The organism is Pacificoceanicola algae (assembly GCF_049341065.1).
In the GTDB taxonomy this organism is placed as follows: domain Bacteria; phylum Pseudomonadota; class Alphaproteobacteria; order Rhodobacterales; family Rhodobacteraceae; genus Pacificoceanicola.
On the sequence record NZ_JBMPIX010000014.1, the window covers coordinates 1 to 97453 of the forward strand.

Consider the following 97453-nt stretch of genomic DNA (forward strand, 5'->3'; position numbering starts at 1 on the left):
ATGTGAACCCGACCCATCTGGCACATCAAGATGCTTGCCAACACGCAAGGCCCCAGTTTCCACACAGCCTCGGCCCAGAGCATCACATCGGCGGCGAGAGGCGAATAAGTCTGCGCGTCGCAGCTGCGGCCAAAGGGAGATCACTTTTGCGGCGCGCGCAGCAGGTTCATCCTGCTGCTACCGCGGTCGACTTTCTCCCCGCCGCTGTCATTTGGGGCTTTCTCGCGCGGCAAGCGCAAACCTTTCCACAATACGCGTGATGTCCTGTGTAATCGCCTGATCGAGGCCGACGGCGGCAATGCCGAGTTTACGACCAGGATCAACGGCAGCGTGCAACCCCCAATAGCCGCCATGGCGGTAGATCTGGCTGCCATCCGTTTCGCAACCGTACAGACCCATGCGGTAAGGGCTTCCGGTGGGATGCCCCGGAGCGGCTAGCATCAGATCAAGCGTCTCTGGCCGGTCGAACGTCGCGCCTGAGACGAGTGCGGCGTAGAGCTGGGCGGCGTCCTCGATGCTCGCGACGATCCCGCCGCCGCCAAAGGCATCGACGCTGCCGTGGATTAGGTTCGTATCGAAACCGTCCAGCCACTGATGTGCGCGGTCCGGCCCCTTTGCTGGCGGTTCGCCCTCCCAACGGACATTCGAAAGGCCGAGCGGGCCCCATCGCAGAAGGCTGCGCACGGCCTCGCCAAGCGGCTGACCGATGGCACGTTCGATGATCCCGCCAAGAAGGACGTAGCCGGTATCCGAGTAGGCGAAGACTGCCCCGGGAACGGACAGCGGCGGACCGAGATCAAGCATGACCGCGATCTGCCCGGTCCGGGTCCAGATCCGGGCCGGATCGTCCAGGACTGTGTTCAGGTAGGCCGGGCTTTCGGCATGGTCGGCAAGCCCGCCGGTATGCATCAGCAGTTGCCGTACGGTGATCGATCCGGTGTCGTAGCCGCCGGTCCGCAACATCGCGGCGTGCTCGGGCTCGACAAGATTCGCAATGGGGGCATCGAGGTCCAGACGCCCCGTCTCCCACAGGCGCAGGACCGCGGCCGCGGTGAAGGTCTTCGTCAATGAGGCGAGGCGGACAGGGGTCCTGGCGGTCATCGCGCTCCCGTCTGGCGCAGCGGCCCCGATCGCGGCCGTAACGGTCTGGCTTCCTGCGGCAACGGCGATGGCGGCGCCGGGTGCGGACGGGTCGAGGTTCAGAGCGGCAAGAGCGGCGTGAAGGGCCGCTTTGGTTGGCAGATCTGCAGGCTCGGCAAAGGCTGGAGACGCCTGGCGGTCAAGGGGCGGAATGCGAGGTGGTGTCATGCGGTGATTTCCTTTGAGAAAGGGGCCTCGTCGCCGCGCAGGAGTACGAGCCCGACAGCGACGAACCAAGCGATGGCGGCGAGGCCGAAGACTGCACCGGCACTCTCTCCGAGCGGTGGCAGGATGGTCGCGAGCCCGGCGAGGCCGCCGAGCGCACCGATCCCACATGTGACGCGTCCGAAGAAGCCGCTCGCGCGCGCCGCGAAGCTGACGACGAGGACCCATGCGCCGCCGGCGATTTCGTTGCCGCCGCCAAGGCCCAGTTCGACGGCATGAAGCGTCTGCCAGAGAGAGGCCGCAGCCGCCGGATCGGCGGCAAGCGCATGGGTCCTTTCGACGGCGACATTGGCGATCATTCCGGCGCCGAGGACAAGCGCGGCCCAGATCAGACCGATCGCGCCGGAGACGGCAGCGGCGTCGGGCAGCAATCGGGCGATCTGCTGACGAAGCGTGACGACCAGAACAACGAGCGCCAGTGCGTTGACGACGTAGATCGTGGTGTTCCACGCGATCAACACGCCAGGCCGTTCGGCGATGAAGGCCGCGACCGCAGCGGCATTGATCTCGTCCGTCCCGTAGCCCAGCGGGGCGAGCGCGGTGACAAGAAGGGCGAACCCCACGAGGTATGTTGCGGCGCAGGTCAGGGCGGCAAGTCCGCCGGCTTTGCGGAGGGTCATGTGCGGGTTCCCTAAGGTTAGCGTTCCACTTCAGCGGCGAGGGTTGCGAAGTGTTCGGTAAGGTGCCGCGTCCCAAACCGTGGCGCGACCATATCCAGTCCGAGCGCGGTCAGGAAGAAACGCGCCGGGCCGCTGATCCGCCGCGGCAGGACCGGCAGGACGGCGAGGGTCGCGCGGCGCAGGGTGTCCGGCAGGTGGGTGATGCGCGGCGATGTGCCGAGGGCGGTGAAGGCGGCGCGCGCAATCTCGTCCTGGGTCATCACGTCGGGGCCGCCGATCCCGACCCAGCCCCGCCCCGCGTCGGTCGCGTCGGCGATGGCCACGGCGAGATCGGCGCCATGGATGGGGTTGAGGCGCTGCGTCCCGTCGCCAAACAGCCAGACGCGGCCCTTGCGCGCCATCGCCAGGATCTCGCCCATATCCGAGAAGTAGCCGGTGGGCGCGATCACTGTCGCCAGCATGTCGGAGGCGTGAAGCGCTTCCACGAAGGCGGTCTTGGCATCGACGAGCGGCACGCCCGCCATAGCATCGGCGTTCAGGACGTGCACATAAGCGAAGCGCCCGACGCCCGCGGCCTCGGCCTCGCGCAGCAGGTTCAGGTTGGCTTGAAAGTCGACCTCCCGGTAGCCCAGTCGATCTGCCTGCCGCGTGATCCCCAGCGAAGAAACCACAAGGTCCACGCCGTCCATGATCCCATTCAGGGTCTCGGGCCGCGTGGCCTCGCCTTCGATCAACAGATCGGCCAGGCCCTCGGCCCGGGCGGTGTCGCGCACCAGCGCGGTGACATGGTGCCCCCGCCGCGCATATTCGACGCAAAGGTAGCGGCCGAGGTAGCCGGTCGCGCCGGCAATGAGAACTTTCATGGATCGTCTCCGGAGTTCATACGAAGCCGACGCCAAGCGCGGCGGCGGCCATGAGGGCGATGACAGGCGTCCAGAGCAGGCGCTCCGGGCGCGACGGGCTTGCGGCGTTCGCGGCAAGGGACAGCAGCGTCAGTGCGACGGCTGGCCAGAACAGGGCCGCCAGGGGCGATGCGCCGATCCCGGCCCGGGCCAGAACGGCCCCGGCCATGGTGCCGAGCAGCGCAGCCTGGACCAGCGCCAGCGCCCGCCAGACAGGCGGCAGACGGCCGGGAAAGCGGCCGCCGACCGTCAGATGGCCAAGCGGGACACCGGCGGAGACGGCAAGGTGCATCAGAACCGGCAGAGCGGCCAGCCCGGCATAGGCGAGGGCGAGAGCTTGGGTCACGGTCCAGCCCCCTCACCACCACAGAAGCCGGGCCGGGAGAACGCGTGGCCTGCCGTGCGGCCTGTTCTGAGGCAAGCCAAGATCGTCCCATAGATACCGGGGCGGATATGAGTTGCGCTCCGTGAGGGCTTTGGGCGCGCTGGTCAAAATGCGGTGCAGGCGCTTCATGCGGTTGCGGATTTCTTGCATGGCTCTGACCCTCAGTTCACGACCGCGTGGCCGCGGCCGCGCAAGCAATTGAGGACGATGTCCTTGCGCGTGTCGCTCGCCTCGGATGCGCCCGCCGCGGCGCCCGTCGCCGCGCCGACAACGGCCCCGCCGAGCGCGTCGCCGTTTTCGTCGGCTTTGCCCAGCAGACCGCCGATCCCGGCGCCGATGGCAGCGGCCGCCATTGTTTCCTGGTCCAGTTGCGACTGGCTGCGGGCAAGGCTTCGGCAGGCGCTGAGGTCGCTCTGGAACTGCGCGGTCGGGGCACCGTCCAGGACCGGGTCCACATCCGCGCCCATGTTGGCGCAGGCCCCCAGCAGGGTGGTCAGGAACAGTGGGGCGATCTGCATCGGTTTCATGTTGTGTCTCCTTCGACTTTGACTGTTTCGAAGGAGGATCTACCCGTCCGCGCCGTGCGGCGGCATGACCGCAGGACCCAGCTGCTTGACCCTGGGCATCAATTGCTGAGCCACGCGGTGGGACTCGCCCCGGTCCAGCGCCGGAAGGCCCGTACGAAGGCCGAGGCCTCGGAAAAGCCCAAAAGGTAGGCCGTCTCGCTGACCGAGACCTTGCGCGCGCTCAGGTAGTCCATCGCCATCCGTCGGCGTAACTCGTCGTGGACCTGCGCAAAGGTGACGCCTTCGTCCTTCAAACGGCGGTAAAGCGTCTGCCTGCTCATGCCGAGATCGCGCGCGATACGGTCCATCGACAGAGTGCCTTCGTGCAAATCCGCGAGCATCCGGGTCTCGACGGCCGAACGCACGGTGTCGTCGGTCGCAAGCGCGTCCAGCAGCCCGTCCGCGTGGCGCGTGAAAACGCTGAACACGTACTCCTTGCCGCCATCGAAGGCCGCGTCCAGCCAGACCGGGTTGATGCGCAGCGCATTGCGCGCCGCGCGGAACTTTACCGGTACCCGAAAAAGCTCCGGGTAGCGGTTGGCATGCGGTGGCGGCGCGTAGGTCACCTCCAGCCCGCGCTCGAACGGGTGCTCCGGGGCCGAGCGGCGGAATTCGGAGATGAAGCGCGCAAAGCTCGCCTCGGTCGCCATCCAGCTGCCGTCGCCGGGCCGGTGATCCACGAGCCAGACCGCCTCTCCGTCGCGCTCCAGCGAAAACCGATCCCGCCCGCCGGGGATCGATACGTCGGCCATCAGGCGTGCGTAGCGATTCAGCTGAACTAGGCTGTGCGGGAAGGACTTGGACGCATGCACGATCTGGCCGACAATCGACATCGTCTCCAGCCGGGTCTCCAGGACGTGGCGCAAGAGCAGCGAGGTGTCGCCGGTCGCCTCGACCCCGGCGGCGATGAGCGTCTGATAGGACCCGACCGGGATGCGCGTGTCCTGGTCTGCCAAATCCTCTGCCGTCAGCCCCGATGCCGCCAGCAATTTGCCGCGCGGCGCGCCTTCGGCCACCGCGTAATCGAGGAAAGCGGTGGCGAAACCGGCTGCCATGGTCTGATCGGACATACCGCCGTCTCCACAGGTCAATTTCGATGGGCCCGGTCATGCCATTGCCGGACGAGCGCGGACAGGATGCGTCAAGACATTATGCCCGGACAACCCCTATGCTGCAGCAAATCCTCGCACTGATCGCCACTGTCCTCACTCTCGTCGCGCGCGCCGTTGCGGCGCTGCTCTGTGTCCCGAAGGTGCACCACAGGGGGCCGGCGACCGCAATCGATGATACCTCCTTGCCGAGGCGCGAAGGAGATCACGGTCGTTCATCATCCAGACCCGGCTTGCCATCGGCTAGAGCGGTGTCTCTGGGCCGTGAGCTACTGTCGCCTTTGTCGGTCAAGAGTCTTTTGCTCAGCAACGTTCCAACTTCATTGAGAATTCAACCCTGCTGACCGGACTCGATCGGATGCCTTTTCAGTGTCGCAATACCTGAATCTTGCGAAGCGCCGCAAAAGTCATGTTGCCCTTCAGGGGAATTCCGCGTATTCGGCGGGCAAGGTGCCGGGCACCTGCCGCCTGCGGACGCGAGTCACGGTGAAGCCCGGAACAAGACGACATCTCACCCTCGAAGCATTTCGCAGGTGGGCAATGCAGGCTCCCTCCCGATCCGAAATGCCTCTCTGGAGGAGTGAGCGATGTCTGCAGGACCCGCGCCGAATACCATTGAAAACCGATTTCTGACCCGTCCAGTTGGAGGATTGTTCCTGTTGAATGCCCTGCCGATGGCGGTGGTCATGTCGATGGGTGGCCTGCTCAACGTCATCGACGGGATCTTTGTAGGCCGCTTCGTCGGCGCCTCTGCCCTCGCTGCGGTGAGCCTGGCCTTTCCGGTCGTCATGCTGCTGACCGCGCTGACCACTTTGACGGGGGGCGGCATGTCGAGTCTTTTCGCCCGCTATCTGGGCGCCGGGGCCCGCACAAGAGCCGCAGAGGTCTTTGCCGGGGCTCATGGGCTGGCTCTCGCCATCAGCGTGGTGCTGATTGCAGCGGGGCTGACGGTCGGACCTGCGCTGATCTCTGCACTCGCCGCCGGAAACGCGGAGGTGGCCGGGCTGGCCCAAAGCTATCTGTTAATCCTGATCCTTGGTGCCCCGATCCAGTTTGGCTTGGGTCTGCACGCCGATGCCCTGCGGAACGAGGGGCGCGCTGGGCTCATCGCGCTGCTCTCGGGGCTGGTGAACCTGCTGAATATAGGGGCGAACTATGTTGCGATCGTGCTTCTTGGGCTCGGTGTCGAAGGCTCGGCTATCGGTACGGTGGGCGCGCAAGCTCTTGGCCTCGTGCTGCTGCTGGTGGTGCGGGCACGCGATGGCGAGCTCTTGCCCATTGGCGCACTCCGACAGACCAGTTGGCTTTCGGGATGGCCGCATATCTTCTCGCTCGGCCTGCCGCTTTGCCTGACCTTTGTCGGGATGGGCTTGGTGGCAAGCACTGTTCTTCTGGTCATCGGCACCACCACCGCCGCCGCAGATCATGCCGCCTTGATTGCTGCCTACGGTGTCGCGACTCGCCTTCTCGGGCTGGCATTCCTGCCGCAGATGGCGATTGCGTTGGCCACCCAGAGCATCACAGGCAACAACGCAGGCGCAGGTCGCATGGATCGGGCCCGCGACGCCCTGCGGCTGGCCATCGGAAGCGCGGTGGTCTGGTGTCTTGGCGTGACGGTCTGCGCGGCCTTCGCGGGTAAGCCGCTGGGCGCGCTGTTCTCGGACGATCCGGACATCATCGCGACGGTTGCTGCAATCCTGCGTCCGATGACCGCTTTGTATGTCGTCACCGGGCCGATCCTCGTCCTTGCCATGCATTTCCAGGCGATGGGCCATCCCTTGCGGACCGCGGCGCTGACCCTGATCAAACCATGGGTGTTGACGCCAATCCTGCTGATCATCCTGAATGCATTGGCAGGGATCGAGGGTCTTTGGTTCGCCTTTCCGATCGCCGATGCCGTGATATTTGTGGTGGCCATGGCGCTGATCCGCCGTGTTCGCCTGATCGCCCCTGTTGCAATACCTCAATCTGCTAAGGAGGCCGCATGACACAGCCGACCCTTGAGACCGTGAAAGCCCAGGCCAAGGCGCTCCGGCGCGCTCTGCAAGCCGAAGGCACAGCGGTCAGCCATGCCCGGTCCCTCGAACTCGTTGCCCGGCAATACGGGGCACGGGACTGGAATACGCTTCATGCCCGTCTCAGGCAGGATAGCGCCGCAACTGAACTTGCCTTGGGCGCGCAGGTGTCGGGCCATTACCTGGGGCAGGCCTATAGCGGAAGGGTCGTTGCCCTTTCCGGCCCAGTTGACCATCGCCAGGTCGAGATCGCGCTGGACCAGCCGATCGACACGGTTCGGTTCGACAGCTTCTCGAACTGGCGTCACCGCATTCGTGGTGTCTTGGGGCAAGATGGCCGCAGCCGTCGCAAAACATCCGATGGCACACCGCATCTGACCGTGGATACATCGTAAATCTGACCTCGCGCAGGCAGACCGATAAGATCGTGCCGGGCGTTTTCAGAGCCCTTGGCCTTCGCCACAAATGGCTGCTTCGGCGGGCCGCACCGCAGCATTTTACGGGATCAACCTGCGGCGGCTATGGGGCGATGGCGGTCTTACGATGCGCCCCGTCCCCACAGGAAAATCCCTTGGATCAAGGTCCCAAGAACGCCGCGCGTCGTTCCAGGAGCGCGTCGCACAGGTAGTCGACGAAGAGCCGGACCCGGCGTACCCGGCGCAGCTCGCCGTGCAGGAGAACCCAGGTCGCGCGGCGCTGGTCAAGCCCGGTGCCCGGGACCCGTTGCAGCTCGGGGAAGACCGAGGTGACCCATGACGCAAGGAACGTCATCCCCGCGCCCGCACGGACAAGATGGAGATGCATTTCCGGGTCGGGCACAGAATGGCGGATCCGCGCCTCGGGGAAGGCCGAATCCGCAATCATGGTCGCAAGCTCGGGCACATCGCCATATCCGATCCAGCTCAACCCTTGCCCCTTGCGGCCCGCGCCCGGCAGGGTGCGGTCGATGTAATCGCGCGAGGCCACCACGCCGATAGACAAGGGAAAGAGTTTCCGGCCGACCGCATCGTCCTCGATCGCGGCGGCGTGGCGGATCGAGACATCGGTCTCGTTCCGCGCGATCGAGTCGAGCGTGTAGGCAAGGCGCAATTCGATCTCGATCTCGGGATAGAGCGCGGCGAAGTCGGCCAGAACCGGGGCGAGCAAGTAATGCGCCGTCATCGGGTCGGCTGAAAGGCGGATGCGGCCGGATGCCTCGCGGTCGAGCCCCCGCACCGCGTTGAACCCCTTGAGCAGCGCGGCCTCGGCGTCGAGCGCCTGCGGCAGCAGGCGTTGCCCGGCGGCGGTCAGGGACAGACCTTCCGCACCCCGCCGAAAAAGTTGGGTGCCGAGTTGCGCCTCCAGCGCTTCGACTTGGCGGCGCAGGGTCGCGTGGGTGCCGCCCATTTGTTCGGCCGCCGCCCGAAGCGAGCCGTTCCGCGCTACTGCCAGAAAGGCAGGAAGGGATTTCCAATCCATAACCACCCGGATCGTTTATGAACCAATGTGGCGCACATTAGCCACTCTTCGGAGCGAAAGGAAACCTCTATTCCCATGAGAACACCCTGAGACCAAGGAGGTTCCCAATGACTGCGACACGCACTGCCTGGCACATCCCGCGCTATGGCCGCCCCGAAACCCTGACACCCGTCACGCTCTCCATGGCGCAGCCCGGCCCAAGAGAGGTGCTGATCCGCATCCATGCCTCAGCCGTGACGCGGGCCGACGGCATGATGCGCAAAGGCGAGCCGCTGTTTGCGCGCCCTTTCCTTGGTCTGCGGCGACCGCGCAACGGGCTGTCCGGTACGGGTCTCTCGGGCGAGGTGATTGCGGTCGGGGACAAGGTCAGGCGCTTTGCGCCGGGCGACATGGTCTTTGGCGAGGCCGGGATGCACTTTGGCGCCAATGCGAGCCACATCTGCCTCGACGAGGACGGGGTTCTGATGCCCAAGCCAGAGGCGCTGTCGCATCAGGACGCGGCGGTCCTCTGTGATGGTGTGCTGACGTCCTGGCATTACCTGCGCAGCCTCGGACAGGTCAAAGGCGGTGACCGCATCCTGATCCTCGGCGGGGCCGGCAGCCTTGGCAGTGCCGCGGTGCAGATCGCCGCCGACCTGGGCGCAGAGGTAACGGCCACCTGCAGCGCGCGCAACACCCGCTTCGTCAGGTCGCTCGGGGCCGCCCGGGTGATCGACTACACCAGTGAAGAGGTCTTGCAGTCCGGCGGTGACTATGACGTGATCTTCGACACACTGGGCGTCGCATCTTTCTCGGCCGCCAAGCCTGCGCTTGCCGAGACGGGGCGCTACCTCTGCCCGGTCCTGACGCTGGGGCGCTTGCCTGCGATCATGCTGTCTGGCCTTGTGGGCCAAAAACGCGCGCTGTTCGCTGCCGTGGGCCTGGAAAAGCCGCAACGCCTGCGGGCCATGCTGTCCGAGATCCTGACCCGGATCGACCAGGATCGCCTCGCCCCGGTCATGGACCGGATCTACCCGCTGTCCGACCTCGTCGAGGCGCATGCCTATGTCGAGGCCGGGCACAAGCGCGGCAATGTCGTCGTGGTGTGAGAGGCGGGCAGTAGGGGTGGCGTCGGAACGAACGACATGCGCGCCTCCCCGGGCTTTACGGAGAGCAGGCAATTCGTTCTTGAGATTTCTGGCGGCAATCTTGGCAGAACTCGCATGGACACCTTTCGAAAGATGTTCGGTGCCGACAAAGGCTTGATCAAGATGCGAGCGAGATCGGTCAATACGACAGAGATCGCCTTCAGTGCGATTGATATGATGTGTCCGGCGCTCCAGATCGTCGAAGGTTCGGCGCTTCACACGGACGATCAGTTTCGGATTCCAAGATGACATGACATCTCCGTTTATATTGAGACGGAGCGGAGATGGCGCACGATGAATATTTTCGCGGGTCTCGTTTATATCTTCGAGGGCACTGCCCATCAAATCATCAACGCAACATAAGTTCTCGTCGTTGTTTTCAACACTTTTGGAAAGGGGATGGCAACATGCCAGCCCCTTTCCAATGCATCCCACGAGTTCGCGGGGATTACTGCAAATCACCCGGCAGCAGGGCGTCGGGCATATTCTGGTAGCAAACCGGGCGCAGGAAGCGTCGGATCGAAAGGGTGCCAACCGAAGTTGCACCAAAGTTGGTCGAGGCCGGGTAGGGGCCGCCATGAACCATGGTATCGCAAACCTCGACCCCGGTGGGGAAACCGTTGGCCAAGACGCGGCCAGCCTTGCGTTCAAGCACGGGCATCAGCTTTTGACCAAGCGCCGTGTCGCCATCGTCCATATGCAAAGTGCAGGTCAGCTGACCTTGCAGGCTGCGGGCCATGGCCAGCATCTCGGCTTCGTCCTCGACGCGGACGATCAGGCCAAGCGGGCCGAACACTTCTTCGCCAAGCGCGTGGTTTGCCAGCCATTCCTTGCCGGTGGTGGCGTACAGATAGGGCGTGGCGTTGCGCAGATCGCATGTGCTGGTCAGCAGTTCCTGAACACCGGCCGAGCCGGCCACACGGTCGCGGCCCGCACGGTAGGCAGCGGCGATGCCATCGGTCAGCATGGTCTGGGCGCCCATCGGCTCCAGCGCCTTGGTCGCGGCCTCGATGAAGGCGTCGGCGTCAGGGCCGTTGATGACGACCGAGATGCCGGGATTGGTGCAGAACTGGCCTGCGCCCATGGTCAGCGACCCGGCCCAGCCAGCGGCCAGATCGGCGCCGCGTGCTGCGAGGGCCGAGGGCAGCAGGAACATCGGGTTGACGCTGCCCAATTCGCCGAAGAAGGGGATTGGGTTGTCGCGCTGTGCGCAGAGGTCAAACAGCGCCCGTCCACCGCCGAGTGAGCCGGTAAAGCCCACCGCGTTGATCAGTGGGTGCTGGACGAGGGCGGTGCCGACGTCGCGTTTGCCGCCCTGGATCAGGCTGAACACACCGGGATGCATGCCGCATTTCTGAACCGCGGCGTGGATGGCTTCGGCGACGATCTCGCCGGTGCCTGGGTGGGCCGAGTGGCCCTTGACCACGACGGGGCAACCAGCGGCCAGAGCGCTGGCGGTGTCGCCACCCGCAGTCGAGAAGGCCAGCGGAAAGTTGGATGCGCCGAAGACAGCGACGGGGCCGATCGGGCGTTGAACCATTTTCAGGTCAGGCCGGGGCAGGGGCGCGCGGTCAGGCAGGGCCTCATCATGGCGGCGATCAAGGTAGTCGCCTGCCATTATATGCGAGGCGAACAGGCGCAGCTGGCCAGTGGTGCGGCCACGCTCGCCCTGAAGGCGGGCTTCGGGCAGGCCGGTTTCTTCGGTACCGATCTGGGTGATGGCGTCGCCACGGGCTTCGATTTCATCCGCGATGGCGTTGAGGAAATCGGCGCGTTCCTGACGGGTGGAATAGCCGTAGGTCCAGAACGCCTCTTCGGCGGCGGCGCAGGCCTGATCGACCAAAGCCGGAGTGCCGACGCTGAAATCATGCGCGTCGCCATGGGCGGGCTCAGAGGTGAACTTGGTAGCCCCCTCGATCCATTCGCCAGCGATCAGGTGTTTTCCGTGCGGAGTAAAAGTCATAATTCGCGTCTCCCTTATTTGCCCCATTTCAAGGCAATCAAATCCAATTCTTTTGCCAGCGACACAAGGCGGTCCTTGGTGCGCTGGCTCATCGGTTTCAGGGGATGGCGTACATGGTCCGAGCCGATCACGCCACCCTCCATCATCACGGTTTTGGTCGCCCGCAGCCCGCACTGGCGGTTCTCGTGGTTGATCAAGGGCAGGCACAGCTTCCATTGGGCCAGAGCCGCGTCATGGTTGCCCGCCAGATAGCTGGTCACGATGGGGCGGATCTTTTCGGGCTGCAATCCGCTGGTCATGGTGCCGGTTGCGCCTGCGTCGAGATCGGCCAGCAGGGTCACGGCCTCTTCGCCGTCAAAGGGCCCTACGATGTCTTTGCCACCCGCTTCGATCAATGCCGCCAGTTTGTCGGCTGCAAAGGGCGTTTCGATCTTGAAATAGCTGACATTCTCGATCTTTTGCGCCATCTGAACAAGCAGCGGCACAGGCAGGGAGACACCGGACAAGGGCGCGTCCTGCACCATGATCGGGATGTCGATGGCGTCCGAAACGGCTTGAAAATGCTCAAGGATGCCGTCGGGGCCGGGGACAAGGCCGACCCCGTGATAGGGCGGCATCATCATGACCATGCTGGCGCCCATGGCCTGCGCGGCCTTGGCGCGTTCGATCACGATGCCGGTGTAGAAATGGCTGACGGTGACGATCACCGGAACGCGGCCCGCGACCTGCTCAAGGCTGATGCGCATGACAGTATGGCGTTCCTCATCCGACAGCAGGAACTGCTCCGAGTAATTGGCGAGGATGCAAATCGCGTCGACCCCTTGGTCGATCATGCAATCCATCACACGGCGGCAACCTTCTTCGTCAAGGGTGCCATCGGCGTGAAAGGCGGTGGGGGCGACGGGCAAAATCCCTGTAAGCGGTTGTTTCAAAGCTCTCTCCTCAGAAGTCAAAGGGGGCGACGACCTCGCGTCGTCCCAATAGATGGGCATCGGCCACGTGGATCAGCGGCGACAAGTCCATGTCGATGGCTCCAGCCTGAACCAGCTCGGCCATCTGCGCGTAAAGGCGGGGGTATTCGCCGGACAAGGGCGCGTCTTCCTCGGTACTGGCGGTGACGCCATTGACCACCATGCGCGCGCCGCCCTCATGAAGCGACAGCTTGCCTGCCTCGGTTTCGATCTCGATATCCCAGATGTCGCGCTCTTCCTCGCGCCAGTCGAATTCCGCGCTGGTGTTGCCGGTAAAGACAAGCTGCGCGGCAATGGGCGTCTGGCGGTTCGCGGGGTATTCAAGCGTTGCGCTGGTCAGGTGAACCGGGGCAGGCAGGATTTCCGTCAGGATCGACAGGGCGTTGATGCCGGGATCAAAGACCCCCATGCCGCCGGGTTCAAAGACCCAGTCCTGTCCGGGGTGCCATTTGCGCACGCTTTCGCGCCATGTGATATGGGCGCGCGTCACGGTCTTATCCGCCAGCCAGGCCTTGGCGGCACCGACCTTGTCGGCGCAGCGCGAATGCCACGTGGCGAACAAGCTGACACCCTGCGCGCGTGCCAGCCTTTCAAGCGCGTGACATTCCGCAATCGAGGCGCCGGGGGGCTTTTCCAGCATCACGTGCCGTCCGGCGGCAACTGCCGTGCGAGCATAGTCAAAGCGCGGCACCGGCGGCATACAAAGCGAGACAACGCGAATGTCAGGCCGCGCCTCCAGCATGGCGTCGAAGTCTGTGAAAGCCTCGACGCCATCTACTGTGCCATGGCGCGAACAGGTCGCCGCCAGTTCCCAATCCGCGCTGCCTGAAATGGCAGGCACGTGTTGGTCCAGCGCGATCTTGCCCACGCCGATAATTGCGATCTTCATCAATGCGAGTCCTTTCCGACCGGTGCCCCGCGGCAGCCTTTGAGAAAGTCCAGATCGGCGCCGGTATCGGCGCCCTCGACATGGGCCTGATGCAGCCAGGCATAGCCCGAGTCAGCACGGTCGTGGCTGGGGGTCCACTCGGCCAGACGTGCCTCAAGCTCGGCATCCGAAATGTCCAGATGCAACCGGCGCGCGGGCACATCGACCTCGATCATGTCGCCATTGCGGACCACGGCCAAAGGCCCACCGGCAGCTGCCTCGGGCGAGGTGTGCAGGATCACCGTGCCATAGGCGGTGCCGGACATGCGCGCATCCGAGATGCGGATCATGTCCTTGATGCCCTTTTTCAGCACTTTCGGCGGCAGGCCCATGTTGCCGACCTCGGACATGCCGGGATAGCCCTTGGGTCCGCAATTCTTCAGCACCATGATGCAGGTCTCGTCGATGTCCAGATCGTCATCATTGATCTTGGCCTTGTAGTCGTCGATATCCTCGAAGACGACGGCGCGGCCCTTGTGTTGCATCAATTCCGGCGTCGCGGCAGAGGGTTTGAGCACGGCGCCCTTGGGGGCAAGGTTGCCCTTGAGCACGGCAATTCCGCCCTGCTTGGTCAGCGGTTTGTCCACCGGGAGGATCACATCCTCGTTCCAGTTTTTCGCGTCTTTGACCTCGTTCCAGACGGTATCGCCCGAAACAGTCAGGGCGTCCTTGTGCAGTTTTCCGGCCTCGCCAAGGCGTTTGAGAACAACCGGCAAGCCGCCCGCGTAAAAGAACTCCTCCATCAGGTATTCGCCCGACGGCTGGAGGTTCAGGATCGTCGCCACATCGCGGCCGCAACGGTCCCAGTCGTCCAGCGTGATATCGACGCCGGTCCGTCCGGCGATGGCCAGCAGGTGCACCACGGTGTTGGTCGAACCGCCCACCGCGCCATTGCAGCGAATGGCGTTTTCAAAGGCTTCACGGGTCAGAATGTCCGAGGGTTTCAGGTCATCCTTGACCATCTGCACAATGCGCCGCCCGGATAGCTGCGCCATGACGCGGCGGCGGCTGTCCACCGCCGGGATCGCGGCATTGCCGGACAGGGCCATGCCAAGCGCTTCGGCCATCGACGCCATGCTCGAGGCCGTTCCCATGGTGTTGCAGGTGCCGCTGGAGCGCGTGACCGCCGCCTCGGCATCAAGGAATTCGTCCTGCGTCATTTCCCCGGCTTTCACAGCCTCGGAAAAACGCCACAAGTGCGTGCCTGCGCCAACCCGTTCACCCTGAAACCACCCGTTCAGCATCGGACCACCGGTCACGACAATCGAGGGCAAATCGCAAGAGGCGGCAGCCATCAAAAGGCTGGGCGTGGTCTTGTCGCAGCCGACCATCAGCACGCAGCCGTCCATTGGCTGGCCTCTGATCTGCTCTTCTATGGACAGGGCGGCCAGATTGCGGAACATCATCGCCGTAGGCCGGAAGGTGTTTTCCGAAGCCGAGAACACCGGCACTTCGACCGGAAAGCCACCTGCCTCCCAGATGCCGGCCTTCACCTTTTCAGCCAGTTCGCGCAGGTGGCCATTGCAGGGGGTTAGGTCAGACCATGTGTTCAACACGCCAATGATCGGGCGACCGTCGAACAGATCTTCCGGGTAACCTTGGTTCTTCAACCAGCCGCGGTGATAGATCACGTCGCGGCTCGTGCCGCCGTACCATTCCTGGCTACGCAGCTTGCGCGGCCACTGTGCCGGTTTGAATGTCATGATACCCCCCTTGGTTCCTGCAATTGGACATAGCAGGGGCCGGGCATATCATTCAAATTTCAATACGGCTGATTTGGATATCGAAAATGGTATGTTCCACAGCGCGGCGGGCAGGTCAGGCCCCCAAACGCGTCAAACCCCCAGAAGGTTGTGCGCGATGTCCGGTGTGATCTGATCCATCTGTCCTTCCCAGACCGAACGCCCGCGTTCAAGGATCACCGCACGGTCGCAAACCTGCCCCAGCTCTTTCAGCGATTTGTCGATGATCAGCAAGGCCATGCCTGTCTCGTGTTTCAACTTGCCCACGGCGGTCCAGATTTCCTGCCGCACGATGGGGGCCAGCCCCTCGGTCGCCTCATCGAGGATCAGCAGGCGCGGATTGGTCATCAGCGCCCGGCCAATCGCCAGCATTTGTTGCTCGCCCCCTGACAGGCTGCGCGCCACCTGATCCGCGCGCTCGCCCAGACGCGGGAACAACGCCCCGACGCTTTGTTCGGTCCAAGGACCGGGGCGGGCGGTGGCCATCAGGTTTTCGGTCACGGTCAGATCGGCAAAACAGCGCCGCCCCTCGGGCACCAGTCCGATGCCAAGCCGCGCGGCGCGGTGCGAGGGCAGCCTTTGCAGATCGTGCCCGGCGAACGATAACCCACCGTTCGAGGCGATCATCCGGCAGATGCATTTCACCGTGGTTGTCTTGCCCATCCCGTTGCGGCCCATCAGCGCCAGGACTTCGCCTTCGGCCAGGTCCAGACTGACGCCAAACAGGGCCTGACTTGCGCCATAGGTGGCAATAAGGTTGCGCAGGGTCAAAAGGCTCATGCTTCTTCCCCCAGATAGGCATCGCGCACCTGGGCGTTGGCGCGGATTTCCGCGACTGTGCCACTCGCGATGACGCGCCCGTAGACCAGAACGCTGATCCGGTCGGCCAGCGCAAATACCGCGTCCATGTCGTGTTCAACGAGCAGGATCGGCGCCTGATGTCTAAGCCCGTCCAGCAATTCCGTCAGCTTGGCCGAACCTTCGGTGCCAAGCCCCGCCATGGGTTCATCCATCACGAAAACCCGAGGCTCCAGTGTCAGCGCTACGGCGACCTCAAGCTGCCGCCGTTGGCCATGCGACAGCTCGGCAGTCCGCATCGCCATGTGACCTTGCAAACCCACGCGCTCCAGCGCCGCCTCGGCCCGGTCGCGCAATGCGCGATCATTCAGGACGGGGCGGAAAAAACGCCACGGTTTGCCGCTGGCGCCAAGCGCCCCCAGCAAGGCGTTTTGCAGCACCGTGTCTTCCATCGCCAGCTGGCTGATCTGGAAGGTTCGTGCAAGCCCGGCACGGGCGCGCGCCGGAGGCGCAGTCTGGGTGACCTCGGCGCCGTTCAGGAAGACCTGACCGCTATCGGGCGTGATGGCGCCGCTGATCTGTCCGATCAGGGTGCTTTTGCCCGCGCCGTTCGGGCCGATGATGGCGTGGATTTCGCCGGAGCGCAGGGTGATCGAGACATCGTCGCTGGCTTGCAAGGCACCAAAGCTTTTGCGCAAGGATCGGGTTTCGAGAAGGGCGTCAGTCATGGGCCTTGCTCCGCCCCGCCAAAAGCCCGATCAGCCCGCCCTTTGCGAACAACACGATGACCAGCAAAAGCAGCCCGAGGAAGACGTGCCAATAGTCGGATAGCCCGCCCAGCCAATGCTCAAGCGCGACAAACAAGGCAGCCCCCGCCACCGGGCCGAACAGCCGCGCAGTGCCGCCAATGATGATGAAAACCATGATCTCGCCGGACAGTTGCCAGCTGAACATCGTCGGGCTGACAAAACGGTTGAGGTCGGCAAACAGCGCCCCGGCCAGCCCGGTGATTGCCCCGGAAATGGTGAATGCCACAAGGCGCAGCCGAAGCGGATCAAGGCCGACGGCGCGCACCCGCTCGGGCACTTGCCGCGCGGCGTTCAAAGCAAGCCCAAAGGCCGACCGGGCCAGCGCAGCGTTGAACAACAGCACAAGGCAAAGCAAGGCCAGACACAGGCCGTAAAACTGAATGGGCACCAAGGTGTTCAACCCGGGAAATTCGTTGCGCACGTAGATAGACAGCCCGTCTTCGCCGCCATACTCGGCCCATGAGATCGAGAAGAAAAAGAACATCTGCCCAAAGGCCAACGTAATCATGATGAAATAGACGCCCGAGGTGCGCAGCGACAACAGCCCGATGATCAGAGCAGCCAAGGCCGAGGCAACCACGGCCACCAACCAGATCACCGGCATGGATTTGCTGCCCTCGATCAGAAACGGCCATTCCATCAGCGGGCTATAGCTTTGCGCGTGGTGTGCCAGAATCCCCATGGCATACCCGCCGATCCCGAAAAACACGGCGTGCCCCAGCGACACCAACCCGCCAATCCCCAGCGCGATGTTCAAACCAACCGCAGCCAGCGCAAGGATCACGGCGCGGGTGGCTAGGGTGATGGTAAAGGGCTCATCCGCAATGATGGCCCAAGCAGGGACCGCAATCAAACCTAGCAGCACTGCGGCATTGACCATGGCTTCGCGGTTCATGTCCGCGCTCCATACAGGCCGGTGGGTTTCCAGATCAGCACCATGGCCATTAGAATATAGATCGACATCGAGGCCAGCGACGCACCGGTCTGGGTGGCCGCAGCTGGAGCCATGAACAGTTTGAAGAAAGCAGGCAGAAAGATCCCGCCAAGGGTGTCTGTCAGCCCAACCAGAAGCGCTCCGATCAGGGCGCCTTTGATAGAGCCGATGCCGCCGATGACGATAACGACAAAGGCGAGGATCAACACAGGCTCGCCCATGCCCACCTGCACCGATTGAATCGCACCCACCAAGGCACCCGCCAACCCGGCCAGCGCCGCGCCAAGGGCAAAGACCACGGTGTAAAGGCGGTCGATATCGACACCAAGCGCGGCGACCATCTCACGATCGTTTTCGCCTGCGCGGATGCGGATGCCCAGCCGGGTGCGGGCGATCAGCCAGAACAAGCCAGCCGCGACGATCAGGCCGATGACGATCAGCGCAAGGCGATAGGCCGGGTACTGGATGCCGAAGGGCAGGGTGACGGGGCCGGAGAGGGCGCCGGGCACGTCCAGATACAAGGGAAATGAGCCGAACAGCCAGCGCGTACCTTCGGAAAAGATCAGGATCAGCGCAAAGGTGGCCAGCACCTGATCAAGGTGGTCGCGATTATACAGCCGCCGGATCACCACCAGTTCGATCACCGTACCGGCAGCCGCAGCCCCGGCAAGTGCCGCAGCCAGCCCCAGCACGAATGACCCGGTGGCCGCAGCAACGGCCGCAGCGCAAAACGCACCGACCATATACAGCGATCCATGGGCCAGATTGATCAGCCCCATGACGCCAAAGATCAGCGTCAGACCTGCCGCCATCAAGAACAGCATGATGCCGAATTGCAGCCCGTTCAGGACTTGTTCGATCAGAAGTATCGCGGACAAGGGCACTCCTCGTCCCGGATCAAATCCGGGACTTCATGGCCAAGGGTGGGGCCCCGGATCAGATCCGGGGCGCGCCGTCCTTACATTTTGCACTCGGCGCCATAGGCATCCATATGGTCCGTTGCGGCGGTGCCGATGATCTTATTGGTCACCACATCGCCCTCTTTGACCACCTCACGCATATAGATGTTCTGGATCGGGTGATGGTTGGGCGCAAACTTGAACGCCCCGCGCACCGATTGGAAATCCGCTGCTTCCAATGCGGCCCGGAAGGCGTCCGCGTCTTTCACATCTGCCTTGCCAGCGGCTGAGGCGAGCAGAAGCCCGGTGTCAAACCCCTGCGCCGCATAAAGCGAGGGCAGGCGGCCGTACTTCTCCTGGAACGAGGCCACAAACTCGGCGTTGCCCGGCGCGTCCAGATCCTTGGACCAATGCGAGGTGTTCTTGACCCCAAGGGCCGCTTCGCCGATGGCGCCCAGAATGCCCTGATCAAAGCTGAAGGCAGGGCCCATCACCGGCTTGTCCGCACCAGAGCCCGCGTATTGCTTCATGAAGGAAATACCCATGCCGCCGGGCAGGAAGTAATAGATCATATCCGCGTCCGAGGCTTTGGCCTGTGCGATCTCGGCGGCATAGTCGGTCTGGCCCAACTGGGTATAAACCTCTTCGGAGACCTCGCCTTTGAAGAAGCGCTTGAAGCCGGCGATCATGTCCTTGCCCGCTGGGTAGTTCGGGGCCAGAAGGAACACTTTGCCGATGCCATTCTCAGAGGCCCATGCGCCTGCTGCCTCGTTAAAGGCGTCGTTCTGCCATGCCACATTGAAGTAGTTGGGGCTGCAACCGCGCCCGGCCAATTGCGAAGGCCCGGCATTCGGCGACAGGTAGAATTTCCCCTGTGCCGTCACCGAGGGCACCACCGCCATGGCAAGGTTCGACCAGATGATGCCAGTCAGCACATCGACCTTTTCCGATTGCACCAGCTTGTCGGCCAATTGCACCGCCACGTCAGGTTTGCGCTGATCGTCTTCGACGATCACTTCGATACCGTCCCGGCCCGATTGTTCGATCGCCAGCATAAAGCCGTCGCGCACGTCGATGCCAAGGCCCGCGCCGCCGCCCGAAAGCGTGGTGATCATGCCGACCTTGACCTCGGCCGTGGCCACAGTTGCCAAGGCCGCCAGCGCCGTTCCCAACGCAAGTGTCTTCAATTTCATGGTTTTCCCTCCCAAGGACTATTCTTTCGCTTTCAGAACGCGCGGAACGTGAGCGTCGTCAAAGTGCGCTCGATTCCCTCGATGTCCAGAAGCTTGTCGTTGATGTATTTGCCCACATCCTCCCCCTCGGGGATGTAGAGCTTGACCAGCAGATCGTATTCGCCACTGGTCGAGTAAAGCTCGGAATGGATCTCCCGCAGCACGATATCGCCGGCCACCCTGTAGGCTGTGCCGGGTTTGCACCGGATCTGGATGAATACACAGGTCATCTGGCTGCTGCCCTCCCTTGCTTGGTCGCGAAGCCGAGTTGAGCGTAAATCGCACCGGGTTTCCAGCCCTTTATCAAGGCAACCTGCGAGCGGGGCTTGTTCCTCAGCCGCTGATGTGGACAGTTAGGGCCAATGCTGCGGGAGGATGTGCATGAGCACCAAGGTTTTGTCGGACACCATTTGCGAGCTGGGTGAGGGGCCTTTGTGGCATCCCGAGCGCGAGACATTTTTCTGGTTCGATATCATGGGTCGAAAGCTGTACGAGCATGACGGCAAAGTTCAGCGCCATTGGCAGTTCGACCGTGAAGTCTCGGCTGCCGGTTGGGTTGATCGAACCCATCTGCTGATAGCCACGGCGCGTGACCTGATCCTGTTCGATCTTGAGACCGGGCAGGAAAGCCATCTGGTCGATCTTGAGGCCGACAACCCCGGCACCCGCTCCAACGACGGGCGCGCTGATCCGCAGGGCGGCTTTTGGATCGGCACTATGGGCTATGGGCTGGAACCGGGTATCGGCGCGATCTATCGCTTTTACAAAGGCGAGCTGCGCCAGCTTTATCCCGGCATCTCGATCCCCAACGCGATCTGTTTTACCCCGGATCGGCGACACGCCTATTTTGCCGACACTGGCGACAAGATCATCCGCAAGGTGGCGCTGGGCGCCGATGGCTGGCCCGACGGCGCGCCTCAGGTCTGGCTGGATCTGGGAGCCGAAGGGTTGAACCCCGATGGTGCGGTGGTCGATGCCGAGGGCAATTTCTGGAACGCGCAATGGGGCGCTGGACGTGTCGCCTGTTATCGCCCGGACGGAAGCTTTGAGGCGGCGTTCAAGCTGCCCGCGACACAGACGACCTGCCCGGCGTTTGGTGGCCCGGGGTTGATGCGGATGCTTGTGACCTCGGCGGCTGGTGGCGCGCCTGAGGGTGAGACTGGCGCGGGCAAGACCTATGTCATCGACCTGCTGGCGCGTGGGCAGCAAGAACATCGGGTGATCTTGGAATAAGGTAGTTCACTATGGCACATCACGGCGACGCGGTGCGGGCTGGAGAGGTCACACTGGACGGGCAACTGGCTGAAAACGCAGGGGTTTCATTTATTGGCGTCATTCACACTCCCTTTTTGACACGCGACGATTGCCCCCGTCAGGGCAGTTTTGATGGACCCGAGTGCCGTATTGAAGTGGACCCGCGCCTGACCCCGGCCCTTGAAGGGATCGAACGGTTCGAGACTTTGGAGATCCTGTACTGGTTGCACAAGGCGCGGCGCGATCTGCTGACCCAAAGCCCCAAGTCGGATGGTGCCTTGCGCGGAACCTTTTCCCTGCGCTCGCCATTGCGGCCAAACCCGATTGGAACCTCCCGCGTGCGTCTGATCGCGCGCGAGGGAAATGTGCTGATCGTGCGGGGGCTGGATTGTCTGGACGGCACGCCCTTGCTGGACATCAAACCGGATCGCTGCAGCTATACGGTGCAGGCGCCGCCCAAGCCTGAGGCCTGAGTTTTCAAGGCGCACAGTATTCGGGCGTTTGGCGTAATATTTGTGCATTTACTCTGTGTTCACCTTTCGAATCCAGCCGGAACCCGTGCTGGGTGGGCTAGATGTCTTGAGGCTGCGCTCAGGTGGGCGAAACTTCGGCGCAACTGCCGGAGGACGCTGCCATCCCCTATGACCAGACATCGCGCGCAGCTTCGGCTGCGATTGCGCCCCAGCGGGCGCGCGGGCAGGCGCATCTGACGGTGCGGCGGCGCGACAGCAAATCTGTTCTTGGCGATCTCCACATGTCTGGAAGCAGCAAGCTGCTGTTTCCGCGTGGAAGCGGCGCGGCGCTTGACGCGGTCTATCTGAATTCAGCGGGCGGTGTGACGGGCGGTGATGCCTTTGCGCTTTCGGCGCGGGTGGATGCGGGCGCAGCCTTGCGGATGACGACTCAGGCGGCCGAACGGATTTACCGCGCGGCGCCGGGCCTTCCTGGACGGGTGGAGACCAAGCTGACCGCTGAGGCAGGCGCAGCATTGACATGGTTGCCGCAAGAGACAATCCTTTATGATGGCGCAGCGCTGGATCGGAGCCTTTGCATTGATCTGGCCAAAGACGCGTGGCTGCTGGCCTGCGAAGTGCTGATTTTCGGCCGTCAGGCGATGGGCGAGAGCGTTCAAGACCTTTACCTGCGCGACCGGATCGACTTTCGGGTAGATGGCTCACTGATCTTTGCCGACCGCCTTCGGCTGGATGGCGATGCGGCGCAAACCCTTGCCCGCCCTGCGGTTGCAGGGGGCGCACTTGCCGTGGGCTCGGTGATTTGCGCAGCGCCGGACATCGCTGCCCGGCTTGACACCCTGCGTGAAGGCCTGCCGCCGTTGGCGGGCGCGTCAGCCCTGACCGACGATCTGATCTTCCTGCGCGTGCTGGCCTATGACAGCTATGAGTTGCGCAGATCCCTCGTGCCGCTTTTGCAAGACCTCGCGCAGAGCGACCTTCCCCGACCCTGGATGCTGTAAGAGACGAAAAAGATGAACCTGACTCCCCGAGAAAAAGACAAACTGCTGATTGCCATGGCGGCCGAAGTGGCCCGCAAACGGCTGGCGCGCGGCGTCAAACTGAACCACCCCGAGGCGATTGCGCTGATTACGGACGCAGTGGTCGAAGGCGCGCGCGATGGCCGTACGGTGGCCGATATGATGCAGGCCGGGGCACAGGTCATCACACGCGATCAATGCATGGAAGGGGTGCCCGAGATGATACACGAAGTGCAGGTCGAAGCCACTTTTCCTGACGGCACCAAACTGGTGACCGTGCATCAGCCGATCCGCTGAGAATTGAGTTTCTGGAAGTAAAACTACGAAGGAGATCACGATGTTGAAATCTGTTCTGACCGCAGGGGCGGTGACGGCCGCCGGGCCCGCTCTGGCGCATTCCGGTGCGCATCTGCACCCGCATGATGGCGCCAGTTGGCTGACGATGGTGGCGGCTCTGGCGGTTTTGGCTGTGGCGGGCGGTTTGGCCGTGGCGCGCAAGAGGACTTCGAAGTGATCCCCGGTGAAATGATCCCGGCAGAAGGCACGCTGACGCTGAACGCCGGACGCGAGGCGATTACCTTGATGGTGGCCAATACGGGAGATCGCCCCGTGCAGGTGGGCAGCCATTATCACTTTGCCGAGGCCAACTCGGCGCTGGACTTTGACCGCGCGGCGGCGCGGGGCAGACGGCTGGACATTGCGGCAGGGACGGCGGTGCGCTTTGAACCCGGCCAAAAGCGCGAGGTTCAGCTGATCGAAATGTCGGGCGCGCGGCGGATTTACGGATTCAATCAGCAAGTCATGGGAGATCTGTGATGTGGCCGCTTTCGATGGTGCAGGCCTGGATGCGTACGGCAAGCGCAGGGGTCGCCATGGCGATTGACGTGCAAAGCGTCATCAATCTGCGGATTTTGGGGCTGGCCGGGTTGCGCGCCTCGCCCGAGGGCGAAGGCTGGCGCATGATCCATGAAAAACAACCGGCGTTTATGGCAGCCGGCATCGCTTGGCAAAATGCCATTCTGGCGGGCGACGACTGGAGCGCGCAGGCCGAAGCGGCAACGCGCCCTCTGGCCCGCAAGGCGCGGTCCAACCACCGCCGTTTGATGCGCCGCTGACATCCGAACCCACAGATAGGAAGACCTGACATGTTTGCCTTTACCCCTTTTTCGTTCACTGCCGGACTGATCCGCACCTCGGGCGCTGTATGGGCACGAAACCTGCGCTGTTTGCAGGTCTTTATGGATGCCGCAGTCGCGCAGCAATTGACGGTGGTGGGGCGGGCCCATCCTGTCGCGGCCCTCGGGGTCTTTGGTGGGACGGGCAGAGTGGCGGCCAAGAAAGCCGCCTTGGGCCGCACGCCGCGCAAGCCTTCGACACCGCACATCGCACCCGCCACTGCCGCTGATCTGGACGATTCCGACGTCCCCGTCTGACCTTTCCGAATAGGAGCCCCAAGATGCCCGCAACGATTTCGCGCGCCGATTACGCCGCCATGTTTGGCCCCACCACCGGCGACAAACTGCGCCTCGCCGACACCGATCTGTTTATCGAGGTCGAAGCAGACCTGACCGCTCAGGCGGTTGGCGCGGCCCAAAACGGGGGCAGCGGAGCCAATGCCGCGATCTACGGCGAAGAGGTCAAATTCGGCGGCGGCAAGGTGATCCGTGACGGCATGGGGCAGTCACAGGCGACACGGGCCGAGGGCGCTGTCGACACCGTCATCACCAATGCGCTGATTGTCGATTGGACGGGCATCTACAAGGCTGATGTCGGTCTGAAAGACGGGCGCATCCACAAGATCGGCAAGGCGGGCAACCCCGACACCCAACCCGGCGTGAACATCATTGTTGGCCCGGGCACCGAGGCCATCGCAGGCGAGGGGCGCATCCTGACCGCCGGCGGTTTTGATAGCCATATCCATTTCATCTGCCCTCAGCAGATCGAGGATGCCCTGCATTCCGGTCTGACCACGATGCTCGGCGGTGGCACCGGCCCCGCGCATGGCACCTTGGCCACGACCTGCACGCCAGGGCCTTGGCACCTTGGGCGGATGTTGCAGGCGGCGGATGCCTTTCCGATGAACCTTGCTTTTGCTGGCAAGGGAAATGCCTCGCTTCCGGCGGCCTTGGAGGAACAGATCCGGGGCGGCGCCTGCGCGCTCAAGCTGCACGAGGATTGGGGCACGACCCCCGGCACCATCGATTGCTGTCTGTCGGTGGCCGATGCCTGGGACGTGCAGGTGATGATCCACACCGACACGCTGAACGAAAGCGGCTTTGTCGAGAACACGGTCAAGGCCATGAAGGGCCGCACCATCCACGCCTTTCACACCGAAGGGGCGGGGGGCGGCCATGCGCCGGATATCATCAAGATCTGCGGCGAGCAGCACGTTCTGCCCTCGTCCACGAACCCGACGCGGCCCTATACGGTCAACACGCTCGAAGAACATCTCGACATGCTCATGGTCTGTCACCACCTTGATAAGTCCATCCCCGAGGACGTGGCCTTTGCCGAAAGCCGCATCCGGCGCGAGACAATCGCCGCCGAGGATATCCTGCACGACATGGGCGCTTTTTCGATCATCGCGTCGGACAGTCAGGCCATGGGCCGCGTCGGCGAGGTGATTATCCGCACATGGCAAACCGCTGACAAAATGAAGAAACAGCGCGGCAGCCTGCCGGAGGAAACCGGCGACAACGACAATATGCGCGTGCGTCGCTACATCGCGAAATACACCATCAATCCGGCGATTGCCCATGGCATCAGCCACGAGATCGGCTCCATCGAAGAGGGTAAGCGCGCCGATCTTGTGCTTTGGTCCCCCGCGATGTTCGGGGTGAAACCCGAGATGGTGCTGATGTCTGGAACCATCGTCTGCGCCCAAATGGGTGATCCCAACGCCTCGATCCCGACGCCGCAGCCGGTCTATTCGCGGCCCATGTTCGGTGCCTACGGGCGGTCGGTTGAACATTCGGCAGTGACATTCGTTTCCGAAGCGGCGCAGTCCGAAGGGATTGGCGCTCGGCTTGGTCTGGCCAAGCAGACAGTGGCGGTGCGCAACACGCGCGGAATCGGCAAACGCGATCTCAAGCTGAACGATGCGACGCCGCATGTGGAAGTGAACCCTGAAACCTACGAGGTGCGCGCGGATGGCGAATTGCTGACCTGCGAACCCGCCGAGGTTCTGCCCATGGCGCAGCGCTACTTTCTGTTCTGAGGGCGTCACGCCGCAGACCGGGGCCCGCGCGGTGGGGGTTGACTGGCCAAGGCATTGTGCCTGCACTGTCGCTGCACGCAGACTTTAAGGACCATATATGTTTCGTTTTGCCCTTCTCGTCGCTTGTCTTGCCCCAGCCGCCGCAATGGCGGCCTGCCCGACGGGTGACGATCTGAAAACCGGAATTCGCTTTGCAACCTCCGGCGGCGACACTGAAGAATTCTCGCGCTTCACCGAGGATACTGTGGCATCGCATTACTACGTTGGCGGCGTTCTGGACTCGCGCGTGTTATTGGCACGCGGCCTGTATTTGTCAGAATATCTGGTGATGAAAGACGGACAGCCCGATCTTGAGACCAGGTCGACCTATGCCTTTCCCATGGCGCCGGGAGATATGCCTTTGCCCGCGCCGGGGGGCGTGTTCTCGGTCAATATTACGGTGAAAGACGCGGGCGCGCTTTACGGTGAAACTGATATCTACACCTCAGGGCAAGAGACACAGGTGCGGTTTGGAAGCTGTGCCTACCGGATGATCCCGGTTGAATTCCGATTTGAGCCTGATGAGACAAACAGCGTGGAGCTGCTGCATTGGTTGCCGGATCTTGGTCTGTCTTATCTGGCAAAATCCACGTCGCCCGATGGGAACGACACCTACAGCTACATTTCTATCGAGGCGATGGAATAGGGGCATGAACCCCAAGGAAGGAAACAGAATGTCGGCATTGCCAAAGTCCCACAGTATTGCGCGCGCAGGGTCTTGGACGGGGGCGCAGGACCGCTGCCAACTCAGTTACGAAGAGCGGTTCTTGCGCCGCAAGGTGCTGACGACCGAGGCGGGCAGGGGCTTTCTCGTGGATTTGGCCCATACCGAAAGCCTTGATCATGGCGACGCCTTCACGCTGAGCGATGGCGCGCTGATCGAGGTGGTCGCGGCACAGGAACCCTTGCTTGAGGTGCGCGGGGCCAATCTTCCGCGCATCGCATGGCACATAGGCAACCGTCATACGCCCTGCCAGATCGAAACCGAGCGTCTTTTGATTCAGCGCGATCATGTGATCCGCGATATGCTGGTGCTGATCGGGGCGCAGGTGTCCGAAGTCGAAGAACCCTTCACCCCGGAAGGCGGCGCCTATGGCCACGGGCGCACCCATGGTCACGACCACTCTCACAACCACGGGCCACAGGCGCAGTCCCATAGCCACGACCACGATCACGACCACAACAACCATCACCATGAGCACTGATCCGCACCTGCTGCTGCATCAACTGTTCTCGCCCGCCTTTCCGGTGGGGGCCTTTGCATGGTCGCACGGTCTTGAGACGGCGATACAGGATGGGCAGGTCGCAGACGCGGCCTCGGCTTTGGATTGGGTAGCGACGGTTCTGGAGTTTGGGGCGGGTTGGTCGGACGCGGTGCTATGCGCGCAGGCCGGGCAGGGCGGTGATCCAAGCGCCTTGTCCGAACTGGCCGCCGCGCTCAGCCCCAGTTCAGAACGGCGTGCCGAGACCATCGAGCAGGGACGCGCCTTTGCCGCGACGGTGTCCGAGGTCTGGGGCCTGCAGGTTCCAGCGGCGCCTTACCCGGTGGCCATTGGCGCGGCGGTGCGCGCGCTGGGCCTGCCTTTGGATTCGGCGCTGCGGCTGTATTTACAGGCCTTTGCCGCCAATCTGACCTCGGCGGCGGTGCGGCTTGTGCCCTTGGGGCAGACGGATGGTCAAAGGATCACCCGCGATCTGGCGCCGTTGTGCGAGACACTGGCAAGCCGTGCGCTTTCGGCCGATCTGGACGAGATCGGCGGCTTTGCCCCGGTTCTGGACATCCAAAGCCAGCGGCATGAAACACTTTATTCGCGGATCTTCCGCTCATGATCAGGAGGGAGAGGATGACATCTCCGAACGGACCTTTGCGCGTTGGCATAGGCGGCCCTGTGGGCGCCGGGAAAACCACGCTGACAGCGCAGCTTTGCGCGGCCTTGCGGGACAAGGTCTCGATGGCTGTGGTCACCAATGACATCTACACCCGCGAAGACGCCGAGGAACTCATGCGCCGTCAGGTGCTTCCGCTGGATCGGATCAAGGGGGTCGAAACGGGCGGCTGTCCGCACACGGCGATCCGCGAGGATGCCTCGATCAACCTTGCGGCCATTGCCGAACTGAACGCGGCCTTTCCCGATCTGGACCTGATCCTGATCGAAAGCGGCGGCGACAATCTGTCGGCCACCTTCAGCCCCGAGTTGGCGGATGTGACCATCTATGTGATCGACACGGCTGCGGGTGAAGAGATCCCGCGCAAGGGCGGTCCTGCGATCACGCGCTCGGATGTGCTGGTCATCAACAAGACGGACCTTGCGCCCTATGTCGGTGCGTCCCTTGAGGTGATGCAGCGCGATGCAGAGCGGATGCGCGCCGGGCGGCCCTATGTCTTTGCATCGCTCAGGCACGGCAAAGGCGTTGATGAAGTTGTCGATCTGCTGGTGAATATTGGCGGGCTGGCACTTGCCCAACCGGCCGAGTAAGGGGCGCTGCCCCTCTGGCGCCATAGGCGCCATTCACCCCGGGATATTTTTGGGCGATATTATACTTGACGTACCCACTCCGAACGCCTATTTTATAAGGGTAAGGAGAAAAACCATGTCGATCATGTCCCGCAAAGAGTTCCACGACGAACAAGCCGCCTACGATTATGTAGAGGCGCGGGTCTGGCCGCATGGAGCAACCTGCCCGAAGTGCGGAGAGCATGAGCGCGTATCCAAGATGGGTGGAAAATCTACCCGTATCGGCGCGTACAAATGCTACAAGTGCCGCAAGCCATTTACCGTTAAGGTCGGAACCATCTTTGAAAGCAGTCATGTTCCAATGCATATCTGGCTGCAAGCGATCTACCTGATGTGTGCCAGCAAGAAGGGCATAAGCAGCAACCAGTTGCACCGCACCCTTGGTGTTACTCTTAAAACCGCGTGGTTCATGTCGCATCGAATACGTGAGGCTATGCGTAACGAGAACGGCCCGTTTGGTGTTGGCGGTGGGTCTGTTGAGATTGACGAGACCTTCATTGGCAAGGAACCTGGCGTCACTAAGTCCAAGACCGCTAGGGGCGGTGCTCACAAGATGAAAATTATGACCCTTGTGGACCGCGATACCAAAAACGCGAAATCTGTCGTGGTTGACGACCTTACCGTATCCACTATGTCCAAGGTAATAACCGATAACATGGCGCGCGAAGCCCGCATGATTACTGACGAGTATCGCCAGTACAAGCTGATGGCGAAGGACGTATCCGCAGAGCATGACTTTGTGCGCCATGGCGCAGGCGAATACGGGCGCGGCGACATTCACACCAACACCGTCGAAGGCTTCTACAGCATTTTCAAGCGGGGCATGCGGGGTATCTACCAGCACTGCGGAAAGCAACACCTGCACCGCTACGCGGCTGAGTTTGACTTCCGCTACAACAACCGTTCCGCCAAGGAAATCAGCGATACCGTTCGGGCTGACATCGCCCTCACTGGAATTATTGGCAAGCGGCTCACCTACGAAACAATTGGTGCATGATGGCAAAGAAGCCCGAGAGCGATCAAAAGCAATACAAGCGGTTCCTCGAAAAGGTAAAGGAACTGGAGGACGCTGGCGAACTAAACCCCACAGAGGCTGATGAATCATTTGAGCGAGCAATGCAGCGCATGATCTGCCCGAACGGCAAGCGACGAGATTGATCATTGAATACTCCGAATTTCGGCCCAGCTGACAAAGCTCTTCGATGGGGCAATGAAGCTATCAACGAATTTGATATTAACTGCAGGTCTTTCTTCGATAATGGCCCACTGAGAGAAGTCAGACAAAAAGATCTTGAGAGCGGGCAAATTGTTGTCAAGGTTATCAGCACAGCCGACATCCCCGACTCTGCTGAAAAGCAAGCTTTTTATGCTATTCAGTGCATCAAGAACTCCTTCGACAGAGCTACTTACGCCGCCTGCATTGCCTTCGGCGCGATTCTCACAGGAAATACGTCCGTCAATTGCCCTTGGGCCGACTCCGCAGCCGGAACAGAAGGAATCCTTAATGGCAGATCTTCTAAGTTCCCTCCAAAACTCCGGCCTATAATCCATGCGCTCCAACCATACGGCACTGGTCAAGGTTACACCGGAGGCGATGACATTTCTCGACAACTCGCCAAAATAGCCAATCGGAAGCACACAGTTGACCTCACATTCCTTCCAAATGTCTCTGGCTTTATGCTCTTGAAAGCTGATTTTTCTACTGACGGAAAGTCTGGCGCTCTCCAATTGCGACGGCCTCGCTGGGATTCTATGAAAAATGAGTGCGAAATCATGAGGTTGCCCGGAGACGTTTATGATGTACCCGAGTACAGACTTGGACTTGACGTAGTCTTTGACGAATCCGGACCCATTTTCGAGATACCTGCCGTTAAAGCCCTTCGCCACTTCGCGGGAAAGGCTAAGGCGTTTATTCAAGCACTCGAACTTGAAGCCAAGGTCATGTAGATCATTCATAACCTACACCCATTTCCACATGGGTACGGCAAGTATAATAACGCCTATTTTTGGACCAATGAAGAAAGGGGCGGCGCATTTCTGCGTCGCCCCATTTGGTCAGGTCTGATCTTGCAGATCAGGCGGCTTGTTTCAGCGGTTTTTCAGCCTTGCCCATGAAAGTGTCGTGCAGAGATTTGACGGCACAGTCAAAGTCGTCTCGCAGAATGACAAACTGCGCGTCAACAGTGCGCGTGGTTTGGTGCGCGCTGACCACATCGACGCCCGCCTTGCGCAGGCAGCCAAGCCCGCGTTCCAGCACGTGCAGCCCGCGCAGGTCACGCCCGATGACCGAGACGATGGCCGCCGCGCGCACGTTGATTTGCGACTGCGGGTAGCGTGACAAAAGCTCTTTCTCCAACATCCGGACGCGGCTGAGCGGCGCGTCGATGTAATGCGTGATGGTGTTGGCGTTCGAGGTTTTGGAGACGATGCGCAGATCGAACCGTTTGAGCAGCTCGAGCGTTGTGGCATCATAGCCTTTTACGCCCACCATATCCTGCTCGAACAGTTCCAGCGCATAGACTTCGAGGCCGGTGACCATTTCGGCCACGCCCTTTTCAGCTTCGGCTTCGTCGATCAGGGTGCCCGGATCGTCGGGTTCAAAGGCGTTGGTCACACGCAGCGGAACCTCGGCCTGACGCAGCGCCTTAGCGGCGGTGGGGTGAATCGCCTCCATCCCCATGTTGGCCAGTTGGTCGGCCACGTCATAGTTGGTGTGACCCAGCTTGCGCACGTTTTCAGCGCCGACCAGTTTCGGATCGGCGGAGGAGAGGTGGAATTCCTTGTGGATGATCGCCTCGCGCGCTTTGGTCAAGGCAGCGATCTGGCTGAATGTCACCTCGGAATAGCCGCGGTCGAATTCGGCCATCAGGCCTTCACGGCACTGGGCATAGCCGGTGACAATAGGCATCTCGGTTTCCAGATCCACGTCGGACAGCCCGTCAAGAATACGCTCGTCCAGCGACATTTCGCGATCATCGCGCCAGCCAGAAAGATCGACAAAGCGCGCATTCACGCCCGCGCGGCGCAATCGCAGGGTGGTGACAAAGGCGGAATGCGCCTCGCCAAGACCGGACAGCAGTTCGCGGGTTTTGCCCATGTGCTCGGACAGGCGGAAGTGCCCGTAAGAACACAGGCGCTGCAGATCGATCAGGCAGGACCGCGCCCCCTCCATACGTTCGCGCAGGAAGTCGCGGGCGTCGGCGCGATCCGCGGAGTTGCCAAGAACCTCGTCCTGTGCAGCGCGCATGGCCGCTTCGACGCTGGACAGCGCACTGTGCCACCCGTGATCTTCGGTTTCGTCAGCAAAATGCGCGTAAACGCCCGGCTCACCTGACTTCTTGTGTTCCAGCAGCAGGTCGGTGATCCCCCCAAAGGCAGAGACCACGAAAATCCGGTTGTAATCCGGCTTGGAGGCGCGAAACAGCGGTTCCAGCAGTTCGTTCACGCGGCTCATCGACGTGCCGCCGATCTTTTCGACAGTGTGGTTCTTGAAGGTCATCCAGGGCCTCTTTTCAGTCCGCTTACGCGTTTTCGGTGACCTCGTCGGGCGCGGCATAAGAGCCGTCCTCGCGGTGCACCTCGTTGCCCGTCACAGGCGGGTTGAAGCAGCAGGCCATGACCAGCTCTTCTTCGGCGCGCAGGATGTGACGGTCGTGTTCATTCAGGGCGTACATGACGCCGGGCGTGATCTGATGGGTCTCGCCGGTCTTGAGGTCGGTGATCGACCCCTTGCCCTGCATGCAATAGACGCTTTCGAAGTGGTTCTTGTATTCGAAGGTGTGTTCAGAGCCCGCTTCGAGAAAGGTGATGTGGAAGGAAAAGCCCATCCCGTCATCGGCCAGCAGCATCCGCACGCTTGTCCATTTCGAGTCCGAGACCACGCGGTCTCGTTCGTCTTTCACGATCTTGTTGAAGTCACGTACAATCATTGTGTTACTCCGCGGCCATCTGTTTATGTTGTGTTGCTTCCTCGGTGGCTGCCAGAAGGATGACCAGACCTTCGCGCAAGAGCGCCGAGGAGGTGGTCAACGGAGCCAACACCTTGACGACTTCGTCATGCGCGCCCGAGGTTTCGATCACCAGACCCTTGTCAAAGCAGCGCGCGCAGATCTCTGCTGCAAGCGATCCGCTGCCGACATCGACGCCTTGCATCAGCCCGCGGCCTTTGAGGGCCGCGCCGGGAACCATGTCCGCTACGGCCTGAAGACCGCTCGTCAACTGCACCGATTTCTCGGTGAGTTTTTGCTGGAAGTCATCGGTTTTCCAGAACTTTTCCAGCGCCACGCGGGCGGTGACAAAGGCATGGGTGTTGCCGCGGAATGTGCCGTTGTGCTCGGCGGGCTTCCAGATATCCAGCTCGGGTTTGACAAGCAGGGCGGCAAAGGGCAGGCCCATCCCGCTAAAGGATTTGGCCAGCGGGATCAGGTCGGGCTTGATGCCCGACGCTTCGAAACTGAAGAAGGTTCCCGTGCGACCGCACCCTGCCTGAATATCGTCGGCAATCAGCAGCGCGCCGTGTTTCTTGGCCAGCTTGGCAATGCCCTGCATCCAGGCATCAGAGGCGGCGTTCAGGCCACCTTCGCCTTGCACCGGTTCAAAGATGAACGCGGCGGGGGCGTCGATCCCGGACGATGGGTTGCCCAACATGGTTTCGATCACTTCAAGAGTGTCGATATCGCCGAGCGAGCCTTCGAATGGCATGTGGGTCACACCATCCAGATCGGTGCCGGCGCCAGCGCGTTTGCCAGCGTTACCCGTCAGTGACAAAGCGCCCATCGTCATGCCGTGGAAGGCATTGGTAAAGGCGATCACGTTGCGGCGGCCAGTGACCTTGCGGGCCAGTTTGATCGCGGCTTCGACGGCATTGGTACCGGTCGGGCCAGTCATCATCACCTTGTGATCCATATCGCGCGGTTTGAGAATGATCTCTTCAAACGCGGTCAGAAAGGCGGTCTTCGCTTCGGTGTGCATGTCCAGCGCATGGGTGATGCCATCGCCCTGGATGTGCTTGATCAGCGCGGCCTGCATGTCGGGGTCATTGTGGCCGTAGTTCAGCGAGGAACAGCCAGCCAAAAAGTCGATGTAGCGGTTGCCATCCGAGTCCCACAGCTCCGAGCCCTTGGCCCGGTCAAAGCTGGTGGGAAAGCTGCGGCAATAGCTGCGTGCTTCGGATTCGCGGCGGTCGTAAATTGTCAGATCGGTCGTCATGAGAAAACTCCTGTCGAAAAAGGGAATCCCGGGCTGTCGCAATGGCGTGCCCGGGACGAAAATGGCGGACGTGGATCAGGCCGCGCGGCGCAGCGCAGCGGGCAGAGTGATCGTCACCATATGTTCGGTGTCATGCTGACCCACGAAATGCGTGTCGCGGGTAAAATGCGCTTGATCGTCCAGCAGGGCGTCCTGCTTGTCGGCCAGCTTGGTGAACAGCGCCCACGAGGCATCGTTGTCGCGCGTGATGGTGGTTTGCATACGGCGGACACCGCGACATTCCTTGCGGTCCAGCAGGGCATTCAGCATGCGGCCGCCAACGCCTTTGCCGCGCGCGGCCTCGGATACGGCCACCTGCCAGACGAACAGAGTGTCTTCGTCATGGGGCAGTAGATAACCAGACACCCAGCCCACGATCTCGCCGTCCATTTCGGCAACCACACAGGTGTCACGGAAGTGATCGGCCTGCAGCAGGTTGCAATACATCGAGTTCTCATCCAGCGGCTTGCAGTCGCTGATCAATTGCCAGATGGCCGCGCCGTCTTCGCGGACGGGCTTGCGGAAGGTAACGGTGCCTTTCGGCTTGATGTCGTGAAGTGTGTGCACTGGTCGCCTCGTAAATTGCTTCGCTGTACTAAGTATAAGCATCGCGTCTGTTAGTTCAACAAGCTAAGCAATAAATAGTTCCATCTTTCTGAATTTTTCCAAAACGGCAGTTAAATAGTTAAAAAATGTCAGTGAATCGTGGTGCGTCTTGAAGTTTTTGGTAGGTTTAGCTAAGTAAATTGCATCATGAATATACAAAGTAAGAAAAGTTTCACCCAAGGTTGTCGCCGTAGCCAATCCCGGAGTAAATTGGGATTCCCCAGTCCGGAGTGGCCCATGGACCGTACAGATGAAAGCCTTGTCGCAATCCGCCGCATCATGCGCGCAACCGAACTTTATGGTCGCCGTCTGGCGCATGAAGCGGGGCTGACGGCCGTGCAGCTGCGGGTGTTGCAGATCGTTGCCGAAAAGGGGCATGCCACCCCGACCGAGATCGCGACACGCATGGGCGTGACGCAGGCCACCATCTCGGCGCTGATCAAGAAACTGGAAAAGCTTGGGGTGCTTGAACGCAAGCGCTCAGAAGTGGATCGTCGGCAAACCAACCTTCAGATCACCGATCTGGGCCGGGAAAAGGTGAAGGGCGCGCCGGATGCCTTGCAGCAGCGCTATGTCAAACAGTTCGAGGCGATGGAGGACTGGGAGCAGTCCATGATGGTGGCTATCCTCGAAAAGGTTGCCGCTATGCTCGACGCCGAGGAAATCGACGCGTCCCCAGTGCTGTCGGTGGGCGAGATCATTCCGCTCACCCCGGAAGGCACCGCAAGTCAGCCGGTGAACAAATCCTGAAAGCTGTCGCGTAAGATGTTCTTCTGCACCTTGCCCATGGTATTGCGGGGCAGGGCGTCCACCATGATAATCCGCTTGGGATGCTTGAAGCGTGCCAGCGATTTTTCGATGGCCGCCGTGATCTTCTCCAGATCAGGCGCGGCCTCTTTTTCTGCGACCAGAACAGCCACGGGGCTTTCCCCGAAATCAGGATGCGGGACGCCAAAGACCGCGCTTTCCAGAACCCCCGGCTGATCATCCAGCAGGCTTTCGATTTCCTTTGGATAGATGTTGTAGCCGCCCGAAATAACCAGATCCTTGCCGCGCCCGACAATCGTCACATAGCCGTCGGCGCCCTGTGTCGCCAGATCGCCCGTGATGAAGAAACCATCGGGGCGCAATTCTTCTGCGGTCTTTTCCGGCATCTGCCAGTAGCCCTTGAAGACATTGGGGCCGCGCACTTCGAGTATGCCGATCTCGTCGCGCGGCAGTTCCTGCCCCTGATCGTCACAGACCTTCACCTCGACCCCCGGAAGCGGCAGGCCGACAGTCCCCGCACGGCGCTCGCCGTCGTAGGGGTTGGAGGTGTTCATATTGGTTTCGGTCATGCCATAGCGTTCAAGGATGCGGTGACCGGTGCGGGCCTCGAACTGGCGGTGGGTTTCGGCCAGCAAAGGCGCCGAGCCCGAGATGAACAGCCGCATATTGGCGCTGGCGGTGCGGTCAAAACCGGGCTCGTCCAGAAGCCGGGTGTAGAAGGTCGGAACCCCCATCAATGTGGTCGCGCGCGGCATCCAGTCCAGCAGGGCCTTTGGGTCCAGTTTCGGGAAGAACACCATCGACGCCCCGGCGGCGAGGATCACATTCGTGGCTACAAACAGCCCGTGCGTGTGAAAGATCGGCAGCGCGTGCAGCAGCACGTCCGAGCTGTCAAACCGCCAGTGGTCAACCAATGTCAGCGCGTTGGACAGCAGGTTGTTCTGCGTCAGCATCGCGCCCTTGGAGCGCCCGGTGGTGCCCGAGGTATACAGAAACGCGGCCAGATCGTCCGGCCCGCGCGGCTCGGTCGCGAAGTGGCCGGGCAGGGTGTCGGCAAGGCGTGCAAGCGTGCCATCCCCGTTCGCCCCCAGTGTCTGGAGTGTTGCGCCCGCCTGCAATGCGACAGGGGTCAGCGCATCAGCCTTGGCCGGATCGCAGACCAGTAGGCGCGCGCCACTGTTTTCAACGAAATAGGCAATTTCATCGGCGGTATAGCCGGTGTTCAGTGGCAAGAACACGATGCCCGCTTGAATGCAGCCGAAAATCAGCGCCAGCGCGTCGGCGGATTTTTCGACCTGAAGCGCCAGCCGGTCTCCGGGGTGAAGCCCCGACATGCGGGCTGCTCCGGCGAATTGCGCGACTCTTTGGGTGAACTGCGCATAGCTGATCCGTGTGCCATCCGGCAGGTGCAGGAAGGGCGCCGGATTGTCCGCCTGAGCGCCAAGCAAGTGGTCATAAAGAGTGTTGGTCATCGCACATATCCTAGCCGCATGGTTAGGAAATAGACCACGGCGCGCGGACATGCAAAAGCGCTAATTCGTCGGCATCTCGTCCACCAGAAGGCCTGCATCCTTCAGGGCCATTCGGGTTTCGCGCCAGCAGCCGCGCGCCTCGTCCATCAACTGATCCAGCGTCTGAGGTGTTGCGACCTCGCTTTGCCATTCAATGTCTTGAAGGCGGCGTGTCAGCTGCATCGCGCCGACCACCCCCGCCGAACCTGCCAACCTGTGCGCCTCGAGGCTCAGGGTGTCATGGTCGGGCATCGGGGCGCCGGGCGACAGGAGGGCGTTCATTTCATCGGCAAAGCTGTGCAGCGTGGCTTGGAAGCGATCCTCGGAAAGGCTGTCTTGCAGGGCGCGCAGATGGTCGGCGTCAAGAATCACGTTGCTACACGACGAAGGAGTGACCCGAATGTGGTCGGGCGCGGCTTCATTGATTGCTGCGTGCAGCACGCCCCGCAATGCGTCCCGTGAGATCGGCTTCACGAGGGCCTCGCACATTCCGGCACGGCAAAAAGCTTCAAGCTCATCGGGAAGGGCATGGGCCGTGGTGGCGATCATCGGCGTTTTTGCGTTCGGCCCGCCGCCGTTGCGAATATTGCGTGTGGCGGTCAGCCCATCCATGCCCGGCATGGAGATGTCCATTAGTATGATGTCAAAAGCCTTCGCCTCGGCAGTTTCCACCCCTTCGACGCCGTCAAAGGCCTCGGTCACGTGGTGCCCGTCGCTTTCCAACATCCGCCTCAGGATCAGGCGGTTGACGGCATTGTCTTCGACGATCAGCACATTCAGCGGATCAATGGCGCTTTGCCGGGCTTTCACGTTGGTTTCGGCGCTGTCCTCCAGGCGGGCACGACCTGCTGGCGGAGCAAGGGGCAGGCGCAACCAAAAGACGCTGCCATCGCCGGGCTCACTTTCGGCGCCCAGTTCTCCGCCAAGCGCCTTTGCCAACCGCCTTGAAATACCCAGTCATAGCCCCGTGCCCATGGTGCGCCGTTGATAGGACGTATCGACGGTGACAAAATCGCCAAAAATCCGGTCAAGATCCTCTTCGTCAATGCCAATGCCGCTGTCAATTACCCGAATTTCGACCTCGTCCAGTCCGTTTTCACAGTCGATCTCAATCTTGATGCGGCCGTTCTGGGTGAATTTGATTGCGTTGCTCAGCAGGTTCAGCAGCACCTGCCGCAAACGCTCGGGGTCGGTGTAAACGTCGTGCAGCAGTGGGCTGGGAGGAGCAAGACCAAGCGTGTTGCCTTGCGTGGCCGCGGCGCCCAACTGGCTGTCGATGACCTCGTTGACAAGGCTCACAAGATCAAAGCGGCGTTTGTCGATTTGCATCTTGTTGGCATCAAGCCGTGAGATGTCCAACACGCTGTTGACCTGATCCAGCAACATGTTCGCGGATTTGCGGACAATGCCCAGATAGCGCGCCTGACGCGGGTCAAAGCCTTTCAGGCCCATCAAATCCAGCGTGCCAAGAATGCCGTTGAGCGGGGTGCGCATCTCGTGACTCATGACGGCCAGAAGCTGAGCCTTGGATTTCTCGCCAGCAATTGCGCGGTCGCGAGCGCTGCGCAACTCGGTTTCTGCGGCCAACCGGTCCGAGATGTCGCGGATGAAGGCCACGAACAATTCACCCTGCGGGGTCATGGCGCTGGAACGCGAGATTTCGATTGGGAAAAGGGTGCCGTCTTTGCGAACCGCTTCAAACTGTGACACTTCGCGGTTGACCCTGCGCGTGGCGGAGTTTTTGAGGTGGCGGGCCATCCCCTCAAAATGCGCAGAGCGATACTTCTTGGGTATGATCAATTCTGCCATGTCGGCGCCAATGGCGACTGCGCGCGGATAGCCAAAGATACATTCCGCAGCGCCATTGTAATCGACGATCCGGCCCTCGCGGTTGACGACGATAACGGCGTCGATCGCGGTGGCGATAATGGTTTCCATCCGGCGGCTGATTTCCCGGTTTCGGCGGGATTGCCTTTCACGCAACCGGGCCAGCCTGACGAGGGTAACCAGCAAGACCAGCAGGACCGTCACAAGAACGATTGTCAGCCAGGCGATCCTGAACAATGTGCGCGAGACGCTATTGCGTTGCGCGGCGCTTTTGACGGCATTGTTGGTGATCCCGTCGAGCGACAGGACACGAGTTTGCAAGCGCATCTTGTTTGCGCTCTCGGCCAATTCGGGAAGCTTTGCGCGCAGGGCGTCGTCCGGGCCGTCGATGATCGGAACCCAGCTTTCAAAAAAACTTTCAAGTGCGATCAGGGCCTCTTGGGTCGGCGAAACATATCTCAGCGCCTCGTAGCTGGGACTGGCCTTCAAGACTTCGGTGCGACTGTAGAAGATATCGAACCGGACACGCACTTCATCCAAGGGAAGCGATGGGTCTTTGGCGGCCCTCATTGTCGTCACTTCAAGGCGACTGGCCTCAAGCTCGGCCTGTGTCAATGCCCAGAGCGCGGCTTCGGAGGCCGCCGAGTCAAGACGTTGCAATTGCCGCCTGACGTCCAGAACAAGTGTCAGGATCAGCGCCATGAACAGCACCAGAATCGTTCCGGTCAGCAATGTTTTCAGGCCATAGCCCGTTCGACGGCGGGCAGCAGTGTCCGGGCGATCCTGCGTCATACGGAATCGCAGATCATGGACCTATGGCAAGGCTTCGATGGTATCGAGTTGCCAGATGCTGCGCGCATAATAAACCTCGCTACGGTACTCGGGGTTGTCGTCATAGGGATAGACAATCCACAACGGCCCCTTGTCGCGGACAGACATTTCCTTGCCATTAATTTCATAGGCAATGAGGGCGCCGTCGTCCACTGCATCGTCAAGCGGGATTTCGATCAGGTATTCGTTCAAGGCGCTGGCTTCGAGAGAACCAGAGTTGATCCCAAGGGCTTCCAAAAGCGTGCCCAAGGAAACGCCGCCAAAGTGCTGCACGCCGTCGGTCCAGATCGTAGTGGTTTCGAATTCGGTGCTTGGCAGATCGCGAAGCATTTGCAGATCAAACAACGCTTCCCCGTCGATATTCGTATTGGGGAGGGCACCAAACACCCGCAGTACGACCGGGCCTTCGGGGTGCGGCAGATCAGAGCCGGCGGCGGCGCTGGCGGCCATCCCAAGAACGAGAAGCCCTGCAAGGCAGATCCGATGAAGCTTTTCAATCATACGCATTTCCGGGTCAATTTCGCTGTCAGGGCCGATCACGCGGCATGCCAAAACCTATATCATCCCACATTAACGCGCGAGACACTCTTGTTCTTTATACAATTTGTGCAGAAGCAAAAGGCACCTATTCTTTGGTGTATAGGTTCGACAGGGATGGTCTGCTTGTAAAAATAGGGATAAAAGGGCCTTTCATTTGGACGAGGTTGGTACCCGCGGTATGAGAATTTTGGTAGCAGATGACCACGACCTGGTTCGCGAGACGATAGCCGCCTATCTGGACGCCTCGGATATTGAGGAGGTCGTCACTGTTGCGTCGTTGGAAGATGCGGTTCAGGCCGCTGAAGAAACCGGAAGCTTCGATCTGGTCCTGCTGGATTATTCGATGCCCGGCATGAACGGGTTGGACGGTCTGAGCGAAATGCGTCGCGCCAATTCCGAACGACCGGTTGCTATCCTGTCAGGGACCGCGTCGCGCAGCGTGGCCGAGGCGGCGTTAAAGGCGGGCGCGCAGGGTTTCATCCCCAAGACGCTGGCTGCCAGAAGCCTTTTGACCGCCGCCCGTTTCATGGCCGCCGGTGAGGTTTATGCGCCCTTGGAATTCATGCGTGGCAAAGACCCCGAGACCAGCGTTCTGACGCGGCGCGAAATGGACGTTCTGCGCGGCATTTGCGAAGGCAAGGCCAACAAGGAGATTGCCCGCGATCTCGATCTTCAAGAGGTCACCGTCAAGCTGCACGTCAAGACCCTGAGCCGCAAGCTTGTCGCGCGCAATCGTACCCATGCGGCGATGATCGCCCGGGATCGCGGATTGGTCTGATCGAGGCGGGTTGTATGACCCCCTCCCGTTGAACAATACATTTTCCGCTATGTTGACCGAACTTGAGAAGGCAGCCTTGGCCTCAAGTCCGGTTCGGCAGGTGGCCGAGGGATTCAATTGAATCAAACGAGCGGTCTTGCGACTGTTTGCCAGTGAGCTGATGGGCATCCTTGCGCGCCAGCACAGGATCCCTTGCGCCGCTGGTCATCTACTGGAAGACTGACAGACATGCGCATCGACTCTCATCATCACTTCTGGAACCCGGCCCGCGGCGATTATGGCTGGATGCCGCCGGATGATCCGGTACTGACCCGGCAATATGGACCTGAGGACTTGGCAGCGAGCCTGTCCGCCACCGGCGTTGAAAAGACGGTTCTGGTGCAGGCCGCTCCCTCGGTCGAGGAAACCGAGTACCTTTTGGGAATGGCCGACGCGACGCCCCACGTCGCCGCCGTGGTCGGCTGGATCAACTTCGAGGATCCCGGCCAGCGCGTTGTGTTGGAGCGGTTGGCCAAACATCCCAAATTTGTCGGGGTGCGTCCGATGATCCAGGATTTGCCCGACGACGGCTGGATGCTGCGCGATGATGTGCAGTGGGCCTATGAGGCGCTGATCGATCTGGATCTGACCTTTGACTGTCTCGGCTTTCCGCGGCATCTGTCCAATTTTGCCATGCTCCTGACCCGCTACCCTGATCTTCGCGCTGTGCTCGATCACTGCATGAAACCGCAAATCCGCGACCATTCAGACGACAACCTGCGGTTCTGGGCGGACGGCATGGCCCGTCTGGCGCGGGACACTGGCGCCTATTGCAAGCTTTCTGGGATCGTCACCGAAGCGGATGATGACTGGTCGGACGAGGTTTTGCGCCCCTACACAGATCACGTCTTGCGCAGCTTTGGCGCGGGACGTGTCATGTGGGGCAGTGACTGGCCCGTGGCGCGGCTGCGCTGCGACTATCCTGATTGGCATGCCCAAGCCCAGCGGCTCTGCGCTGATCTCAGCGCTCCGGATCGGGCACGCGTTTTCGGCGATAGCGCGCGCGACTTCTATCGGCTTACCTAACCTCAGGAACAAGGACCGCCCCATGAAACGCGTTAAAATCGGCCAGAGCGGCCTTGAGGTCACCTCGCTTTGTTTCGGCACCTCCGGCCTTGGCGACATGCCCGACACCTATGGGTATTCGGTCAGCGACGCCCGCGCCCATGAAACGGTGCGCGCGATCTTTGACGGGCCGGTGAATTTTCTGGACAGCTCGAACAACTATGGCATGGGCCGGTCCGAGGCCCGCGTGGGCGCGGTCATTCGTGAAAGGGGCGGGCTGCCGGATGGTTTTGTCCTGTCCACCAAACTGGACCGCGACATGGACACCGGCCGCTTTGATGCCGCCCGCGCCCGGCAATCGCTGGAGGAAAGCCTTGAACGCCTCGGCCTCGACAGCATTCCGGTGCTGCATCTGCACGACCCCGAACATGCCCGCGATCTGCAAGAGATTACCGGCGATGGCGGTGCGCTCGATGAGCTGTTCAAGATGAAGGAAGAGGGGCTGACACAGGCGGTGGGTCTTGCCATGGGCAAGCTGGACATGATGTTCCCGATCCTCAAGGCCTATCCCTTTGACACGCTGATCAGCCACAACCGCTATACGCTCTTGAACCGCTCGGCGGATGAGATGTTCGACTATGCGGCGGGGCAGGGCATGGCGATTTTCAACGCCGCGCCTTACGCCGGTGGGGTGCTTGCCAAAGGCAGCGCCGTGATGCCGCGTGTGACCTATCAAAAGGCGGATGATGCGGCGCTGGCCCCGGTTCGCGCGATCGAAGCAATCTGCGCTGAACATGGCATCGCGCCGGGCGCCGTGGCGCTTCAGTTCTCGATGCGCGATCCCCGCATGACTTCGACCGTGGTCGGGGTCTCCAAACCCGAACGCGTACAGCAGACGCTGGACTGGGCCACAGCCGAGATACCCCAAGCGGCGTGGGATGCTTTGGCCGCGCTGGAGTATTCCTCGGAAGATCCCGAAGCCAACCGGGTTTACAAACCGGCCTGAGCGATGGTGGTCATTGCGCCAAGTCTCTGCAATGGTGGGCGCAATCACAGATGGAGGATGGAAGATGATTGAACGGATCGACACCGGCACAAGGATGAGCCAGGTGGTCAAGTACAACGGCGTGGCCTATCTGGCGGGCCAGGTCGGGGAAGGCGCAACCGTGGCCGAGCAGACCCGCGATTGCCTTGCCAATGTCGAGGCAGCGTTGGCCAAGGCGGGATCGTCCAAGGAACAGATGTTGCAGGCGGTGATCTGGCTGGCCGACATGGCGGACTTCGCCGAGATGAACGAAGTCTGGGACGCCTGGGTGCCCGCGGGGCATGCGCCCGCCCGCGCCTGCGGCGAGGCCAAGCTGGCCACGCCGAAATATCTGGTCGAGGTGATTGTCACCGCAGCCTGCTGACCTGCATCGGAGGTGAACAGGGTTCAATCACAAACCCTGTTCACCGACTGCCATCGTCATTCAAAGCGAATATCGACGTTGCCGAAGGGGCCGTAGTCGGCGTGTATGTGGCTCCCGGGCGGGCATTCGATGGGCCGGATGAAGCTGCCCGACAGGATGACCTGTCCCGGCGCGATGGCCTGTCCGTATTGCGCCATCCGCCGCGCCAGCCAAACCACGCTTTCCACCGGATCGTTCAGCACGCCCGCGCCAAGCCCAGTTTCTTCAACCTCGCCGTTGCGGGCGGTGATTGCTCCGACCCATCGCAGATCGAAATCCTCGGGCGCGTGGCGCTGATCGCCCATGACGATTCCGGCGTTGGCGGCATTGTCGCTGATCGTATCAAAGACGTTCCGCACGCGCCCGGTCGCAGGGTCTTTGCGCAGGATGCGCGTATCGAGAATCTCGAGCGCCGGGGCGACATAATCCGTCGCGGCAAGAACCTGTTCGCGGGTGACGGTTTCCCCGGCGATCGGGGACTTCATGACAAAGGCGATCTCGGCCTCGATCCTTGGCTGGATAAAGCGCCCCTTAGGCACTGCGGCGCCATTCGCAAAGATCATGTCATCGAACAGCACGCCCGAATCCGGGATGTCGATCCCCAGCGCGGATTGCATGGCTTTTGAGGTCAGCCCGATCTTCCATCCGATGACGCGTTGCCCGGCCGCCAGTTTGGCCGCCATCAGGGCTGACTGCACGGCATAGGCGTCGTCCATTGTCATGTCCGGATGGCGAAGCGACAAAAGCCCGATCTGCGCGCCCGACTGTTCCGCGCTCAGCAAATCGGCGGCGGCCTGTTGGTGCTGCTCCGGAGTCATAGCACTTCGTCCTGAACGGTGTTGCGCAGAGTGCCGATGCCTTCGACGGTGATCTCTACCACATCGCCGGGCACCAGATAACGCGGCGGATCAAACCGGGCGCCTGCGCCTGTGGGCGTACCGGTGACGATGATATCGCCGGGATTGAGCGTGGTGAAGGTCGAGATATAGGCGATCTCTTCGCGCACGGGAAACATCATCCGGTCCAGCGTATCGTCCTGCCGGACCTCGCCGTTCACGCGGGTGACGATGCGCGCGGCGTCCAGTTGCGCGGGGTTTGTGAAGGGCACCAGCCAAGGCCCCATGGCCCCCGAATTGTCCCAGTTCTTGCCTTGGGTCACGTTGAATTTGGCGTGGCGCACCCAGTCGCGGATCGTGCCTTCGTTGCACAGGGTCAGCGCGGCGATGTGGTCGTAGGCGTATTCGGGTTTGATCCGGCGTCCACCTTTGCCAATCACCACGGCGATCTCGCCCTCGTAATCCAGAGTGTGGTTTTCTGGCGGGCGGATCAGCGGGCGGTCGTGGCCGGTAAAGCTGCTGGCGAACCGCGGGAACAGCGACATATGTTTGGGCTGGGCGCTGCCGTCTTTGTATTCCGCGTTGCGGTCGGGAAAGTTGACGCCAACGCACAGGATCTTGCCGGGATTGGGGATCGGCATCTCGAGCTGGATTTGATCCAGCGCATGGTCATTCGCGCGCCCCGCGCCTTGCAGGAACACCTCTTTCAGCGCACCTGCTTCGATCACGTCACGCAGGCTGGGGTACTGGGGGTTGGCGCGGCTCAGATCAATGACGCCATCGCCGGTGTGCAACCCGTATCCCGGCTGGCCGTTGTGGCTGAAACTGACAAAGTGGGGGGACATCATGGCAGGCGCCTCGCGATTTCTGTGATTGTGTCAAAGGCCGTCAGGGCGTCTTGTTCTTCCATGCCAAAGGCCCCGGCCTGAAAGCGGATGACAGTCTGCCCGTCCACCTTGGTTTGCGTCAGATAGATGCGGCCATCAGCGTTGATCGCCTCGACCAAGGCCAGATTGTGGGCGTCGTCACCGCTGTGGCGAAAGGTGAACAGCGACAGGATCGGTTGCGTTATGATCTCAAAGTCTGGTTCCGCCACAAGGCGCTTCGCCACGCCCCGTGACCAGGCGACATGATTGCGGATCATCGCGCGCAACCCTTCAAGTCCATAGCTGCGGATCAGGAACCAAAGCTTGAGCGCGCGGAAACGGCGGCCCAAGGGGATCGACCATTCCGAATAGTCTGTCACCTCGTCCTGTCCCAGCGTCTTGAGATATTCCGGCCGGATCGCCAGCGTTTGGCGCAGTGCGTCCGGGTCGCGTATGAAATGCGCCGAACAATCGAACTGCGCGCCAAGCCATTTATGCGGGTTGAACACCACGCTATCGGCGCGCTCGATCCCTTGCCACAGGGCGCGGTGTTCGGGGCAGATCATGGCGGCTCCGGCCCATGCGGCATCGACATGGAAATACAGGTTTTCAGCCCGCGCAATCGCAGCCAGTGCGGCGATGTCATCGCATGCCCCCATGCCCGTGGCCCCTGTCACGCCGATCAGACCGGCAGGCAGATGGCCCGCAGCACGGTCCGCTGCAATGGCAGCCTTCAGGGCCTCGGTGTCCATGCGGCGCAGCGGATCGCCCTCGACCACGGGGATCTTGATCAGGTTGTCCTGCCCGATCCCCGATACCCAAGCGGCCCGGTCGATCGAGGTGTGCACCTGATCCGAGCAATAGATGCGCGGAGTGGGTCCTCCCGACAGCCCCTTTTGGTTGCCTTGCCAGTTCAGCGCCTTTTCACGCATGACCAGTACAGCAGCCAGCGTGGCAGACGACGCGCTGTCCTGAATGACGCCGGTAAAGTCGCCCGGCAGGCCGATGCTCTGGCGAAGCCAGTCCATCATGCGCGTTTCCATCTCGGTCGCCGCTGGAGAGGTTTGCCAGAGCATGCATTGCGGCGCCAGTGTGGTGACCAGCATCTCGGCCAGCATCGAGGGCGGCGCGGCATTTGCCGGGAAATAGGCAAAGAAGCGCGGGTGCTGCCAGTGGGTCAGGCCCGGCATCACGATACGCTCAAAGTCCTGCATGATCTGCTCCATCGCCTCGGGCGTTTCCGGCGGCGCAGGGGGCAGTTGGGCGATGATCTCGCCGGGTTTGATAGCAGGGCGCACGGGTCGGCTGCGCAGTGTTTTGTGATAGTCAGCCCCGAAGGCTGCGATTTTGCTGCCCCAGAGGGCGAAGTCATCCCAGTTCATTTGAACCTCATGGCGCTATGATGGGGGTGGCTTTGAGCGCGCTTTCAACGGGCTCTGCCCCGTCAAAAAGCGAGCCTTCTTCGAACCACGAGCGCGGGGCGGGGGCGCCCCAAAGGGTCTGGCGCTGCGGATCCTTGAGATCCCATTTGATGGGTTCAAGATCGGGGTCAACGGTTTGATAGTCCGAGCAGTAGATCTCGATCCTGTGGCCATCCGGGTCGCGGATATATAGGAAAAACGCGTTCGAGATGCCGTGCCGCCCTGGCCCGCGTTCCACCGAAGCCAGCCAGCCTGTGGTGCTCATCAGATCAAGCAGATCGATGATGTTCAGTGGCGTCGGCACCCAGAAGGCGGTGTGATGCAGGCGCGGGCCAAGGCCGTTGGTAAAGGCCACATCATGCACGCCGCCCTTGCGGTGCATCCACGCCGCCCAGACCTTTTGCGTTTCGGCGTCTTCGGTGTATTCTGTCGTGCGAAAGCCGATCTCGTTATAAAACGCGACGCTGGCATCCACATCGGCGCTGAACATGTTGAAGTGGTCGATGCGCAACGGTTTGACGCCATTGTACAGGCGATATTTCTGGTGGATTGGCGGCAGGCGGTCCATCTTGACGTAGAACTCCAGCGGGATGCCCCAAGGATCGCGGGTGCGCAGGGTGCGGCCCATAAAGGGACGCTTGACCCATTCACAAGGCAGGCCTTTGGACTGGAAAAAAGCCTCGGCCTTGTCCAGATCAGGCTCGTCATACAGCTTGAACCCCAAGACCCCGACACTGGCCGCATCCGCCTGCACCAGTGCGATGCAGTGATGGCCGCGTTCCTCCATGGCGCGCAGATAGATGGTGCTTTCATCCTCATCCGTGACCTGAAGGCCAAGAATGTCGACATAGAATTCGCGCGATTTCGCCAGATCGGTCACGCGGTACTCCACATGGCTGAGCCGGACGATGTTGAAGGGCGGATAAAGGACGGGGGCAGGGACGGGCATCTTGTTTTCCTATTGAACGGGGAAAATGACATTGGTCTGGCCGGTGCCAGAGCTGGGGAAATAGTCGGTCACGACCTCGCATTTGGCGGTGTATCTGTCCCAGCCAAGCGCGCCATAGAGCATGGCGGTGTCATGCATCGACCCTTCGCCGCAGCAATGGGCGGCGTATTCGGGCAGCATCTTGAGAAAGGTCGCATGATCGCCGCTTTTCCACATCTCCAGAACATGCAGGTCCATCTGTCGATTGAACTCGGAGCTGATGGTAAAGGTGCCGTTGTTGGCGGCATAGTCCTTGTTCGGCCAGATCTTGTGCGAAAGCGAGCCCGAGGCCACCAGCAGCACCTTGTTGTCCGAAGCGTCGACGGCGGCGCGAATTGCCTCGCCGACAATACGGGATTCGGTATGGTCGTGCACCGTGCACCATGCGGCGATCGAGACCACCTTCATCCCGTGTTCGCGGCTCATGAAGCGCAGCGGCACGAGCGAGCCGTATTCCAGCTCAAGACTGTCGAGATGATGGGCCAGCGTATAGGCGCCGCGATCCGAGGCCTCGGCGGCAATGGCGTCGCCCAGCCCGGGGTTGCCCTGATAATCATAGGGCATGTCCTGAATGAACTGCGGGAATTCGTTCGAGGTGAACAGCCCGTGAAAGCGGTGGTTGGCGTTGATGTGAAAGCCTGCGTTGATCACCCAATGGGTGTCACAGATCACCACCGTATCCGCCCCCAACGTCTTGGCGCGGCGGGCGATTTCCAGATGGCCGTCGATGGCCGCCTGCCGTTTGCCTTTGATCGGGCCGTCCTGTTCAGACATGAGCATGGTCGGCACGTGGGTCATCTTGGCGGCGAGAACGATCTCTCCCATAGTCTTTCCTCCCTTGGGGTTGTGCGCGTTTCCCTTGGGGTCAGGCGCCAAGGCGCGTGATCTTGTGCTGACCGGTGGCAAAGCCGATGTGTTTTTGCTCCATGTAGAACTCGAACGACCAATCCCCGCCGTCGCGGCCAATGCCGCTGGATTTCACCCCGCCGAAAGGCGTGGGCAAGTGGCGGACGTTTTCGCTGTTCACCCAGATCATCCCGGCCTCAAGCTTATCTGTAAAGCGCAGAGCGCGTGTCAGGTCGTTGGTCCAGACATAGCCGGTCAGACCGTACTGCGTGTCATTGGCGATGCTCAGCGCCTCTTCTTCGGTTGTGAAGGGGATCGAGGTGAGGACCGGGCCAAAGATTTCCTCGCGGGCGATGCGCATCGCGTTGTTGGCCCCGGTGAACAGGGTGGGACGGACGTAATAGCCGCTGTCGTCCGGCGTGGTGCCGCCCGCCGCGATGGTTGCGCCATCTTGCTTGGCGATGTCGAAATACGAGGTGACCTTGTCGAAATGGGTCTTGCCGATCAGCGGTCCGATTTCGGTGTTCGGGTCCAGCGGATGGCCCACCTTGATCCTGTTCACACGCTCGACCAGCTTGGCCTCGAATTGCTCGCGGATGGTGTCCTGCACCAGCAGGCGGCTTGAGGATGTGCAGCGCTCGCCGTTGATCGAGTAAATCATGAAGATCACCGCATCCAAGGCGCGCTCCAGATCGGCGTCGTCAAAGACGATGACGGGGTTCTTGCCGCCCAGTTCCAGATGCACGCGTTTGAGCGTATCTGCCCCTTGCTTGGTGATCATACTGCCCGTGCGGCTTTCTCCGACAAAGGCGATGGCGCGGATCAGCGGGTGCTCGGTCAGCGCACGGCCTGCGTCTTCGCCAAAGCCGTTGACAGTGTTGAGCACGCCGGGGGGCAGGCCCGCCTCTTCGGCGATTTCCACCAGAAGGCGCGCCGTAAGAGGGCTGTCCTCGGCCGGTTTATGGACCACGGTGCAGCCTGCGGCCAGTGCCGGGGCGATCTTCCACGTCGATAGCATGAAGGGCGTGTTCCACGGGGTGATCACGCCCACCGGGCCAAGAGGGGTGCGGGTGGTGACGTTCATCAGCGTGGGCGAGGGCAGGCTTTGTCCATCGCGGGCGCTTTCAACCTGGGCGGCGAAATAGCGGAAGTTCTCGGCCCCGCGCAGGGCGGCTTTGGACATGAATTTCCAAGCCTGACCGGTGTCATAACATTCGCACAGGGCGATGTCTTCGGCACGTGCCTCGATGGCCTCGGCGACATTGATCAGGATCTTCTTGCGCTCTTTGGCGGGCATGTCGCGCCATGCCGGAAAGGCGGCGTGGGCGGCCTTCGCGGCGGCATCGATATCCTCGGCGTTGCCGCGTGCCACGTCGCAGATCACCTGTTTGTCGACGGGAGATACGGTCTGGAACCGGCCAGCGCCGCCGTCGGTATCCTGCCCGGCGATGCGATTGGGAATGCCGCGCTTGCGGAAGCGGTCAAGCAGCCTGTCAAGTTTCTTCAGGTTGTCGTCAAGCGTGCTCATGGCTCAGCTCTCCAGATGGTCGCGGATGGTGCCGGTCTTTGGCGAAAGGGCGGGGTCGATATCGCGCATCTCAAGCGAGAGGGCGATGGAATGGGTCTGCATGGCCGTGGCCAGAAAGCTTTTGGCGGCCTCGAAAATCCGCTGCGTCGCGTCTTCCTTGACGTCCTGAGAGCGACCGCCGCGCAGCCGGATCGAAAGGTCGATGAACCCGTGCTTTGGGTTGCCGTCCGCGATGGCATAGTGATCGACGCGGGTGGCACGCACCCGGATGCCCGCCGTGGGAAAGGTCTCGATCCCGGCCGCGCAAGCGCGGATCGCCTCGCAAAAGGCGCCCATGTCCACCACGCCATCAAGATTGCCGGAATACTCTATCTGGAAATGCGGCACGATTCCCCCTCCCAAGGATGAACACTTGCGATGTTAAGTAAATTCAGTGGACAGGGCGAGTCAATGATTTTATTTAACATGGCAAGTTTTTCGCAGGAGCGTTCATTCAGATGACCAAGCCGCCCAAGCTGCCAGAGACCGAAAGGTCGTTGCCCATCGCCTTGATGCGCGCGCGTGAGAATATCATGGGGCCGATCCGCCGCATGCTGTCGGACACCGGCGTGACCGAACAACAGTGGCGGGTGTTGCGGGTTCTGGCGGAAAGCAGCCCGATGGACGCCAGCCATGTGGCCGAACGCGCCTGTCTGCTGCTGTCCAGCCTGACGCGTATCGCGCGGGGAATGGCCGACAAGGGCTTGATCCGCACCGCCCAAGACCCGCGTGACCGACGTCGCCAGATGCTGGAGATCACCGAGTCCGGTCAGAAAATGATCGACGACAACCACGCGCATGCGGCGCAGATCGTCGAAGGGTTCAAGGCACGACTGGGTAACGAGGATTACGAGTACTTGCTTGACCTGCTCGCCACTCTTGCTGCCGACGAGCCGCCTAAGCGCTGATCACGCCCTTGGCCTGCCAGTCATCAAAGACCTTCAGCGCCGCTTCGCTGAAGGCCGCATCGTTGATATGCGCGTCCAGTTCGACCAGCGTGACATTGGCCGGGCAATGGGTGCGCAACTCTTCGACAAAGGCGCTCAAACCTTCGGGATCGGACAGCGGGCCGCCGGGGCGATCCCATTCATTGCCGCCCTGCAAGGGCAGCAAAAAGACCACCGGCCCTTTGGCGGTGGACAGCTTTTCGCACAGGGTGCGCGCCATCTCGCGCCGTTGGTCGGGCGTCATCATGACCGAGGAGAGCAGGCGGTTGTGCGCGTGTACGTCTTGGCCAATCAGCTTGGCGGGGGTGTCCTGCCAGCCGATGAAATCCACAAGGTCATAACAGCCGGGCGCGACGATCTGCGGGATGCCCTTGGCCCCGGCATTGGTCATCCGGTCGGTGCCCGCGTTGATGGAGGAGCCCATCAGGTGATTGCCCACCTCCTGCGGTGCGAAATCCATGACGGCGGCAAAGGCGCCCTCGGACGCAAGGCTTTCAAAGGCGCGTCCGCCCATGCCGGTGGCATGAAAGACCGCCACCTCAAACCCGCGTTGCTCAAGCGCTGGTTTCAGCGTCACCATGTAGCGCAGCACGGTCTTGCCGAAGGAGGTCATGCCAATCAGTGGCCTGTCGCGCCTGGGCGCCTCAACCGCGCGGGCGGCTCCCAGCACCGCACCGGCGGCCTGACTGAGCGAGGCTTTGCAGACCGAGTTCAACCCGTAAAGCCCACCGGCCCAAAGGATCATCTGGATATCGGCGGGCAACCGTTCAGGCGGGATCAAGGGCGAGAAGGAGACCGTCGAGACAATGTATTTTGGCACGCCCAAAGGCAGGGCCGAACACAGGTCCAGCGCCAGATCGGTGCCCATCGTCCCGCCAAGTACAAGCACACCGTCAAAGCGCCCGTCGGCGTGCAGACGCGCCGCCATCCGGGCTGCACCGCGCGCCATGATCTGCATGGCAAGGTTTTCATCCTCGCCGGCGATCGCCGCTTCGATGGAACTGCCGCCCGCTTCGGCCACCTGATGCTTCGAGATGTCGGTGGGCTTTGAGGGATCGCCCAGAACGCTGACATCCATGGTCAGAACCGCGCCGCCCTGCGCCCGCACAACCTCGGCGATATAGGTCAGTTCGGCGTCCTTGGTGTCATAGGTGCCGACGATCAGGATGGTCCGGTCGTTCATAGCTTGATCCACGCGGTTTTCAGGTCGAGATATTTGTCCAGCGCATGCAGCGACTTGTCATGCCCGTTGCCGGATTGCTTCACACCGCCCAAGGGCACCGTGATGTCCGAGCCGCCGTAGGTGTTGACGTGAACGATGCCCGCCTTGATCGCCCGCACCATGCGGTGGGCACGCAACAAGTCCGACGTCCAGACAGCGGCGGCCAGCCCATAGTCAGTGCCGTTGGCGATGCGAATGGCCTCTTCTTCGGTGTCGAAGGGGATCACCGCCAGGACCGGGCCAAAGACCTCGTCCTGCGCAATCCGGTCCGAAGGGGACACGCCCGTGACCAGCGTCGGCTCCATGAAATAGCCGCCGGTGCCCTCCAGAATGCGTGCGCCTCCGGTGATCGCGTGGCCCTGCGCGCGGGCCTCTTCGACAAACTGCAAGTTCTGTTCAAGCTGGCGAAGAGAATTCACCGCGCCCGCCGCAGTTGCCGGGTTCAGCGGATCCCCCACCGGCATGGTTTTCATATAGGCGGTCAGCTCGGCCACGAATTGGTCGTGGATGCTGCGTTCGACCAGCAACCGCGAGCCCGCGACACAGACTTGCCCGGCATTGCGAAAGATGCCCGCCGCCGAGGTCTTGACCGCTTCGGCCAGATCGGGCGCGTCGGCAAAGACGATGTTTGGACTTTTGCCGCCCAGTTCCAGATAAACGCGCTTCAAGTTGGAACGCGCCGAATATTCCAGCAGTCGCCGCCCGGTGGTGCCCGATCCGGTAAAGACCAGAACGTCCACCTCCATCGACAGGGCCAGCACTTCGCCCACAACGGCGCCCAGGCCCGTGACGACATTCAGCACACCGGGCGGCAGACCCGCGTCGAGGCCAAGCTGCGCCATGCGCAGAAGCGTCAGCGAAGCCGTCTCGGCGGGTTTCAGAACCACCGAGTTGCCCGCTGCCAAGGCCGGGGCCAGCTTCCACGCGCCAATCATCAAGGGAAAGTTCCATGGCACAATGGCTCCGACCACGCCCACGGGTTCGCGGTGCACCAACCCAAGGGTGCCGGGGGCGGTTGGGGCGATCTCGCCCGTGATCTTGTCGATCGCTTCGGCGTAATAGCGGATGGTCCCGGCTGCTGACAAAGGCTCGGCCTTAAGGGCCATGCCAATCTCGGTGCCGTTGTCGCGCACGCCAATAACCGCCAGTTCAAGCGCGTTCTCTTCGATCAGCGCGGCCCATTTCAGCAAAACCGCCTTGCGCGCGGCAGGGGCCAGCCCGGACCAGCGGCCATCGTCAAAGGCGCGGCGCGCGGCCTGAGTGGCGGCCTCGACATCGGCGGCGGTGCCCTGCGCGATTGTGGTCAGAACCTTGCCGTTCAGCGGCGAGAGAACCTCCATGATGCCGCCGTCCGAGGCGGGGCAGGACTGGCCGTCAATCAAGTGCTGGGCGGGTGGAATAGGGGCGTCGCGAAGGGCGTCGATACGGTTTTGATCAAACATGGTCTCAGTTCATATGCGTGTCGTGAACGTCATGGTCATGGGCGCTTTCGGGTTGGGCGAGCCGCTTTTCACGGAACAGGCCCCAAAAGTGCAGGACGAGCATGGCGATAATGGCAAAGGCCAGAAAGGCCGCGATGGGGCGGTCGACAAAGTCGAGCGGGGATTTGACCCGCGCCATGGCCGAGCGCAGCTTGGTCTCCATGATGCCGCCCAGAACCATTCCAAGGATGATCGGTACGACCGGAAGGTTCTGCCGTTTCAGGACCAGCCCCAGAACCCCGAAGGCCGAGGCAATGGCGCAATCGCTGACGGAATTGCGCAGCGAATAGACCCCGACAAAGCTGAGCGTCAGGATCACCATGCCCAGGAACCGGGTCGGGATGCGGATCACCCGCAAGATCAGGTTCGACGAGAAGACGACAAAGATCACCACGATCACGTTCAGCAGGATCATCGCGATATACAGTGCATAGACGAAATCCAGCTGGTTCTGGAACAGTTGCGGGCCGGGGATGACGTTGTGCACGTAAAAGACGCTCAGCATCATGGCGGTCAGCGCCTCGCCGGGGATGCCAAGCGCCAACAGGGGGATCATCGCGGCAGCAGGTACGGCGTTGTTGGCGGACTCGGAGGCGACCAGCCCTTCGGGCGAGCCATGGCCGAACAGCTCCGGCGTTTTCGAGGTTTTCTGCGCATAGGTGTAGCTGAGGAACTGCGCGATGAATTCGCCGACACCGGGGATCATCCCCATCAGCACGCCAAAGCCTGACCCGGCGCTGGCCACGCGTTTATGGCGAAAGACCTCGCCCATGGCGCGAAACATGTTGCCCTTGATGGGCTGCGTATCCGGGGCATGTTCGGGGTCGAGCATCAGGATGAAGGCCTGAGAGATGGCAAAAAGGCCAAGCACCACGACGATCAGATCAAAACCTGAGGTCAGGAAATCGTAGCCAAAGGTAAAGCGCATCGTATAGCGCACGGGTTCCAGCCCGACAGTGCCCAGAAAGATGCCAAAAGCGGCCAGCATCCCGGCGGCGAAGGTCTGGCCGCGGTGCGCCAGGATCACCAGCACCACACCCATGAGCGCGGCGAGGAAAATCTCTCGGCTGCCGAACATCGGGGCGATCTTGGCCAGCACGGGGGCCAGCAGGATCAGCGCAATGATCGAGAAGATGCCGCCAAAGAATGAGGCGCCATAGGCCAGCCCCAAGGCGCGCAGGGCCTCGCCCTTTTTGGTCATCGGGTGGCCGTCATAGGTGGTCAGCGCGTTGACTGCGGTGCCGGGCGTGTTGATCAGAATGGCGGGCAGGGCGCCTCCGAACATGGACGAGCCATAGATGCCCAGCAGCATGGTCAGCCCGACAAGCGGATCAAGCGCAAAGGTGGCCGGCAGCAGGATGGCGATGGCGACTGCGGGGCCAACCCCGGGGATCGCGCCGATCAATACGCCGCCAATCGCGCCGATCATCAGGGCAATCAATACGTCAAAGCGCGCCAGCAGTTCGGCGCCAGAAAGCAGAGCGTCCATTCCGACCCCTCAGAAGTAAATCATCATGAAGTTGCGCGCCGCGGCGGGCAGCAATTGATAAACCTCGCCTGCCGGAACCTTGACCTGCAAAAAGGTCTTGAACAACAGCACAACGGCGATCCCGAACAAGGCAGCGGCCCCCAGAACTCTGCGGCTGCGATAGCCCAGCCGAAAGGACAGCAGCGCACAAAACGCAATGGTCGAGGGGAGATAGCCAAGCCATGGAACGGCCTGGACATAGATCATGAACCAGCCAACGTATTCAAAGGCCCGCAGCCAATAGAGCACCTCTGCCAGACGTCCGGGAATGCGTTCGGAGACAGCGGCGCCCAGCAGGTGAAAAGCGCTGAAGACCACCATGGCGGCGATGGCGACGCTGGGCCAGAAGGCGGGGTTCTTGAAGATCCCGTCGCCCTTGGCCCAAGGGGCCTGCGTCGGCAGATGCCACAGCAGGAACAGCGATAACGCCAGAAAGAGCGCCGCAAAGACCATATCGCCCGGGCGGCGATAGCGCTTGAACAGATCCTGAAGGGTCTTTGTCATGGCGTCCTCTGATGTTGTGGTGGCTGGCGCCCCGAGAAAGGCGCCAGGTCCGCAGCTTTTACTCAGCGAGGATCTCGCCGATCAGGCCAAGTGCCTTGGTGTCCGTCTCGATCTGAGCAGTGGAGGCCTCGGCGTCCTGCCAGTAAATCAGCGCACCGGTCTGGGCCGCGAGTTCCTTGGCCTTGTCCGATGTGACGACCTTTTGCGCCACGGCCGCGATCTTTTCACGGGCCTCGGCGGGCACATCCTTGCGCACGAACAAGCCGTTCCAGAGCGAAACATTGAGCTCCGGCACAAGCTCCCCGACGGTGGGGGTGTCCGGGGTCAGCGGGATACGCTCGGCGCCGATCGAGGCCAGGACCTTCACATCGCCCAGGCAGGGCAGGATCAGTTGCAGCGTGGTGTTGATCACATCCGCGTCGCCCGAGGCCAACGTGTTGCAATCCAGCGCGTCAAAGGCGGCGTCCGAGGCGTAGGAAAAGTCCATCTTGGCAGCCAGCGCCTTGGTCACCTGCGTCGGCACCAGCGGTGCACCAAAATGGCCAAGCGCCACGTCGTTTTCCCGCGCATAAGCGGCCAGTTCCTCCATCGAGGAATAGGGCGCATCGCCGGATGTGGCGATCACGAAGGGGTAGGTCAGAAAGATGCCAACCGGATCGAAGGGGTTTGGCGACAGCGCAGGGATGCCCAGTTCGGGCCCGACAATCGGCACGGCGATCACAAAGCTGCCTATGGTGTAGCCATCGGCGGGAGCCATGGCGACTTCGGCCGCGCCGGGGAAGGGGCCGCCACCGCCGCCGGGCTTGTTCACCACGGCCGCCGGCGTGCCATAGGTCGCCTGAAATTCATCTGCGATCATGCGCGTCAGCACATCCTCAAGATCGCCGGGCGGGAAGGGAATGACGAATTCGACCGGCTTTTCCGGGTATTCTGCGAGTGCCGCGAATGGCAGCGAAGCAAGAGCCAGTGCGGCCCCGGCGAGGATATTTTTCATGTTGCATCTCCCGTCGATGGTTCATTATTTGAACCGATTGTATCAAATATTCTTGCGCGGGATTTGCTTTTCTGTCAACAAATGAGTCGAGAGATCGCAACTTTTTTTGGATAGGAGGCGCGGACCCAAGATGGGAACGATCACGAAGGCGCTGGAAATACTTAGTTATTTCTCTTCCTCGACGCCTGCCTTGGGGCTGAGCGAGGTCGTGCGCCGTTCGGGGCGCGACAAGGCGACCGTGCATCGTCATCTGGTGGAGCTGCAGGAAAACGGCTTTCTTGAGCAGCATCCTGAGACTCGTGCCTATCGTCTTGGTCCTGCGATTCTGCGGCTGGCGGCGGTACGCGAGGCGACCATGCCGGTACGCTCGGTTGTCCGGCCCATCGTCGAAGCGCTATCACGCGACGTGGGCGAGTTGGTGCATTTCTCGCTGCTGCAAGGAAAGGTGCTTTCGGCGGTCTGTCATGCCGATCCGGGGCACCATGGAACGCAGGTCCATTTTGACACCTCCGAGGTTTTGCCGCTGCACGCGACTTCCTCGGGTCTGGCTGTTCTGGCCTTTGGTCCGCAAAGCCTCCGGGATGAGGTTCTGAAGGCGCCACTTGCGCCACATGCCAAAGGCACGATCACCGATCCCCAAGACTTGCTCAAGGCCTTGGAAGATGTCCGCGCGCGCGGTTATGGCGTCAGCGATCAGACCTTTGATGATGAGGTGGCCTCGCTGGCCGTGGCGGTTTATGGCCCCGAAGGCCACGTCACAGGCGCCTTGGCTATCGCGGTGCCGATGGCGCGTATGACCCCCGAGAAACGAAAAGCTGCCTTTGCCGCCTTGCGCATCGGCGTGCAGCAGGTCTGCGCTGCCATCGGCGGGACCATTCCACAACAGATCACAAATGCATGGGCGTCCGAGACGCCAACTTCAACGTCCTGATCAAGAAAGGCCTGTCATGAAAGACGCCAATTTCCTCAAGGAACACAATGCCCGCCACGTCTGGCATCCGATGGCGCATCCCGCCGACAGCCTTGCCAACCCGCCGGACATCATCGTCGATGCCGAGGGCGTCGAGATCATTGATGTTGATGGCAACCGTCTTGTTGATGCGGTGGGCGGTCTTTGGAACGTCAATCTTGGCTATTCCTGCGCGCCGGTCAAACAGGCCATCGCCGCGCAACTGGACCGCTTGCCCTACTACTCGATCTTCCGCGGCACGACGAATGATAACGTCATCGAGCTGTCGGAAATGCTGAAAGATTTCTTTGCCCCTGACGGGCTGAGCCGGGCTTTTTATACTTCGGGGGGCTCGGATTCGGTCGAGATCGCATTGCGGTTGGCGCGCCAGTACCACAAGGTGCGCGGCGAAGCCGGGCGGGTCAAATACCTGTCGCTGAAAAAGGGGTATCACGGCACCCACACATTGGGCGCAAGCGTGAATGGCAACGCCAATTTCCGCACCATGTATGAACCGCTCATGCCGGGCTGCTACCATGTCCCGGCGCCCTACACATATCGCAACCCCTTTGGCGAAAGCGATCCGGAGCGGCTGGCGCAGCTTTGCCTTTCGGCCATCGAAGATGAGATCGCCTTTCAGGGGGCGGGCACCATCGCTGCCTTTATCATGGAGCCGATCCTTGGCGCCGGTGGGGTGATCCCGCCGCATGAAAGCTTTATGCCCGGCGTGCGCGACATCTGCGACCGCCACGGTATTTTGCTGATCGCGGATGAGGTTATCACCGCCTTTGGCCGGTCGGGCAGCTGGTCCGGGTCGCGCCATTGGGGGGTGCAGCCCGATCTGATGTGTACCGCAAAGGCGATCACCAACGGCTATTTCCCGTTTGGCGCCGTGATGATCTCGGACAAGGTGGCCGAAGTCTTCGAGCAGGACAAAACCGGGCGGGCGGCAATCGGGTCCGGGTACACGTACTCGGGCCATCCGGTCGGGGCGGCGGCGGCCATCGCGGCGCTGACCGAGACCGTTCGCCTGAACGTCAAGGACAACGCGGTGGCCCGCGGGGCGCAGTTGTTTGCCGGGATCGAGGCGCTGAAAGAGCGTTATGAGGTGGTCGGTGATGTGCGCGGCGGACATGGCCTGATGTGCGCGCTCGAGCTGGTGTCGGATCGCGCCACCAAGGCGCCGGTCGACAAGGGCACCATCGCCAAGGCCCATCGCACCGCCTATGAAGCGGGCGTGATGCTTCGGATTTCGGGGCCGAACATCATCCTCTCGCCGCCATTGGTGATTGAAGCCGCGCAGATCGACAAGATCCTTTCCGCGATCGACGCCGGGTTGGCAGCGGTAAGTTAGGCGTTAAGTTTCGGACCGGATTTCGGTCCGCAGAAAACATGTTTCCGGGCCACTAAGCCCGGATACGTTTCGCACGGCGCGCCACTTTGATCTAACCCCACTTGGCCAAAGCCGCCGCCAGTTCCGGGTGATCCTTGGCCCGGGCCTGCAATGAAATGCCCTCGGCTGCGGCTTCCCATGCCTGACGGATCGCCTTGACCCCGGCTGCCAATCCCATCGGGTGTCCATGTATCCCGCCGCCAGCCAGATACATCAGGTCCAGGGTGCCGCCGGTCCGCTGATAGGTGTCCACCGCCTGACCGCCCCATTGACCGGATCCGACCACCGGCAAGGCGCAATCCTCGGGCGCGAAAATCGGGGTCGAGACATCACCGAAGGACTTTACAAAGCTGTCGTCCGGCTCCCAATATTTTGCGCGAATGCCGTTGACCTGAAACTGATCGACGCCCAGCAGGCGCCAGATCTTTTGATAGGCGCGGAATTCCAGCCCCAGGCCAGGATGGCGCGTCAGGATATCCCAGCCGTTGCGATGCGCATGCAGGCACAGCCCGGATCTTTTGCGCAAGAAGCTCATCCCGCCGTAGCCAATCGAGTTGATGTTGATCACCGCCGCGTTGCCGCCATGCGCGATCACGCAGTCATGGCCGCGCATCATCTCGTCGGGGTCTGCCGAGGATATGCCAAAAGCATACATCACGCGCTTGCCGGTCTTGTCTTCGTGGTCCTTGATAACCGGCATGATCGCCTTGACCCGCGCTTCAAGCGGAGAGTAGCCGGGGCTCATCAGCTTTTCGTCGTCTTTGATGAAATCGACGCCCGCCTCGCAGAGATCCTTTATCACCTTGGCGGTTTCTTCGGGCAGCAGACCCAGCGACGGTTTGATGATCGAGCCGATCATCGGCCGCCCCTCGACCCCCATCAATCGGCGCGAGCCAGGCACACCGAACTGCGGGCCAGGGTGGCAAGCCCATTCGGAAGGCAGGTCGATATCCATCACGCGCACACCCGTCAAGCCGCGCACGGCAAAGACACCGCCGACGCAGATCGTCATGAGCGCGGCAATGTCTGTGCCGACGGCTTCAAGCGGATAGGAAATGGTCACATCGGCGCGCCTGTAGGGGCCAGTCCCGTCCGGGTCCGGGATCGAAGGCACGTCCAAGCGGGCAAGCGGCACGATCTCTTCAACCACGGCAGCGCAGCGGGCACGGACTTCTTCGGTCTCGCCCGGCAGTTCGGTAAAGGTGCCGGTGGACTGGTCCGAAGCGATCTTGGCCGCGAGGGCCCCCATATCGCCAGAGGTTTCAAGCCGGTAGGTGACTTTGATTGTGCTCGCCATGTGGGCACCTTTTCCATTGGGTTTGACCGAGGTGTAATGCTCATCATACCTGTTGACAACGTGCCTGTGCTTCGGGACGTTGGGATCAATCGGAGGACCGACATGAAGATAGCTCTGATCGGCTGTGGATTCTTTGCGCAGAACCAGCTTCACGCCTGGCAGGACATCGATGGCGCCGAGGTGGTCGCGCTGTGTGATCGCGACGAGGCGCGGCTGAGTGCGTCGGCGCAGGCCTTTGAAATCGCCCGCACCTATACCGAGGCCGAGACACTTTTCGCCGACGGGGGCTTTGACGTGGTCGATATCGCAACAACCGTGCCCTCGCATCGCCCTTTAGTGGAACTGGCGGCAAAACATGGCGTGCATGTGATCTGCCAAAAACCCTTTGCGCTGAACATGCAGGACGCCCGGGCTATGGTTGCCGCAGTCAAAAACACCGGCAAGCTTCTGATGGTCCATGAAAACTTCCGCTGGCAATCCGCTATTCGGGCCGCGATCGAAGCCCTGCGCGCAGGCGCCATTGGCGCGCCTTTCTTTGGCCGGGTCAGTTTCCGCTCTGGCTATGATGTCTTTTCGGGTCAGCCTTATCTGGCCGAGGGAGAGCGCTTCATCATCGAAGATCTGGGCATCCACATCCTCGATATTTCGCGCGCGCTGTTCGGTGATGTGACCCGGATCAGCGCGATGACGCGGCGAATCAACCCGGCCATCAAGGGCGAGGACGTGGCAACCATGCTGTTGCATCACGCAAATGATGTGACCAGCGTGGTTGATTGTTCCTATGCCACGCAGCGCCACCCCGAGACATTCCCCGAGAGCCTGCTGGAGATCGACGGGACCGAGGGCACTTTGCGGCTGGACGCCGGGTATCAACTGACGCTCCAGCGCGGCGGCCAAACCGAAACGCGGGATGTCAGCCCGCCGCTTTTTCCCTGGGCGTCAAAGCCTTGGCACAACATTCAGGAAAGCGTTTTGCTGATCCAGCAGCACTTTGTCGATTGTCTGCGCACAGGCGCGCAACCCGAAACCAGCGGGCAGGACAATCTGCAAACCTTTGGACTGGTCGAGGCCGCATATTTGTCCGCGCGGGAGCACCGCACAGTGGAGATGTCCGAGATATGAGCGACGCCCTGCGGCTTTTCGGCACCGAAGTGCCCGACACGCCCTTCGAGCGAATCACGCTGGGCCCGCTCAGTTTTTCGCTGCAAGACGGAGCTTTGCGCCATATCCGGATGGGTGACCAAGAGTTGATCCGCGGCATCGCCTTTCTGGTGCGCGACCGCGATTGGGGTACCTTGTCGCCGCGCCTGACCGAAGTGTCCCGGCAGATCGGAGAAACGGTTGAATTGGTCTATGAGGCGGGGTTTGAACAAAACGGGGCGCGGTTGGATGCGAGGCTTGAAATCAGTGCCAGCACGACCGGCCTTTGCTTCAAGGCGACAGGGCAGGCCAGCGGCGGGTTCGAGACGAACCGCGCGGGTTTTACCGTGCTGCACCCGGCCAGAACGGCGGGCAGTCCGGCCGTGGTGCGCCATTCGGATGGGACCGAGCAAAGCGCGTGCTTCCCGGTGCTGATCGACCCTTGGCAGCCCTTCATGGATATCACGCGGCTGAGCCATCAGGCCGGAGCGTGGTCCGTGACCTGCGCCTTTGAAGGTGACACATTTGAAATGGAGGATCAGCGCCAATGGGGGGATGCCTCCTTCAAAACCTATAATCGCCCGCTTGCGTTGCCCTGGCCATATGTGCTCGAAGATGGTGCGCCCTTTGCCCAAAGTGTCGAGCTGACTTGGCGCAAGGCAGGGGACGTTTTCGTTCCCCCCGCCGAAACGCTGTCCAGAGGGGCGGTTTTTCCGCAGACGGCTTTGGTGCTGACCGCTGAGGATGCCCTGCGCCTTGCGCGCGCGCCGCAGGATCTGGCGCTGGTCCTGCCGCAACGATTGCTGTGCCACGTAGATGCGGCGCTTGGTGGGGTCGACAGACAAGTCGCCGCTTTTGCCGGGTTGCAAAAAGCTGTGCCCGATATCGCTTATGATCTGGAACTGATCTGCCTTCTTGAGCAAGCGCCAGAGGAAGAGTTGTCCGCTCTGGCGGCGATGATGCGGGCGGAAGGTCTTGTTCCAGACAGTGTTCTGATCTGCCCCTCTGTGGATAGGCAATCCACGCCGCCGGGGTCGGAATGGCCGGATTGCCCGCCGCTGGAAGATATCCACCGCGCTGCATCGAAGGCCTTTGCAGGCGCGCTTCACGGTGGCGGCATGGTCAGCTTCTTCCCCGAGTTGAACCGCAAGCGGCCTCCGGTCGAGATGTTGGATTTCGTCTCGCACGGACTTTGCCCGATTGTCCACGCGGCGGATGATCTTTCGGTCATGGAAACGCTCGAGACGATCTCGCATATCACCCGGTCAGCGCAGGCGATCATCGGGGAAAGGGCCTATCGCATTGGTCCTGCGACTATTGCGATGCGCCAGAATCCTTATGGCACGCGCACCATCCCGAACCCGGAGCAGAGGCGGCTTTGCATGGCGGATGACGACCCGCGCCATCGTGGGGCCTTTGGCGCGGCTTATGTGATCGGCCTGGCCACGGCTTTGGCGTCAGCGGGCGCGGTCGTCTGGACGCCGGCTGGGTTTTATGGTCCACGCGGGGTGCATCCGGACTGGCCCGTCACCAAGGCGATTAAAGTGCTCAGCGGCTTGGCCGGTGCCCCGGTGATCGCGGCACAGATTGAAGGCGGACTGGCCAAGCTTCATCTTGGTGACACGCGCCTGACAGCCAACCTCACCCCGGTGCAAAACGGGGATCTCGGCCCCTATGAATGGACCCAAACATGACGTTGCCGCGCAAACCTGACACTGACAAGATCGTGCGCCGGAAGCTTTCGGATCAGGTCTTGGACAAGCTGCGCGACCTGATCACCTCGGGTGAGGTGTCAGCCGGCGACGCGATGCCGTCTGAGCGCGCTCTGATGGAGCGTTTTGGCGTCGGCCGACCAGCGGTGCGCGAGGCGCTGCAATCGCTGCACAACAGCGGGTTGATCACGATCAGCCATGGCGAACGCTCGCGCGTCAATGCCATCGACGCTGGTACCGTGCTTGGCCAAAGCGACGAGATTGCGCGGCTGGTCCTGTCTTCGGCCCCGGCCAACCTGCAGCACCTCAAAGACGCGCGGCAGATGTTTGAATTGGGCATGGTCCGGCTTGCGACGCAGCGGGCATCCGAGGCGGATATCGCTGATCTGCGCACGCTCATCGAACAGCAACGCAGCTTTTTGGGCGATGCCACCGGCTTTGTCGAAGCTGACATGCGGTTTCACACGAAACTTGCCCAGATGTCCGGGAACCCGATCATGGCCGCTGTGTCGAGCGCCATGCTGGGCTGGCTTTTCGAGTATCACAGCAGCCTGCTGCACTGGTCCGGCAAAGAGGATGTAACCTTGGCCGAGCATACGCGCATTGTCGATCTGATTGCGGCAAAGAACCCGGACGGCGCCGTGGCCGAGATGGCGCGCCATCTGGCGCGGTCGCAAGACGCCTTTGAAGCCAAGACTTAACGGGCCCCGCCGCCTTCCCGTATCCAGCCAAAGAAATCAGCGCTGCCCATCTGGCCGCCTTTAAGCGCGATCTCAAGGCCGTCGTGCGGAGTGTCGCCATAGGCCTTGCAAAGCGAGGCGCCGGGTACGGTCGGGGCAAGCGCCTGCATGGCTTCGAGCCCAAGCGCGCGCATGCCATGGCCTGACGTATCTCCACCTGAAATCACCGCGCGCCGGATCTGGGTTTGGCGCAGGATGCCATCCAGAACGCGGCCCAACGCCTGACCAATCATCTCATTCGCGCCTTCGGGTGAATAGCTGCTGCCCGACAGCGCCGCCCGCACCGCCGCGACCTGCGGATCATCGGGACCACTGGCGGAGCAGATCAACGGGCTGGCCCCTGTTTCAGCTACCTTGAGCGCGGCGGTGATGGATTGGGCGATGGTTTCTTCCAGCGCGGCAGGCTGGGCGATCACATGGGCCGCGTCAAAGCGGATGACCCCAAACCCATTGGCGGCGGACCACGCGATCTGCTCGGCGGTGATCGGGGAAACCGACCCGGACACAGCCGCGATCTGCGCCACTTTCCCCGCGCCTTGCGGGGGCAGAGCAGGCGGGATCATCCCGATATCCCGCCAATGCCGCACAAGCGCATATTCAACGCCTTGCGAGCCGACGGCCAAGCCAAGCCGATCGCGGTTTTCCCAAAGCAGCCGCCCGGCGGCGGTTTCGCTGGCCTGTTCCATCGTGTCGATGGACAAGATACGCGCACCGGCCTGCAATGCAGTTTCAAGCGTCTCTGCCGGATCGGCCCAAAGCGCTTCGAGGTCAATGAGCGCGGAGGGCAGGGCCGTTTGTCGGGCAAGATGGCGCAACAAATCTGCCTCATCCATCGGTGTGACGGGGTGGCGGGCCATGACCGGATGGCGATCCAGCCGGAAAACACCGTCGAAGGTGCCTGCAAACAAATGGCCAAAAGCCTGATAACGCCGCATCTGCGGGGCGGCGGTGATCATCGGGGCGGCCTGCGCGCCTGTGACCTTCAGGCCGATCTCGATGGCTGTGCCGATATTGCCCGAATGCGGGGCTGAATCGAAGGTCGAACAGACTTTGTAGTGCAGCAGCGGCGCGCCAAGGCTGGTCAGAAATTCAAATGGCGCAGGCAGGTTGTCCTGCATCCAGCCGGGGCCATGTGTGCGCGCGGTCGAGGCGATGCCTATGGCCTGCGCGCCCTTGAAACGCTCCAGCAAAGCGGGGCTCGGGATATCCGAAAACAGCACGCTTTCCAGTCCGGCAAAGGCCAGAACCTCCATCACAGCGGCAGAGCCCGTGAAATCGTCTCCGAACCATGTCAGCAGCGGCGCCATGGCGCATCCCTTTCGTCTGGGTGCGCCGGTTGGCGCGTTGACTCTTTGGTCCGATTATTATCTGATCATACCAGTTGCACAAGCCCGGACGGGCCCAAGAGGAGAGAATCGAATGACGACAGTTGCGCTTTTGGGCGCGGGCGGAAAGATGGGCGTGCGCCTGTCCCTGAACCTTGCCAAGACCGATTTCACAGTGCGCCACGTTGAGGTCAGCGAAGCGGGTCGTGCCCGTTTGAAAGAAGCCGTTGGCGCCGATTGCATCGAGCTGGACACGGCCATCGACGGCGCGGATGTTGTTGTTTTTGCTGTGCCGGACACCCTGATCGGCATGGTTGCGACAGGCGTCGTACCCAAGCTGAACCCGGGGACGATGGTGGTGATCCTTGACGCTGCCGCGCCGCACGCCGGTCATCTGCCCGAGCGCGATGACATCACCTATTTCGTCACGCATCCTTGCCATCCGATGATCTTCCACAACGAAGAGACCGAGGCCGCGCGTCTGGACCGTTTCGGCGGCGTCGCCCATCCGCAGGGCGTGGTGAACGCACTGATGCAGGGGCCAGAAGAGCACTACGCGCTGGGCGACAGCATCGCCAAGGCGATTTATGCCCCGGTTCGAGACACTTACCGGGTAACCGTGGACCAGATGGCGCTGCTTGAACCGGGCTTGTCTGAAACCGTCTGCGCCTCGCTTTTGGTGGTGATGCGGCAGGCGATGGATGAGGTTGTGGCCAAAGGCGTGCCCTATGATGCGGCGCGTGATTTCCTGCTGGGTCACATGAACATCCTCGGCGCGGTGATCTTTGACGTGCAAGAGGGGCAGTTCTCGGACGCTTGTAACAAGGCGATCGAGTTCGGTATTCCGGCGCTGATGAAAGATGATTGGAAGCGCGTCTTTGACGAAGATGAGATCATGGCGTCGATCAAACGGATCACCTGATAGCGCGCTGATCTGAAACGCAAAGCCCGTCGGAAATTTCCGGCGGGTTTTTTGCTGTTCAGGCCGCAAATCACTTAAATGCGGAGCAAGCGAAAAGATTGTATTCAAGGGAATAAACAGTGGTGGCGTGGGGGAGACTTGAACTCCCGACCTATCGATTATGAGTCGATCGCTCTAACCAACTGAGCTACCGCGCCATGCCACTGTGAGGCCGCTGATTACTGTGCAGGTCGTGGGGCGTCAAGGGCAAATTCGGCGAAAATTTCCGATGCAGCAAGCCCGCGCAAACCGCAGGCAGCCTGCCCTTTATGCATCTGCGGAAAGACATGTTGGCAACTCGGCGGATAGGGCTTTGTTTTCGGCAAGGGCGGCCACGACAGGAGGGGAGGCAATTGGAAAAACAAGTGCGAAGCATCGGTTACAGATGTATCCTCGGAAGCTCCCCAGCGGCTTGGGTCGGTGACGCGACTGCTGGAAGTGCCCATTGTGCCTGGCCAAAAGTGAATAATACGAGAATAAACCATTTTCAGATCGGGCTGAATGGGCGTGCCATCTGAAGTCTGAAAATGCCCGGATATTTCTCGGAGTTTCATATCTGCGGCGGTGGCAGCGAGTTTATCGAACTTGCGATCCCGACAGGTACGGACACGTCGTCGGATTCGGTGATGATCAACGCCTTTGGGGAAGTGCGGACCATATGCCGGGTTCAGAGCCGCGCCATTTCCTTTGTCGAAATGCCCGACGCACCCCGCCCGATCAAGATTTCCGCAGGTGCGCTGGGGCGTTCGAGCAGCTTGACTCGGCGGTTCCCAAACCGGTTCTGACGCCCGTAAAATCGCTGACGATGCTCAGAAGCGTGCGCGAGAAACTGGGGTGTCGAAAGGTGGTCTGGCATCATATCGCGCTGGAAACCCATGATCTGCTTCTGGCCGAAAACTGTGTGGCGGAATCGCTGTTCTTTGGTCCCATGGTTCTGCCCGGCCTGACTTGGCGGGAAAGCGGCGATGTTGAAAGGACTCTGTTGGACAAGTCCGTTTCAAAGGCAGCGCACACCAACAAGATTGCGCTGCCGTAATTTTCTCTGGGCACTGCTCGACGCATGCTCCCCGGCGCCAGTTGGTCACCAAGTCGCCTGCCCAGCGGTTGGCCCTTCAAGACGTGCATACGCAAGTTCAGCGCGGATGCGTCACTTCACGATGATTTCGTCTTTGACGAACATGTTGTCCCAAGCCTTGTCGACCAGTTCGGGTGTCATCTTGTAGGGCAGGCCTTCAAAATCGCACACGGCGATCATCTGATCTACAAGGAAGACTGGCTGATAGTTCGCGTAGATGCTGCTGATCGCCGGATACTTGTTTTTCAGCAGATGCACGAGGCTGGATTCATCCAGCTGCATCCGCTTCTTTCGGGCGACGAGCGCGAAAATCTTGAGGAAATCCTCTTGGCTGGGGCCACCGATCTTGATCTTGAAGAAGATTCGGCGCAGAGCCGCTTGGTCGAAGATCTCGTTCGGGTGAAAGTTGGTCGAGAAGATGACCAGCGTGTCAAAGGGAACCTCAAACTTTTCGCCCGATTGCAGAGCCAGAATGTCCTTGTTTTCTTCCAGCGGAACAATCCAGCGGTTAACCAGTTTCTGCGGCGGTTCGGCCTGACGACCAAGGTCGTCGACGATAAAGATGCCGCCCGAGGATTTGAGCTGAAGCGGCGCCTGATAGGTGCGCGCGGTTGGGTTGTAGACAAGGTCGAGCATGTCGAGCGACAATTCACCCCCGGTGATGACCGTGGGCCGCGCACAAAGCACATAGCGACGATCAAAACGCGCGGTGCGGCGCAATCCGTTGGGGTTGTCGATGTCTTCTTCGGCCATTGAGTGCACGATCGGGTCATAGACGGTGATCACCTGACCAGAATACTCGATGGCGCGCGGGACATAGATCTTGTCGCCCATGGCGTCGCGGATGCCGTTCGAGATCGAGGATTTGCCGTTGCCCGGAGGGCCGTACATCAGGATCGAGCGTCCCGAACTGACGGCCGGTCCAAGGTTGGCAATCAGATCGTCGGGCAGAATCAGGTGACCCATGGCGCTGGTCAGCTGATCGCGGGTGATCTGGATGTTGCGGATCGACTGGCGATTGACCTGCTCGCGATAGGCGTCAAGCGGCACGGGCATCGGGCCGAAGTATTCGGACTGGGCCAGCGCATCCAGGGCGCGCGCCTTGCCGCTGTCAGTCAACTGGTAAGGCATTTCACTGCTGACGGCGCCGCCAGCGCCAAGAGTACCCATCGCTTCGAGCAGTCCCTGAGACCGCGCCATATCGACGACTTCCTGCGTGATCGGCACAGGCAGGCAGACGGCCTTGGCCAGATCCGTCACCACATTGGTGTTCTTGCGAAACAGCGTCTTGAGAACGATGTCGCGGATCATCACATCCGAAAGGCCAACGTCCGGGAAGTTTTTTGGCGACGGGGGCGCCATGACGGCACTGGTCTGGATGTTCATAACGCGTATCTGCCCTGGTTGTTTTCAGGGAAGATGGCAGGTGTTTGTGGCAGATTGTTGACTGACTGGGGAAAGTTCCGGGGCAGGGCGCGCGGTTACTGCGCCAGAAACCGTCTCGACGTCACGCGCCGAAAAAGATCCCCATGATCAGATAGGTGCTGAGCATCAGAGCAAAGCCTGTACCCATGGGGATGGTAAAGCGCTGGCCTTTGCCAACCGATGTTTCGTCATCCACGCTGGAGCCGGCCCATGTGCGCCAGTCTGGCGCCAAGCGGTGCAACGGGGTCCAGCGGGTGATCAGGACCGTGATGGTGGCGGCTGCCATGGCGGCGGCGGCGATCAACAACATCAGGCGGATGTCGCCTGCGTTGATGAACAGCGCCAGAACGGCGGCGAATTTCACATCCCCCGCGCCAATCTGGCGAAAGAACCACAGCACCAGCCCATAGGCAAAAACCACCGCGTAATGGGCAAAGCGCCATGCGAACTCCACGAAAGGCATGGTCAGCAGGCCAATCACCACGAAGGTTAGGAACAACGCCCAGACCGTCAGATTGCTGATCTTCTTCGTGCGCATATCGACATAGAAGGTCAGAATGCAGATCGGCACCACGAAAGGAGCAAATAGCGCCGCCTGAATTGCCGGGATCTGCATCACGTTCTCGACCGCTTAGTTCGTGACCGTGGCCTCAAGCGCCTTGAGCGAGCGCGCGGCGGCTTCGAAGTGCTGAGGGTGGGTGTCAATGGCTTCGCGCAACAGGCCTTTGCCGATCTCGACATCGCCGCGCTTGATCGCGGCCAGTCCCAGAGAATGCAGCAGTTCAGCGCGTTCAATTTGGGTCATCGGGATCACAGGCATGGTGTAATTGCCCTGCGCCCCGCGCGCGAGGATCAGGTTGTTCTTGGCGGTGAACAGGTTGCGATCACGCTGGATGGCGTCAAAGAACAGACGTTCGGCCTCGGAGTAATCGCCGCGGGTCAGCTTGGAATATCCCCAGTTGTTCAGCACGTTGGCGGGCGTGGTGGTCAGGCCCACGGCCACTTCGTAAAAACTGTCGGCCTTTTTCCATTCCTTGTTGCCATCGGCGATCATCGCCTCAAGGCGGTAGCGTTTGAAGGTTTCATGCGTCGGCGGAATGGCGTCCAGCACCTTTTCGGCCTGATCCCATTCATTGGCGCGGATCAGCACGTCAGCCAGTTGCACCCGGTCGTCATTGGTGGCCTCTTCATGCGCCACAACCTTGGCCCAGGCGACCTTGCCTTCGGTGATACGCTTGGCTTTGACCAACGATAGGGCGAGCCCGCGCATCAGGTCAATGCGGTCGTTGTTCTCGGACAGGGCCCGCTGAAAGTAGGCCACGGACTCGTTCGGATCGCCGACGGTCAGCATGACTTCGTTCAGGTTGGTTTCGTCGATGACGTTCACGCCCTGAAATTCACGATCGACCGCGTCTTTGTCGATGCCTTTTTCACAGGCTGACAGCGCGGCAAAGCCTGCCACGGCCAGGGTCACAACTATGGGATGGCGCATGTTCCTGCGTCCTTATGCTGCTCTGCCTCGGTTACTCGCTTGTCGGCAGGATCAGATAGACACTGCTTCCCCGCCGTACGAGTTTGTATTCTTGTTCTAGATCCTCACCATAACTGGATTTTTCCATTTTTGCGAGGGCCAAGCGCAGATTGTCCCGAATTGAGTCACTTTGGCCATTGTCGAGTGCATAGGCCCGGCGAAAAACCTCGACCGCTTCGGCAATTTTGCCACGCTCGATCAGCACGACGCCCAGATTGTTCCAGGCTTCGGGCCAATCGCCTTCGACTTCGATGGCGCGGCGCAGCAGTTTTTCGGACTGGTTCAACCGCCCCAGCGCCAGATTGGCCGAGCCGAGCGCGGTCAGCACTTCGGCGGTCAGCCCACGTGTGCCAGCAGCGCGGGTATAGGCTTCGAGTGCCAACTCGTGCTCGCCCGCATCCATCAAACGGTGACCTACCAGAAGGCCATCCACCGCCTCGCCGCGCGGATCCAGCGCGGGGGCATAGGGGTTTGCGCCAGACTCAGTTTGGCCGCCCGTGGAACAGGCGGCCAAAGCGATCAGCGTCAGGACAGATCCCAGTTGGATCAGTTTCATGAATTATTGCCCGATACTACCCATCTGCGTAATGCCGACGGCCGAGGGACCCACGAGGATGATCAATAGCGGCGGCACTGTCAGCATCATAGTCGTCAGCGTCATCTTTGTCGGCAACTGGTTTGCTTTTTCTTCCGCGCGCATGACCCTTTTGTCACGCATTTCCCCGGCATAGACGCGCAGCGCGTCGGAAATCGAGGTGCCGAAGGTTTGCGCCTGGTTCAGCACGGTGACAAAGCTGGACACATCCTGCACACCGCAGCGTTCGGACATATCGTTCAAAACCTGGGTCTTGTCCTTACCGGCTTTCATTTCATGGGCGATGATTTCGTATTCATCAGCCAAAGCCGGATAGGAGGCCCGCAGTTCTTTCGAGATGCGCACGATGGATTGGTCCATCGACTGACCGGCGTCGACACAGACCAGCATCATGTCCAGCGCGTCCGGGAAACCGGACTGGATTTCGTCCTTGCGCTTTTCCACACGCTTGTTGATCCAGTATTTCGGCGCCATATAGCCCGCACCACCGGGGCCGAGGATATACATCAGCTTTTGTTGCATCGTTGCGCTGGCGCCGTCGACGAAGAACACGAAGTATCCGACCCCGACGGCCAGCAAACCCAAACCCAGCGCGAATTGCGCAAAGTAGTACATCTGAACCGCGTCCTTGCTGCGATAACCCGCCTGAAGCAGTTTCATGCGGATATCCGACAGCTCCTTGGCGTCCTGCGGTTCAAGGAACTGGGCGTATTTGTTCAGCTTGTCGTTCTTGCGCTTGTCCCGCAGAACAGCGCGGGTTTCCGCGTTCATCCGTTCCTGCCCGGTCTGACGGAGCTTGTCCATCGGATCAGGCTTTGACTTGAGCAGCAATGGGATCGTGGCGAGGATCATCAGAACCGCCAGACCGGCGACCACGATCAGCGGTCCGGCAGGGCCCAGCATGTCGGTGATCATTTTGTTGAGATTGTCGAGCATGGCAGCGTCCTCAGACCTTGATGTTCACAAGCGCTTTCATGACGAACATGTTCAGCGTTAGCATGATGCCCACGATAAAGCAGGCGGGAATAAACCACGGGTGGTCCAGCACTTCGTCGTAGTAATTCGGCTTGGCAACCTGAATGAAGACCAGCGCGCCGAGGGGGAAGGCGGACAGGAACTTGCCCGACCATTGTGCTTCCGCGGTGATTGCCTTGACCCGGCGGAACAGACGGAACCGGGCGCGGATCACCTTGGCCAGACCTTCAAGGATTTCAGCGAGGTTACCACCTGCCTGCTGCTGGATCGCAACGGCCACGGCAAGAAAGCGCAAGTCCTGCATATCCAGGCGTTCGGCCATGTGTTTCAACGCTTCGCCGATGTCACGGCCATAGGTGGCCTCGTCGGCGATGATACCGAATTCGGTGGCCAGCGGGTCTTTGATTTCTTTGGAGACGATGGAAATCGCCGAGGTAAATGGATAGCCGGTACGCAAGGATCGGACCATCAGTTCCACCGCATCGGGCAATTGTTCCTCGATCATGGCGAGGCGCTTTTTGGCCTTGTGGTTGACCCACATATAGACCCCGCCGACACCCATGCCGACGCCCATCAAAAGGCGGACAGGCAGGCTGGTTTCGGTGCCGACGCTGAGGCCAAGGAACGCGATGACGCTGACGGCGGCCATGACCAGCATCAGCTGTTGCGGCGTAAAGGCGATGGCCGCCTTTTGCGCCTTGTCCGCAAGGATCGCGTACAGCGGGAAGGACCGCGACTGCATGTGCTGGTCCATCTCCTTGCGAAGTTTGGCCAGAACATCTTCGCGCCCTTCGCCCTTGTCGAGCAATTCAAGGCGGCGGTTCACCTTGTTGTTCAGGCTGATCGATTTGCCGAAGGCGACAAGATAGACACCTTCGACCAAAACGAGCACGGCAATGAAGATCATGCCGTAGATGATCGGTTGTGCGCTGAGCATTATGTATTACTCCGGTCTGAAGGGTTCGTAGATCGAGGCGGGGATGTCATAGCCCCACATCCGGAAGCGTTCCGAGAAGTGGCTGCGCACGCCGGTGGCCGTAAAATGGCCGATGATCTTGTTTTCCGGGGTGAGGCCCACGCGCTGAAAGCGGAAGATTTCCTGCATTGAGATGACATCGCCTTCCATGCCGGTGATCTCGGTGATCGAGGTCATCCGGCGCGAGCCGTCTTGCAGACGCGAGGCTTGGACGATGAGGTTCACAGCCGAGGAGATCTGGCTTCGCACCGCCTTGAGCGGCATCTCGATCCCGGCCATGGCGATCATGTTTTCCAGACGGGCAACACCGTCGCGGGCGCTGTTGGCGTGGATCGTGGTCATGGAGCCGTCATGGCCGGTGTTCATGGCCTGAAGCATGTCGATGACTTCCTCGCCGCGCGTTTCGCCGACGATGATGCGGTCAGGACGCATCCGAAGAGCGTTTTTCAGACAGTCGCGCGGGGTGACCGCGCCTTTGCCTTCGACGTTCGGCGGGCGGCTTTCCATCCTGCCGACGTGGGTCTGTTGCAGCTGAAGTTCCGCCGTATCCTCGATCGTCAGGATGCGTTCACTGTCGTCGATAAAGCTTGAAAGGGCGTTCAGAGTGGTCGTTTTACCAGACCCCGTACCACCCGAAACGATGATATTCAGACGGGTGGCCACGGCGGCCTGTAGGTAAACGGCCATTTCCTCGGTGAACGCACCAAAGCGGACCAGATCGTCGATGCCCAGCTTGTCCTTCTTGAACTTACGAATGGAGACAAGGCTGCCGTCAATGGCGATTGGCGGGACCATGGCGTTGAAACGCGAGCCATCCTGCAGACGCGCGTCAACATAGGGGTTACTTTCATCGACGCGCCGACCCACCGCCGAGACGATCTTGTCGATGATCCGCATCAGGTGCTTTTCATCTTTGAAGGTCACGTCCGACAGGGATAGCTTGCCTTCTTGTTCGATAAAGATCTGGTGCGGGCCGTTGACCAGGATATCCGAAACCGTCTCGTCCTTGAGCAGGGTCTCCAGTGGGCCAAGGCCCTTCACCTCGTCATAAAGGTCGTTGATCATCGCGCGGCGTTCTTCGCGGTTCAGAACGATACCGCGTTCTTGCAGCGACTCGATGGCGATGGCGCTGATTTCCTCGCGCAGCTCGCTTTCACCGGCCTGATCGATGGCGGCGAGGTTGAGGTTGTCGAGAAGCGCGCGGTGCAATTCCAGCTTGATGTCCGAGAGCCGCTCCTTGCGCTTTTTCTCTTTGTCTTGCGGGGCCGCTTGCGCGGACTTGACCTTGACCTTGCGCGAGGCGCTCGGAATTGCGGAGGTGACCGGGGATTTCGCAGCAGTAAGAGCGGCCGCGGCCGCATCTGCGGCGACGGCGGCAGCGTCGACCTTTACCGGGGCGGCGTCTTTAAGCTGTGGCTTTTTGTATCTGGAAAACATATCCTAATCGTCCTCAGGCTGCTTCAGCGTCAGAGTTGTCAAGCGCGAGCAAGCTCCCCGCCAATTTGGAAATTTCTTTGCGTAGCGGGTTCTTGGCGGCGTGGTTGGCCAGCGGCAGGCCATGATCGCAAGCCTGCATCACGACTTTGCCGCCGTCCGGGAATTGGACGTCCAAAGCAATGCCAAGACTGTCGGCCATGCGCTTGACCCGAGCCTTGCCCTGAAGGTCGGTAAACTTGGGCGCGCGGTTCAGGATGAAGCGCAATTTGTCAAAGGGTAGATCTTCGGCCATCAGCGCCCGCTTGAGCCGCAGGGTGTTCTGCGCCGACCGCATGTCCAGTTCGACCATGGCGAAATAGACCTGCGCCTCGGTCAGGACAGTTTCGGTCCAGTTGACCAATGTGCCGGGCATATCGACGATGACATAGTCAAAATGTTCCCGCGCGACATCCAACAGCTTTTTCACATCCGGCGGGCCCAGGATATCAAGCGGCAGGATATCGGCGGGCGATGTAAAGACCTGAAGCTTATTCTCAAAGCTGACCAAAGCCTGGCCAAAACTTTCACCGTCCATCGAGTCAATGTCGGACAAGAGTTCCAGCACCGACTCGCGGCGTGGCAGATCAAGGTAGGTCGCGACCGAGCCGAACTGAAGGCCGAGATCAATCAGACAGACCCGCGGAGCGCGCTCTTTCGGGGCGGTCACCAATTCGTAGGCAAGATTGGTGGCAAGCGTCGAGGCGCCGCAACCGCCGGCGATGGCCTGCACCGCAATCAAGATGCCGTCCCCATCGCCCTTGAGCTTGACCGCGCGCGGCTTTTCCTCCGCTATGATTTCGGGGGGCGGGGTGCGCAACCTTTCGACGGCGGCTGCCAGCTCGCCCTCGGGAAGCGGGTAGGGGATGAATTCATCGGCGCCAAGCCGCAGCAATTGGTGCAACGAAGCAGGCGTGACGTCTTCGGCAATTAGGATCACCTTGACGCCGCGTTCCTTGGCCCCGGTGATGATGGCGCCCAGCTTGGCCAGATCAGGTTCGTCCACGGCATCGATCGCCATCGCGACATATTCCAACTGGGCCGCATCGGGTTGGGTCAGGAAGGGCAGGGCTTCTTCAAATCCAAGGTCACCCCAGCTTTCTCCCAGAATGGTCTCCATGTCCTCGATCAAAAGATCGAAGTTCTGAACGTCACGGCTGATGGTGCACGCGACGATGGGATCGGGTTCGGTCGGCTGTGCTGGTGTACTCGTCATTATGCCTCACGTCCTGTTCTTGTTTGGCAGAACAGACCTGTTCGGGCGGTTGGTTTTCAGACTTTCGCCACCCCAGAACCTGATCCTGCCAGCGCCGACTCGGAGGGCGGCGCATTGATCTCTCACAGGTCAACTTGCCGGGCAAACGGGGCAACATTTGGGCCAAAAAGCCGAAATTGTACGGTATTTCTGGACAGAGAATTGAGCGATTCCGGAGCGTTATATATAAAAAACAATCGCTTAGGGTGGGTCGGCCCAATGTGGCGGAAACAACAAAGGGCCCCGTGTGGGACCCTTTGAGAAACAGTTCAGCCTTGGGGCAGGGCGTCTTAGCCGCCGCCTGAGGCGCCGGTCTCGGTCAGGAAGTCCTGCCCTGAGATCCCGCTCAGCCCGGTTTTTGGCTCGCCCGAGCGAATATATTCGCGGTAGATCACTTCGGCATATTTGCCGTCCATGACGGTGGGATGCCCGCTCACAAAACCCGAAACCTCGGTCACGGTGCGGCGGTTGCGGCGTTCCTTGCCTTCGGTCACGATCAGCGGCTGGGTTTCACCATAGCTGACTAGTGCCTCGAGCCTCGAACGCTCAACCCCTTGGGATACAAGGTAATTCACGACTGCATTGGCGCGATTCAAACCAAGGCGCTTGTTGTATGTGGCGTTGCCGACCTTGTCGGTGTGGCCGTAAACGTTAAAGCGCACTTCCGGGAACTGACGGATCCAGTTTGCCTGCTCTCGCAGTGTGTCACGGGCGCCAGCGTCCAGTGCGGCGCTATTGAAGGCAAAGTTGACCGTTGTAAGCACCTCGGTGGCGAAGCGCTGCCCCAGATCGTAGACGTATTGCTTTTCACCCGTCTGGTAGAGGGTGTTGTTCATCGTCGCGTTGCCAAAATCGCCGGTATCGGTCAGCGACCCCGCCTCGCGGTTGAAAGATGCATATACCGGATCTCTGCTGTTTGCGCTGCATCCTGCCAGCACGCAAAGGCCGATGCCCGCAATGGTGATCTTGCTCATTTGCTGCGCCCCCGCATCAATTATTCCATTACATAGCCGTAAGAACCGCTAAAGTCCTGCTGGGCCACTTCGCCAGCGGCGCCTTTGGGCTTCTTGCGGCTGGTATCGCTGCCAACACGCCCGTAAAGGAACAGGTCCTTTTCCGAGGGCGGACGAATACGGTCGGTCGGCAGGGCCAGGGCCTCGCCTTTGGTCGGTGTCACAAGGTGCGGCGTGACGATGATGACCAGTTCGGACTGTTCACGCACATATTCCGCGCTGCGGAAGAGGGCGCCCAGAACCGGGATGTCGCCCAGCCAAGGCACCTGACCGTTCAGATCGCGAAAGTCGTCTTCGAGCAAACCGGCGATGGCAAAGCTTTCGCCGTCGCGCATCTCAATCGTGGTCTGCGCCTCGCGCCGCCGGAAGGCCGGGGCCGAGATCGTTTCAAACTGGAACGCATTGTCGAAATCAAGCGCCGAAACCGCAGTTTCAAGCTCGAGGTTGATCAGGTCGCCATCCACGACGCGGGGGATGAAGTTCAGCTCGACCCCGAAAGGTTTGTATTCGATCGAAATCATGCCGCCCTGCTGGGCCACCGGGATCGGGAATTCGCCGCCCGCGAGGAATTTCGCCTCTTGACCGGAAATCGCAACAAGGTTCGGTTCGGCCAGCGTCCGGACAACCCCTTTTTGTTCAAGCGCTTCCAACAGAATGCCCACTTCGAGGCCGCCTGCGTTGAAACCGAAAAGCACCGCGCCTTCTGCGGCGTTGGAGCCGGATTGCGGGTTGAGCTTGCCGACGATGGTGTCAACGTCTGCCAGGGGCGCTGCGTTTCCGGTGCCGATCTCAAGGCCAAGATCGCCGCCCAGAATAGAACCGCCCGTGCCGATCGAGGCGCGCAGGGTCTTGGCGACCGAGCGGCTCATTTCGGCAAAGCGAACTTTCAGCATGACTTGTTGGATACCGCCGACACTCATCAGGTTCGAGACGCGTTCGGGGGCGTAGCGATCTGCCAGATCCAGCGCGCGTTGCATCTTCATTGTCGAAGAGACGGTGCCTGAAAGAACGATCCCGTCATTTGCGGTGCGCACTTCGATCTGCTCATCGGGCAGGATCTGGCGCAGGCGTTCTTTGAATTCGGTGACATCCGCAGCGACGCGCACATCGACGTTGGTAATCAGCTTACCCTGGGCGTCGAGGATGGTCAGTGTGGTGGTGCCAGGCGCCTTTCCGAGTACGTAGATCGTGCGATCCGAGAGCGAGGAGATGTCTGCGATGGCCGGGTTGGCAATCGAAAGTTCCGAAAAGGGCGCGTCGCTTTCAACCACGACCGCCCTGTTCATTGGGACATTCAAAACCGATTCAGTGCCCGTTCGTACGACGCGCAGCTGCTCGGCCTGAAGACTGGTCGCCACAGGGGCAACAGCCATGGTCAGCCCGACAAGGGCTGCCTTTAGAAACCTATCATACTTCATGTGACCTGCCTTTCGATCACGCCTCAATTGCACAGGTCTTTTTGCCTGCTCGTTTGGATCAAGATGAGACAGATTGTGTTTTATTGCAAGAATCAATGACTTCGGACCGCCAATTTATGTGGATAAAGGGCAACATGCGGGTTTCGGGCCACAGGCGGCGGAAACGGCAAAAGGGCGCCCGATCATGGGCGCCCTCGAAATTTCCGTTTGACCAGAGTCAGTTGCAGGGGATCGGGATCTCGATCCGCTCGGTGCCCTTGTTGGTCCGGATGGTGCACACCTCAAGCGACTTGTCGGCGCGCTGCTCTTGTTTCTGGATGCCCAGAAGCGAACGCTGGTCGACTTCGATGGCTTCTGCGACGGTGTCGTCGTTCTGCGACATCAGCGAAAGCGACAAGCGACCGGTGGATTGCGCCTGAGCCAAGGCAGCCACTTGCTGAGGGCTTGCAGCAACTGTCACCGTTCGGGCAATAGTCGCATCGGTTGAATCCGAGTTGGCCGTCTGGTCGATTGCGATCAGGCTGATACCGGTCTGGATCAGTTTGGTCACGTCACCAACCGGCAGGTTGGGATCATTGCCGGGGATACGACCTGTCCAATAGATGTCGACGCGATCACTGGGACGCAGGAAGCCGGACACGCCCGAGGCCACATCAACCTTGATGGCAAAAGCGCGCTGGCCCTTTTCAAGCCGTGAGGTCAGACCGGCGTCGCCGCCAGGTTCGGACACTTTGATCGCAACGAGCGCTTCGTTCTTTTCCATGGCGCGAACCACGACCCGAGGCGCATCTCCGTCCTTGAAGAAGGGGTTTTCTTCGTCAAAGTAGCCGTCCGGCAAGATCTGCGTCGGCCAGGGGGCAAGCGCGACATCCTCTTCGGCGATCTGTTCGCCGTAGGCCAAGGATCGGGTCGCGATATAGATTTCCCGTGTTGGCACAGCTGCCACCACCTTGGCCCGTTCTTCTTCCAGAGCGTTTTCGTAAGCGCCGATATAATTCTGCGCCATGTAGACGGCAAAGCCGGCCAGGCCGAGCCCCGCAATCAACACCAATCCGAATACAAGTCGCATCTCTTACCTCATAGGTTCGTGTGTTCCCCAGTTTTCGGGGTTATCCACGGTCCAGTATCTCGGGGGATTGTGGCCAAAACTGGCCCGGTCAGCGGCTGTTGTGTGAATTGTTGACGGGTCCGGGCCGCAGGCACAAAAAAAAGGCTGCACCAAACGGCCCAGCCTTTCTCGCGTAAGGAGACTTCGGTGCGATCAGAAGTCGTTCTCTGCGGCGATGGCGCCACCAGCGGCGGACATCAGTGCATTCGAGTTGTCCTCGATCACGAAGAAAGAGATTGCGGACATTCCCACCACAGCGGCGGTAATGACAACCCAATCAACGGTTACGGCACCTGACGTATCGTCGCGAAATGCCTTGAGGAGTTTAAGCATCTTTTACCCTTTCCTGCTCCTTGGGATGATGCCCCGAGCCGGTCTTGACCGGCTCGGGCGCCCGTGTCTCAAGCGAGAAAGACTTAGAAGTCGTTTTCTGCTGCCACTGCGCCGCCAGCTGCGGTGATCAGGGCCGAAGCATTGGTTTCGATGGTCGAGTAAGCGGCGATGGCCAGGCCAACGACAGCGGCGGTCAGAACCACCCAGTCAACAGTCACGGCGCCAGCTTCGTCTTTGCGGAAGGTGTTGAGGAATTTCATCATTGGTATTCTCCAGATTGCCCTCTCGGGGGCTCAGAATGTGGTTGGTGCCGGCGCGCGCGACCTTATGCCGTGGCGCCGGGCTTTAAGCGGCCGTCTGGACCGCGGCCGACTTAGAAGTCGTTTTCTGCTGCCACTGCGCCACCGGCTGCGGTGATCAGGGCCGAAGCATTGGTTTCGATGGTCGAGTAGGCTGCAATGGCCAGACCAACGACAGCGGCGGTCAGAACCACCCAGTCAACAGTCACGGCGCCGGCTTCGTCTTTGCGGAAGTTCTGGATAAATTTCATCATGGTCTCTCTCCGAAGATAAGTTTGCTCACTAGGACCGCGTCGGTGCGTTGATGGGCCTCTCTCACTTGCCCCGTCCCGCTGCGGTATGTGCATAATTAGCCTTCGGTTTGGGGCGAGAGTGTGACCGGAATGGTTTGATTTTGCAGCTTCGGTTAAATGACCAGTGATTTTTGTTAAGCACATGAAAAGTAATGATTAAAAAATAAAGAGGGTGCCAAATGATGCGATTTCATATCCTTTGGTGTAGGTGAAAAGCACCAGTCTGTTCACAGTTTGGCAACTTTAATAGCCACAGACTCAGCTTTGTGCGATAAATGGAAAAACAAATCCCTAAAAGGTTAACGAGCAGAGACCATGGGCCCCAGATTCCTTATCGCGCTTTTATGCGCTTTCGTGCTGGCTGCGCCGGTTTCGGCCGAGTCCAGCTTTCCGCAATTCAGTGCCAAACGGGTGAAACCACCCAAGCCGGGGGCCAAACGTATCACGGTACAGATCGCGCCGCGTGCGGAACCGGCCGTGCCGCCGCGTCCCGTCAAGCCCGCCGTGGCAACCGTGCCGTCCACCGTTGCTGTGGCACCGAAGGCGGCCGCCAATGCTGCCGGAAATTACGACTGGTTCTGGAAAGCCGTGTCGCCGGACCTGTCGGCCAGCGGCCCGGGCCGATTGGACTCGGCATTGGCCAGTCTTTCGGCGCCGCCGCAAGGGAAGGGCGTGAGCACCCCGCGGTTGCAAGCCCTGCAAGAGATCGCTGCCGCCCATGGCACCGACATTCTGCGTGCCACCATTGGCACACGGGTCTCGCCCGCTTTGGCCCTTGCGGTGATCTCGGTGGAATCGGCGGGCCGGATCGATGCCGAAAGCAACGCGGGCGCACTGGGGTTGATGCAGCTGATGCCCGCCACCGCTGAACGCTTTGGCGTCAGTGACAGCCTTGATCCGGTGCAGAACATCAAGGGCGGTGTCGCCTTTCTTGATTTCCTGATGGAGAAATTCGACGGCGATCCGATTCTGGTTCTGGCTGGGTACAATGCGGGCGAAAACTCGATTGCCAAGAACGATGGCGTGCCGCCCTATGCCGAAACGCGGGACTATGTGCCCAAGGTGCTGGCCGCCTTCCAGAGCGCGCGCGGGTTGTGCATGACACCGCCGCAGCTTGTCTCGGACGGCTGCGTGTTCCAGATCATGACCGCAAGCAACTAAGCGTTCTTGTCTCTCAGGACTGCTCCGGGGTTCATGATCCCCACCGGGTCCAGTGCATCCTTGATCGCGCGCATCGCCCACAGCTTGGCTGGATCGCCGTATTTCTCAAGGTCGGCGACCTTGTGGCGCCCGATGCCGTGTTCCGCACTGACCGAGCCGCCCATCTCGTGGGTCAGATCGTGCACAAGGGCGGTGAGCTCGGCACTGCGCGATTTCAGCGCGTCCTTGGTGCTGCCGTCGGGCGGAAAGATGTTGAAGTGCAGGTTGCCGTCGCCCAAATGGCCAAAGCAATTGATGCGCCAGGTCCCGATCTGGTTCAGGGCTTCGGTGGCTTGGGTGATGAATTCGGGGATCACGCTGAGCGGCAGGGAAATGTCATGGCTGGCGACCGAGCCGATACGTTTGTTCGCCTCGGGGAAATGTTCGCGCAGGTTCCAGAAATCCTGACTTTGCTGCCCGGACTGGGCGATCAACCCGTCCTGAACCAGCCCGGCCTCGTGCGCTTCGGTAAACAGCCGCTCCAGCGCGTCCTGCGGGCTTTGTCCGATGGACAGCCCCAGTTCGATCAACACGCACCATTCGGGTGCTGTTTGCCACGGTTGGCGGATCTCGGGCAGGGTCGCGGCGAGAAAGTCAAAGCCTGTGCGGTGCAGCAGCTCAAACGCACTGATGCCTTCGCCAATTTGGTCGCGCGCCATTGAAAGCAGAGAAAGCGCCGCCTGCGGGTCTGTCACTGTCAGAAGCGCCGTGCCGGTTGCGGCGGGGCGGGGGGCGAGTTTCAGGCTGGCGGCAGTGATCACGCCAAGGGTGCCCTCGGCCCCCATCAGAAGGTGGCGCAGGTCATAGCCCGTGTTGTCCTTGCGCAGCCGTTTGAGCCCGTTCCAGATTTGGCCATCGGGCAAGACCGCTTCGAGGCCCAACACAAGTTCGCGGGCGTTGCCATAGCGCAGCACATTCACGCCGCCCGCGTTGGTCGAGAGCAACCCGCCAATCCGCGCTGACCCTTCAGAGGCCAGCGACAGCGGGAACAGCCGGCCCGCAGCCTCGGCGGCGCTTTGAACGTCGGCCAGAATGCAACCCGCTTCGGCCACCATGGCGTTTTCCTCGGGGTAGGTGCCGCGAATCTTGTTCATCCGTTCCAACGACAGCAGCAGAGGCGCCGAGCCGCTGTTGGGGATCTGCCCACCAACAAGGCCGGTCCCACCACTGTAAGGCGTCAGGCCGACGGAGGACTTGCCGCAGGCCTTGACGATTTGCGCCACTTCCTGTGGGTTGCGGGGCAGGGCGACATACTGCGACGTGCCGGGCCACCGGCCCCGCGGATCTTCCAAATATCGCGCCTCGGCTTTCCTGACGGTATCTTTGGGCAGGCTGTTCTCAAGGAATTGGGCAAAGCTTTCATCGGCTGGGCAAAGCGGCATGGGCGTGTCTCCTTACCTGCGGAATAGAGGATTTGGAGAGCAAGCCCAAGCCTGATCGCTGCCTTTGATCCGATAGCACGTTGCAGAGGCCCGAAATTCGTTTCTTTGAAACCCTAGTCGGGATCGCGCAGCCAAGCCGGACGCATGACCCTGATCGTCGGGCGGTCAGGCAGGCTGCGCAACGACACTTCCATTGATGGGCTTTCGACAAAGGTGATGGCAAAACTGTCGCGCATCCCGTCCAGAAAGTTGCCAAGTGCAAGATCGGAAAACCAATGCATCGGGATGACCACCGAAGATTTCAGCCGTTCGACCACCCGGATGACTGTGGCCAGAGGCAGGGTATAGCCGCCGTCCACAGGCACCATCAGCACGTCGATGCGGCCTAGCGCGGCGTATTGTTCGGGCGTCGGTTCGTGGTGCAGGTGACCAAGATGGCCGATGCAAAGCCCTTCGACCTCGAAGATGAAGATCGAGTTGCCATTATCCTCGCGCCCGCCGAATTGCGAACGGATGTCGGTCGAAACATTGCGCACCAGCATCTCACCTAGATCGAGATGGTGAGTGATGCCGGCGCCGTGGGATTCGCCCCACCCTTGCAGGACATGCGGAATGGCGGGGTCGGGTGCCGTGGTCCAATGGGTGTCATGGGCATGGTTCATGGTCACCACGTCGGGGATCATCTCGGTGTTGCCGATAAATCCGGTGAAGTCGGTCACCACGTCGAGCCCGCCCGGTGTCTGGATCAGGAAAGAGGCATGGGCGATATACTGAATACGCACCGAATATTCCGGCACCGGATCGGTCCAGGCGGCCTTGTGCAGATAGGTTAGCCCCGGGGCGGCATCGGCGATGGCGATACAGTGGCTGGGGCGGCGCTGATCCTGCGCATGCGCGGCGCTGGCGAAAAGGATCAGGCAGGCGGCAAGAAGTCGGTGCATTGGCGTCTCCCTCTGGATCTGTCAGAGGATAGCGCGCGGCCGGGCTTTGCCAAATGTCGTTACAGCCCGACGGTGGTCCGGCCGCGTCGATCGCTGCGCAAAGAGGCATAAAGCACATGTGTGCGCCAGCGCCCGTTGATTTGCAGATAGCTTTGCGCCACGCCCTCGTATTTGAAGCCCGAGCGTTCCAGCAGCCCGCGTGAGGGGACATTTTCCGGCAGGCAGGCGGCTTCGATCCGGCTGAGGCCCAGCTTTTCAAAGGCATGATGCACCACCGCCTGAATCGCTTCGGACATATAGCCGTGGCGGGCATGTTGCTGGCCAATCCAATAGCCCAATGTCCCTGATTGCGCCGGGCCGCGACGGATGTTGTCCAGCGTGATGGCCCCCAACAGCATGTCATCCTCGCGGCGGATCAGGAATAGCGGCAGCGCGCTTGACCCGTTGATCGAGCGTGACGCCCAATAGACACGGTTGGTGAAGGCGCGGCGCGACAGGTGGTCATCGGCCCAGCTTGGCTCCCACGGGGTCAGGAAATCGCGGCTTTCGCGGCGCAGGCTGGTCCAGGGGGTGAAATCGGCATGCATGGGCGGGCGGAGCGTCAGACGCTCGGTTTCAAGCTTGAGCTTGCGCCGCGCCCGCAACATCATAGGGCCCGTCTCGCTTGCAGGTCCTCCAGCGAGGGGGCCTTTGCCACCGGTCCATATAGCGCCATTGCCGCGGGCGCGTGACTGGCCTGTGTTTCAGCAAAGCTGCGGACATCGGCAAGGGTCACAGCGTCGATCTTGGCGACGGTTTCCTCGATCGGGGGGACCTTGCCCCAGATCTGGATCATCCGAGCCATGCGTTCCGCCCGGCTTGACGGGCTTTCGAGACCCATCAGCAGGCCCGCCTTCATCTGAGCGCGCGCGCGATCCACCTCGACCTGAGACATGTCGCCCGCGGCGCGTTTCATCTCGTCGATCGTGATGGTCGCAAGCTCGCCCAGTTCCTCGCCCGAGGTGCCTGCGTAGATCGTTGTCATGCCGGTGTCGGCATAGGCGCCGCTTTGCGCGAAGATGGTGTAACACAGCCCGCGCTTTTCACGAATCTCCTGGAACAGGCGGGACGACATTCCGCCCCCCAGCGCCAGCGAATAGATCTGTGCGGTGTAGAATGACGGATCGCGATAGCCGGGGCCTTCAATGGCCAGCGCCCAATGCGCCTGCTCAAGGTCCTTCTCGTGGCGGCTTTCGCCCCCGGCAAAGCGGCCCGGGTCGGCGCTGCTGGCATTGCGCGGCACCATATCGCCAAACAGCTTTTCGGCTTGTGCCACCAGCGCGTCGTGGTCCACCGCGCCTGCCGCTGACAGGATCAGTTGATCGGGGCCATAGTGTTCTTCAACAAAGCGCGCCAGATCTTCGCGGCCGAAGGCGCGCACGCGTTCCTGTTCGCCCAGAATGGTGCGGCCCAAAGGTTGGCCCGGATAAGCCTTTTCCTGCAACCAGTCGAAAACCACATCGTCGGGCGTGTCATGCGCCTGACCGATTTCCTGCAAGATCACGTGACGCTCGGTCTCGATCTCCTTGGCGTCAAACACCGGGTTGCGCAGGATATCCGCGATAACATCCAGCGACAGTTCTGTGTCGGCGCCCAGAATGCGGGCGTAATAGGCCGTGACCTCGCGCGAGGTATAGGCGTTTATATAGCCACCCACGTCCTCGATCGCCTCGGCGATCTCAAGCGCGCTGCGCTTTTCGGTGCCCTTGAAGGCCATGTGCTCAAGAAAATGAGCGATGCCGTTCTGCTCGGGGCGCTCATGGCGGCCACCGGCAGTGACCCAGATGCCCAAGGCGGCGGATTGCAGGCCGGGCATATGTTCGGTGACGATGCGAAAGCCGTTTGGCAGCGTGGCGGTTTGGACGGTCACTTGGCGATACGCTCCGATATCAAGGTTTCGAGTGCGCCCAGGTCATTGGCAACCCGGGTCACTCGTTCCGGACGCTCATACAGGTCGGCCATGCGCGATGGAAGGGGCGGGCGCATACCGCTGGCTTTTTCCACCGCGTCGGGGAACTTGGCGGGATGCGCGGTGGCCAGGGTGATCATCGGGGTGCCGGGATCGCGCATCTGTTCCGCGACGCGCACGCCGATGGCCGAATGCGGGCACAGAAGCTCGCCCATGCTCTGGTTGGCCTGCGCGATGGTGTCCAACGTCTCGTCTTCTGAAACGCGGCCGCTGTCAAAATGCTCGCGGAGCGCCTGAAGCGCGCCTTGGCTGACGTTGAAACCGCCGTCCTTGAGTTCGCCCATCAGCTGCGCAACGGCATTGCCATCGCGGCCATAGGCGTCAAAAAGCGCGCGTTCAAAGTTGGAGGACACCTGAATGTCCATCGACGGGCTGATCGAAGGGTGCACTTCGGATGTCTTGTAGCCGCCCGATGTCAGGCAACGGTGCAGAATGTCGTTCTGGTTGGTCGCCACCACCAGACGGCCAATCGGAAGGCCCATGCGCTTGGCGATATAGCCTGCGAAGATGTCGCCAAAGTTGCCGGTGGGCACGGTGAAGCTGACTTTGCGATCCGGTGCGCCAAGGCTGATCGCGGACGAGAAATAGTACACCACCTGCGCCAGAACCCGCGCCCAGTTGATGCTGTTCACGCCCGCCAGCCGCACGCCGTCGCGGAATTCGAAATCGTTGAACATGTCCTTCAGGCGGGCCTGACAATCGTCGAAATGTCCGTCCATCGCCAAGGCGTGCACGTTGCTTTCCGTCGGTGTGGTCATCTGGCGGCGTTGCACTTCGCTGACGCGGCCATGCGGGTACAGGATAAAGACATCCACCGTATCCAACCCCTTGAAGGCTTCGATCGCTGCAGATCCGGTATCGCCCGATGTGGCCCCGACGATGGTCACGCGTTCGCCGCGCCGCTCCAGCGCCTCTTGGAACAGCTGGCCGATCAACTGCATGGCAAAGTCTTTGAAGGCCAGGGTCGGGCCGTGGAACAGCTCGAGCAGAAAGTGTCCCGGTGCAAGCTGTACCAGAGGCGCGCGGGCACCGTGGCCGAAGCCGGCATAGGCCTTGGCGATCAGGTCGGCAAAGACTTCATCGGTAAAGCCGTCACCGACAAAGGGGCGCATGACACGAAAGGCGACGTCTTCGTAGGACAGACCGTGCAGGGCGCGAATGTCGTCCATGCTCATCTGCGGGATGGTTTCGGGAACATAAAGGCCGCCATCGCGGGCAAGGCCCGACAGCATCGCCTCTTCAAAGGTCAGGGCAGGGCTTTGGCCACGGGTCGAGACATAGCGCATGGGTCAGTCTTCCTTGCTGCGGCGCCAGATCAGGGCGCCGGTCATAAGCAGCCACACCACGGCGAGCGAGAACCATGTGATGGCGTATTGCAGGTGATCGTTCGGAATTCCGGCAGTGTCCACCGGCAAAAGCGTCAGCCCCGGATCGGGCGGAGCGATCTCGCGCGCGATGACAAGCAGTGGTTCGGTGTCCAGCAACTCGGCCATTTGGGCGATGTCGCGGGCGAACCACGTGTTTTTGGCCACGTCGTTTTCAGGGGTCGAGGAGTTGCGATCGTCAGGCCAGTGCAGATTGCCCAGCAAAGTGATCTGCTCTGCGCGCGGCGGCGCGGTCTTGTTTTCAACGGGGGTAAAGCCGCGATCAAGCAGGATGCGGCGGCCTTCCACCGTTGTCATCGGGGAAATCACCCGCCAGCCTGCGCCGACGCGCTTGGCGGACACCAGCACGAACAGCGCCTGATCCCCGATCTGTCCGGTCAGCCGAACGGGCATGTACTCCTGCTCGCTCGGCGAAATCAGTTGTGGCAGGGCGATGGGATCGCCCGAGATGGTGCTTTCGATCTTGGAGAGGATGCCGCGCTTCCATTCGAGCCGCTGCATTTGCCATGTGCCAAGCGACACAAGGATCGCGGCACCGATCAGGCCAAACAGCAGGGGGGCGATAATGCGTTTCACGTCAGATCCCAAAATGGCGAAAGGCGCACCCGGGGGCGCGCCTTTGCTTTTTTCACTCTGGCGCTTCGGGTTCAACCCGCGAAACGCGCTTTGGCTGGTTCAGCCGCCCCAGATGTAGACGGCTGCGAAGAGGAACAGCCAGACAACGTCAACGAAGTGCCAGTACCAAGCCGCCGCTTCAAAGCCGATGTGCTGCTGGGGCGTGAAGTGGCCCGCGTAGACGCGCATCAGGCAGATGAAGAGGAAGATCGTGCCGACCACAACGTGGAAGCCGTGGAAGCCCGTCGCCATGAAGAAGTTGGCGCCATAAATATTGCCTGCGAACCCAAAGGCCGCGTGGCTGTATTCATAGACCTGGAACACGGTGAAGATCGCGCCCAAAGCGATGGCGATGATCAGCCCCCACTTCATGTCTTCGCGGTTGTCCTCGTGCACCAGCGCGTGGTGCGCCCAGGTGGCTGCGGCGCCCGAGCACAGCAGGATCAGGGTGTTGATCAGCGGCAGGTGGAAGGGGTCGAAGGTTTCGATCCCGGCCGGCGGCCAGACGCCGTCAATCTTGGGCGACAAGCCATCGGGGTTCATCGGGTAGAGCGCGTGTTTGAAGAAGCTCCAGAACCAGGCGAAGAAGAACATCACCTCGGACATGATGAACAGGATGAAGCCGTAGCGCAGACCAATCTGCACAACCGGGGTGTGATCCCCGGCCTTGTTCTCGGCGACGGTCTCGGACCACCAGCCGAACATGACGTAAAGCACGCCAACGAAGCCAATGATGAGCATCCACGGGCCGTGATCGTGGAAGAACCGCACCGCGCCGAAAAGCATGATGAACCCGGCCACCGCCCCGGCCAAAGGCCAGATAGAGGGGTTCAGGATGTGATAGTCGTGGTTTTTTTCATGCGCCATCTTCAGTCCTCTTAGGCGTTAGTTCACAGACGCCGAAGCGTCTTGATCGGTTGCAAGAGCGGCCTGCGTGTCTTCGGGCAGGTCGATCTGATAAAAAGTGTAAGACAAGGTGATATGCTTGATGAACTTGGCGTCCGCATCATCGACGATACCGGGATCGACGTAAAACACCACCGGCATTTCAACCCGTTCGCCGGGCATCAGAACCTGCTCGGTAAAGCAGAAACACTCTATCTTGAAGAAATAGTTGCCAGCATCGAAGGGCGCCACGTTATAGGTGGCTTGACCCGCGATGGGATGGTCGGTCGGGTTGTACGCCTCGTAAAAGGCCAAACCTTCTTCACCTATGCGCAGCTCCATCTCAAGCTGTTTGGGCTTGAACTCCCACGGCATGCCGCGGTCGGTTGTTGCGTCAAAGCGGACCTTGATTGTCTTGTCGAGGATCGTGTCGCTGCCTGCCTCGGCCACGCTGGTCGAGCCACCATAGCCCGTGACCGCACAGAACCAGCTGTACAGCGGCACCGAGGCCCAAGCCATCGCGCCCATGAAAGTTACCACGCCGACCAATTGCAGGACGGTCTTTTGTTTTGCGTCAATTGCCATTGCTGACCCCCGTGGGTTGCATTTGGTAATCGCCCCTCGTGACCTTGACCACAGTCATTCCGAAAAAGATTGCCACCAGCGCCGCCAGCGTCAGGCCAACGCCAAGGTTGCGGCTGAAGCGGCGTTCGTGAAGTTCGTGCTCCTTGCGCAGGCTCATGCGAAAACCCCCATGCGGTCAAGACCGGCTTCGATCAGGATCGCGCCGAAATGTGCAAAGAGGTAAAGCAGGGACAGCTTGAAGAATTTCTTTTCTGTGCGGAAATTATCTGCTTCGGATGCAGCTTCGTCACGGCGCCAGATGTCATAAGCACCTTTCAGGAAAAGGGCGTTCAATACCAGCGCCACCGCCAGATAGACCGGTCCGCCGACCTGCGTGAAGCCAAGCGCAATGGCGAAGGCCGCCAGCAGAATGGTGTAGACAAGGATATGCGTTCGGGTCGCCTTGCGGCCGTGGGTCACGGTCAGCATCGGTACGGTGGCGTTGTCATAGTCCATGCGGACAAACAGCGCGAGCGCCCAGAAATGCGGCGGGGTCCACAGGAACGTCAGGCAGAACATCAGGACCGAGGCGGTGCTGATGTCGCCGGTTGCAGCGGCCCAGCCGATCATCGGGGGAAAGGCCCCGGCGGCGCCGCCAATGACGATGTTCTGCGGGGTCAGCCGCTTGAGCCACACGGTGTAGATCACCACGTAGAAGAAAATGGTAAAGGCCAGAAGGCCGCCCGCCAACCAGTTGGTGGCCAGCCCGAGGAAGACACAGGCAAAGACCGAAAGTGTCATACCGATGGCAAATGCCTCGTCGCGTGTGACTTTCCCGGCAGGGATCGGGCGCTTTCGGGTGCGTTTCATCACAGCATCGATGTCGCTGTCGTACCACATGTTCAGCGCGCCCGACGCACCGCCGCCAAGGGCGATGAACAGGATCGCGACAAAACCGATAAAGGGATGCACGGGGGCGGGCGCGGCCAGAAGGCCAACAAAGGCCGTAAACACCACAAGCGTCATCACGCGCGGCTTCAGAAGGGCGAAATAATCGCCAAACTGCGCTTCGCCTTCGATGGGCCGGCTGTCAAAGCTTGCGTCGCTCATGTCATCCCCTTGGGATTTGCGGGTCAAGGTGCGCCAGAGCGGCGCACCTATGGATGGTGGGAAAAGCTGCGCCCGGGCGGCGCAGCACAGGCTCAGTTCGTCAGAACTTCGCGGACGTCGGTGTAGTCACCGGCTTCGACCGAACGGGCCAGCCATGCGTCATAGGCTTCCTGGCTGACGACCTTTACAGTGATCGGCATATAAGCGTGGTCCTTGCCGCAAAGCTCGGAGCACTGGCCAAAGTAGACGCCTTCACGCTCTGGCTTGAACCAAAGTTCGGCCAGACGACCAGGGACGGCGTCCTGCTTTACGCCAAAGGCGGGAATGGTCCACGAATGGATCACGTCGCCGCCAGTGATTTGCATCACGATGGTCTTGCCGACCGGCACCACAACCGAGGTGTTCGTGGCAAGCAGGAACTCGTCGCTGGAGTAGCCTGCACGCTCCAGACGGGCGTTCATCGCGTCGCTGCGGACAAAATCCTGCGCACCGGCGTTGTAGTCCTGATCTTCCATGGTCGCCGGGTGGCCGATCATGAAGCTGTCAAACGCCAGATCGGTGCCGACATATTCATAACCCCAGTACCACTGGTATCCAGTGACCTTGATGGTCACGTCGCCTTCGGGGATCTCTTGTTGCTTGAACAGCACCGGAAGCGAGAAGGCGCCGATGAAAACCAGCGTCACAATCGGGCCCAACGTCCAGGCGATCTCCAGCGGAGAGTTGTGCGTGAAGGTGCCGGGGGTCTTGTTGGCCCGCTCGTTGAACTTGACGTAGACGATGACCAGCAGGCCCACAACCATCAGGCAGATAACGCCGATGATGAAGACCAGCAGCCCGTCGAGCCATTGCAGGTCACGCGCCAGTTCCGTGGCCGCAGGCTGGAAACCCATCTTGCCATCGGTCGGGTGCCCGACAATTTCTAGATCTTGCGCCAGGGCCGGCGCGGCGATGAAGGCTGTGGCGAGGCCCGTCAGCATCGATTTGAATTGCATGTGTCACCCTGATCGGTTGTGCATCTGTCAGTATTCTATCAGCGAGGAAGGGGTTAAGCCGAGCCTGAGACTCAGAATCCGCTCCTCCCATTGCGTATCTGTCGTTTAAAACCATATTCTGGCTCACCATTAAAGGCAGAGACTTGCGGCAAAGCGCCGCTTTTTTTGATCTGGATCAAATCGAGGACCCTATGGCCGACGCTCCCTTCCGCCCTTTTGACACCCATCTGGACCGTGATCGTGCCGCGTCCATACTTCGCGATGCGCTTTCCGGCGCCGAGGACGGAGAGCTTTTTCTGGAGCGACGCCGGTCCGAGGCGCTGGTGCTGGACGACGGGCGGATCAAGACCGCCAGCTATGACGCCTCCGAAGGCTTCGGTCTGCGCGCCGTCAAAGGCGAGGTGGCCGGATATGCCCATGCCACCGAAATCAGCGAAAGCGCCCTGAAGCGCGCGTCGGAAACCGCGCGCCTTGCGGTTGGGGATGGCGGCGGGGTCATGGCGCCTCCGCCTCCGGGGACCAACCGCACGCTTTACACCGATGCCGACCCGATCGCGGGCGCCGATTTCCCGGTCAAGGTCGAAACCCTGCGCGAGATTGATGCCTTCGCCCGCGATCTGGATTCGCGGGTGGTGCAGGTCACCGCAACCATCGCCGCGTCGCTGCAGGAAATTGCGATTCTGCGCCCCGAGGGCGGCTTGGTCACGGATGTGCGACCGATGACCCGCGTCAATGTCAGCGTGATCGTCGAAAAGGACGGTCGCCGTGAAAGCGGCACAGCCGGCGGCGGCGGGCGGGTCTCGCTCGACGGGCTTCTGGCGCCGCAGGACTGGCAGTCCAAGGCGCGTGAGGCGCTGCGAATCGCCTTGGTCAATCTTGATGCCGAGCCTGCCCCGGCAGGCGTCATGGACATTGTGCTTGGACCTGGCTGGCCCGGTATCCTTTTGCACGAGGCAATTGGTCATGGGCTTGAGGGCGACTTCAACCGCAAGGGATCGTCGGCATTCGCGGGCCTGATGGGCCAGCAGGTTGCCGCCAAAGGCGTGACCGTTCTGGATGATGGCACCATCCCTGACCGTCGCGGCAGCATCACCATAGACGACGAAGGCACGCCATCGGGCAAGAACGTGCTGATCGAGGACGGCAAGCTGGTTGGCTTGATGCAAGATCGCCAGAACGCGCGGCTTATGGGCGTTGAGCCCACTGGCAACGGGCGCCGCGAAAGCTATGCCCATATCCCGATGCCGCGCATGACCAACACCTATATGTTGGGCGGCGACGCGGACCCGGTGGATATCGTCGCGGACCTGAAAGACGGCATCTGGGCTGTTGGCTTTGGCGGCGGGCAGGTGGACATCACCAACGGCAAGTTCGTCTTCTCCTGCACCGAGGCGTACCGGGTAAAGGATGGCAAGGTCGGCGCACCTGTCAAGGGCGCGACCCTGATCGGGGACGGCGCAACCGCACTGAACCGCATCAAGGCGCTGGGCAACGACATGGCGCTTGATCCCGGCATGGGCAACTGCGGCAAGCAGGGGCAATGGGTTCCGGTCGGCGTGGGCCAGCCAACGGTGATGATCGGCGGGCTGACCGTCGGCGGATCGGGTGCCTGACACCCCTGGCGAGTCGTTCGCAGCGCCTATCTTGCGGTGCCGCGTCTTGGCCATCATCTCGCTGCCATCGTTCTGAGCATCGCGGCAATGATCGCGACGGCTGTCTTGATTGACATGATCGGCAAGGCCGTCAAGGGCAGCTTGCCGCTGTTGCCTCGGCTATTTGCTTCTGGCCGTCATACTGCACGTTCTAATGGCACGGGGCTATGCTGGGTGGGGCGTGTTGGTTGTTGTTTCCGCAGCCATCGGCCTTATCTGGGCGGGGACGAGCTCGCCGGGCTGTTGAAAAAATGCAGATTGGAATCTTAATTTTTCAGTCTGTTACAGATTTCTGAAAATTATCCTGCTGTGGTTTACCATTGCTTAACCTCGCTCGCGTTAAAGATGATTGTGCAAGATGACGGAGCCGGGATGTTCGAAGACAGCTACTCTTCCACTCACCCCCCACTCCCACCCACCACGGAAGATGATCGGGTGTCGTGGCTCCGTCTCTTGCGCTCACGCCGGGTTGGCGTGGCCACCTTCTGGAGATTGATGGGCGAACATGGCACGGCGCAGGACGCGCTTGCGGCTTTGCCCGAGGTTGCCCGCGCCGCTGGTGTTGCCAAATACGAAATTTGCCCCGAAGGCGTGGTTCTGGCAGAAATGAAAGCCGCCCGGATCAAGGGCGCGCGCATGATCTGCCTTGGCGATCCGCATTACCCCCCCGACCTTGCACAGCTTTCCGACGCGCCCCCCATCCTTTGGGTGATCGGCGATCCGCAGGTGCTGAGCCGCCCGATGGTTGCCCTTGTCGGCGCGCGCAATGCATCATCGTTGGGGCTGCGCATGGCACGCACTCTGGCCGAAGGGCTGTCCGAGGCGGGCTATGCCGTGGCTTCGGGGCTGGCGCGCGGCATCGACACGGCGGCCCATCTGGCGGCGCTGAAAGGCGGCACCGTCGCCACGATGGCAGGCGGTGTCGACGTACTTTACCCATCCGAAAACACCCGCCTGGGTGAGCAGATCACCGAAGAGGGCGGCGCGCGGATCAGCGAACAGCCCATGGGCTTGCAGCCGATTGCCCGGCATTTCCCAACCCGCAACCGCATTGTCTCGGGCCTGTCCCGTGCTGTTGTCGTGGTCGAAGCTGCGGCCAAGTCGGGATCTTTGATCACGGCGCGCAACGCATTGGACCAGGGCCGCGATGTCATGGCAGTGCCGGGGCACCCTTTGGACGCGCGGGCAGGGGGGTGCAACATCCTGATCCGCGATGGCGCGCGGCTGGTACGTGGGGTCGAGGACGTGATCGAAGGACTGCCGCCACTTGATATGCCGCTGCAACCCGAACTGAACCTTCGCACGCCAGAAAAGCCTGCCACCGCGCCCGTCGTGGCGTTCCCGGCGCCGCCGCCGGAACGCCGCAGCCTTCAGGATGTGTCCAAGTTGCATAATCAGATCCTTGCGCGTTTGGGACCGTCGCCCTTGGCCGAAGATCAGTTGATCCGGGATCTGGGCGCCCCCTCCGGCGCGGTCTCTCCGGTGCTGACCGACCTTGAAATCGAAGGCCGGATTCAGCGCCAGCCGGGCGGGCTTTTGTCGTTGATCGTGTCGCGCTGATAGCGGGTGGATCAGTCTGCGCAAAACCACGCCGAGCACGGCTGGGAAAGCCATGTCCTGTTGGTCGCAGCAACTGTGTGATTGACATTTCCCCCTTGCGCCCCACATCCCGGAACGCCATACGCGGAGCCAAAAGCGCCCCGAATTTCACGTAAGAGGTTAGCCGCCAAATGCCTGTCGTAGTCGTCGAATCCCCAGCTAAAGCCAAGACAATCAACAAGTATCTTGGTTCCGACTACACAGTTCTTGCCTCTTACGGGCACGTGCGCGACCTGCCCCCCAAAGACGGATCGGTCGACACGGAAAACGGCTTTGAGATGAAATGGGAGATCGGAAACGACTCGCGCAAACATGTTGCAGCCATCGCCGAAGCTCTGAAAACCGATGACACCCTGATCCTCGCAACTGACCCCGATCGCGAGGGCGAGGCGATCTCGTGGCACCTCAAGGAAGCGCTGACAAAACGCCGGTCGATCAAGAAATCGACCCATGTCAGCCGCGTCACCTTCAACGCCATCACAAAGGCGGCTGTGACCGAGGCGATGAAGAACCCGCGCGACATCGATGCGCCCTTGGTCGAGGCTTATCTGGCGCGCCGGGCGCTGGATTATCTTGTGGGCTTCAATCTGTCGCCGGTGCTTTGGCGCAAGCTGCCCGGGGCGCGGTCGGCAGGTCGGGTGCAATCCGTCTGCCTGCGCTTGATCGTCGAGCGCGAGATGGAGATCGAGGCCTTCAATCCGCGTGAATACTGGCAGGTCAAAGTCCAACTCTCTACGCCGCGCGGTCAAAGCTACGAAGCGCGCCTGACGACACTCGCAGGCAAAAAGCTCGACAAGTTCGATCTGGCCAATGCAACGCAGGCTGAGATGGCGGTGCAGGCGGTGTCCAGCCGGGCCCTCAGCGTTGCCAGCGTCGAGGCCAAGCCCGCCAGCCGCAACCCGTCGGCGCCTTTCATGACCTCGACCCTTCAGCAAGAGGCCAGCCGAAAATTTGGCATGGGAGCACGTCAGGCGATGAACGCGGCGCAGCGGCTCTATGAGGCGGGCTACATCACATACATGCGGACCGATGGCATCGACATGGCGCCCGAGGCGGTCACCGCCTGCCGCGATGCGATCAAGGATCGCTTTGGCGCGGAATATGTCCCGTCCAATCCGCGCATCTACAAGAACAAGGCCAAGAACGCGCAGGAAGCCCACGAATGCATCCGCCCGACGGATATGACCAAGGACGCAAGCGCTCTGAAGCTGACCGAGGATGATCAGCGCAAGCTGTATGATCTGATCTGGAAGCGCACGCTGGCCTGTCAGATGGAAGGCGCCCGGTTCGAGCGCACCACAGTTGAAATTGCCAGCGAAGACGGGCAGGTGGGCCTGCGCGCGACAGGACAGGTTGTAGTCTTTGACGGCTTTCTCAAGGTCTACGAAGAGGGCCGCGATGAGCCGGTGGAGGACGACGACAAGCGCCTGCCGCAGATTATGCAGGGCGAGCCGGCGAAATTCGCGGCGGGCTCCTTGCAAGGGGCCTATGACAAGGCCGGTGAAAAGACCGACTCGGTGATCGAGAGCGGTGACACCGGTGCCATGCAAAAGAACGGCGCGGCGATCCTGTCGTCCAACGGCGCGATCCTCGCATTGCAAAGCCACACCCAGCCGCCGCCGCGCTATACCGAGGCAACGCTGGTCAAGCGCATGGAAGAGCTTGGCATCGGGCGCCCCTCGACCTACGCCAGCGTGATCACCACGATTCAGGATCGCGAATACGTTCGCAAGGAACAGAACCGCCTTTTCCCCGAGGACAAGGGCCGGATTGTCACGATCTTCCTGCTCAACTTCTTCAAACGCTACGTGGAGTACGATTTCACCGCCGCGCTGGAGGATGAGCTTGATCAGGTTTCTGCCGGTGACGAGGATTACAAGGAACTGCTCGCCAAGTTCTGGCGTGATTTCAGCGCGGCGATCTCGGAAACCTCGGACCTGCGAATTTCCGAAGTGCTCGACGTGTTGGACGAAGCGCTGGCGCCGCAGCTTTATCCGCCCCGCGAGGATGGCACTGACCCGCGTATTTGCCCCAAGTGCGGCGTCGGTCAGCTTCACCTGAAAACCTCGCGTACTGGGGGCTTTGTCGGCTGCGGCAACTACCCTGAGTGCACCTATACCCGCCCCATCGCGGGCGAGGGAGCCGAGGGCGACGAACGCCTGTTGGGCGAGGACGCCGGGGATGAAATCTGGCTCAAGGCGGGCCGCTTTGGTCCCTATGTTCAGCGCGGCGAACCGACGCCCGAGAACAAGAAACCGCCACGCGCCTCGCTGCCGCGCGGCTGGAACAAGGACGACATGGACCTTGCCAAGGCGCTGACCCTTCTCAGCCTGCCGCGCGAAGTGGGCGAGCACCCGGAAGGCGGCGTGATCAAAGCCAACTTTGGCCGCTTTGGCCCCTATCTGATGCACCAACTCCCGGACGAGGAAAAGCCGGTCTATGCGAATATCAAGGACCCCAACGATGTCTTTGAAATCGGCATGAACCGCGCGGTCGAGGTTCTGGCGGAAAAGCGTGCCAATCCAGGCGGGCGCGGCCGAACGGCGGCCAAGCCTCTGAGAGAGCTGGGCGATCATCCCGATGGCGGCGCGATAAATGTGATGGAAGGGCGCTATGGCCCCTACATCAAATACGAAAAGATCAACGCGACTCTGCCCAAAGGCGTGGAGCCGGATCAGGTTACCATGGAAATGGCGCTTGAGTTGATCAACGAAAAGGCCTCCAAGGGCGGTAAGAAGAAAGCGGCGCCGAAAAAAGCTGCCGCGAAAAAGCCTGCGGCCAAGAAACCGGCAGCGAAAAAGACGACGAAAAAGGCCGCCCCCAAGTCCGACGAGTGATTTTGGGCGGCCTTTTGCCGATCCGCGCCAGGCTCACGCATCTTGTAATGCAGATGTGATTTTTAAATGCCTTGCGAACATGGTTCTGTCGCGCCCGAACAGCGAGCAGGAAAGGCAGAGTCATGACCACTACACTGATATCACGGCGCGGGATGATCGCGGGCGTCGGAGCCACTTTGATGACCCCGGCCATTGCCCGCGCAAGCGAAGATTTCACCCGCCGCAATGTTTCGAGCTTTGTTTCGCAGGACTGGCGTGATCACTTTGAAACCTTGGGCGTTGGCTGCATCGTTTGCGACACCGGATCGCGGGCCTTGCACTACTGGTCGGCCGACGGAAGCGATTACCGTGTCTATCCGACCTCGGTGCCGAAGACCGACGAGCTGACCAGGCGCGGCTATACCGAAATTGTGCGCAAGAAGGTTGGGCCGACCTGGACGCCGACGGCCAGCCAGATGGAACGTTTCCCTGACTGGCACCCAGTTGAAGGCGGCGCACCTGACAACCCGCTGGGCACTCATGCGATGTATCTGGACTGGCCCGCATATCTGATCCACGGCACCCATGACACCCGTAAGATCGGGCGCCCGTCGTCGGACGGCTGCATCGGTCTGTATAACGAAAAGATTGCCGAACTCTTTGCAATTACCGAAATTGGCACCCAGGTCCGCATGATCTGATGTTAGCGCGCGCAGGGCAGTTGGTGTCATTGACTCTCTGCTGCCCTGCGGCGAAAACTCCCCCAGCACAGAAATCAGGGGAGCTCATCTATGCAAAAAGTATATGGCTCGGCTGCGGAGGCCCTTGACGGTCTTTTGCACGACGGGATGTTGATTGCCGCTGGGGGCTTTGG

Annotated in this window: 103 protein-coding genes, 1 tRNA gene and 1 pseudogene; 39 read left to right on the top strand and 66 right to left on the bottom strand. The window is 61.1% G+C overall.

What is annotated here, in order from left to right:
• Positions 1–207 precede the first annotated feature (207 nt).
• The 6 genes from ACOYQJ_RS17570 to ACOYQJ_RS17595 all read right to left on the bottom strand — a co-directional run bounded on the left by ACOYQJ_RS17570 (position 208) and on the right by ACOYQJ_RS17595 (position 4908).
• On the bottom strand, positions 208–1308 hold the full coding sequence (locus tag ACOYQJ_RS17570) for a serine hydrolase domain-containing protein (RefSeq protein WP_422907302.1): 1101 nt from the start codon (positions 1306–1308) through the stop codon (positions 208–210).
• Positions 1305–1985, bottom strand: a complete 681-nt coding sequence (locus tag ACOYQJ_RS17575) for a hypothetical protein (protein WP_422907303.1) — start codon at positions 1983–1985, stop codon at positions 1305–1307. Before ACOYQJ_RS17575 ends, ACOYQJ_RS17570 begins: the two co-directional genes overlap by 4 nt.
• A 17-nt stretch (positions 1986–2002) precedes the next feature.
• Positions 2003–2848 (bottom strand): SDR family oxidoreductase, encoded by an 846-nt coding sequence (locus tag ACOYQJ_RS17580; RefSeq protein ID WP_422907304.1) that lies wholly within the window; start codon positions 2846–2848, stop codon positions 2003–2005.
• A 16-nt stretch (positions 2849–2864) separates the two neighbouring features.
• Positions 2865–3233, bottom strand: coding sequence for a hypothetical protein (locus ACOYQJ_RS17585; RefSeq protein ID WP_422907305.1), 369 nt, complete (start codon positions 3231–3233; stop codon positions 2865–2867).
• 200 nt (positions 3234–3433) lie between these two features.
• On the bottom strand, positions 3434–3799 hold the full coding sequence (locus ACOYQJ_RS17590) for a glycine zipper family protein (protein WP_422907306.1): 366 nt from the start codon (positions 3797–3799) through the stop codon (positions 3434–3436).
• Positions 3800–3897: 98 nt separating this feature from the next.
• Positions 3898–4908, bottom strand: a complete 1011-nt coding sequence (locus ACOYQJ_RS17595) for an AraC family transcriptional regulator (RefSeq protein ID WP_422907307.1) — start codon at positions 4906–4908, stop codon at positions 3898–3900.
• Between the two features lie 626 nt (positions 4909–5534).
• Here ACOYQJ_RS17595 and ACOYQJ_RS17600 point away from each other — a divergent pair.
• Entirely contained in the window at positions 5535–6935 is a 1401-nt protein-coding gene (locus ACOYQJ_RS17600; RefSeq protein WP_422907308.1) for an MATE family efflux transporter, read from the top strand.
• On the top strand, positions 6932–7357 hold the full coding sequence (locus ACOYQJ_RS17605) for a glyoxalase superfamily protein (RefSeq protein ID WP_422907309.1): 426 nt from the start codon (positions 6932–6934) through the stop codon (positions 7355–7357). Before ACOYQJ_RS17600 ends, ACOYQJ_RS17605 begins: the two co-directional genes overlap by 4 nt.
• A gap of 181 nt (positions 7358–7538) precedes the next feature.
• On the opposite strand, the gene ACOYQJ_RS17610 is transcribed toward ACOYQJ_RS17605, so the two are convergent.
• The gene (locus ACOYQJ_RS17610) at positions 7539–8420 is read right to left on the bottom strand and encodes a LysR family transcriptional regulator (protein WP_422907310.1); all 882 of its coding nucleotides are present in this window, start codon (positions 8418–8420) and stop codon (positions 7539–7541) included.
• Positions 8421–8527: 107 nt separating this feature from the next.
• Between ACOYQJ_RS17610 and ACOYQJ_RS17615 the strand changes: the two genes are divergently transcribed.
• Together ACOYQJ_RS17615 and ACOYQJ_RS17620 are read left to right on the top strand one after the other, a co-directional pair.
• Positions 8528–9508 carry an NAD(P)-dependent alcohol dehydrogenase gene (locus tag ACOYQJ_RS17615; RefSeq protein ID WP_422907311.1) on the top strand — a complete coding sequence of 327 codons (981 nt, stop codon included), beginning with the start codon at positions 8528–8530 and terminating at the stop codon, positions 9506–9508.
• A 36-nt stretch (positions 9509–9544) separates the two neighbouring features.
• Positions 9545–9796 carry a hypothetical protein gene (locus ACOYQJ_RS17620; protein ID WP_422907312.1) on the top strand — a complete coding sequence of 84 codons (252 nt, stop codon included), beginning with the start codon at positions 9545–9547 and terminating at the stop codon, positions 9794–9796.
• A 199-nt stretch (positions 9797–9995) separates the two neighbouring features.
• Here ACOYQJ_RS17620 and ACOYQJ_RS17625 read toward each other — a convergent pair whose 3' ends face one another.
• The 10 genes from ACOYQJ_RS17625 to ACOYQJ_RS17670 all read right to left on the bottom strand — a co-directional run bounded on the left by ACOYQJ_RS17625 (position 9996) and on the right by ACOYQJ_RS17670 (position 20053).
• Positions 9996–11510 (bottom strand): aldehyde dehydrogenase (NADP(+)), encoded by a 1515-nt coding sequence (locus ACOYQJ_RS17625; RefSeq protein WP_422907313.1) that lies wholly within the window; start codon positions 11508–11510, stop codon positions 9996–9998.
• Between the two features lie 14 nt (positions 11511–11524).
• Positions 11525–12442, bottom strand: coding sequence for a dihydrodipicolinate synthase family protein (locus tag ACOYQJ_RS17630; RefSeq protein WP_422907314.1), 918 nt, complete (start codon positions 12440–12442; stop codon positions 11525–11527).
• Between the two features lie 10 nt (positions 12443–12452).
• Entirely contained in the window at positions 12453–13370 is a 918-nt protein-coding gene (locus ACOYQJ_RS17635; protein WP_422907315.1) for a Gfo/Idh/MocA family protein, read from the bottom strand.
• Entirely contained in the window at positions 13370–15112 is a 1743-nt protein-coding gene (araD, locus tag ACOYQJ_RS17640) for an L-arabinonate dehydratase (protein ID WP_422907316.1), read from the bottom strand. The genes ACOYQJ_RS17635 and araD overlap by 1 nt, the downstream gene beginning before the upstream one ends.
• Before the next feature lie 132 nt (positions 15113–15244).
• Entirely contained in the window at positions 15245–15931 is a 687-nt protein-coding gene (locus tag ACOYQJ_RS17645; RefSeq protein WP_422907317.1) for an ABC transporter ATP-binding protein, read from the bottom strand.
• Positions 15928–16677, bottom strand: a complete 750-nt coding sequence (locus ACOYQJ_RS17650) for an ABC transporter ATP-binding protein (RefSeq protein ID WP_422907318.1) — start codon at positions 16675–16677, stop codon at positions 15928–15930. The genes ACOYQJ_RS17645 and ACOYQJ_RS17650 overlap by 4 nt, the downstream gene beginning before the upstream one ends.
• Positions 16670–17653 (bottom strand): branched-chain amino acid ABC transporter permease, encoded by a 984-nt coding sequence (locus tag ACOYQJ_RS17655; RefSeq protein ID WP_422907319.1) that lies wholly within the window; start codon positions 17651–17653, stop codon positions 16670–16672. The genes ACOYQJ_RS17650 and ACOYQJ_RS17655 overlap by 8 nt, the downstream gene beginning before the upstream one ends.
• Positions 17650–18570, bottom strand: a complete 921-nt coding sequence (locus ACOYQJ_RS17660; RefSeq protein WP_422907320.1) for a branched-chain amino acid ABC transporter permease — start codon at positions 18568–18570, stop codon at positions 17650–17652. The genes ACOYQJ_RS17655 and ACOYQJ_RS17660 overlap by 4 nt, the downstream gene beginning before the upstream one ends.
• 80 nt (positions 18571–18650) lie before the next feature.
• Complete coding sequence (locus ACOYQJ_RS17665) at positions 18651–19784, bottom strand: ABC transporter substrate-binding protein (RefSeq protein WP_422907321.1); 1134 nt, start codon at positions 19782–19784, stop codon at positions 18651–18653.
• A 32-nt stretch (positions 19785–19816) separates the two neighbouring features.
• Positions 19817–20053 (bottom strand): Lrp/AsnC ligand binding domain-containing protein, encoded by a 237-nt coding sequence (locus ACOYQJ_RS17670; protein WP_422907322.1) that lies wholly within the window; start codon positions 20051–20053, stop codon positions 19817–19819.
• A 151-nt stretch (positions 20054–20204) separates the two neighbouring features.
• On the opposite strand from ACOYQJ_RS17670, the gene ACOYQJ_RS17675 reads away from it, so the two are divergent.
• The 15 genes from ACOYQJ_RS17675 to ACOYQJ_RS17745 all read left to right on the top strand — a co-directional run bounded on the left by ACOYQJ_RS17675 (position 20205) and on the right by ACOYQJ_RS17745 (position 29499).
• Positions 20205–21056, top strand: a complete 852-nt coding sequence (locus tag ACOYQJ_RS17675) for an SMP-30/gluconolactonase/LRE family protein (RefSeq protein WP_422907323.1) — start codon at positions 20205–20207, stop codon at positions 21054–21056.
• Positions 21057–21067: 11 nt separating this feature from the next.
• Positions 21068–21550 (top strand): tRNA (N6-threonylcarbamoyladenosine(37)-N6)-methyltransferase TrmO, encoded by a 483-nt coding sequence (tsaA, locus tag ACOYQJ_RS17680; protein ID WP_422907324.1) that lies wholly within the window; start codon positions 21068–21070, stop codon positions 21548–21550.
• A gap of 122 nt (positions 21551–21672) precedes the next feature.
• Entirely contained in the window at positions 21673–22551 is an 879-nt protein-coding gene (locus ACOYQJ_RS17685) for an urease accessory protein UreD (protein WP_422907325.1), read from the top strand.
• 12 nt (positions 22552–22563) lie between these two features.
• A complete protein-coding gene (locus tag ACOYQJ_RS17690; RefSeq protein WP_422907326.1) occupies positions 22564–22866 on the top strand; it encodes an urease subunit gamma in 303 nt (100 codons plus the stop codon).
• A 40-nt stretch (positions 22867–22906) separates the two neighbouring features.
• A complete protein-coding gene (locus ACOYQJ_RS17695; RefSeq protein ID WP_422907327.1) occupies positions 22907–23083 on the top strand; it encodes a hypothetical protein in 177 nt (58 codons plus the stop codon).
• Positions 23080–23385, top strand: a complete 306-nt coding sequence (locus tag ACOYQJ_RS17700; RefSeq protein ID WP_422907328.1) for an urease subunit beta — start codon at positions 23080–23082, stop codon at positions 23383–23385. The genes ACOYQJ_RS17695 and ACOYQJ_RS17700 overlap by 4 nt, the downstream gene beginning before the upstream one ends.
• Entirely contained in the window at positions 23385–23684 is a 300-nt protein-coding gene (locus ACOYQJ_RS17705) for an antifreeze protein (protein WP_422907329.1), read from the top strand. The genes ACOYQJ_RS17700 and ACOYQJ_RS17705 overlap by 1 nt, the downstream gene beginning before the upstream one ends.
• A gap of 30 nt (positions 23685–23714) precedes the next feature.
• Entirely contained in the window at positions 23715–24002 is a 288-nt protein-coding gene (locus tag ACOYQJ_RS17710; RefSeq protein WP_422907330.1) for a hypothetical protein, read from the top strand.
• Positions 24003–24025: 23 nt separating this feature from the next.
• On the top strand, positions 24026–25786 hold the full coding sequence (gene ureC / locus ACOYQJ_RS17715; RefSeq protein ID WP_422907331.1) for an urease subunit alpha: 1761 nt from the start codon (positions 24026–24028) through the stop codon (positions 25784–25786).
• Between the two features lie 97 nt (positions 25787–25883).
• A complete protein-coding gene (locus ACOYQJ_RS17720; protein ID WP_422907332.1) occupies positions 25884–26471 on the top strand; it encodes a hypothetical protein in 588 nt (195 codons plus the stop codon).
• Positions 26472–26499: 28 nt separating this feature from the next.
• Positions 26500–27030 (top strand): urease accessory protein UreE, encoded by a 531-nt coding sequence (ureE, locus tag ACOYQJ_RS17725; RefSeq protein ID WP_422907333.1) that lies wholly within the window; start codon positions 26500–26502, stop codon positions 27028–27030.
• Positions 27020–27655 (top strand): urease accessory protein UreF, encoded by a 636-nt coding sequence (locus ACOYQJ_RS17730; RefSeq protein ID WP_422907334.1) that lies wholly within the window; start codon positions 27020–27022, stop codon positions 27653–27655. Before ureE ends, ACOYQJ_RS17730 begins: the two co-directional genes overlap by 11 nt.
• Positions 27656–27669: 14 nt before the next feature.
• Complete coding sequence (gene ureG / locus ACOYQJ_RS17735) at positions 27670–28302, top strand: urease accessory protein UreG (RefSeq protein ID WP_422907335.1); 633 nt, start codon at positions 27670–27672, stop codon at positions 28300–28302.
• 115 nt (positions 28303–28417) lie between these two features.
• Positions 28418–29338, top strand: coding sequence for an IS1595 family transposase (locus tag ACOYQJ_RS17740; RefSeq protein WP_422907336.1), 921 nt, complete (start codon positions 28418–28420; stop codon positions 29336–29338).
• Positions 29335–29499 (top strand): hypothetical protein, encoded by a 165-nt coding sequence (locus tag ACOYQJ_RS17745; protein ID WP_422907337.1) that lies wholly within the window; start codon positions 29335–29337, stop codon positions 29497–29499. Before ACOYQJ_RS17740 ends, ACOYQJ_RS17745 begins: the two co-directional genes overlap by 4 nt.
• On the opposite strand, the gene ACOYQJ_RS17750 is transcribed toward ACOYQJ_RS17745, so the two are convergent.
• The 5 genes from ACOYQJ_RS17750 to ectA form a co-directional block, all read right to left on the bottom strand.
• A complete protein-coding gene (locus ACOYQJ_RS17750) occupies positions 29500–30297 on the bottom strand; it encodes a hypothetical protein (protein ID WP_422907338.1) in 798 nt (265 codons plus the stop codon).
• A 118-nt stretch (positions 30298–30415) separates the two neighbouring features.
• A complete protein-coding gene (locus ACOYQJ_RS17755; RefSeq protein WP_422907339.1) occupies positions 30416–31840 on the bottom strand; it encodes an aspartate kinase in 1425 nt (474 codons plus the stop codon).
• 22 nt (positions 31841–31862) lie between these two features.
• Positions 31863–32270, bottom strand: coding sequence for an ectoine synthase (locus tag ACOYQJ_RS17760; protein WP_422907340.1), 408 nt, complete (start codon positions 32268–32270; stop codon positions 31863–31865).
• Between the two features lie 4 nt (positions 32271–32274).
• Positions 32275–33549, bottom strand: a complete 1275-nt coding sequence (ectB, locus tag ACOYQJ_RS17765; protein ID WP_422907341.1) for a diaminobutyrate--2-oxoglutarate transaminase — start codon at positions 33547–33549, stop codon at positions 32275–32277.
• Between the two features lie 75 nt (positions 33550–33624).
• Positions 33625–34155: a diaminobutyrate acetyltransferase gene (gene ectA / locus ACOYQJ_RS17770; RefSeq protein WP_422907342.1), complete on the bottom strand. Its 531-nt coding sequence runs from the start codon at positions 34153–34155 to the stop codon at positions 33625–33627.
• Between the two features lie 276 nt (positions 34156–34431).
• Here ectA and ACOYQJ_RS17775 point away from each other — a divergent pair, with 276 nt between their 5' ends.
• Entirely contained in the window at positions 34432–34944 is a 513-nt protein-coding gene (locus ACOYQJ_RS17775; protein WP_422907343.1) for a MarR family winged helix-turn-helix transcriptional regulator, read from the top strand.
• On the opposite strand, the gene ACOYQJ_RS17780 is transcribed toward ACOYQJ_RS17775, so the two are convergent.
• From ACOYQJ_RS17780 to ACOYQJ_RS17795, 4 genes are read right to left on the bottom strand one after another with little or no spacing between them, the layout of a single operon-like run.
• Positions 34923–36434 (bottom strand): malonate--CoA ligase, encoded by a 1512-nt coding sequence (locus ACOYQJ_RS17780; RefSeq protein WP_422907344.1) that lies wholly within the window; start codon positions 36432–36434, stop codon positions 34923–34925. The two genes, ACOYQJ_RS17775 and ACOYQJ_RS17780, sit on opposite strands and share 22 nt — an antisense overlap.
• Positions 36435–36494: 60 nt before the next feature.
• The gene (locus ACOYQJ_RS17785; protein WP_422907345.1) at positions 36495–37412 is read right to left on the bottom strand and encodes a response regulator; all 918 of its coding nucleotides are present in this window, start codon (positions 37410–37412) and stop codon (positions 36495–36497) included.
• Between the two features lie 18 nt (positions 37413–37430).
• Positions 37431–39092, bottom strand: coding sequence for a PAS domain-containing sensor histidine kinase (locus tag ACOYQJ_RS17790; protein ID WP_422907346.1), 1662 nt, complete (start codon positions 39090–39092; stop codon positions 37431–37433).
• Between the two features lie 21 nt (positions 39093–39113).
• Positions 39114–39632 (bottom strand): putative pterin-binding protein, encoded by a 519-nt coding sequence (locus ACOYQJ_RS17795; protein ID WP_422907347.1) that lies wholly within the window; start codon positions 39630–39632, stop codon positions 39114–39116.
• A gap of 217 nt (positions 39633–39849) precedes the next feature.
• On the opposite strand from ACOYQJ_RS17795, the gene ACOYQJ_RS17800 reads away from it, so the two are divergent.
• The 4 genes from ACOYQJ_RS17800 to ACOYQJ_RS17815 all read left to right on the top strand — a co-directional run bounded on the left by ACOYQJ_RS17800 (position 39850) and on the right by ACOYQJ_RS17815 (position 42902).
• Positions 39850–40449 carry a response regulator gene (locus ACOYQJ_RS17800; RefSeq protein ID WP_422907348.1) on the top strand — a complete coding sequence of 200 codons (600 nt, stop codon included), beginning with the start codon at positions 39850–39852 and terminating at the stop codon, positions 40447–40449.
• 228 nt (positions 40450–40677) lie between these two features.
• Positions 40678–41514 (top strand): amidohydrolase family protein, encoded by an 837-nt coding sequence (locus ACOYQJ_RS17805; RefSeq protein ID WP_422907349.1) that lies wholly within the window; start codon positions 40678–40680, stop codon positions 41512–41514.
• Between the two features lie 22 nt (positions 41515–41536).
• A complete protein-coding gene (locus ACOYQJ_RS17810; protein ID WP_422907350.1) occupies positions 41537–42499 on the top strand; it encodes an aldo/keto reductase in 963 nt (320 codons plus the stop codon).
• A gap of 64 nt (positions 42500–42563) precedes the next feature.
• Positions 42564–42902, top strand: a complete 339-nt coding sequence (locus ACOYQJ_RS17815) for a RidA family protein (protein ID WP_422907351.1) — start codon at positions 42564–42566, stop codon at positions 42900–42902.
• Between the two features lie 56 nt (positions 42903–42958).
• Here the strand turns inward: ACOYQJ_RS17815 and hpaH are convergent, their stop codons facing one another.
• The 7 genes from hpaH to ACOYQJ_RS17850 are packed head-to-tail and all read right to left on the bottom strand — an operon-like array spanning position 42959 to position 49813.
• Positions 42959–43759 carry a 2-oxo-hept-4-ene-1,7-dioate hydratase gene (gene hpaH / locus ACOYQJ_RS17820; protein WP_422907352.1) on the bottom strand — a complete coding sequence of 267 codons (801 nt, stop codon included), beginning with the start codon at positions 43757–43759 and terminating at the stop codon, positions 42959–42961.
• Complete coding sequence (locus ACOYQJ_RS17825; protein ID WP_422907403.1) at positions 43756–44622, bottom strand: fumarylacetoacetate hydrolase family protein; 867 nt, start codon at positions 44620–44622, stop codon at positions 43756–43758. The genes hpaH and ACOYQJ_RS17825 overlap by 4 nt, the downstream gene beginning before the upstream one ends.
• Positions 44622–46025 carry a pyridoxal phosphate-dependent decarboxylase family protein gene (locus ACOYQJ_RS17830; protein WP_422907353.1) on the bottom strand — a complete coding sequence of 468 codons (1404 nt, stop codon included), beginning with the start codon at positions 46023–46025 and terminating at the stop codon, positions 44622–44624. Before ACOYQJ_RS17830 ends, ACOYQJ_RS17825 begins: the two co-directional genes overlap by 1 nt.
• Before the next feature lie 7 nt (positions 46026–46032).
• Positions 46033–47013: a 3,4-dihydroxyphenylacetate 2,3-dioxygenase gene (gene hpaD / locus ACOYQJ_RS17835; RefSeq protein ID WP_422907354.1), complete on the bottom strand. Its 981-nt coding sequence runs from the start codon at positions 47011–47013 to the stop codon at positions 46033–46035.
• A gap of 9 nt (positions 47014–47022) precedes the next feature.
• Entirely contained in the window at positions 47023–47877 is an 855-nt protein-coding gene (hpaD, locus tag ACOYQJ_RS17840; RefSeq protein WP_422907355.1) for a 3,4-dihydroxyphenylacetate 2,3-dioxygenase, read from the bottom strand.
• 40 nt (positions 47878–47917) lie between these two features.
• Complete coding sequence (gene hpaE, locus ACOYQJ_RS17845) at positions 47918–49426, bottom strand: 5-carboxymethyl-2-hydroxymuconate semialdehyde dehydrogenase (protein WP_422907356.1); 1509 nt, start codon at positions 49424–49426, stop codon at positions 47918–47920.
• Between the two features lie 3 nt (positions 49427–49429).
• Entirely contained in the window at positions 49430–49813 is a 384-nt protein-coding gene (locus ACOYQJ_RS17850; protein ID WP_422907357.1) for a 5-carboxymethyl-2-hydroxymuconate isomerase, read from the bottom strand.
• Between the two features lie 110 nt (positions 49814–49923).
• On the opposite strand from ACOYQJ_RS17850, the gene ACOYQJ_RS17855 reads away from it, so the two are divergent.
• Positions 49924–50373 carry a MarR family transcriptional regulator gene (locus ACOYQJ_RS17855; RefSeq protein WP_422907358.1) on the top strand — a complete coding sequence of 150 codons (450 nt, stop codon included), beginning with the start codon at positions 49924–49926 and terminating at the stop codon, positions 50371–50373.
• Here the strand turns inward: ACOYQJ_RS17855 and ACOYQJ_RS17860 are convergent.
• The 5 genes from ACOYQJ_RS17860 to ACOYQJ_RS17880 are packed head-to-tail and all read right to left on the bottom strand — an operon-like array spanning position 50363 to position 56141.
• Positions 50363–51595, bottom strand: coding sequence for a Tm-1-like ATP-binding domain-containing protein (locus ACOYQJ_RS17860; RefSeq protein ID WP_422907359.1), 1233 nt, complete (start codon positions 51593–51595; stop codon positions 50363–50365). The two genes, ACOYQJ_RS17855 and ACOYQJ_RS17860, sit on opposite strands and share 11 nt — an antisense overlap.
• Positions 51592–53076 carry an aldehyde dehydrogenase gene (locus tag ACOYQJ_RS17865; protein ID WP_422907360.1) on the bottom strand — a complete coding sequence of 495 codons (1485 nt, stop codon included), beginning with the start codon at positions 53074–53076 and terminating at the stop codon, positions 51592–51594. The genes ACOYQJ_RS17860 and ACOYQJ_RS17865 overlap by 4 nt, the downstream gene beginning before the upstream one ends.
• A 4-nt stretch (positions 53077–53080) precedes the next feature.
• Positions 53081–54604, bottom strand: a complete 1524-nt coding sequence (locus ACOYQJ_RS17870) for a tripartite tricarboxylate transporter permease (protein WP_422907361.1) — start codon at positions 54602–54604, stop codon at positions 53081–53083.
• A gap of 9 nt (positions 54605–54613) precedes the next feature.
• Positions 54614–55147, bottom strand: coding sequence for a tripartite tricarboxylate transporter TctB family protein (locus ACOYQJ_RS17875; protein WP_422907362.1), 534 nt, complete (start codon positions 55145–55147; stop codon positions 54614–54616).
• Positions 55148–55205: 58 nt separating this feature from the next.
• Positions 55206–56141: a tripartite tricarboxylate transporter substrate binding protein gene (locus ACOYQJ_RS17880; RefSeq protein ID WP_422907363.1), complete on the bottom strand. Its 936-nt coding sequence runs from the start codon at positions 56139–56141 to the stop codon at positions 55206–55208.
• A gap of 130 nt (positions 56142–56271) precedes the next feature.
• On the opposite strand from ACOYQJ_RS17880, the gene ACOYQJ_RS17885 reads away from it, so the two are divergent.
• Entirely contained in the window at positions 56272–57072 is an 801-nt protein-coding gene (locus tag ACOYQJ_RS17885) for an IclR family transcriptional regulator (protein WP_422907364.1), read from the top strand.
• A gap of 16 nt (positions 57073–57088) precedes the next feature.
• Positions 57089–58444, top strand: coding sequence for an aminotransferase class III-fold pyridoxal phosphate-dependent enzyme (locus ACOYQJ_RS17890; RefSeq protein WP_422907365.1), 1356 nt, complete (start codon positions 57089–57091; stop codon positions 58442–58444).
• Positions 58445–58535: 91 nt separating this feature from the next.
• Here the strand turns inward: ACOYQJ_RS17890 and oiaX are convergent, their stop codons facing one another.
• On the bottom strand, positions 58536–59780 hold the full coding sequence (oiaX, locus tag ACOYQJ_RS17895) for a 3-oxo-isoapionate-4-phosphate decarboxylase OiaX (RefSeq protein ID WP_422907366.1): 1245 nt from the start codon (positions 59778–59780) through the stop codon (positions 58536–58538).
• 102 nt (positions 59781–59882) lie between these two features.
• On the opposite strand from oiaX, the gene ACOYQJ_RS17900 reads away from it, so the two are divergent.
• Genes ACOYQJ_RS17900 through nanR form a run of 3 tightly spaced genes read left to right on the top strand, consistent with a single transcriptional unit; the run spans position 59883 to position 63333 of the window.
• Positions 59883–60902: a Gfo/Idh/MocA family protein gene (locus ACOYQJ_RS17900; RefSeq protein ID WP_422907367.1), complete on the top strand. Its 1020-nt coding sequence runs from the start codon at positions 59883–59885 to the stop codon at positions 60900–60902.
• Positions 60899–62614, top strand: coding sequence for a D-apionate lactonase family protein (locus tag ACOYQJ_RS17905; protein ID WP_422907368.1), 1716 nt, complete (start codon positions 60899–60901; stop codon positions 62612–62614). The genes ACOYQJ_RS17900 and ACOYQJ_RS17905 overlap by 4 nt, the downstream gene beginning before the upstream one ends.
• Positions 62611–63333, top strand: a complete 723-nt coding sequence (gene nanR, locus ACOYQJ_RS17910; protein WP_422907369.1) for a transcriptional regulator NanR — start codon at positions 62611–62613, stop codon at positions 63331–63333. The genes ACOYQJ_RS17905 and nanR overlap by 4 nt, the downstream gene beginning before the upstream one ends.
• Here the strand turns inward: nanR and ACOYQJ_RS17915 are convergent.
• Positions 63330–64679, bottom strand: a complete 1350-nt coding sequence (locus ACOYQJ_RS17915) for a four-carbon acid sugar kinase family protein (RefSeq protein WP_422907370.1) — start codon at positions 64677–64679, stop codon at positions 63330–63332. The two genes, nanR and ACOYQJ_RS17915, sit on opposite strands and share 4 nt — an antisense overlap.
• Positions 64680–64791: 112 nt before the next feature.
• On the opposite strand from ACOYQJ_RS17915, the gene ACOYQJ_RS17920 reads away from it, so the two are divergent.
• Positions 64792–65619: a phosphogluconate dehydrogenase C-terminal domain-containing protein gene (locus ACOYQJ_RS17920; RefSeq protein ID WP_422907371.1), complete on the top strand. Its 828-nt coding sequence runs from the start codon at positions 64792–64794 to the stop codon at positions 65617–65619.
• A 120-nt stretch (positions 65620–65739) separates the two neighbouring features.
• On the opposite strand, the gene ACOYQJ_RS17925 is transcribed toward ACOYQJ_RS17920, so the two are convergent.
• Positions 65740–65816: transfer RNA gene (locus ACOYQJ_RS17925), tRNA-Met, on the bottom strand.
• A 369-nt stretch (positions 65817–66185) separates the two neighbouring features.
• Here ACOYQJ_RS17925 and ACOYQJ_RS17930 point away from each other — a divergent pair.
• Both ACOYQJ_RS17930 and ACOYQJ_RS17935 read left to right on the top strand, forming a co-directional pair.
• Positions 66186–66443, top strand: coding sequence for a hypothetical protein (locus ACOYQJ_RS17930; RefSeq protein WP_422907372.1), 258 nt, complete (start codon positions 66186–66188; stop codon positions 66441–66443).
• A 32-nt stretch (positions 66444–66475) separates the two neighbouring features.
• Positions 66476–66694, top strand: a complete 219-nt coding sequence (locus tag ACOYQJ_RS17935) for a Hint domain-containing protein (protein ID WP_422907373.1) — start codon at positions 66476–66478, stop codon at positions 66692–66694.
• A 111-nt stretch (positions 66695–66805) separates the two neighbouring features.
• Here ACOYQJ_RS17935 and ACOYQJ_RS17940 read toward each other — a convergent pair whose 3' ends face one another.
• The 14 genes from ACOYQJ_RS17940 to ACOYQJ_RS18005 form a co-directional block, all read right to left on the bottom strand.
• Entirely contained in the window at positions 66806–68119 is a 1314-nt protein-coding gene (locus tag ACOYQJ_RS17940; RefSeq protein WP_422907374.1) for a DUF8689 domain-containing protein, read from the bottom strand.
• Between the two features lie 121 nt (positions 68120–68240).
• Positions 68241–68774, bottom strand: a complete 534-nt coding sequence (locus tag ACOYQJ_RS17945) for a prepilin peptidase (protein ID WP_422907375.1) — start codon at positions 68772–68774, stop codon at positions 68241–68243.
• A gap of 15 nt (positions 68775–68789) precedes the next feature.
• A complete protein-coding gene (locus ACOYQJ_RS17950; RefSeq protein ID WP_422907376.1) occupies positions 68790–69650 on the bottom strand; it encodes a tetratricopeptide repeat protein in 861 nt (286 codons plus the stop codon).
• 31 nt (positions 69651–69681) lie between these two features.
• Positions 69682–70245, bottom strand: a complete 564-nt coding sequence (locus ACOYQJ_RS17955; protein ID WP_422907377.1) for a tetratricopeptide repeat protein — start codon at positions 70243–70245, stop codon at positions 69682–69684.
• Between the two features lie 3 nt (positions 70246–70248).
• On the bottom strand, positions 70249–71220 hold the full coding sequence (locus ACOYQJ_RS17960) for a type II secretion system F family protein (RefSeq protein WP_422907378.1): 972 nt from the start codon (positions 71218–71220) through the stop codon (positions 70249–70251).
• A gap of 10 nt (positions 71221–71230) precedes the next feature.
• Positions 71231–72196 (bottom strand): type II secretion system F family protein, encoded by a 966-nt coding sequence (locus tag ACOYQJ_RS17965; RefSeq protein ID WP_422907379.1) that lies wholly within the window; start codon positions 72194–72196, stop codon positions 71231–71233.
• Between the two features lie 6 nt (positions 72197–72202).
• Entirely contained in the window at positions 72203–73672 is a 1470-nt protein-coding gene (locus ACOYQJ_RS17970) for a TadA family conjugal transfer-associated ATPase (RefSeq protein ID WP_422907380.1), read from the bottom strand.
• Between the two features lie 13 nt (positions 73673–73685).
• Positions 73686–74924 carry a CpaE/TadZ family protein gene (locus ACOYQJ_RS17975; protein ID WP_422907381.1) on the bottom strand — a complete coding sequence of 413 codons (1239 nt, stop codon included), beginning with the start codon at positions 74922–74924 and terminating at the stop codon, positions 73686–73688.
• A gap of 329 nt (positions 74925–75253) precedes the next feature.
• The gene (locus ACOYQJ_RS17980; RefSeq protein WP_422907382.1) at positions 75254–75937 is read right to left on the bottom strand and encodes an OmpA family protein; all 684 of its coding nucleotides are present in this window, start codon (positions 75935–75937) and stop codon (positions 75254–75256) included.
• A gap of 20 nt (positions 75938–75957) precedes the next feature.
• Positions 75958–77394, bottom strand: coding sequence for a type II and III secretion system protein family protein (locus tag ACOYQJ_RS17985; protein WP_422907383.1), 1437 nt, complete (start codon positions 77392–77394; stop codon positions 75958–75960).
• A 217-nt stretch (positions 77395–77611) separates the two neighbouring features.
• A complete protein-coding gene (cpaB, locus tag ACOYQJ_RS17990) occupies positions 77612–78463 on the bottom strand; it encodes a Flp pilus assembly protein CpaB (RefSeq protein ID WP_422907384.1) in 852 nt (283 codons plus the stop codon).
• Positions 78464–78655: 192 nt separating this feature from the next.
• The gene (locus ACOYQJ_RS17995; protein ID WP_422907385.1) at positions 78656–78835 is read right to left on the bottom strand and encodes a hypothetical protein; all 180 of its coding nucleotides are present in this window, start codon (positions 78833–78835) and stop codon (positions 78656–78658) included.
• Positions 78836–78918: 83 nt separating this feature from the next.
• Complete coding sequence (locus ACOYQJ_RS18000; RefSeq protein ID WP_422907386.1) at positions 78919–79098, bottom strand: Flp family type IVb pilin; 180 nt, start codon at positions 79096–79098, stop codon at positions 78919–78921.
• Between the two features lie 110 nt (positions 79099–79208).
• A complete protein-coding gene (locus ACOYQJ_RS18005; RefSeq protein WP_422907387.1) occupies positions 79209–79388 on the bottom strand; it encodes a Flp family type IVb pilin in 180 nt (59 codons plus the stop codon).
• A 354-nt stretch (positions 79389–79742) separates the two neighbouring features.
• On the opposite strand from ACOYQJ_RS18005, the gene ACOYQJ_RS18010 reads away from it, so the two are divergent.
• Positions 79743–80588, top strand: a complete 846-nt coding sequence (locus ACOYQJ_RS18010; RefSeq protein WP_422907388.1) for a lytic transglycosylase domain-containing protein — start codon at positions 79743–79745, stop codon at positions 80586–80588.
• Here ACOYQJ_RS18010 and ACOYQJ_RS18015 read toward each other — a convergent pair.
• From ACOYQJ_RS18015 to coxB, 11 genes are all read right to left on the bottom strand, one after another.
• Complete coding sequence (locus ACOYQJ_RS18015) at positions 80585–82009, bottom strand: FAD-binding oxidoreductase (protein ID WP_422907389.1); 1425 nt, start codon at positions 82007–82009, stop codon at positions 80585–80587. The two genes, ACOYQJ_RS18010 and ACOYQJ_RS18015, sit on opposite strands and share 4 nt — an antisense overlap.
• Before the next feature lie 113 nt (positions 82010–82122).
• Positions 82123–82950 (bottom strand): MBL fold metallo-hydrolase, encoded by an 828-nt coding sequence (locus tag ACOYQJ_RS18020; protein WP_422907390.1) that lies wholly within the window; start codon positions 82948–82950, stop codon positions 82123–82125.
• 59 nt (positions 82951–83009) lie between these two features.
• Positions 83010–83597 carry a GNAT family N-acetyltransferase gene (locus ACOYQJ_RS18025; protein WP_422907404.1) on the bottom strand — a complete coding sequence of 196 codons (588 nt, stop codon included), beginning with the start codon at positions 83595–83597 and terminating at the stop codon, positions 83010–83012.
• Positions 83597–84859 (bottom strand): M16 family metallopeptidase, encoded by a 1263-nt coding sequence (locus ACOYQJ_RS18030; protein ID WP_422907391.1) that lies wholly within the window; start codon positions 84857–84859, stop codon positions 83597–83599. The genes ACOYQJ_RS18025 and ACOYQJ_RS18030 overlap by 1 nt, the downstream gene beginning before the upstream one ends.
• Positions 84856–86244: a threonine synthase gene (thrC, locus tag ACOYQJ_RS18035; protein WP_422907392.1), complete on the bottom strand. Its 1389-nt coding sequence runs from the start codon at positions 86242–86244 to the stop codon at positions 84856–84858. The genes ACOYQJ_RS18030 and thrC overlap by 4 nt, the downstream gene beginning before the upstream one ends.
• A 3-nt stretch (positions 86245–86247) precedes the next feature.
• On the bottom strand, positions 86248–86919 hold the full coding sequence (locus tag ACOYQJ_RS18040) for an SURF1 family protein (protein ID WP_422907393.1): 672 nt from the start codon (positions 86917–86919) through the stop codon (positions 86248–86250).
• A gap of 99 nt (positions 86920–87018) precedes the next feature.
• On the bottom strand, positions 87019–87825 hold the full coding sequence (locus tag ACOYQJ_RS18045) for a cytochrome c oxidase subunit 3 (RefSeq protein ID WP_422907394.1): 807 nt from the start codon (positions 87823–87825) through the stop codon (positions 87019–87021).
• 18 nt (positions 87826–87843) lie between these two features.
• Complete coding sequence (locus tag ACOYQJ_RS18050) at positions 87844–88428, bottom strand: cytochrome c oxidase assembly protein (protein WP_422907395.1); 585 nt, start codon at positions 88426–88428, stop codon at positions 87844–87846.
• A complete protein-coding gene (locus ACOYQJ_RS18055) occupies positions 88418–88585 on the bottom strand; it encodes a cytochrome c oxidase system small membrane protein (RefSeq protein WP_422907396.1) in 168 nt (55 codons plus the stop codon). Before ACOYQJ_RS18055 ends, ACOYQJ_RS18050 begins: the two co-directional genes overlap by 11 nt.
• Positions 88582–89517, bottom strand: coding sequence for a heme o synthase (gene cyoE, locus ACOYQJ_RS18060; RefSeq protein WP_422907397.1), 936 nt, complete (start codon positions 89515–89517; stop codon positions 88582–88584). The genes ACOYQJ_RS18055 and cyoE overlap by 4 nt, the downstream gene beginning before the upstream one ends.
• Positions 89518–89609: 92 nt before the next feature.
• Positions 89610–90512: a cytochrome c oxidase subunit II gene (coxB, locus tag ACOYQJ_RS18065; protein WP_422907398.1), complete on the bottom strand. Its 903-nt coding sequence runs from the start codon at positions 90510–90512 to the stop codon at positions 89610–89612.
• A gap of 191 nt (positions 90513–90703) precedes the next feature.
• Between coxB and tldD the strand changes: the two genes are divergently transcribed.
• From tldD to ACOYQJ_RS18090, 5 genes and pseudogenes are all read left to right on the top strand, one after another.
• Positions 90704–92125 carry a metalloprotease TldD gene (gene tldD, locus ACOYQJ_RS18070; RefSeq protein ID WP_422907399.1) on the top strand — a complete coding sequence of 474 codons (1422 nt, stop codon included), beginning with the start codon at positions 90704–90706 and terminating at the stop codon, positions 92123–92125.
• A 411-nt stretch (positions 92126–92536) separates the two neighbouring features.
• Positions 92537–93724: a DNA-processing protein DprA gene (gene dprA / locus ACOYQJ_RS18075; protein ID WP_422907400.1), complete on the top strand. Its 1188-nt coding sequence runs from the start codon at positions 92537–92539 to the stop codon at positions 93722–93724.
• A 170-nt stretch (positions 93725–93894) separates the two neighbouring features.
• On the top strand, positions 93895–96600 hold the full coding sequence (gene topA / locus ACOYQJ_RS18080) for a type I DNA topoisomerase (RefSeq protein ID WP_422907401.1): 2706 nt from the start codon (positions 93895–93897) through the stop codon (positions 96598–96600).
• Positions 96601–96722: 122 nt separating this feature from the next.
• Positions 96723–97280 carry a L,D-transpeptidase gene (locus ACOYQJ_RS18085; RefSeq protein WP_422907402.1) on the top strand — a complete coding sequence of 186 codons (558 nt, stop codon included), beginning with the start codon at positions 96723–96725 and terminating at the stop codon, positions 97278–97280.
• Between the two features lie 90 nt (positions 97281–97370).
• Positions 97371–97453 (top strand): annotated as a pseudogene (locus tag ACOYQJ_RS18090) (succinyl-CoA--3-ketoacid-CoA transferase); the annotation flags it as partial.

Excerpts from the sequence above, each read along its gene's own strand:
- ACOYQJ_RS17905 (WP_422907368.1), top strand. The coding sequence starts at position 60,899 with ATGAGCGACGCCCTGCGGCTTTTCGGCACCGAAGTGCCCGACACGCCC.
- ACOYQJ_RS17590 (WP_422907306.1), bottom strand. The coding sequence starts at position 3,799 with ATGAAACCGATGCAGATCGCCCCACTGTTCCTGACCACCCTGCTGGGG.
- ACOYQJ_RS17600 (WP_422907308.1), top strand. The coding sequence starts at position 5,535 with ATGTCTGCAGGACCCGCGCCGAATACCATTGAAAACCGATTTCTGACC.
- ACOYQJ_RS17825 (WP_422907403.1), bottom strand. The coding sequence starts at position 44,622 with ATGTCCCCCCACTTTGTCAGTTTCAGCCACAACGGCCAGCCGGGATAC.
- ACOYQJ_RS17635 (WP_422907315.1), bottom strand. The coding sequence starts at position 13,370 with ATGAAGATCGCAATTATCGGCGTGGGCAAGATCGCGCTGGACCAACAC.
- ACOYQJ_RS17815 (WP_422907351.1), top strand. The coding sequence starts at position 42,564 with ATGATTGAACGGATCGACACCGGCACAAGGATGAGCCAGGTGGTCAAG.
- ACOYQJ_RS17710 (WP_422907330.1), top strand. The coding sequence starts at position 23,715 with ATGTTTGCCTTTACCCCTTTTTCGTTCACTGCCGGACTGATCCGCACC.
- hpaD (WP_422907355.1), bottom strand. The coding sequence starts at position 47,877 with ATGGGAGAGATCGTTCTCGCCGCCAAGATGACCCACGTGCCGACCATG.
- ACOYQJ_RS18005 (WP_422907387.1), bottom strand. The coding sequence starts at position 79,388 with ATGATGAAATTTATCCAGAACTTCCGCAAAGACGAAGCCGGCGCCGTG.
- ACOYQJ_RS17970 (WP_422907380.1), bottom strand. The coding sequence starts at position 73,672 with ATGTTTTCCAGATACAAAAAGCCACAGCTTAAAGACGCCGCCCCGGTA.
- ACOYQJ_RS17830 (WP_422907353.1), bottom strand. The coding sequence starts at position 46,025 with ATGAACTGGGATGACTTCGCCCTCTGGGGCAGCAAAATCGCAGCCTTC.
- coxB (WP_422907398.1), bottom strand. The coding sequence starts at position 90,512 with ATGCAATTCAAATCGATGCTGACGGGCCTCGCCACAGCCTTCATCGCC.
- ACOYQJ_RS17890 (WP_422907365.1), top strand. The coding sequence starts at position 57,089 with ATGAAAGACGCCAATTTCCTCAAGGAACACAATGCCCGCCACGTCTGG.
- ACOYQJ_RS17690 (WP_422907326.1), top strand. The coding sequence starts at position 22,564 with ATGAACCTGACTCCCCGAGAAAAAGACAAACTGCTGATTGCCATGGCG.
- ACOYQJ_RS17885 (WP_422907364.1), top strand. The coding sequence starts at position 56,272 with ATGGGAACGATCACGAAGGCGCTGGAAATACTTAGTTATTTCTCTTCC.
- ACOYQJ_RS17915 (WP_422907370.1), bottom strand. The coding sequence starts at position 64,679 with ATGGCGCCGCTGCTGACATGGTTCGGAGACGATTTCACGGGCTCTGCC.
- ACOYQJ_RS17730 (WP_422907334.1), top strand. The coding sequence starts at position 27,020 with ATGAGCACTGATCCGCACCTGCTGCTGCATCAACTGTTCTCGCCCGCC.
- ACOYQJ_RS18010 (WP_422907388.1), top strand. The coding sequence starts at position 79,743 with ATGGGCCCCAGATTCCTTATCGCGCTTTTATGCGCTTTCGTGCTGGCT.
- ACOYQJ_RS17810 (WP_422907350.1), top strand. The coding sequence starts at position 41,537 with ATGAAACGCGTTAAAATCGGCCAGAGCGGCCTTGAGGTCACCTCGCTT.
- ACOYQJ_RS17620 (WP_422907312.1), top strand. The coding sequence starts at position 9,545 with ATGCGCGCCTCCCCGGGCTTTACGGAGAGCAGGCAATTCGTTCTTGAG.
- ACOYQJ_RS17980 (WP_422907382.1), bottom strand. The coding sequence starts at position 75,937 with ATGAGCAAGATCACCATTGCGGGCATCGGCCTTTGCGTGCTGGCAGGA.
- ACOYQJ_RS17950 (WP_422907376.1), bottom strand. The coding sequence starts at position 69,650 with ATGCGCCATCCCATAGTTGTGACCCTGGCCGTGGCAGGCTTTGCCGCG.
- ACOYQJ_RS17675 (WP_422907323.1), top strand. The coding sequence starts at position 20,205 with ATGAGCACCAAGGTTTTGTCGGACACCATTTGCGAGCTGGGTGAGGGG.
- ACOYQJ_RS17695 (WP_422907327.1), top strand. The coding sequence starts at position 22,907 with ATGTTGAAATCTGTTCTGACCGCAGGGGCGGTGACGGCCGCCGGGCCC.
- ureC (WP_422907331.1), top strand. The coding sequence starts at position 24,026 with ATGCCCGCAACGATTTCGCGCGCCGATTACGCCGCCATGTTTGGCCCC.
- ACOYQJ_RS18015 (WP_422907389.1), bottom strand. The coding sequence starts at position 82,009 with ATGCCGCTTTGCCCAGCCGATGAAAGCTTTGCCCAATTCCTTGAGAAC.
- ACOYQJ_RS18055 (WP_422907396.1), bottom strand. The coding sequence starts at position 88,585 with ATGAGCCTGCGCAAGGAGCACGAACTTCACGAACGCCGCTTCAGCCGC.
- ACOYQJ_RS17930 (WP_422907372.1), top strand. The coding sequence starts at position 66,186 with ATGCCCGGATATTTCTCGGAGTTTCATATCTGCGGCGGTGGCAGCGAG.
- ACOYQJ_RS17995 (WP_422907385.1), bottom strand. The coding sequence starts at position 78,835 with ATGCTTAAACTCCTCAAGGCATTTCGCGACGATACGTCAGGTGCCGTA.
- topA (WP_422907401.1), top strand. The coding sequence starts at position 93,895 with ATGCCTGTCGTAGTCGTCGAATCCCCAGCTAAAGCCAAGACAATCAAC.
- ACOYQJ_RS18045 (WP_422907394.1), bottom strand. The coding sequence starts at position 87,825 with ATGGCGCATGAAAAAAACCACGACTATCACATCCTGAACCCCTCTATC.
- ACOYQJ_RS17955 (WP_422907377.1), bottom strand. The coding sequence starts at position 70,245 with ATGAAACTGATCCAACTGGGATCTGTCCTGACGCTGATCGCTTTGGCC.
- ACOYQJ_RS17665 (WP_422907321.1), bottom strand. The coding sequence starts at position 19,784 with ATGAAATTGAAGACACTTGCGTTGGGAACGGCGCTGGCGGCCTTGGCA.
- ACOYQJ_RS17575 (WP_422907303.1), bottom strand. The coding sequence starts at position 1,985 with ATGACCCTCCGCAAAGCCGGCGGACTTGCCGCCCTGACCTGCGCCGCA.
- ACOYQJ_RS17800 (WP_422907348.1), top strand. The coding sequence starts at position 39,850 with ATGAGAATTTTGGTAGCAGATGACCACGACCTGGTTCGCGAGACGATA.
- ACOYQJ_RS17720 (WP_422907332.1), top strand. The coding sequence starts at position 25,884 with ATGTTTCGTTTTGCCCTTCTCGTCGCTTGTCTTGCCCCAGCCGCCGCA.
- ACOYQJ_RS17780 (WP_422907344.1), bottom strand. The coding sequence starts at position 36,434 with ATGACCAACACTCTTTATGACCACTTGCTTGGCGCTCAGGCGGACAAT.
- ACOYQJ_RS17875 (WP_422907362.1), bottom strand. The coding sequence starts at position 55,147 with ATGACAAAGACCCTTCAGGATCTGTTCAAGCGCTATCGCCGCCCGGGC.
- ACOYQJ_RS17580 (WP_422907304.1), bottom strand. The coding sequence starts at position 2,848 with ATGAAAGTTCTCATTGCCGGCGCGACCGGCTACCTCGGCCGCTACCTT.
- ACOYQJ_RS17940 (WP_422907374.1), bottom strand. The coding sequence starts at position 68,119 with ATGAACATCCAGACCAGTGCCGTCATGGCGCCCCCGTCGCCAAAAAAC.
- tldD (WP_422907399.1), top strand. The coding sequence starts at position 90,704 with ATGGCCGACGCTCCCTTCCGCCCTTTTGACACCCATCTGGACCGTGAT.
- hpaH (WP_422907352.1), bottom strand. The coding sequence starts at position 43,759 with ATGACTCCGGAGCAGCACCAACAGGCCGCCGCCGATTTGCTGAGCGCG.
- cyoE (WP_422907397.1), bottom strand. The coding sequence starts at position 89,517 with ATGAGCGACGCAAGCTTTGACAGCCGGCCCATCGAAGGCGAAGCGCAG.
- nanR (WP_422907369.1), top strand. The coding sequence starts at position 62,611 with ATGACGTTGCCGCGCAAACCTGACACTGACAAGATCGTGCGCCGGAAG.
- ACOYQJ_RS17795 (WP_422907347.1), bottom strand. The coding sequence starts at position 39,632 with ATGATTGAAAAGCTTCATCGGATCTGCCTTGCAGGGCTTCTCGTTCTT.
- ACOYQJ_RS17615 (WP_422907311.1), top strand. The coding sequence starts at position 8,528 with ATGACTGCGACACGCACTGCCTGGCACATCCCGCGCTATGGCCGCCCC.
- ACOYQJ_RS18050 (WP_422907395.1), bottom strand. The coding sequence starts at position 88,428 with ATGGCAATTGACGCAAAACAAAAGACCGTCCTGCAATTGGTCGGCGTG.
- ACOYQJ_RS17670 (WP_422907322.1), bottom strand. The coding sequence starts at position 20,053 with ATGACCTGTGTATTCATCCAGATCCGGTGCAAACCCGGCACAGCCTAC.
- araD (WP_422907316.1), bottom strand. The coding sequence starts at position 15,112 with ATGACATTCAAACCGGCACAGTGGCCGCGCAAGCTGCGTAGCCAGGAA.
- ACOYQJ_RS18020 (WP_422907390.1), bottom strand. The coding sequence starts at position 82,950 with ATGCACCGACTTCTTGCCGCCTGCCTGATCCTTTTCGCCAGCGCCGCG.
- cpaB (WP_422907384.1), bottom strand. The coding sequence starts at position 78,463 with ATGCGACTTGTATTCGGATTGGTGTTGATTGCGGGGCTCGGCCTGGCC.
- ACOYQJ_RS17740 (WP_422907336.1), top strand. The coding sequence starts at position 28,418 with ATGTCGATCATGTCCCGCAAAGAGTTCCACGACGAACAAGCCGCCTAC.
- ACOYQJ_RS17865 (WP_422907360.1), bottom strand. The coding sequence starts at position 53,076 with ATGTTTGATCAAAACCGTATCGACGCCCTTCGCGACGCCCCTATTCCA.
- ACOYQJ_RS17625 (WP_422907313.1), bottom strand. The coding sequence starts at position 11,510 with ATGACTTTTACTCCGCACGGAAAACACCTGATCGCTGGCGAATGGATC.
- ACOYQJ_RS17860 (WP_422907359.1), bottom strand. The coding sequence starts at position 51,595 with ATGAACGACCGGACCATCCTGATCGTCGGCACCTATGACACCAAGGAC.
- ACOYQJ_RS17920 (WP_422907371.1), top strand. The coding sequence starts at position 64,792 with ATGACGACAGTTGCGCTTTTGGGCGCGGGCGGAAAGATGGGCGTGCGC.
- ACOYQJ_RS17790 (WP_422907346.1), bottom strand. The coding sequence starts at position 39,092 with ATGACGCAGGATCGCCCGGACACTGCTGCCCGCCGTCGAACGGGCTAT.
- ACOYQJ_RS17805 (WP_422907349.1), top strand. The coding sequence starts at position 40,678 with ATGCGCATCGACTCTCATCATCACTTCTGGAACCCGGCCCGCGGCGAT.
- ACOYQJ_RS17570 (WP_422907302.1), bottom strand. The coding sequence starts at position 1,308 with ATGACACCACCTCGCATTCCGCCCCTTGACCGCCAGGCGTCTCCAGCC.
- ureE (WP_422907333.1), top strand. The coding sequence starts at position 26,500 with ATGTCGGCATTGCCAAAGTCCCACAGTATTGCGCGCGCAGGGTCTTGG.
- ACOYQJ_RS17605 (WP_422907309.1), top strand. The coding sequence starts at position 6,932 with ATGACACAGCCGACCCTTGAGACCGTGAAAGCCCAGGCCAAGGCGCTC.
- ACOYQJ_RS17645 (WP_422907317.1), bottom strand. The coding sequence starts at position 15,931 with ATGAGCCTTTTGACCCTGCGCAACCTTATTGCCACCTATGGCGCAAGT.
- ACOYQJ_RS17975 (WP_422907381.1), bottom strand. The coding sequence starts at position 74,924 with ATGACGAGTACACCAGCACAGCCGACCGAACCCGATCCCATCGTCGCG.
- dprA (WP_422907400.1), top strand. The coding sequence starts at position 92,537 with ATGTTCGAAGACAGCTACTCTTCCACTCACCCCCCACTCCCACCCACC.
- ACOYQJ_RS17775 (WP_422907343.1), top strand. The coding sequence starts at position 34,432 with ATGGACCGTACAGATGAAAGCCTTGTCGCAATCCGCCGCATCATGCGC.
- ACOYQJ_RS17705 (WP_422907329.1), top strand. The coding sequence starts at position 23,385 with ATGTGGCCGCTTTCGATGGTGCAGGCCTGGATGCGTACGGCAAGCGCA.
- ACOYQJ_RS17945 (WP_422907375.1), bottom strand. The coding sequence starts at position 68,774 with ATGCAGATCCCGGCAATTCAGGCGGCGCTATTTGCTCCTTTCGTGGTG.
- thrC (WP_422907392.1), bottom strand. The coding sequence starts at position 86,244 with ATGCGCTATGTCTCGACCCGTGGCCAAAGCCCTGCCCTGACCTTTGAA.
- tsaA (WP_422907324.1), top strand. The coding sequence starts at position 21,068 with ATGGCACATCACGGCGACGCGGTGCGGGCTGGAGAGGTCACACTGGAC.
- ureG (WP_422907335.1), top strand. The coding sequence starts at position 27,670 with ATGACATCTCCGAACGGACCTTTGCGCGTTGGCATAGGCGGCCCTGTG.
- ACOYQJ_RS17855 (WP_422907358.1), top strand. The coding sequence starts at position 49,924 with ATGACCAAGCCGCCCAAGCTGCCAGAGACCGAAAGGTCGTTGCCCATC.
- ACOYQJ_RS17965 (WP_422907379.1), bottom strand. The coding sequence starts at position 72,196 with ATGCTCAGCGCACAACCGATCATCTACGGCATGATCTTCATTGCCGTG.
- ACOYQJ_RS17655 (WP_422907319.1), bottom strand. The coding sequence starts at position 17,653 with ATGAACCGCGAAGCCATGGTCAATGCCGCAGTGCTGCTAGGTTTGATT.
- hpaD (WP_422907354.1), bottom strand. The coding sequence starts at position 47,013 with ATGCCCGTCCCTGCCCCCGTCCTTTATCCGCCCTTCAACATCGTCCGG.
- ACOYQJ_RS17650 (WP_422907318.1), bottom strand. The coding sequence starts at position 16,677 with ATGACTGACGCCCTTCTCGAAACCCGATCCTTGCGCAAAAGCTTTGGT.
- ACOYQJ_RS17610 (WP_422907310.1), bottom strand. The coding sequence starts at position 8,420 with ATGGATTGGAAATCCCTTCCTGCCTTTCTGGCAGTAGCGCGGAACGGC.
- ACOYQJ_RS18025 (WP_422907404.1), bottom strand. The coding sequence starts at position 83,597 with ATGTTGCGGGCGCGGCGCAAGCTCAAGCTTGAAACCGAGCGTCTGACG.
- hpaE (WP_422907356.1), bottom strand. The coding sequence starts at position 49,426 with ATGAGCACGCTTGACGACAACCTGAAGAAACTTGACAGGCTGCTTGAC.
- ACOYQJ_RS17870 (WP_422907361.1), bottom strand. The coding sequence starts at position 54,604 with ATGGACGCTCTGCTTTCTGGCGCCGAACTGCTGGCGCGCTTTGACGTA.
- ACOYQJ_RS17985 (WP_422907383.1), bottom strand. The coding sequence starts at position 77,394 with ATGAAGTATGATAGGTTTCTAAAGGCAGCCCTTGTCGGGCTGACCATG.
- ACOYQJ_RS17900 (WP_422907367.1), top strand. The coding sequence starts at position 59,883 with ATGAAGATAGCTCTGATCGGCTGTGGATTCTTTGCGCAGAACCAGCTT.
- ACOYQJ_RS17755 (WP_422907339.1), bottom strand. The coding sequence starts at position 31,840 with ATGACCTTCAAGAACCACACTGTCGAAAAGATCGGCGGCACGTCGATG.
- oiaX (WP_422907366.1), bottom strand. The coding sequence starts at position 59,780 with ATGGCGAGCACAATCAAAGTCACCTACCGGCTTGAAACCTCTGGCGAT.
- ectB (WP_422907341.1), bottom strand. The coding sequence starts at position 33,549 with ATGACGACCGATCTGACAATTTACGACCGCCGCGAATCCGAAGCACGC.
- ACOYQJ_RS17760 (WP_422907340.1), bottom strand. The coding sequence starts at position 32,270 with ATGATTGTACGTGACTTCAACAAGATCGTGAAAGACGAACGAGACCGC.
- ACOYQJ_RS18000 (WP_422907386.1), bottom strand. The coding sequence starts at position 79,098 with ATGATGAAATTCCTCAACACCTTCCGCAAAGACGAAGCTGGCGCCGTG.
- ACOYQJ_RS17960 (WP_422907378.1), bottom strand. The coding sequence starts at position 71,220 with ATGCTCGACAATCTCAACAAAATGATCACCGACATGCTGGGCCCTGCC.
- ACOYQJ_RS17880 (WP_422907363.1), bottom strand. The coding sequence starts at position 56,141 with ATGAAAAATATCCTCGCCGGGGCCGCACTGGCTCTTGCTTCGCTGCCA.
- ACOYQJ_RS17595 (WP_422907307.1), bottom strand. The coding sequence starts at position 4,908 with ATGTCCGATCAGACCATGGCAGCCGGTTTCGCCACCGCTTTCCTCGAT.
- ACOYQJ_RS17745 (WP_422907337.1), top strand. The coding sequence starts at position 29,335 with ATGATGGCAAAGAAGCCCGAGAGCGATCAAAAGCAATACAAGCGGTTC.
- ACOYQJ_RS17750 (WP_422907338.1), bottom strand. The coding sequence starts at position 30,297 with ATGAATGATCTACATGACCTTGGCTTCAAGTTCGAGTGCTTGAATAAA.
- ACOYQJ_RS18085 (WP_422907402.1), top strand. The coding sequence starts at position 96,723 with ATGACCACTACACTGATATCACGGCGCGGGATGATCGCGGGCGTCGGA.